This window comes from Streptomyces bicolor, from assembly GCF_000719285.1.
Lineage (GTDB): Bacteria > Actinomycetota > Actinomycetes > Streptomycetales > Streptomycetaceae > Streptomyces > Streptomyces bicolor.
This window is the reverse complement of the sequence record NZ_JOFS01000005.1, coordinates 111,667-227,009: the sequence shown is the minus strand read 5'-3', so window position 1 is coordinate 227,009 and position 115,343 is coordinate 111,667. Positions and strand designations below refer to the sequence as shown.

Here is a 115,343-nt window from a genome sequence, read left to right as displayed (position 1 = left end):
GTATTCGAAGGCCGGGATCGGGCCACGGGCGAGGTCAAGTGGACCGCCACCGCGGTCGACCTCATCTTCGGCTCGCACTCCCAGCTCCGAGCCGTCTCGGAGGTCTACGCGTCCCAGGACGCGGGAGACAAGTTCGTGCGTGACTTCGTGGCCGCGTGGGACAAGGTGATGAACCTCGATCGGTTCGACCTCTCCTGAACCCGATGTCCCGGTCGGGATGGTGACGCGGATCGCTCAGAGTCCGCGACGCCAGGTCGAACGCGGCGCCGCCGGTTGTCGCGCGGGCACCACCCCTTGCCACGACGCGGCCCGGCGGTGCCGCTGCGCACGCGCTGGCGGCACCGCCGGGCCCGGTGTCCTGGGTGGATCTACTCGGTCACCTTCAGCAGTTTGTTGGGCGTTCCGCTGCTCGGGTTGGTGATCTTGTCGCCGGTTGCCGCGCCGGTGAGCGCGGTGGCGACCTCATCGGGAGTGGCGTCCGGGTGACCGGCCAGGTAGACGGCGGCGGCTCCAGTGACGTGGGGGGCGGCCATGGAGGTGCCGGAGATCGTCTTGGTTCCCTGGTCGCTGTCGTTCCAGTCGGAGGTGATGTCCGAGCCCGGCGCGTACACGTCCACGATCGAGCCGAAGTTGGAGAAGTCCGACTGGGCGTCGTCCTTGGTGCTGGACGCGACCGTGATGGCCTCGGGGACCCGGGCCGGTGAACTCTGCCCCGCGTCCGCCGACTCGTTGCCGGCGGCGACCGCGAAGGTGACACCCGAGGCGATGGCCTTCTTGACGGCCTCGTCGAGAGCCGGGTCCGCGCCGCCGCCGAGGCTCATGTTGGCCACCGAGGGGCCCTGGTGGTTCTTGGTCACCCAGTCGATGCCGGCGACGACCTGCTCGGTGGTGCCCGAGCCGTTGTCGTCGAGCACACGGACCGCGACGATCTTGGCCTTCTTGGCCACCCCGTGGGAGGCGCCGGCGATGGTTCCGGCCACGTGGGTGCCGTGGCCGTTGCCGTCGTCGGCCGTGTCGTCGTTGTCGATGGCGTCGAACCCGGAGGTGGCGCGGCCCTCGAAGTCCTTGTGGCTGATGCGTACGCCGGTGTCGATGACGTACGCGGTCACTCCCTCCCCGGCCTTGTCCGGGTAGGCGTACTTGCTGTCGCCGGCCGTGTCCTGCTGGTCTATGCGGTCCAGGCCCCAGGACGGCGGATTGTCCTGCGTGGCATTGATGTGGAACTTCTTGTTCTGGACCACCTTGGACACCGCGGGGTCGGCCGCGAGGCGCTTGGCCTCCGTCTCGGTCAGGCTGCCGGCGGAGAAGCCGTTGACCGCCGAGCCGTAGGTCCGGCTGATCTTGCCACCGTACTCGGCGGCCAGATCCTGCTTCTCGGCCGTGGACGCCTTCTGGTCCAGGAGGACGATGTAGCTGCCGGCCACGGCTCCTTCGGCATTGAGACCGTAGACCGTGCCCTGCGCGGGCTGTCCCGCCTGAGCAAGGGGGGACAGGTAAAGGCCGGTGCCGACGACGGTTGCGACGGCCGCGATCGCGGTGACGATCTTGGCCTTGCCTGAGCGTTTGTGATGCGCCGTCAAGAGGGGTCTCCTCGTGAAGTGGGGGGATTTGCGTTCGAACGCAGCGCTGCGCGTGCTCAGGAGAGTGCCGACTTGTCGCGAGCAGATCAATCTCTTGATGTGTCCCCGACATCCGACGGATGGTCGACCTCCACGGGATTCACGCACATTCGAAGCAACCCGAGCGCAAATGTGCAGCACTGGACGCTGGTTGAATCACCAAGGAACGGTCCAGGATTATCTGTGCCGATTTTTTCACCGTCTCATCACATGCGGTGGGGTTGAGCGTCATGTGGGTCACGGCCAAGGCGTAGCTGACGCCGTCCTCTTCCGGTGCCACAGCGTGTCGGCCTCCACGGCTCTACAGCTGCGGGAGCACCTCACCGGCGATGAGTTCCAGGTGGTCGAGGTCATCGAAGTCGGTCAGTCGCAGATGGATCCGGCTTGCGCCGATCGTCGAGAACTCGCCGAGCCGCTCCACGAGCTGGGCCGGGGATCCGACCACCGGATCCTCCGGCGGCAGCGCACTCTTGACGTGCAGCGGGGCGGCCCGCCGTTGCGCCTCCGCGTCGGTACGGCCGATGGCGACCACGACCCCGGCCGAGAGCACCAGCGGTGGCTGACCGGCGTCGGCCCGTCCGGTCCGGTCGCACGCCTCGGCAACCCGCTGGAATGCCCGGGCAGTCTCCGCCACCGACTTGAAGGGCATGTTGAATTCGTCGGCATACCGAGCGGCCAGCTCCGGGGTGCGCTTGAGGCCGCGGCCCCCCACGATGATCGGCGGCGCCGGCACCTGCACGGGCTTCGGCAGGGCAGGCGCGTCGAGCAGCTGGTAGTGCTCGCCGCGATAGCTGAAGCTCTCGTCGACCGGTGTCCGCCACAGGCCGGTGATCACCGCCAGCTGTTCCTCGAGCCGGTCGAAGCGCTCCGGGGCGGGTGGGAACGGGATGCCGTACGAGGTGTGTTCCCGTTCGTACCATCCTGCGCCGAGGCCCAGCTCGACCCGGCCCCCGCTCATCCGGTCGACCTGCGCCACCATCACGGCAAGCGGGCCCGGCAGCCTGAAGGTGGCCGAGGTGACCAGGGTGCCCAGCCGGATCCGGGAGGTCTCCCGGGCGAGCGCGCCCAGTGTGAGCCACGCGTCGGTAGGGCCTGGCAGCCCGGGATCGGCGCCCATCGCCTGGAAGTGATCGGCTCGGAAGAAGCCGTCGAAACCGCAGGCTTCGACGAGTCGGGCGAAGCGCAGCTGATCCTCGTAGTCGGCGCCGCGGTGCGGCTCGGTGAAGACGCAGATCCGCAGGTTCATCGCCCCTCCGTTTCGGCCGACGGGGATATGTCCCGTTCCATCAGCAGCTCGTGCAGATCGGCGCTGCACCGGGCCACTTCGGCCAGGTGCGCGGTTCGGCCCAGCGTCCTCGGCCGGGGAATGGCGACGTCGACGATCTTGCGGATCCGGCCCGGCCGCGGGCTGAGCACCACCACCCGGTCGGCGAGCAGCACGGCCTCGTCTATCGAGTGGGTGACGAAGACGACTGTGGACGAGCTTTCGATGTGGATGCGCTGCAGCTCCACCGCGAGGTCCGCGCGGGTCAGCGCGTCGAGTGCGGAGAACGGTTCGTCCATGAGCAGCACCCGGGGCTCCCCCATCAGCGACCGGCACAGTGCGACGCGTTGCTGCATACCGCCGGAGAGCTCGTGCGGCCGATGCTTCTCGAAGCCGCTCAGTCCGGCCGTCTCCAGCAACCGCTTCGCCCGGTCGCGGTACCCGGACTTGTTCCAGCCGAAGATCTCCACGGGCAGCAGGACATTGTCGAGGACGGACCGCCAGGGCAGCAGTGCCGGCCGCTGGAACAGCATGGCGACATCCCGCCGGGCTCCGGTGACTCGCTCGCCGCCGACGGTGATCTCGCCCTCGGTGACCGGCAGGAGCCCGGCGATCAGCCGGAGCAGTGTGGACTTGCCGCACCCGGACCGGCCCACCACCGCCACGAACTCACCCTCGGCGATGTGAAGGCCGATGTCCTGGAGCGCCATCGTCGAACCGGACCGGCTGGTGAAGCTCCGGGACACACCGGTGAGTCTGATCATCCGGCGGTCTCCCCATCCACTGGCGATCGCCATGCCGGCCGGTTCGCAACGCCCGGTCAGGCTACCCGGGACAGGCCGCTCGGCGGTACCTGTCGTTCTGCCGCTGAATGGCGCAGGCCTGGTTCCACAACTCCCAGGCTCTCGTACGCTGTTGCCCGCACGAAGTGTCATGCCCTCCGGCGGTCGGAAAGGACCTCACTGTGCGCATGAACAGCTTCGCCCGTACGACCGCTGCGTTGGCCCTGGCCACGGTGCTGGCACTGGTGTCGGGGTGCGGCGGGTCGGACTCCGACGACGGTGACGACGCGGACGCCAAGGCACCTCAGAAGGTCACCTACCTGACCTCGTTCGGCAACTTCGGCCGCGACGCGTACGCCTGGGTCGCGAAGGACAAGGGCTTCTTCGAAGAGGCCGGCTTCGACGTGGAGATCAAGCCGGGCCAGGGCACCGGCGGCGTGATTCCGGCCGTCGTGAGTGGCCAGGCGCAGTTCGGCCCGATCGACCTGACGGGAGGTCTGCTGCATATGGGCAGCGGTCAGGCGAAGGACTTCGTCGCGGTGGCCGCCATCCAGCAGCGCACCATGGCCGCGATCGCCACCACCGAGGGCAACGGCATCGCCACTCCGAAGGACCTCGAGGGCAAACGGCTCGCCGACACGCCAGGCTCTGTCGTACGCAACCTCTTCCCGACGTACGCCCGACTGGCCGGCGTGGACGCCGACAAGGTGACCTGGGTCAACGGCGAGGCACAGACCCTGATGGGCACGCTCGCCGGCGGCTCGGTGGACGGCATCGGCCAGTTCGTGGTGGGTAAGCCGACCATCGAGGCGGTGACGAAGAAGAAGGCCGTCCTGCTGCCGTACAGCGACGTGATCAACGACCTCTACGGAAACGTGCTGATCACGTCCAAGAAGATCGCCGAGCAGGATCCGGAGATGGTGAAACGGTTCACCAATGCGCTGCTCAAGGGCTTGGAGTACAGCCTCGCCAACAGGAAGGAGGCCGCCGAGATCCTCGAGCGGAACGTGGACGCCACGAACCCGACCGCTGCGGCCGCCGAGTTGGAGTTGATGGCCGAGTACGTCACGCCGGGCGGTTCCGGCACGGCACTCGGGACGCTGGACGCCGCGCGTGTCGCGAGGAGCATCGCGATCCTGGAGCGAGCGGGCGCGCTGCGGCAGGGAATGACCCCTGAGCAGATCATCGACTTCGACCTGGTGCCGAAAGCCTGATTGCGCCGCGCTGGAGAAGGGCCTCGCTGGGAGAAGGATGGGATGACCGAATCCTCGAAGCCGCAGCAGGCCTCGGCAGCGGGCCCGGAGCCGGTTCCGGTTCCTGTCCCGCGAGTCGGTACACGGCGCGGGACAGGCCTCGGCGTCGTACTGCTGCCCTTGGCCGGGCTGCTGGTCGCGCTCGGCGTGTGGTGGCTCCTCACCTCGGTGCTGGGGGTGATCCACCCGGCTGTGCTGCCTCCGCCAGGTGCCGTGCTCTCGGCGTTCGCCGCAGCCCCGGTCCGGTTCCTGGAACACACCGGCGACACCACGGTGGAGACGGTTGTCGGGTTCGTTCTCTCCAGCGCCTGCGGTGTTCTGATCGGACTGTCACTGGCGGGCTCGCGGGTACTGGAGCGCATGTTCACGCCGCTGCTGGTCGCCGTCAACGCGGTTCCGAAGATCGCGCTCGGGCCGCTGTTGGTGGGGGCGCTCGGCTGGGGCCAGAAGCCGGTCCTGACCATGGTCTTCCTGCTCTGCTTCTTCCCGATCGTGCTGTCCACCGCGGCCGGCCTCACGTCGACGCCGGCAGACCTGGCCGAGTTGGCGCGCTCGCTGGACGCCTCGCGCTGGCAGGCGTTCCGGAAGGTACGGTTGCCCGCCGCGCTGCCGCAGATCTTCGTCGGGCTGAAGGTGGCCATGCCGCTCGCCGCGATCGGCGCGGTCATCGGGGAGTTCCAGGCCGGTGAGACCGGGCTGGGCTATCTGATCGTGCAGGCGGGTGGGGTCGGCGACACCGCCACCGCCTGGGCCGCGATCATCCTGATCGGACTGATGAGCATCCTGCTCTACTTCGCTCTGGTGTTGTTGGAACGGTTGGCGCTGCCCTGGGTCAGGGACACCACCTCGCGCGGCTGAACCGGCTGGGCTCGTAGCTGACCGGATCACCGTGGAGCGGGTCCGGCGAGCGGATCGCTCGGCTGACGCAGCAGATCGCCCCGCAAGTCATGCCCCGTGTGAACCGACCCCCGGCTTTGGCGCCGCCCCGTGCCGCCGGTGACCGCACGGGGCGAACCTCTGTTCATTGATTTCAGAGCATGATGAGCAGACGTGTATTCGGCTTGAGCTTCCTGTTCACCGATCGACTCTGTACGTATACCTCCAGCTTGGGGTTGTTCCCCGCTTTCACGGAGACGGTCCCTTGGACGTCCGTACCGAAAAGAAGGCTGCGTGCCGCGTCGCCCGTATAGGCTCGGTCGGTGTCCTTTTCGACCACGATAACTTCCTTGTTCTGCTGAACCTGAGCCCGGGCGCCCAGTTGGTAGTAGCACGAACCACGTTCGTACGTCACGCCTGGATGCGAGTTGACGAAGGGGCGTATCTCGACCTCCTTGTCGACTTTCAGGAGCCGGTACTTGTCGGCCGGAATCGGTTCGAGGTTCGCCCGCACCTCGTCAACCGATATGTCCTGGCCGACGGCGAACAGGTTCTTCGTCCCGCGCACCCCCTGCTCGCGCCCGCGCAGGAAGCTGGTGGCGGCAGCGCGCACGGTGCCGATCGCCTCCTCGACGCCCTTCTGGGAATCCGCATCCCAGATGGCGATGTTCCCGGCCGGGAAACCGTAGTTCTGGGCGGTCCGCTTGGCCAGGGAGTTCGGAACGAGGATCGCGGAGGTCCAATGGCCCGGAAGCCCGCCCATCTTCGCCGTGATCCTGTCGAGCCAGGGGCCAAGGATGGCCATGTCGCCGTCGTGCCGCCGGTCGCCGCCGGAGGCGTTCTCCTCGCCGTCCGTCACAACGATCTGGAGGAAGCTGTGCTCGCCGTATTCCTCCCAGATATGGCCCAGGTCGTCCAGGGACTTCAGAGAAGCCTCAATGAGGGCCGTAGCGCCATTGTTGACCTGGTACAGCCCGCGCATGGACGGCAGATGCTTCACGTCCATGTCCCAGACGAGATTCTCCACCCTGTGGTCAAAGGAATAGAGGCTGATCCGGGTCTCGTGGCCGAGGCTGTCCGACTCGGCCTTCAGCCCTGCCACGAACTCGTCCACGACTCGAATGAGTTGACTCTGGTGCGGACGCATTGAACCCGAACAGTCCACCACCAGCGCGACGTGATTCACCTTGTGCTGGATCTTGTTTGCGGGCATGTTTGTGCTCCCCCTTCGAGGCTCCCCGAGTGATGTCCTCACTCTATGGGGAGCCACTGACAACGGCCTTTGACGCTCAATCACCTGCCTGCATCCGGCGCTGTTCCCGGCACCCGGGAGAGGCCCGGCGATCGCTCATGGCAGCGCCGAGGGGACGAGTAGCCGGCCGGAGGGGAGCTCCTGGAACATCTCGACGATCCGGTCGAGTCGCTGATCGTCGTCGCGCGGGGCGGGCAGCGGCCGCCGCGCCGGATGTTCTGCTCCTGGTCCGAGAGCGGCGTGCCCACACGGGCCCAGTGGCCGTTCAGTTGCTCGGAGTCTCGCTCCCTCGGACGTGCTGATGGGCGCACACCGCATGGCCCGCCCGAGCTCCACCGGCACACCACGTGACGACTTCCTGCGTCGGCCCGTGGACTACAGCGCCCGCACCCGACTGGTGATCGCCAAGCAGCCGAACTCCGGCGACAGAGACGCCGTTCCCGACCCGGACACCGTCCTCCTGGGCCAAGATCTGGCTCTTCATCTCCTTGCCGGTTGGAAGATTCTGGGCGAGACGGTACGCAACCACATCGCCCACGCGGCACTGACCACCGGCTCGTTGCCCCTCAAGCCAGACGACGGCTTGCTCCTGTGCGACCCACCTGGCTCGCCGAGCGGACTGGCGACCACCGGCTGGATGAGCCACGGCGAAGGTGACACCACCGAACCTCCGGGCATTGCTGTTTGAAGAACTCGTAAGCCACGCTTCGCAGCAGTCGGGCCCGCGCAGCCTCACATCAGGGATCTCAGCACGTCGACCTCACAGCCCGGCTCGAAGGGGTCGAAGCCCTGCTTGATCAGCGAGCGAACTGCCAGCAGGCTTCGCAACGACCACCACGCGTGGATCACGTCGAGGTCGATGTCGGTGCCATAGCCGGCGATGACGTCGTCGAGGTGCTCCTCGTGTCCGAGCGTGAAGGTGGCGAGGTCGTACAGGGCATCACCCTGGCCCGCCTCGGACCAGTCGATGATGCCCGTGACCTCGTCGCCGTCGACGAAGACGTGCGCGATCTGCAGGTCGCCGTGCGTGAACGCCGGAGTCCACGGCCGGAGCGCGGCCTCGGCGACCTGACGGTTGCGGGTGACCAGGTCGGCGGGCAGCACGCCGTTCGTCACGAGCGACTCGCACTCGTCGTCGAGTTCCGCCGCCAGCGCGACGATGCTCCGGCCTGCCCGGCCGGGCCGGGGTGGCAGCGGCGCGTCGTGCAGCTTCCGGATGGCGGCGCCCGCCGCGGCCCACGCCTCCGGCGACCCGGTCGACGGCCCGCCGAGGCGCCCGAGCGTCGTCCCCGGGAGTGCGGCGGTCGCGAGCACGGGCGGCTTGTGCCACAGGACCTCCGGGGTCGGGACCGGTGCGAGGGACATCGCCTCGACCTCGACGTCGATGCGCGCCTGATCGGCGTCCACCTTCAGGAACACGTCGCCGACGCGCAGAGTCGCGCGCTCGGAATGGGCGACGACGACTTTGACCTCATCCATGGGTGACCAGTATCCCGGGGGTGATCGCCGACGTCGCCGGGTTTATCGCGTGCGATTACGCGGCTGACCGCGTCCCGCCAGGTGCGTGCAGCGTTGCTGAAGGCGCGAGCACACCCGTGCCGAGCCCGGAGTTCTGGAGCCTGACCACCGTACGGCCCGACAGCGGTGGAGCGTCGCTGCTGGCCGATGTCGTCCAGATCGCACCGGACCGGCGCGTCCTGGCGCGCTGTTCGGGCATACGGCTGCGGCGCCTCGCGGGGTCGGCAGGTACGGGCACGCCGTCGGCGTCGATACCCGCGCTCGTGTCGGCGCTCACCGATGCGTGCGCGGCGCCGCTCACCAGCGTCCTGAGGAAGGTCGTCGAGCCGCTCGGGGCCGGCCTTCTCCCCACCCTGCTGCGTCCTGCCCTGCCGCCTGCCGCAGACCGGGAACCCGCATCGGCGCCGGCACGAACCGCCTGCCACGAGACACCCCCGGCGCACTCATGGCATCGACATCGCAGCCGGGCGGCTGCTGGGCTCGGAGAGCCTGGCCGCACAAGCACCGGTCAAACTTGCACTGTGGTATAAAAAAATCGGGTGGCCGGACCGACAGTGCCACAGGCATACACGAGCTCTACTCCCCGGCAAGACCGACCCTGCTCGGGCACCCCCAGGCGTCGGATCGCCCCCTTCGCGCTGGACGAGCCCAGCACAAACAGCAGGAGGGACGGAATGGACTCGCGCGCAACGAGGCCGCCGGTCGGCCGCCGGGAACGCAACAAGCAGCGGGTCAGGGAACGCCTCTACACCGCGGCAGTTGAGCTCTTCGTGGAGAAGGGATACGACCACACCTCCATCGACGAGATCGCGGAGCGGGCGGACGTGGCACGCGGAACCTTCTTCAACTACTTCCAGCGCAAGGAAGACATCATCAGCGCGTGGGGAGAAAGGAGGCGCGCATCGCTCGTGACGGGTCTCAACGCATCCGACGCGCTCACCGCCAGTTCGGTCGCACAACTGCAGCAGTGCATGGCGATCCTCGTCCGCATCAACCAGGAGGAACCGCAGCTCACCGCCGCAATGCTCACCGCCTGGGTGAAGGCGGGCCGACCGATACTGGAGGAACCGTACGTCGCCGAAGTGTTCGCCAAGATCGTCGACGGTGGGGTCCACCAGGGAGAGCTGCGCCCGGAGATGTCGCCGATCGGCGTCGGCAACGTTCTGCGGGACGTCTACCTCGGGGCCCTCTACCGCTGGGCCAACCAGCCATCCGACGCGAACCGGCCGTCACTGGCCGAGGAACTCCAGCAAATCCTGCGGCTGCTTCTCGAGGGCATGACTCCCACAGCAACTTCTTAGACAGCGGCACTGCGACGCCCACGGCGCCTCGGGCGCGAGCGCCGGTGCGGCAATATTCGAACATCCTGGTGAAGCCCGCTTGGGGGCACGGCCTTGCAGCTGGCTGAGCGAGAGCCGTCTCCCCCTGCCTGGGCGGCATCGGGAGACAACCCCTCTACTGTGTCCGCAGCGAGCAACGCCCGGTCACAAGGAACGCCATGCCCGACAGCCCCGCCCCGGCGAAGCCGCCGGGAACCAGCCGCAGTACTTCGGCGACCATCCCACCGAACATCCTGCGCTGTCTCACCCCGGTCACCGACGGGTACGGAATCGACCTCCGGCCCGAGCTGAGCCGGGTCGGGCTGGACGAGGCGATGATGTGCTCGGCGGCGCTGCGGGTCTCCTACCGCCAGGGCAGTGCCGTCATCCGGCGTGCGCTGGAGCTCACCGGCGACGCCCACCTGGGCCTGCAGGTGGGTGCCGCGCAGCACCTGACCTCCTGGGGTCTCCTGGGGTTCGCCCAGATGGCCGCCGAGACGCTGCGGGAGGCCATCGAGACGGGCGTGCGCTTCCAGAACCTGTCCGGGGCGATGGTGGTCTGGTCGGCGGGGCAGGAGGAAGCCGGCTACGTGCTGCGGGCCGAACTGCCCGATCCCGCCCTCGATCCGGCGGTCGCGGTCTTCCTGGCCGAGGAGGCGTTCGCCAGCGTCATCACGCTCACGCGGCTGAGTTCCGGCGAGGAATTCGCCCCGCAGAGCGTCGAGTTCGCCTTCCCCGCCCCACGCGACATCGGGCCGTTCACCGAGCTGTTCCGCTGCCCGGTACGGTTCGACGCCGTGGGGAACCGCTTGGTGTTCCCCACGGCGTGGGCCGGGCGGCCGATGCCGGGCCGCGACCGGGTCACCTACGCCGCCGTCGTGGAACTCCTGGAGGAGCAGGCGACGTCGAGGCGCGATCAGCAGGACCTGCTGGAGGTCCTGGAGATCTCGATCGCGCAGAGCCTGCCCGACGTGCCGTCCTTCGTCGAGCAGGCCCGACGGCACGCTTCCAGCGAGCGCACACTGCGCCGCCGGCTGGCTGAGTGCGGCACGACGTACGAGGCGGTCGTCGACGGGGTGCGCCGCGAGCGGGCCGAGCAGCTGCTGCGCCGACCCGAGCTGACTCTGCGGGACATCGCCAGGCAGGCGGGTTTCTCCGACGTGCGAGCACTGCGGCGGGCGGTGCACCGCTGGCACGGGGTGACCCCGGCCCGGCTGCGTGGGGAGTCCGCGGAACAGTAAGGGAATCCCCACGCGCCACCCGGCGACCCGGTCAACGCGTGCGGATCCAGACGGTCTTCTCCCTGGTCCACTGCGCGAAGGCATCGGTGGACTTCTCCGCGCCACCGAACCCCGACTGTTTCCACCCGCCGAAGGGGGTGGTGATGTCGCCCTCGCTGTACGCGTTGACGGAGACCACCCCGGCTTCGATGCCCCGCGCTAGCCGGAGCGCGGCGTCGAGGTCGCGGGTCCACACCGAGGCGGCGAGCCCGTATTCGGTGGCGTTTGCCAACCGCACCGCCTCGTCCTCCGTGGTGAAGGTCTGGACGGTGACGACAGGGCCGAACAGTTCCTTGGTGAGCACGTCGCTGCCCGCCGGGGCCCGGCTGATCACGGTGGGCGGGTAGTAGGCACCGCGGGCCGGCAGACCGTGCGGCAGCCCACCGGTGTGGATGTGCGCTCCGGCGGAGCGGGCCGCGTCCACCGCCGCCGCGACCCGGTCGAAGGCGGCACGGCTGATGAGCGGCCCCACCTGGGTGCGTGCGTCGGCGGGATCGCCGATGGTGAGGCCCTTCGCCCCGGCGGTGAACCGGTCCAGCACCTCTTCGGCGATGCTGTGGTGGACCAGGACACGGGAGCCGGCGGTGCAGTTCTGCCCCATGGTCAGGAACGCAGCCTCGATCATGTTGTCGATGAGTTCGTCGCCGTATGCGAGCGCGTCCGCCATCAGTACCTGGGGGTTCTTGCCGCCCATCTCCAAGGAGACCCGCTTGAAGTTGGTCTCCGCCGCGTCGGCCAGGATGCGGCGTCCGGTGGCGGTGGATCCGGTGAACGACAGTGCGCGCACAAGCGGGTTGCGGGCGAGCGCCCTGCCGGTGACGGTGCCGTGGCCGGGCAGCACGGTGAGCACGCCGTCCGGCAGGCCCGCCTCGGCCGCCAGTGCGGCCAGGTGCAGGGTGGAGCGCGGGGTGGCCTCGGCGGGCTTGAGCAGCAGGGAGTTGCCCGCGGCGAGCGCGGGGCCGACCTTCCATGCGGCCATGGCCAGCGGGTAGTTCCAGGGCAGGATCGCGGCGGCCACCCCGACCGGTTCCCGGCTCACCAGGCCCAGGCTCTCGTGACCGGTGGGGGCGATTCGGCCGAATATCTTGTCGGCCGCCTCCGCGAACCACCGGATCGACTCGATCGCCCCGGGCACGTCGCCCGTGCGGCACTCCGTGATCGGCTTGCCCGCGTCCTCGCAGTCCAGCCGGGCCAGGAATCCGGCATGGCTCTCCATGAGGTCGGCCAGGCGCAGCAGGACAGCGGACCGCTCCCGCGGGGACCGGCCTGCCCAGATACCGCTCTCGAAGACCCTGTGCGCCCGCTCGGCGGCCACCGCGACGTCCTGCTCGCTCGCCGCCGGTACGGTCGTGATCAGCTCACCTGTCGCGGGATTGACGACGTCGAGCGTCTCCCCGACATCCGTGACGTCCGTCCCGCTCACGCTTCCTCCACCAGTTCCCACCGGCCGCCGACCTGACGGGCCAGACCCCTGCGGCGCAGGTCCTCCAGATAGCGGGCCATGCCCCGCTCACCCCGCTTGCGGAACAGTGGGAAGAGCTTGGGCAGCAGGTTCGGGGCCAGCATCGCGAACCGCACCAGCCGGGACTCGCCGGGCCGGACGTAGGCCTCCAGTCGGGGCTTGTCCAGCAGGCTGACGACCGCTCTGACGACATCGGACGGCTGCTGCGGCGCGTCCTGGAACTGCATGGAGTTCCCGCCCTCTACGGCCTCCTGGCGGAGCATCCGCGTGTCGGTCGCCGACGGCAGCACCGAACCGGCCTGGATGCCCTTGCCCCGCAGGTCCAGGCCGATGGCGAGCATCGCGCCACGCAGCCCGAACTTGGCGGCGGTGTAGATGGGGGTCTCGCCCAGCGGGAAGATCCCGCCGAGGGACACGGTCGTGATCACCCGGGGGTCGCCGGAGGCCCGCAGCAGCGGGATGGCGATCCGGGTGGTGACCAGCGGGGCGAGCAGGTTGACGTCGATCTCCCGCTGGATGCTCTCGACGCTGCGCACGTCGAAGCGCTCCGCGCTGGTCATGCCCACGTTGTTCACCAGGACGTCGATACGGCCGTGGGTGGCCGCGACGCCGTCGAGCATCCGCTCCACCGCGGCGTGGTCCAGCAGATCGCAGCCCAGCCCCGCATGCCCGCTCCCCGGCAGATCGGCAGCGGTCCGCTTGGCCCGCACCTCGTCGATGTCGACCACGACGAGGCGGGCACCGCCTGCGGCGAAGCGGTGGCACAGGGCGCTGCCGATGCCTCCGGCGCCGCCGGTCACCAGGATGACCTTGTCACGGAAGTCGTACGTCATGACGCCACCGCCTCCTGTCGCACGGACGTCGCCCGAGGCGGCAGACCCGCGGTACGCCAGCCCATCCCTTCGGCGACCTTGCCGAGGTACTTCACGATGGCTTCGCTGTGGACGTAGCCGGTGTGGCGTGGCGAGTCGACGAACTTCAGTCCGCCGGACAGGTCGGGCCGGTCGCTGCGGATCATGCGGGCGAACCGCTCGGCGGCGGGCAGCCCGGCCGTCGCGTCCCGGATGAAGGACGCGATCAACTGGGCCTGGCTGTCGAAGAGTTGGTAGGCGCCGGAGTTGGTCTCGACGAAGCCGACGCCGAACAGGCCGTCGTGCTCGCGGGAGAAGGAGGACAGGTAGAGGTCGGGGTGCTGCTCGTCGCCGAAGTACTTCTGCGCGACGGGGACTTTGTGGACGTATCCCGTGGCCAGCAGGATCAGGTCGAAGTCGTCGCTGGTGCCGTCGGTGAAGTGCACGGTCCGGCCCTCGGTGCGCGCGATGCCGGGCCTGGCCGTGATGTCTCCGTGCTGGAGGTGGTGGATCAGCAGCGAGTTGATGGCCGGGTGGGTCTCGAACAGCTTGTGGTCGGGCTTTTGCAGACCGAGCCTGCGCGGGTCGCCGTTGAGCAGTCGCAGCAGGCCACCGAACAGCTTCTGCTGCAGCCACATCGGCAGGTGGGGTCCGCCCGCGGCGATGGTGTCCACCGGCCGGCCGAACAGGTGCTTGGGTATGAACCAGTAACCACGTCGCATACTGATCGCCGCATGGTCGGCGGACCGTGCCGCGTCGCAGGCGATGTCCAGCCCGGAGTTCCCCGCACCCACCACCAGCACCCGCTTGCCCCGCAGTTCGGCGCTGCTGCGGTAGGTGACCGTGTGGCGGACCTCGCCGGTGAAGTCGCCGGGCAGAACGGGGAGGTTGGGGTGCCACTGCGCCCCCGTGCACACGACGACCTGCCGGTGCGTACTGGCCCGCCCATCGGCCCGAGTGACGGTCCAGGTGCCGTCCGGGTTCTTCTCCACGCTGCGGACCTCGGTGCCGAACTCGATCCGGTCCCTGAGTCCGTATGCCTCGGCGAACGACGTCAGGTACGACAGGATCTGCCGGTGCGGCGGGTAGTCGGCGAAGTGGTCCGGCATCGGATAGCCGCCGAAGCCGGAGAGGGTCCTGCTGGAGATGAAGTGGGCCGACTCGTACATCGGGCTGCCCGGGTTGTCGATGTCCCACAGCCCGCCCGGTCCCGTGTGGCGCTCGATGTGCGTGTACGGCAGGTCCCGCTCGGCCAGCGCCCTCGCGACCGCCAGCCCTGCGGGGCCCGCACCGATCACACAGGTGTCGTAATGGTTCTCACTCACCAGTCCGTCTCCTTTCTCAGATGTCTCAGGTGTTGCGGGGAACGTATGCACCGCGCGGCCGGCGGGAACTGACCTCTGCGGCCACAGAGGGGACCGCAGCGGCCAGAGACAGGCCGCTGCTGCCGGCCACGCCCTCGGGGACGTCACCGAACAGACGCTCGACGCCGTCGGACAATTCGACTGAAGTGCTCACCCGGTCTCGGCGGCGGAGGAGGGCCTGAGCCCGCGCTCGGCCGCTGCCTTCGTGCCGGTCACCGTCATCCGGAGCAGGGGCAGTGAGGCGAGGAAGGTGCCGAGTGCCAGGACGATGCCGAGCACGTCGGCCCCGGCAGCGTCGAGGACGGCTCCCACGGCCAAGGGTCCGATGCCGGTGCCCAGGGCGCCCGCGCCGCTGAGGGAGGCGACGAGGCGTCCGGTCGGGTCGATGAGCGCCGCGGCGGCGAGCATCTGCACCAGGACGGCCAGTTGGCAGGTCTGCCAGAGGACGGCCGCGACGGTGAAGAGCACGGGGTCGTGGGTGAGGACGAGGACCGCCATCGCGAGGGCCTGGGCCGTGACGAAGACGGCCATCGACCGCATGCGTCCGAAGTGCCGCGCCGCCACCGGACCCACCACCGCGCCGACGAGCGCCACGACGCTGGAGATCGCGAGGACGGCCGACACGGCTGAGTGGGACATCCCGGTGTGCTGACGGCCGAGGACCGAGGCGTACGACCACGCGCCCTGGGTGACGGTCCACAGGAGCGCGGTCCCGAGGAGCAGAACCACCGACGGCTTGGCGGCGGTTGTCTCTCCCGTTCCGGCGGAGGCGGCGCCCGGTGTCGCGGGACCGGCGGGGCCTTCCGGGAGCCGGCGTATCAGTGGCCACGCGGCGAGACAGCACAGCGCCATGAGCAGGAACCCGGTGCCCTCCCCCAGGTCGTGGTTGGCCGCGGGGACGCCCATGATCAGCAGGGCCGTCAGCCCGACAACACCGCAGATGGTGACCGCGGACGCCTTGTCGGCGTCGTCGGTGGCGGCGAGCGCCGCAGTGGCCGCCGCGTAGACCGCGCCGAGCCCCGCACCGAGGACCAGGTTGGCCAGCACCAGGGTCACCGGGTCGGTGGCCGCCGCCGCTCCCAGGAAGCCGGCTCCCGAGACGACCAGACCGAGACGCGTCATCCGCACCCGCCCCGGCCGCGCGGCCCGTGTAGCCAGCAGCAGCGTCACCACCGCCGTCGCCATCAGCTGGGAAGCGGCCACGAGACCGGCGCCGGAGTCCGACAGTCCGAAACGTGACGCGAAGTCGTCGACGAACACGGGCATCACGTTCGCCCCGCCGTTGCCGAGGGTGACTCCGGCGATGAGTGCCACCGCCACACCGAAGGTCAGGGCGGAGCCGCGCCGGGCGTTCACCGGCCGCTCCTCTGCGAGGAGTTGGGGACTACCACCGTTCCTCGGCGGAGCGCCGAGTGTGCAACAAGCATGAGAGCCTCACGAGTCAGGGGGCACGAGCCGCGTTTCGAACGAAGGTGAGAGTGGAGGAAGGCGGTCAGCCGGCCCAGACGTCTTCCACGTAGTGGCCGGACTCGGTCAGGGCGGCCAGCCAGGCGGTGGCCTCGTCGTCGCCCGCGCCCGTGCGGTCGCGGTAGATCGCCATGAACGCCTCCCGCACCGCCGGGGCCATGCGGCGGCCGTCTCCGCAGATGTAGACGCGTCCGCCGGCCTCCAGAACCGCCCAGACCTCGTCGCTCTCCTTCGCGATGCGGTCCTGGACGAAACGGGCGCCGTCCTCGGGGGCGCAGGAGAAGGTGGGCCGCATGCTGACGGCTCCGGCTGCCTCGGCCGCCTCGAACTCCGCGCGGTGGAGGTAGTCGACGTCGGGGTGGTCGCAGCCGAAGTAGCACAGCAGCGTTCCGGTCGACCGGTTGTGGTGGCGGTCGAGGACCGCGCCGCGGAAGGGCGCCAGACCGGTGCCCGCGCTGACCAGGATCACCGGCACCGACTCGTCCTGCGGCAGGCGGAAGGCCTCACTGCAGGGCAGCACCCTGGCCTGGACGGTGTCGCCGGCGCTCACGGTCTGGAGGTAGTGCGAGGCGATGCCGTGGAAGGTGCCCTCGCCGGAGCGGTGGGGCGCGGCGAGCAGCGACACCATCAGGTCCACCTCGCCGGGTGCCGCATCGGCGGACGAGGAGATCGAGTAGTGGCGCGGGCGCAGAACGGGCAGCAGTTCCAGGAAGCGTTCGAAGGGCAGCTCGCAGGCGCGGTAGCGCTCCAGCAGGTCCAGGACGCCGAGTCCGGCGGTGGTCACCTGCTCGCGGAAAGCCTCCGGGTCCGCCGCGGCGAGTTCGGCCAGGGGCCGCTTCTCGGGCGGGCAGGCGGTGTGCTCGGCGAGCACGACGACCTGCTCCTGGGTGGCGGCATCCTGCAGTTCCACGAAGTCGGTCAGCAGGCGGCGCACGGTGAGCGGCCGGTCGACGGGCAGGGTGTTACGGCTGCGGCGACGGGCGCGCAGTCGCACGGTGCGGTCCAGATCCAGGCCGAAGCGGTCGGCCACCCGCCGTACGAGAGCGTCCGGGTTGCTCGGCAGGACGGCCAGGTGGTCGCCGGTGCGATAGGTGACGCCCTCGGGCAGCCTCAGCCTCAGGAATCGCTTGGAGCGGCCCAACCCATGCTCCATGTCGACCAGTTCGTACGCGTCGAGCACCTCCATCGGCTGTACGCCGTGCCGTGCCGCGAGGCCGCCGATGACCGAGTCGGTCGCGTCCTGAAGCTCGTACAGTCCCGTCTCCTGGTCGGCGGCCGGCTCGGCCTCCTGCGCTTCTGCGGCTGCTCCGTACCGCTCCAGCAGGGCGGTCCACAGCTCGCCGGTGAACCGGTCCACCGTGCCGGCGAAGTCTCCGGCGGCGTCCGCGGCGCCGCGCTCCAGCAGTGAGGTGGCGCCCGCGGCGGTGAGCCGCTCGTCGATGAGGGTGGGGATGCGCTGGTAGGTGGCGGCCCAGTTGCGGTCGCCGACGCCGAGTACGGCGTACTGGAGGCCGTCGAGCGAGCCGGGCTCGAGTTCCTCCAGCCATGCGACGAAATCCGTGGCGTCGTCGGTGGGCCTGCCGTTGTAGGAGGCGGCCACGATCACCACCGGTCCGTCGCTCGCGGAGAGTTTGCCCACGGCGTCGTTGAGGGGAGCGACGGACGGGGCGAAGCCGCGCTCCTCGCCGTCCGCCGCCAGGTCGCGGGCGATGCCCGCGCAGGTGCCCAGGTTGGAGCCATGCAGGAGGGTCAGCGCGGTTCCGGTGGCGCGCCGGACGGCGGGCCGGTCCCGGTCGGCGGAAACGTCGCTCGCGGTGACGGCCGCAGCGATGGGCAGGCGGCGCTCCGCGCTGATGCGCCGGGCCAGGTTCAGCGTGAACTCGTCGGGCTTGAGGGTGAGGGACTGCTTGATCTTCAGCTGGTAGTTGGTGTGGTCGATCAGGCGGTAGCGGTGGATCACCAGCGCGAGGACCAGCGTCGCCTCGTGCAGTGCGAACTGGCGGCCGATGCAGGCGCGTTCGCCGCTGCCGAACGGCTTGAACAGGTGGACCGGCCGCTCCTCCTCCCGCTCCGGCAGGAACCGGTCCGGGTCGAACAGCTCGACGTTCTCACCCCAGGCGGGGTCCCGATGCAGCTGCGGGATGAGCACCTGGATCGACTCGCCCTTGCGCACCGCGTACTTGCCGCCGATGACGGTGTCCTCCAGCGGCTCCACGGCGTACGCGGGGGCCGTCGGCCACAGCCGCAGGCCTTCGTTGAGCACCTGGCGGACGTACGTCAGCTTGCCGACGTCCCCGTAGTCCGGCTCGGGGGCGTCGGAGTCGCCCCACAGCGCGTCGACCTCGGCCTGGGCGCGGGCGAGGACCTCCGGGTGCTTGGTCAGGTAGTAGAGGGCGAAGGACAGGGCCCCGCTGGTGGTCTCGTGCCCGGCGATGAGGAACGTGATCGCCTGGTAGCGGATGTTGATGTCGTCCAGGGGCTCGCCCGTCACCGCGTCGCGGGTGTGCAGCATGCGCCCGAGCAGGTCGTCGGTGCTCGGGTCTCCGGACGCCCGGCGCTCTCGGATCACGTCATCGACCAGGTCCTTCATCAGGGTCACGTCGGCGCGGAACTGCTCGGCCTGCTTCCACTTGAACAGCTCCGCGCCCGGGATGGACTCCCCCTTCTCCTGGGCGAAGCCGAGCGCGCGCGACAGGGCGGTGACGAAGGGGTGCGGCTCCTCGCGGCTGAAGGACTCGAAGTCGTAGCCGAAGCCGCACAGCCCGATCGTGTCGAAGGTCAGCCGCGTCATGTCGCCGGCCACGTCCACGGGCTCCGCACCGGCCGCCCGGTCCCACTTCCCGATCAGCTCTCGGGCCACCTTGAGCATCGTCGAGTGGTAGCCGCGCATCGCGCCGAGCGAGAAAGCCGGCATCAGGACGTCGTGCGCCTTGCGCCAGTTGGGCTCGTCGTTGAACGCGGTGAAGAGCCCGTCGCCACCGATCTCCCGGAGGATCACGAGGTCGGGGTGCACGTTCTTGCGGAACCGGCTCTCGTCCGCCAGCTCGGTGACCAGGTCGAGACCCGAGGCGAAGTTGATCTCGTTGCCGAAGACGCGGAGCTTGAACAGCGGCCCCAGTTCCTTGGCCTCCTTCATCACGTAGAGCAGACCGTCGGCGCCGCTGGGGATGTCGAACGCGTGGCCGACCAGGGGCAGGGCCGGACGCTGAGGGATCGGCTCGGTTCCGCGCAGGGTCTCGTGGGTCATGAGCTTGCCTTTCGTTCGGCACAGGCTGTCGCTGGCCAGAACCATACAAGCGACTTGGTCACTCGACAATGTCGATCGATCGTGTTGGATGACACAGTCGATCGACGGAACCCTCGGAGACCGTCAAACGTCCGGTCGAGCCGGGGCCGGGACGCATCTTGTCGAGCGACCTGTTCAAGGGACTGAGTCGCATAAGATGCCGTCATGGCTCATGTATCCGCGGCGGAGCGCCGCCCCCAACTGATCAAGGCGGCCATCGAGCTGATGGCCAGGGAGGGCGTCGCCGCCGGCAGCACCCGCGCCATCGCCGCGGAGCTCGGTGTGGCCCAGGCGACCGTGCACTACACCTTCGGCACGAAGGAAGAGCTGTACCGGGCCGTCATGGAGCAGCTCACCCAGGACCTGGTCGCCCAGGTGGAGCAGGCCGCGCCCACGGACGCGAGCTTCGAGGACACGATCGCCACTCTCGCCGAGGCTCTGTGGCGCACCGTGCTCGAACAGCCCGCGTCCTATCAGCTCCTCACGGAGCTGTCCATGTTCGCCCTGCGCACGCCCCATCTCCAGGAGGCTCTGCACGGCCACCACCACGACATCTCGGCCGTGACGACGAAGCTGATCAGTGAGGCCGCCGAACGCACCGGCCACCAGCTCGCCCAGCCCGCCGAGATGATCGCGAGGTTCTTCCTCGCGGGCTTCGACGGACTGACGATGCAGCACCTCTCCCTGCCGGACGAGGAGGCCGAACGGGCCTGCCTGCGGGCCCTGATCTCCGCCGCCCTGGCCATGGCCTGAGGGCACCCCCGATCGGAGGGAAACGCGCCGCCCTCCGTTGCCGGCCGGGCCGGGACACACCGCCTCAACAGCACGTCACCCCGCCGTGCGAGTTGCCCGGCGGGGTGCGCGGATGGACGACGTTCAGGTGGCCGGCAGGCTGGCCGACCTGACCGCCACCATCAGCACCAGCCAGGCACAGGTCTCCGTCTTCCGGGCTCAGGCACCCTATGTGGCGCCAACCAGCAGTGGATGCTGCTGCCCAACACCGACGGCTCCTACCGGCTGTCCAACGTCCGCAGTGGCAGGGCCTTCAGAGCCCGGGCGGCTCCGCCCAGGGCGACGGACTGGGCCAGTGGACCGACGACGGCGGCGACAACCAGTCATGGAAGCCGGTGCCCTCCCGGACCAGCGGCTGTCACCAGCTCGTCAACGTCCGCAACGGCTGGTACGCCCACGTCCAGCACGCCTCCACTGCGGACGGCGCCAGGGTGATGCAGCGGCCCTCCACCGGCAGCGTACCGAGCGATGGCGGCCCGCCCGGTCGCCGGGTGAGGAGTGATCGGATGCCGGATGTCTTCGACGGCACCCTTGTAGCGCCCCGCAGGACCCTCGAGATGGCCGGTGCCCGTACAGCCGCACGGGCTGCGATCGGCCGATCCCCGGTGCGCGAGCACAGATCGGTCCGCGACCGCGCCGGGGGAACCGGCCTACACAGGCGTCGACGCCGACGGCACGAACGGTGCCCCGTGTCCCGGCACGATCAGCGCCGGGCCGAGGGCCAGGACCTTCTCCCGGGCCGCCCGAAGCTGCTCACGGTCGGGCGCGAAGGGATCGTCGGCCGGGCCCTCGGCGGTCCACCACAGATGGGTCAGGACCACCAGGCCCTCGTCGGCCGTGACGAGGGTGCTGACGTCCTCCGCGGTGTGGCCGGGGGTCGTCATGAGCGTGATCGACGGCGACAACTGGTACCCGTCGGCATCGCGGTCCTCCCAGACGTCGTCCTGGTAGATGGCCATGTGGTCGTGGAAGCGGGCTTCGGGGAACAGGGCCGCGTTCAGCGTGTGGTCCGGGTGGTGGTGGCTGAAGATCACGTCGGTGACGTCTTCGGGATTCAGTCCCTGGTGCGCGAGCGGGTTCAGGATCAGTCGTCGGTCCGCGACCATGCCGGGGTCGACGATCGCGACGGTCTCGCCGTCGACGAGCAGGGTGACGGTGCCGGCCACTCGTGCGTCGGCGTAGCCGGTGGTCAGGACGTGGAAGGCGGCGGTCATGAGGGGCTCCCCGGGGGATGGGTGAGGTGTGGGGCGATGCGGGCCGGTCACCGAGGAAGGAGCGCCCGGGGTCACGTCGGAGACCGTCACCGGCGGCGCGACGAGGTCGAGGGCCAAGCCGAGGACGAAACTCTCCAAGGCGTTGATAAGGGGCATGACTTGCTTGGGTAACCTCGCACGATTCGGGGGTGCTTCAAGCAGGGGAAGCGCGTCCGACACCGTGCGAGGTGCCTTTTCAGGTGTCCGCCGAGGAAGGCGGCACCTGTCCACGAGGTCCCGGCCCGGGGTAGATCGTCTACCAGCGGGCCGGGAGTCGGTGGTCGGCCCCGTCGAACGGGCGTTGCTCCGACCGGTCGCCCGGGGCGCTGCCCGGCGTGAAGGCTCCGGAACCCTGTCGGCGTCGGGTCAGTTCGTCACCCGGAAGGTGGCGTCGCTGCGTGCCGTCGCGGTGGTGATCGGGTCGAGGCGGAGTTGGTAGGCGTAGTGGCGGATGTAGCGATCGGGGTGGTTGTACGACTGGAAGGACGACCAAGTGGAGTCGGCGAGGCCGGCGACCTGGCGGAACGTGGCGTCCGCGGCGAACTGGGCGGTGCCGTCGTTGCGGACCAGTTGGAAGTCGTTGTCGGCGTGCCGCAGGAAGTAGCCGCGGTAGTTCACCGACTCGAAGGAGACGGTTCCGGTGCCCGCAAGACCGGGCCGCAGCCGGAACTGGGCGTCGGGGCCGGTGATGTTCTGGTCGATGCGCACATCGAACCCGGCGTGCCGCACGTACCGGTCCTGGAAGTTGAACGACTGGAGCCGCTTGGCCGGGATATCGGTCCAGCGGGCGAGCACACGGGACTCCTCGGCGGCCGTGAGGGGCAGGATCGAGCCGTGACGCTTCTTGGTGACGCCCATGTTGTAGCTTCCCGACGCCGGCATCCGGTAGGTGCCAGAAGCGGAGGGGTTGGTCGTCGTGACCGGCATGTAACCGCGTCCGGAGGAGTACTGGTCGAGGTAGAGCGCCCACTCGTTGCGGTCGCGGAACTTCATCCACATCGGGCCCTCGACCTGGGCGCCGGTCAGGCCGATGCCGGAGAGGTTGCCGAGGTTCGTCCACGTCCCGAGGATCGAGTTGCTGCCTTCGAGGGTGATCTGGCCGTCACCTGAGGCGCGTACATAGCGGTAGTTGCCGACGCCGGCCGGCATCTCGACGATCTGGGTGTCGATGATTTCCTGGGTGCCGGGGCGCTCGATGTAGCTCTGCGGGGTGGTGATGGTGCGGAAGTCGCTGGTGTGGGCGTAGTAGATGCGGTGCTTCTTCACGCCGTTGACTGGCTTGTTCGTCGCCCAGTACAGGACGTAGTCGTTGGTCTCGGGGTTCCAGACCGCCTCCGGCGCCCATGCGTTGCGGCCGTCGGGGATCGCGCCGGCGACGTTGAGGAGCCACGGCTCCGACCAGTTGATCAGGTCCGTCGACTCCCACACCACGAGGTTGCGGCTGCCGTTGTTGATGGAAGATTCCCAGTTCTGCCCGCAGCTGATGCACAGGTCGGTGGCGATGATCCAGTACTTGTCACCACCCGGGGATCTCACCAGTGCGGGGTCGCGTACCCCCTTCGTACCGACCGTGGAGCGAAGGGCTACTCCGCCGCCGTTGAGCTCGGTCCAGTTCAGGCCGTCCGTGCTGTACGAGAAGTAGATCTGCTGGTTGTTCGAGCCTTCCCCGATGAAGTGCGTCATCAGGTAGCCCGGGTCAGCAGCGGCCGCCCGGTCCGGTGTGGTCAGGGCCTGGCCCGTGAAGAGGAGGCACGCGGCGAGCAGTATCGCCGACAGCCGGGCGCGAAGCGCGGACATGTACATCTCCTGTCGTTCTGTTAAGCCCACCACCGGGCGGAGAGGTGACATCAAGGTGACGGGGGAAGCTCGGTCTTGGTGCCGGCAGCACAGGACTGGCTGCGGGCACGACGCGGAAGGGGCCTGCTGGGTCCGGGTGTCGGTATGTCTTCCGTGTGCGGTGTGTTTCGCCGTGGTGGCGGCGGGACTGGGCACACGATTGCCGATCCGTGTGCCTCCTGTTTCTCTCTCGTCCGGGACCGGCAGCCTTCGGAGTACAGCGATATCAGCGGCGGTCGAGCCAACTCGCTGGCCACTCAACCGAGCTGTACGGTATATCGAACGCTGTTCGTAAGATCGAGCAGACACTAAGAGGGGAGACAGGGGGCGTCAATACATCCGACACCCCCAATCCCTCGAACCTGAAAAGACTGAGCGTGGCGGCGAACGCCCAAGTGACGAGGCCGGGCGATCAGGACCTCCGCCTTCCTTTTGTGACGGAAGTGTTGACCGGGACAGGTGCAGAACCTATCTTCTGGCCGAGTTTACGAACGGAGTTCGAAATATCGAACTGCTGTGACAGACGGTATCTCCGCACCACCAGCACCAGAGGGAGTACTCCGTGAGACCTGCGCTCACCCGTCGAACGGTCCTCGGCATGATCGCCGGCTCGGCCGCCGCCACCGTCACCGGCGTCTCGGCCGGTACCGCCCACGCCGCCGTGCCCGCGTCACCCGGTGTCACATACACGAACACCATCGCCGAGCAGCGGGCCGACCCGCACATCTACAAACACACGGACGGCTTCTACTACTTCACCGCCACGGTTCCGGCATACGACCGCATCGTGCTGCGCCGCGCCACCACGATCCAAGGGCTCACGTCGGCCCCCGAGACGACCATCTGGACCAAGCACGCCACCGGTGAGATGGGCGCCCACATCTGGGCCCCGGAGATCCACTTCATCGACGGCAAGTGGTACATCTACTTCGCCGCCGGCGCCGCGAACGACATCTGGAGGATCCGGCCCTACGTCCTGGAGTGCACCGCCGCGAACCCGATCACGGGCACCTGGACGGAGAAGGGCCGTATCGCGCTGCCGCTGGACACCTTCTCCCTGGACGCGACGACCTTCGCCGTCAACGGCACCCGCTACCTCTCCTGGGCGCAGCACGACCCGGCCGTCGGCCGCGGCACCAACATCTACCTGGCGCGGATGTCCGGCCCGTGGACCATCACCGGCACACCGGTCATGGTCAGCCGGCCGACCGCCTCGTGGGAGACCGCCGGAGGCGAGACGGTCAACGAGGGCCCGGCCGTGATCCAGCGGGGCGGCAAGGTCTTCATGACCTTCTCGGCCAGCGCCACCGACGCCAACTACTGCATGGGCCTGCTGACCGCGTCCGCCTCGGCCGACCTGCTCAGCGCGTCGTCGTGGGCCAAGAGCTCCGGCCCGGTCTTCGCCAGCAACGCCGCCACCAGCCAGTACGGCCCCGGGCACAACCAGTTCACGGTCTCCGAGGACGGCAAGTCGGACATCCTCGTTTACCACGACCGCAGCTACAGGGACATCAGCGGTGCCCCGCTCAACGACCCCAACCGCCGCACCCGCGTCCAGAAGATCTACTGGAAGGCCGACGGCACACCCGACTTCGGCATCCCGGTCGCCGACGGCCTCACCCCGATCCGGCTCTCCTCGTACAACTTCCCCGACCGGTTCATCCGGCACTGGGAGTACCGCGCCAGGATCGAGCCCAACGTCTCCCCGCTGGCCGACTCGCAGTTCCGTGTGGTCACCGGTCTCGCCGGCAGCGGCACCGTCTCCCTGGAGTCGGCCAACTTCCCCGGCTACTTCCTGCGCCACAAGAACTACGAGGTGTGGGTGCAGAAGAACGACGGGACGTCGCTGTTCGCCGGTGACGCCTCCTTCACCGCCCGGGCCGGCCTCGCGGACTCCGCCGGCGTCTCGTACGAGTCGTACAACCTCCCGGGCCGCTACGTCCGCCACTACGACTACCTGCTGAGAGTCCAGGCTCTCAGCACGGCGACCGACCGGGCCGACGCCACCTTCTACACCCAGTGAGCCACAACCGCGGCCTGCTACCCCTCGGGCCGCTTCGACGGACTCTCTCGTCACGAAAGGGTGCAAGATGTCTTCCTCCGTCAGCAGACGGCGCCTCCTGCAAGTAGCCGGGGCCACCGCCGCCGCGTCTGCCACCGGATCCTTCATCGGCAGTTCTCCCGCCCACGCGGCGGCCGTTCCTCCCGCGAGGGCCGACAGCGGGGTCTTGGCGCACCCCTTCGAACTCGGCCAGGTCCGGCTCACCGCGAGCCGGTGGCTGGACAACCAGGACCGTACGCGCAACTACCTGCGGTTCGTCGATGTCGACCGGCTGCTGTACAACTTCCGCGCCAACCACAAGCTGTCCACCAACGGCGCGGCCGCCACCGGCGGCTGGGACGCACCGGACTTCCCCTTCCGTACCCATGTCCAAGGGCACTTCCTCACGGCATGGGCGCAGCTGTACGCCGTGACCGGGGACACCACCTGCCGGGACAAGGCCACCTACATGGTGGCGGAGTTGGCCAAGTGCCAGGCCAACAACAGCGCCGCCGGTTTCAACGCCGGGTACCTCTCCGGCTACCCCGAGTCCGACTTCACCGCTCTCGAGCAGCGGACCCTGAGCAACGGCAATGTGCCGTACTACACCATCCACAAGACCCTCGTCGGCCTGCTGGACGTGTGGCGCCACATCGGCAGCACCCAAGCCCGCGATGTGCTGCTCGCCCTGGCGGGATGGGTCGACTGGCGCACCGGCCGGCTGACCGCCCAGCAGATGCAGGCCATGCTGCAGACCGAGTTCGGCGGCATGAACACCGTGCTGACCGATCTCTACCAGCAGACAGGCGACGCGCGCTGGCTCACCGCCGCCCGGCGGTTCGACCACGCCGCGGTGTTCGACCCGCTGGCGTCCAACCAGGACCAGCTCAACGGACTGCACGCCAACACCCAGGTGCCCAAGTGGATCGGGGCCGCCCGGGAGTACAAGGCCACCGGCACCACCCGCTACCGGGACATAGCCACCAACGCCTGGAACATCACCGTCAATTCGCACACCTACGCCATCGGCGGCAACAGCCAGGCGGAGCATTTCCGCGCCCCGAACGCCATCGCCGGCTTCCTGAACAAGGACACGTGCGAAAGCTGCAACACCTTCAACATGCTCTCCCTCACCCGGGAGTTGTTCGCGCTGGAGCCGAACCGGGTCGAGCTGTTCGACTACTACGAGCGGGCGTGGCTGAACCAGATGATCGGCCAGCAGAACCCGGCCGACGACCACGGCCACGTCACCTACTTCACCCCGCTCAACCCGGGAGGCCGACGCGGTGTGGGCCCGGCGTGGGGCGGTGGCACCTGGAGCACCGACTACGGCACCTTCTGGTGCTGCCAGGGCACGGGCCTGGAGATGCACACCAGGCTGATGGACTCCATCTACTTCCGCAGTGACAACACGCTGATCGTGAACCTGTTCGTCCCCTCGGTGCTCAACTGGTCAGAGCGCGGAATCACGGTCACCCAGACCACGTCGTACCCGAACAGCGACACCACGACCCTGCAGGTCACCGGGAACGTAAGCGGAACCTGGGCGATGCGCATCCGCATCCCGAGCTGGACCACCGGGGCCACCATCACCGTCAACGGTGCGGCGCAGAACATCACCACCACCCCCGGCAGCTACGCCACCCTGAACCGCTCCTGGGCCTCCGGCGACACGGTCACCGTCCGCCTGCCCATGCGGGTCATCATGCGAGCGGCCAACGACAATCCGCACGTCACCGCGATCACCTACGGCCCGGTGGTCCTGTCCGGCAACTACGGCGACTCCGCGCTCAACTCCCTCCCGACGCTGACCACGTCCTCGATCAGACGGACCAGTAGCAGTTCGCTCGCCTTCACCGCCACGGCCAACGGCTCCACCGTCAACCTGGGCCCGTTCCACGACGCGCACGGCCACAACTACACCGTCTACTGGAACACCAGCGGCACGGTCCGTCTCGCCAACGTGGCCAGCGGTCTTGTGCTCGGCATACAGGACATGTCCACGGCCGACGGTGGCCGCGCTCTGCAGTGGCACGACTCGGGCACCGCCGACCACGACTGGCAAATGATCACCGACGGAAACGCGGTCCGCTTCCGCAACGCCCACAGCGGCAAGGTGCTCGGCGTCTTGGGCATGTCCACGGCAGACGGCGCGACCGTCCTGCAGTGGTCGGACAACGGCACCGCCGACCACAAGTGGACGCTGCTCGAGCAGGGAGACGGGACCTACAAGATCCGCAACGTGAACAGCGGCAAGTTGCTCGCCATCGCGAACAACTCCAGAGCTGTCGGCGCGTTCGCAGTCCAGGACTCGGACGACGGCACCGCCGACAACCGGTGGCGCATCTTGAGGGACTAGGCCCTGTCGTGCCGAAGGGGAGGGCATCGAAGATCGCCTCGTGCTCGGCGAGGGGTCGCCATTCAGTGGCCCGCCGCGCGCCGTGGGCGGGCCAGCAGATCCCGACCGAGCGAATCCGTGCCCAACGGGTGTGCGGCCGAGGGCGAGAGCAGCCAGGCCGCGGTGTCCACGTGGAGTGGATCGCACCCCTTGAACTGGGGTGTTGCAACGACCACTAGAACTCAAGCCCGCCTGGGGGCCTGATCGTCCTCGTCGGCAGCTATGCCACCGGCTCCCTGCTCGACCTGGGGCTCCCGGCCGCCGTGCCCTGGCTGGTCCTCGCCGCGATACCGGCCCTGGCGGTGGGTCTGCTGCCGCGCCGCCCGGAGCGTACGGGCGGCGCGGAAGCGGACCACTGACGGTTTTAGCCCTGCTTCGCGATGAGGGTGGGGGAATCGTCGTCCCCAGCCCTCCACCTTCGGCTGGAACGATCCGGTCCCACCGGGCCTGGGGTGGGCGAATCGTCATCGCCACCGTGCAGATCGGCATGCCGGGTGGTCGTTGCGGCATGGAGCAGGTGACAGGCAGGGAAGCGAGGCTCTGAGCAGCCGCACCGTGAAGGCGGCGGACTGTGAAGGAGCGATCTCATGGGCCGATACGATCTCGCCCTCATCGGATTCGGCGGCGTCAACCGCGCGCTCGCCGAGCTCATATCCCAGAGCGGGGACCGCCTGGCCAAGGAGCTGGGCTTCGCCCTGCGGGTGGTGGCGATCACCGACCTGCGGGCCGGTTCCCTGGTGGACACCGACGGCATTGATCTGGCGCCGCTGCTGGCCGCCGAGTCCGGGGAGCTGAGCTTCGCGGGCCTTGCCGGCGGCAGCGCGGATCCGCGCAACGAGTGGGTGATCCGCGAGGTGCCGGCCGACATCGTCGTGGAGGCGACGTTCACCAACCCCACCGACGGCGAGCCCGCCCTCTCCCATGTGCGCTGGGCCCTGGAATCGGGCAAGCACGTGTGCACCACCAACAAGGGACCGGTCGCCCTCGCCGGCCGCGCGCTGAAGCGGCTGGCCGCCGAGCGTGGCGTCAGCTTCGAGTTCGAGGGCGCGGTCCTCAGCGGCACCCCCATCCTGCGCACCGCCGAGCGCATGTTCGGCGGCCTGGAGATCACCGGCGTCCAAGGCATCATGAACGGCACCTCGAACTACATCCTCGGCCGCCTCGAAGAGGGCGTCGAGCTGTCGGCGGCCATCGCCGAAGCCCAGGAACTCGGTTACGCCGAAGCCGATCCCACCGCGGACATCGAGGGCCACGACGTCCAGCTCAAGGTCATGATCCTGGCCAACGAGGTCCTCGGCGCCGACCTGCGCCGCGAGGACGTCTTCCGCGAGGGCATCCAGGCGATCACCCCCCACGAGGTGCGGGACGCCGCCTCGAAGGGGCTGCGCTGGAAGCTGGTCGGCTCCGCCACCCGCCACGAGGACGGCAGCGTCGATGCCCGCGTCGCGCCGGTCGCCCTGCCCGCCGATCACCCGCTCGCGGGAATCTCCGGTCCGGTCAACGCGGTCGCCTTCCACACCGACCTCCTCGGCACCGTCACTGTCTGCGGGCCGGGCGCCGGCCGCGTCGAGACCGCCTACGCCCTGCTGACGGACCTCATCGCCATCCACCAGCGCCACGCGGACGACGACACCGCCCCCACACGCCCCGTTCTCCAGGAGACTCACAGTGTCTGACACCGCCGTGCCCCCCGGCATTGAACTGGGCACCGACACCACGCCCGTGCACAACCCCTACACCGGCGAGGTCATCGCCTCGGTGCCCACCGTCGACGCGGGCGCCATCGGCAGCATCCTGCAGCAGGCCAGGTGCGGGCGCCGCACCGCGGCCGCGCTGTCCCGCGCCTCCCGGGCCGCGGTCCTGCAACGCGCCTCCCGTCTGGTCGAGCGGCGCGCCGAGTCCTTCGCCCAGCTGATCGTCAGCGAGGCCGGCAAGACCATCACCCAGGCCCGCAAGGAAGTCGCCCGCGCGGTCAACACCCTGTCCCTCTCCGGAGCCGAGGCACGCCGCAGCGCCGGCGAGGTCATCCCCTTCGACTCGTATGAGGGCTCGGAGAAGCGGCAGGGCTGGTTCACCCGCGAGCCGCTGGGCGTCATCGCGGCCATCACTCCGTTCAACGACCCCCTCAACCTGGTCGCCCACAAGCTCGGCCCGGCCATCGCCGGCGGAAACGCGGTCATCCTCAAACCGTCCGCGCTGACGCCGCTGTCCGCGCTGCGCCTGGTCGACACCCTCATCGAGGCCGGCCTGCCCGAGGAGATCGTCACCGTCGTCAACGGCGACGCCGGCATCGCCGCCGCGATCGTGGCTGCCCCAGACGTGCGCCTGGTGTCCTTCACCGGCGGATTCGCCACCGGCGAGGCCATCTCCCGCACGGCCGGCCTGAAGAAGCTCGCCATGGACCTGGGCGGCAACGCCCCGGTCATCGTCATGGACGACGCCGACTTCGACGAGGCCGTGGCCTCGTGTGTCTCCGGCGCGTTCTGGGCCGCGGGCCAGAACTGCATCGGCACCCAGCGGATCCTGATCGCGGCCGAGGTCTACGACCACTTCCGCGACGCCTTCGTCGCCCGCACCAAACTCTTGCGCGTCGGCGACCCCCTCGACGAGCGCACCGACATCGGCCCCATGATCACCCAGCAGGCCGCGGCCGCCACCCGGGCCAAGGTCGACACGGCGGTGGCCGAAGGCGCGGTACTGCTCTGCGGCAACCACGCCACCGGCGCCCTGTACACGCCGACCGTCCTGGAAGACGTCCCGGCGACCTGCTCGCTCTGGCAGGAGGAGGTGTTCGCCCCGGTCGTCGTGCTGCAGCCGTTCACCTCCTTCGAGGACGCCATCGAGCAGGCCAACGCCATCGACTACAGCCTCCACGCCGGCATCTTCACCTCCCGCCTGGACCGCGCCCTGACCGCGGCCCGGCAGCTGGAAGCAGGCGGCGTCATGATCAACGACTCCTCCGACTACCGCCTCGACGCCATGCCGTTCGGCGGATTCAAATACGGCAGCATGGGCCGCGAAGGCGTGCGCTTCGCCTTCGAGGACATGACCCAGCCCAAGGTCGTCTGCATCAACCACATCACCGACGGGGTCCAGTGACTGCCTCCGCACCGAGCGCGAACCCCCTGGCACTGAACGGTAACCGGCAAGGACCTGCCGACGCGCTGCTCACCCCGGTGCCGTTGAACTCCGTCCTCCTCGCCGACGGTTGACGACGCTGGACAGGGTGAGCGCGGTGACTGTGTCCCGTACACCGGGCATCTGGGCGATGTCCTCCCAGATGCTCCGCACGCGTTCCAGTGACGCCGCTTCCAGACGCACCATGATGTCGAAGTCACCGCTGAGAATCTCGCAGATGACGACCTCCGGGATGCGCTTGAGTGCCGCCAGGACATCGCCGCCTCGCATACGGTCCTGGCGGTAGACGAGTACGAGCGCGGAGACCACATCACCGGCGTCGCCGCCTGCGCGGACGATGGTGTAGCCGGCGATGTGGCCCTGACGCTCCAGCCGTTCGATGCGCTGGCGCACCGCATTGCGGGACAGCAGCACCTTGCCGGCCAGCTCGGAGTGCGAGACGCGGGCGTTACGGGTCAGCTCCGCGATGATCTTCTCGTCCATGGCGTCCACAGCGGACCTCCTCCTTCGCGAATCGTCCCTCGGCATCCCGGCTTACTCGGCGAGCTCACCCGAGACACGGGCGGGCTCGTCGGCGTGTTTCTCCAGCGGCCGGGCAGGACAGGGACCGGCGATCTCCATGGACGTCTCGTCGACGGCGACGACATCGCCGTAGGTCTCGCGCAAGGCCACAACGGACAGCGAGCCGGCTCAGTGAGATGGGCGGTTCCGCGTTCGGGCATGAGGCCCGTCAGTCGTGGGGGGCGGCGATGGCGGCGAGGTGCGTGCCGGGGCGCACGGTCAGCCCGTTCATGTTGTAGATGATCGTTCCGGTGGAGACGGCGGAGACCTTGTGTTCGGCGCCGTCGGCCGGGTCGATGATGCGGCCGATGGTCTGCCCCTCGGTCACCTCGTCGCCTGTCACCGCGTCGGGGTACCAGAGGCCGGCGGCCGGAGATTCGACCTCGCCCGTCCAGATCCAGTCGCGCGGCTGCACGGTCACCGGTGCGAGGCGCTGCGGCGACTCGATGACGCCGAGGTGGTGCAGGAGCCGGTACAGGCCGTCGAGGAGCCTGCGTACGGCGGCCGGGTCCCGGTCGCCGAGTTGGCCGGTCTCGACGAGGATCGCGGGGATCCCCCGCCGGTTCGCGGCGCCATGGCTGTTGCCGCCGGCCGGGCTGGTGCCGAAGATGACCCGCTCGTATCCGACCGCGTGGGCCATTCCCTTTATCTTCGCGCCCAGTTCGCCGTCGGAGGTCAGTCGGTATCCGACGAGAGATGTTGAGCCTGCCGCCGTAGACGGCCGGCGGATTGGCCACCGGGCAGATCACCACCTGGCCGGCCACCTCTTCCGGTTCCAGCAGCCCGGCCAGGCGGGTGGCGGCGTCGACGCCGATGAACTCACCACCGTGGACACCACCGGTGATCACGACCCTGGGGCCGGGACGGGAGCCGTTGACGAGGATCAGAGGCACCTCCACTGTCGTGGTGCCGAGGTCGGCGGGCAGGTTCCCGCGGGTCTTCCGGCCGGGATCGGCCCGCAGCGCGCCGACGGTCAGGGTCATGGCTTTCCTCGTTCGTGCTCAGGCCTCGGTGCGGCCGTTTGTGGTGATGAAGTCGATCGGCTGAGGGGTGCGGCCCTCCAGGGCGAGGTCCGCGGCGATGTCGCCCATGGCGGGCGAGATCTTGAAGCCCTGGCCGGAGAAGCCGGCCAGCAGGACGATGTTCTCGGCGTCGGGCACGGGGCCGACCAGCGGGCGGGTGCTGTCGGTGTAGCCCTCCATGAAGACGGACAGGCGCACCGGGTCGGGGTTCAGGCCGGGCAGGTGGCGTCGCACCGCTGTGGTGAAGGTCTCCAGTTCTTCCGGTGCGACGGTCCGGTTCAGGCGGTTGGGGTCGTCCACGGGCTTGTGGTGCGGCTGGGGCAGGCCCAGCTTGACGGTCAGGCCGTCCGAGGACGGGATGCCGTAGAAGGGGAGGTCGCCGCAGCGGATGAAGGCGGGACGCTCGGCGTCTGCCGGGTGGTCCCCGTGGGGCAAAAACCAGGCGCTGATCGCGCGGTAGACGCTCACTTCCCACGGCAGGTCGGGCAAGAGGTCGCCCACCCAGGGGCCCGGCGTGACGACCGCGGCGTCGAAGCGCTCGGTGTCGGTGTCGGTCCGGATCTCCACGCCTCCCCCGGCGATGGGAATGACTTCCCGCACCGGCGTGTAGCGGCGGATCCGGGCCCCCAACTCCTCGGCACGCCGGGCCGCGGTCTGGACCGTCAGCTCGGGGCGGACGAACCCCGCGTGGGAGTCGAGGACCACCAAGTCGCCGTCGTCGACGCGGAACTGCGGGAAACGCTTGGCCATCGCCTCGGTGCCGATCACCTCGTGGTCGAGGCCGTGCTCGGCGATGCCGTCCATGACGGTTCGTATCTCGGGGTCGTCGGCCGGCCCCATGACCAGGGCTCCGGTCAGGCGGCGCAGTTCCCGCCCGGTCTCCGACTGCAACTGCTTCCAGAGGGCGTCGGCGTGCCGGACGAGCGGCACATAGCGGCCGTCGTGGGTCTGCACACTGCGGAAGACCCGGGTCTCGCCGCCTGCGGCGCTGCGGTCGTGGCCGGGCGCGAACCGGTCGTATCCAACGACCTCGGCGCCCCGGGCCGCCAGCCGCCAAGCGGCCTGGCTGCCCATCGTTCCGACGCCGACCACCGCGACGCGCTTCCTGGCAGCTGACACAGGACTTTCCTTTCGTATCGCCGGGCCGCAAGCTGGGCCCCGAGCGTGAGGATGCTGGGTGGCGACTTGGAAGGGGCGCACCCTTGGGGCCCCAACGCTCGCATTCGTCCCGGGGTCGGGGATCCACCCGGACCTTCAGACAGCTCCCTCGTGCCGCATTGTGGTATGCCATGCTGGTATTTGGCACAGAGAATGGCAGCGGCTTCGGAGGGAGTCAATAGGTCAGAAGCGGTGACCGCTCCCGCACGCACGGCGCGCTCCGCGCCGCCTTCCTTCTGGGTTTCCGGGGGCGGTTCTCGCTACAGACTCATCTCGGGGGCCAGTTGGGACCGGAGGGCGCCGGCGTGGGGCCGCGGGGAGCCGTCTAAAGCGGCGGATCCGATGGTGAAGGCGTCGGCTCCGGCTGATGCGAGCGCCTGTACCTGGTCGGTGCTGGTGATGGAGCCGGCGAGGCGGGTGGGGTGCCCCAGGGGTTCTCCGGCGAAGGGCAGGTAGCCGATGGATGTGCCGTGCAGGAGGTTGAGGGTCTCCTCGATCCAGGTGCCGCCCATCAGCCAGTCGACGCCGAGTTCCGTGGCCGCCCGTACTGAGGCAAGGGCCTGGTCCCGGTGGGTGCTGACGACTTCGAGGTAGGTGGTGGCGCCCATGTCCGTCGCCGCATAGTGCGGCCGATCGGCAGGTGCGGCATGAACACGGAGGCTCCGTCACGCGCAGCTCTCGTACCGTCAGCCCAGAACCTGACACGCGGTCACGTGCACGCCCGTCACCCGTGTGTCCGGCTTGCTCAGGTGTGAAAGCCGGGCATGGACAGGTACTTGAGCTGCTGGTACTCGTGGAGGCCCTCCGGCCCGCCTTCGCGGCCCAGACCGGACTGCTTGACTCCACCGAAGGGCGCCGCGACCTCGGAGACCATGCCGCGGTTGATGCCGACCATGCCGGCCTGGAGACGGGCGGCGACCCGGCGGGCGCGGTCGATGTGCGACGTCATCACGTACGACGCGAGGCCGTGCTCGGTGTTGTTGGCCACCGCCATGGCCTCGGCCTCAGTGGAGAACCGGTGGATGGCGGCGACAGGTCCGAAGACCTCCTCGCGCATGATCGCGGCGTCGGCGGGAACATGGTCCAGCACGGTGGGGGCGGCGTAGTGGCCCGGCCCGTCAGGGATGTCCGCCTTGCCGATGAGGACGGCACCACGGGCCACGGCCTCCTCGACGAGGTGGCGGACCTTGTCCACCGCCCGGTGGTCGGCCAGCGGACCGAGCTCGGTGTCCTCCCGGTCCGGGGGGCCAACCCGAATCGCCGCCATGCGTTCGGCCAGGGCAACGGCGAACGCGTCGGCGATTCCCTCCTGGACCAGGAAGCGGTTGGCGCCCACGCAGGACTGGCCGCCCAGCCGCATCTTCGCGATCATCGCTTCGCGGACAGCGAGGTCGAGGTCGGCGTCGTCGAAGACCAGGAACGGCGCGTTGCCGCCCAGCTCCATAGAGGTGCGCAGCACCCGTGCACCGGCTTGCTGAAGCAGCAGCCTGCCGACCGGGGTGGACCCGGTGAAGGACAGCTTGCGCAGCCGGGGGTCGGCCAGCAGCGCCGTACTGACTGCTGCCGCATCACTGCTGGTGATCACGGTCAGGACACCCGCGGGCGCGCCGGCCTCACGGGCCAGCTCTCCGAGAACCAGGGAGGACAGCGGGGTGAGCGCGGCAGGCTTGAGCAGGGCGGTGCAGCCTGCGGCCAGGGCGGCGGCGACCTTGCGTGCGGCCATGGCCAGCGGCACGTTCCACGGTGTGATCAGCAGGCAGGGCCCGACCGGTTCGGCGACGGTGACGATGTGACTCTGGCCGTCCGGGGAGGGAGTGCTGCGCGCGTGCGGGCGGACGGCCTCCTCGGCGTACCAGCGGAAATATGCTGCGGCGTAGTCGACCTCGCCCCGGGCTTCGGTGATCGTCTTGCCGATCTCCAGGGTGATGATCCGGGCCAGACGCTCACGATGTTCGGTCAGGGCGTCGGTGAGCCGGTGCAGGACTCTCGCGCGGTCCCGGGGGCTGGTGAGAGCCCACTGGTCGGCGGCCGCGGCCGCCGCGTCCAGTGCGCTCAACGCGTCCTGTGGGCCGCAGTCGGCCACGGTGATGATGACTTCTTCGGTCGAGGGGTTGCGCACCTCGAAGGTGCGCCCGCCGGTGGCGGGTTGCCAGTCGTGGGCCAGGAAGCCACGGGGGACGGATTCGAGTACTGCCGACTGCCATGAGGGAGCGGTGAGCGTGTCAGTCATGCGCGTGGCTCTTTCGCTGATCGCAGGATGGTGTGGTGAGGGAGCACGATCGGTGGCGGCGGCGGTGGTCATACGGCTTCGCCTCCGGGGTTGGCGACGCCGACCGTGTTCTCGACGGAGAGCAGGGATTCCTGGCGTCCGGAGCCGAGCCAGCGCACCAGGGCGACCAGTCCCAGGGCGAGGATCGCGAAGGCGATGAGGATCGCGCTGACCGCGGTCACGCTGGGGTCGATCTCGAAGGTGAGCGAGTTGTAGACCTGCACCGGGAGGGTGACGGTGTCGACGGAGGAGAGGAACTGGGAGATGTAGAACTCGTCGAAGCTGGTGATGAAGGAGAAGATCGCCGCCGCGATCATGCCCGGCGCGGCCAGAGGGAAGGTGATCTTCCTGGCGATCGTCAGGCGGCCGGCGCCCATGCTGGCGGCGGCGTCCTCGAGGCGTTCGTCGATGCCACGCAGGGTCGCGATCAGGATCAGCACCGCGATCGGTGAGGCCAGCACGGTGTGGCCGAGCGCGATGGCGATGGGGCTGCCGAGCATCGCGGCGGGTTCGAAGAGGAGGAACAGGCCGAGTGCGGTGACGATCTGCGGGATGACCAGCGGTCCGAGGACCAGGGCGAAGACCGCCGAGCGCAGCGGGAGCTCGCTGCGGACCAGGGCGGTTGCCGCGGTGACGCCGATGATGAGGGAGAAGACGGTGCTCATGGCGGCGACCAGGGCGCTCAGGGAGAGCGCGGCGGGCCATTTGCTGCCGTCGGCGAACAGGGCCTTGTACCAGTTCAGCGTCCACGCCTCGGGCGGGAAGGCGGCGAAGGCGTTGTTGCTGAAGGAGGTGACGAGGATGACGACGATCGGCAGCGCCAGGAACAGCAGGATCACGGTGGCGATGGCCGTCAGGGCGATCCGCCCGGCGAGGGACTTGCGCAGCTCCATCATGACGCGCTCCTCTTCTTACGGCTGGCGCCCAGGGAGCTGACAAGCTTGACCAGCAGCAGTCCGGCGAGGGTGAGCAGCAGCAGGATGACTCCTTGCGCGGCCGCCCCGTTCCACTGGTTCTCCTTGGTCACCTGCTGGTTGATCAGAGTGGCGATCATCGTCTGCTTGGGTCCGCCCATCAGGGCCGGGGTGATGTAGTAGCCCAGCGACAGAATGAAGCTGAGCAGTCCGGCACTGGCCAGGCCGGGGCCGACCAGTGGCAGGTAGATGCGGCAGAAGATGGTCACGCGACCCGCGCCCATGCTGGCCGCGGCCGCGAGCAGGCGGCGGTCCACGCCGCGCATCACCCCGTACAGCAGCAGCACCGTGTAGGGCAGCATCATCGAGGTGGTGCCGATGACCACACCCAACTCGTTGTAGAGCAGCTGGAACGGTGCGCCGGGGACCGACATGGCGGTCAGGGTCTCGTTCACCAGGCCCTTGTCGCCGAGCATGATGATCCAACCGTAGGTGCGTACCAGGGCGCTGACGAAGTGCGGGACGACCACGACCAGCATCGCCAGGCCCGCCCACACCGGCCTGAGCCGGGTGATGGCCTGGGCCAGGACGAACCCGAAGACCAGGCTCAGCACGGCGGTCTCGGCGGAGATCCTGAGCGTGGTGATCAGCACCGACAGGTTCACGCCGGTGAGGGCATCGGCGTACCAGTGCAGGGTGAACGAGCCGTCGGCGTCCTTCAGGCTGAGGAGCAGGGTGCTGAAGATCGGGTAGACGAACAGCACCAGCAGATACACGACGACCGGCAGCGCGTACACGATCCCCACCCGCGTCCGGCGTGAAGCCAGGAGCTTGCGCGGACGGGCGGGAGCGTTGGCGGTGAGGGTGGCAGCCATGGCTCACCCTGCCTGTTCGTCGGCGAAGAGGTTGACGTCCTCGGGGTCAGCGGTGATCCCGACCCGCTCGCCGGCCACGGGGCCCCGGCCGGCCGGGACTTCCAGGCGCACCAGCGGCCCGTCACCACCGTCGATCCGCACCCCGGCGCGGACCAGCGTGCCCACATAGGTGGCGGTCTCCACCGTGCCGGTACAGAACCCGTCGTCGGCGGCGCAGGCCCGCAGCCGTCCCGGCTGCACAGCCACCTTGACCGGGGTGTTGGCGGCCAGCTGGTGGCGGCGCGCTGTGATCAGGCCGCCGGAGTTGTCCAGGCGGACCAGGGTGTGCTCGCCGTCGTGCTGCTCGATGCGGCCGGGCAGGAAGTTGGCCGCGCCGAGGAAGTCCGCCACGAACGGGGTCCTCGGCCGCTCGAACAGCTCCCGGGGGCTGTCGAACTGCTCGATCAGCCCATTGCGCATGACCGCGATGCGGTCCGACATGACCAGCGCTTCTTCCTGATCGTGCGTCACATAGATGACGGTCAGGCCGAGTTCCTGCTGGATGGTCTTGATCTCGACCTGGAGCTGGTCACGCAGCTTCTTGTCCAGGGCGCCCAGCGGCTCGTCCATGAGGATGACCGGCGGGCGGTAGACCAGCGCCCGGCACAGGGCGACCCGCTGCTGCTGACCACCGGACAGCTCGCGCGGCTTACGGCCGCCGAACCCGGACAGGCCCGCGATCTCCAGCGTCTCCCCCACCCGACGGCGAATCTCGTTCTTCGCCACTCCGCGCAGGATGAGCGGGAAGGCGACGTTCTCACTGACCGTCATGTGCGGGAAGAGCAGGTACTGCTGGAAGACGAAACCGAGACCCCGCTTCTGCGGCGCCAGCCGCGTCACGTCGCGGTCCCCGACGGTGATCGTGCCGGAGTCGGGTTCGCAGAACCCGGCGATCATCATCAACGTCGTGGTCTTGCCCGACCCCGAAGAGCCCAGGAAAGTGACGAACTCCCCCGCCTCAATCTCCATCGACGCCTCGTCGACAGCGACGACACCGCCGTAAGTCTTGCGCAGGGCCACCACCGACAGCGACTTGCCGGTCGCCGTGGCCGACTTACCGTCGGCCACCTTGACGGACGGTGCGGCGATACCGAAATCAGCCACGAGCCCACTCCAACCAGCGCTTGGTGACGGCCGATTCGTTCTTCAGCCACCAATCGACGTCCGCGTCGAAACCCTTGTCGTAGTACTGCGGCGCACCCGCGGACGCGTTGCGCTCGTCCTCGGTGAGCTTGGCGTAAGCCACCGGAGAGGACGGGTTCGACGGGAAGAACTTGACCAGGTTGGCCTGGCTCTCCGCCCGCAGCGAGAAGTCCATCAGCTGGTACGCGGCGTCCGCGTTGGCCGCGCCCTTGGCGATGGCATAACCCGAGAACTGGCGGCGCATACCGTTCAGCTGCCGCTCCACCGGAACGCCCTGCTTCTGCAGATCAGCCAGCCGGCCGTCCCACACGGTGGACATCGTCACTTCCTGGCGGCTCAGCAGCACACCGGGCAGCGGGCCGCTGTCCCAGAACTTCTTGATGTCACCCCGCAGCCGGGTCAGCACCTTGAAGGCGCGCTCCACGTCCAGCGGGTACAGCTTGTCCATCGGCACGCCGTCGGCCAGCAGCGCGAACTCCAACTCCGGCAGATCACCGTCCGGATGGACCATGGCACGGGAGCCCTGGAACGCCTTGGTGTCCCAGAAATCCGCCCACGACTCCGGCTTCTTACCCCCGAAAGCATCGGTCCGGTACCCGATGCACTGGCCGTAGAAGGCGTGGCCGACGGCGTGGTCGGTGATCTGGGCCTCGGGGATCTTCGCGCTCTTCACGCTCTTGATCCGGTCGAGGTCCAGCTTCTCCAGCGCGTCCTGCTTGACGTACTTGGTGTGGGACATCATCGAGTTGTTGATCAGGTCGCACTGCGGCCGGCCCTGCTGGATCTGCGCCAGCAGCGGAGCGTCGTCCAGGTTCAACACCTGCACCTGGATGCCGGTCTCCTGCGTGAACGGCGTGTAGATCGCCTTCTGAAGGGCCGCACCATAGGAACCGCCACTGTCACGGACGACCACCGTCTTGCCGCCCTTACCGCCGCCGGCCGAGGCGCGGCTGGTGCCGGTACCACAGGCGGAGAGGGAGGGAAGAGCGGCGAGGGCGGCAAGGCCGCCTGCTCCACGCAGGAGCGCTCTACGGCCGATCTGGGGATTACTCATGGCAATACTCCTCGTACAGGACGCATGGGACCAGCTGTGCGGGGGCTTTACCTCGCAGGTGCGGGGGATGGTGCGGGGCGACCAACGCGGACGGAAGCATTGCCCGCTTGCGATGCCGGTCGCCGCTTTGGGCGCGTGTTCGCCGCGGATCGAAATTCCCGACGACCTTGTGTCGGGGGCGGCGCCGACCGGAAGACCGGGTGAGTGGCGGTGGGGGAAGCCGGAGCCGTCGCAGGCGTGACCGGCAGGGTGGTGGCGGTTGGGCTTGAGAAGTTGGTAGCCGCGGCCACGGTCGATGAGCCGTTTGCCTAGCGGCGTGTGGCACGTACTCGTGGGCGTGGCCCGTTCCCGGTGTGCGGAGACTGGCGACGCGTCACGGCTGGAGCCGAGGTGGCCCGGGTGGCTCGGATGCGGTCGTCGGCACTGGCCGCTGTGGAGGCGCAGTTCGAGTGCGGCGTATCGGGGCATCCGCTCGACTCGTGCTCGATCGGTCATGCGGTCAGCGGTCGCCCGAGGCAGAAGGCGAGACGGAGAACAGGTCGTTCAGCCCATTGCTGGTGGTGATGCCCGGCAGGGGTGTTCAGAAAGCGGTGTATCCGCCGTCGACGGTCAGAACCGATCCGGTCACGTACGACGACTCCGACGACGCGAAGAAGAGCACCGCGTCAGCGACCTCTTCAGGGGTGGCGAGGCGTTGGAGCGGGATCGTGCTCTCGCGCTCGCGGCGGTAGCCCTCGGGATCGGGCCTGCGCTGGAACGCCGCTGCGATGACCGGGGTGGCGGTCAGTCCCGGAGCGACGACGTTGACACGGATGTTGCGGGGGGCCCATTCGATCGCCGCGCCCTTGGCGAGCATGATGAGGCCGCCCTTGGCGGCGGAGTACAGGACCTGCCCGGACATGCCGACCATGCCCAGCCGTGAACTGACGCAGACGATCGATCCCCCTGCCTCGGGCATCAGCGGCGCGAAATGCTTCATCACCAGGAATGCGCTGAGCAGGTTGCTCTCAAGGACGTTCTTCGCGTCGTCGTAGGCCATCTCGGTGAGCGGACTGGTCGCCTGCAGGCCGTGGTTGAGGACGACGACGTCGACGGTGCCGAAGGACTCGGCGGCCTGCTTGGCCAGGTGCTCGACGAACGCCTCGTCATTGAGGTCTCCGGGAACATACAGGTCGTCGGGCTCAGCGCTGTCGAGCCACTCCCTGCGGCCGGTGAGCAGCAGCCGCGCGCCCTCGCGCCGGAAGTGGGAACTCACCGCCTCCCCGATGCCACTGCTGGCGCCGGTCACCAGGGCCGCGACGTTGTTGAGTCTCATGTAAGGCATTCCTTTACGGTGGAGGTAGGTCGGGTCGCGGGCTCGGCCACGTAAATCTCGTCCGGTGGCGCTCAGTTGAGGAATCCGCGGGCGTCGACCGGCCAGCGCTGCAGCGACGTGCCCGTGCTGTCGGTGACGATCAGTTCCTCGAAACCGAGGACGACCGGGCACACATGGTTCGGCACGACCGGTACGACGCTGCCGACGCTGGGGCGGAACTCGCCGTCTGGCAGCGGGAGGAACCCGTGGTACTCGTTGACCTTGGACAGGACCGCCTTCGTGCCGGCGATGCCGCCGTAGCCGATCTCGGGGCTTCCTTCTTTGCTGAGGGCCTTGTTGCCCACATCGACGATGACCTGGCCGGGGACCCGGTCGCTGACCACGGTGCCGGCGACGAACAGCGCGATCTGGTCCTCCGTGCAGGAGCCCAGCCGGACGTTGTTCAGATCGCCGAAGACGTACTCGCCGGGACGGATCTCGGTGATCACGCCGCTGGTGGCGAACTCGAGGGTGGGAGTGGAGCCGGCGCTGACCACCTCCGCAGTGACCCCGACACCTTCGAGGCTGCGTACCGCGATGGTGAGCGCGGCCTCCTGGTCCTGCGCGGCGCGCCGGCGAGCGTCCCGACCCGCGCCGCCGTGACCGGGATAGGTGAAGACTCCCACCGGCACCAGACCGCGCTTGCGGGCGGCGAGCGCGAGATCGCCCGCGGCCTCGGGCGGCGCCCCGGAACGACGGGCGCCACAGTCGACCTCGATCACGACCTGCAGCCGGTCCGGTTCCTCTCCCATCGCGTCGGCGAGAGCCTCGATCGCCGGCACGTTGTCGACGCCGACCCGCAGCCGGGCCGACTCGGCGAGCCGGCGGATCCGGGGCCCCTTCGTTCCTGCGGCCCAGATCGGGTAGGCCAGGAAGATGTCGTCGAACCCGGCCGCGGCGAAGACCTCGGCCTCACCGACATTGCCCGCGGTGATCCCGACCGCGCCGGCCTCGATCTGGCGTCGCCCGATCTCCACACACTTGTGCGTCTTGACGTGCGGCCTGACCTTGAGGTTGCGCTGGTCGGCAAAGCCCTGAACGCGGTCGATGTTGCCCTGCATGACGTCGACCAGCACGATCGGCGCCGGGGTGTCGATCCGCTCGACCAGAGCGTCGAGTGCTCGTTGCAGCCGGTTCACGCTGCCCTCCTTGTGGTTCTGCCTGGAATGATCGAGGGGCACGGGTGCTGCCCCCTGGATGCCGAACGGGCGCGGCCCGCGATATCGCGCACTTGCGGTACACCGACGTCGGGCCGGCCTAAACAGCGGTGCAGACCATCTGGATCTCGACCGGACTGTTGCACAGCGGCAGCGAGGCAGTTGAGCGCGGCATGGCGCGCGAGCTCCCGCGCCGTCTCCAGCTCCACGTCCCGGCCGACGACTCCCCGACCCAGCAGCCAACCGTCCTTGAAAGGCAGTTGGCCCGAGATGTAGATGCTGGAGCCCACGGTCCGGTGGTGCACGTAGTACGGGTTGTCACGGAGCTCGGGAAGGGCCAGATCCAAGGCCTGGAGCCGATCGGAAGCCGAGCCGGTGTTCGCTGCCGAAGTCACGGACTGGCTCATCGAGCCACCTCCGCGGCCGGAACACGGCACACACCCACGCGGTCGGCCACGAGAACCCGCTTCACTTGAATCTTGATCATCTGCACTCGGTTCCTCTCGAGTAACAGCGGCGACAAATCGCCGTATGGTGGCTTAAAACCGCCAGCCTATTGTCGTTTGTCGACCATATGGCTGTCCGTCGAGCACTGTCAATACGAACTTCAACCCCGAACGTGGCCTCGGAACAGGACGTGCGGCTGGACCCGCCGCTGCCCGAAGCGACCGGTCGACGCCGCGACCTGGCCCACCGGCCCCATCGGGTTCGGCGTGGACGAGGATGTGCAGCACACCTGTCCGCATGGCCAACGCAGACGGCGGCGGGATTATCAAGCAGTTGACACGGATGGTCGAGCCGATCCGGCAGGAAGAAGACCGCGACGGAGCAACTCACCGACGAACAGCGGAAGTTGACCGCGCCGTTCTGGTCGGCCCTTGAGGAAGCTGCCGCCGAGCAGGAGCAGGCCCGCCAAGAAGGGGTGCCGAGGCGGCATACAGGAACAGGCCTCTGCGTGCCGAACATCGACGCGTCCGCCACAGGCCCGCTGATGGCCCTGCCTGTCAAGATCCCGCGGCGGACTGATCACGACAGCTCAGGCGCCCACATTCGGCTGCCCGAGTCGCACCATGCGGCGGCTCGGACTGCCCGGCGGTCAGTGGGTGCCCGCCCTGCAGTCCGGGCACAGATCCCACCGGGTGTCGCGGCCTCGTCGATCGCGCGCCCCTGGGAGTCCCCCGGGTTCAAGCAGCGCGCCCCGTCCACGCTGCGGTTGATGTGCTGGACACCCGGCGGCTCATCCGCCCTCACCCTGCTCCTACGACATTTTGTCGTCCGCGGTCACGCTTCAGCATGGCGCACCGACCGTCGCCACGACTGAGGCCCAGACGCCGCACCAGTGATCCGGGGCGGCGTCCGGGCAGGCCAAGAAGAGTTGCTCGGACGGGCATCGCTCGTTCGGCGATCGATAACGCGGTGCGATAAGCGCACCATCCGGGTCAGTGCGCCGTCTCGGCCATGTCGCAGGTGTGGCATACCACCCTGCGTGCCGGGATACGGCCGTACGCAGCGCCCATGCCGACCTGGCGGGTGACCTGTACCTGACGTACACGGGCGTGGTTCTCGCAGGCGGCCAAGCCGCAGCGTGAGCACACACCGATGCCGGTGGCTTCGCTGCGCGCCTCCTGAAGGCAGTCGTAGCACCTCATGTCCAACTCCGATTTCAGCAGGGGCCAGGTGTGGCAGCCAACCAGCATGAACAAAACCCACCCAGGCCGCGCACACCTACTCAAGGAGCTTGAAAAGTAGGCGCCAGTTTAGACTTTGTCAAGACTGAGACTCGATCGCGATCGTATGGCCAGGGTGCGATGCGGTGCAGTAGCTTGACCTGACTATCGATCAGCTTTCGCTGTTCAGAGGTACGGCGGCGCGGTTCGCGTCCCCGCGCCGCGCGACCCGCGCTCCAGGGAGAATCTCCCGTTGAACGCTGGCACGGTGCGGACGGCGCCGCCGGGGGGGGCAGCCCGTGAGGACCGACGAGTCGCCGGCCGATCCCCGAGTCCAGGCGCCTCAGCGAGCCCCTGAAGCAATGAGGCGTTCCTGGCCTACCGCGAGACCGGCCGCGTCGGCATCAAAGCCGCCGCTGTGCCTCCGAGTTCGGGCCGGCCATGCGACGGCGCGGCGCTGCCGCAGCTCGTGGGGGGGCTGCCGCCACCACATACCGGCGCTTCGCCCGCGGGCCGAGCCAAGGGGCCGGGGCAGGCCACACCGGGGCATTCTCGACGAACTCGGTGGCACGGGCGCATTGGCCTGGTCGCGGTGCGCGATCGAGTCCATGCTACCTTCGGCGCGTTCGTCAGCGAGCAGACTCGCCAGCCGTCCGCAGGTGGCCGGCCACGGGCATGCTGCTGGCGGACCGAAGCTTTTCCGGATTTATACCGTGACTCGCAGCCGCGGCGAAACGGGCGCCGACCGGCTGTGGCATGTCAAGATCACCGTGGTGCTGCCGGTGCGCTCGATCCTGGAAGACGCCCCTACCTCACCTGGCCAGGGCCGCGGCATGTTCCGCCGGTGATCCACGCCTGCCGACGACACCCAGCTGCCGAGGGTTCTCCAGGGGAAGGCCACGGCCGAGCGCGACGTCGAACCCCGGCGTGCCCTTCACTCGACGTCCTGCCCGTGGTCGCACACATCGATCATCGAGCGCACCGGAATCGACGCCACCTGCACCGCGGGAGAAACGGCGCGTATGACACAAGGCCGCCGCGACCCGCCGACTCTGGGAAGAGCGGAGCCCGCGCAGCTACCCGCACAGCCGTAAACGCCCCGTCGCCCGCCTGCCTGTCCCACCGCGCCGACCGACAACCGGCACCCCTCACTCAAGATCCACTACAAGATCGCGTTGCCGGTGAGAGCTTGATCCTTTGACGTTTCGGCATGGGTCTACAACGTCACGGTGGCGAGCAGGCCTGGACCCTTCACGCAGGCGGCATGGCCTCAGACTTGCCGGGGCGTGCGCTCCCCCGGGTCTCCCGTCTGGACTCCCAGCCCCATGGGGAAGTGGGCAGCCAGTTCCTGACGGAACGCTTCGGTGTCACCTTCCAGGGCAACCGCGGCCAACCGCTCGTGCTCGACGACCAGTTGCTGCGGGTCGTCGCTGTAAGTGCGGTGATCGACGCTGAGGTGGAGGCGCAGCTTGGTCTCCCAGCCGTTCCAGAGACTCTGCAGGACGCCGTGCCCCGAGAGATCGTAGAAGAGCCTGTGGAAGCGAAGGTGCGCGTCGATGCTGGCCGGGATGTCGTCCTTCTCCATGGCCCGCCGGAGATCCTCGACGGTCTGCAGCAACTGAGGCCGCTCAGGACCGCGCAGTGCTTCGGCCGAGAGCTCGGCGGCGTACGGCTCGACACGTAGCCGGACCGAGTCGATCTCGGCGACCTCACGAGCGCTCACCTCTACGACGAACGCCCCACGGTAGGGGATCTTGACGACGAGCCCTTCCTCCTCCAGTTTGGTCAGCGCCTCGCGCAGCGGGGACCGGCTGATCCCGAGATCCGCGGCGATGTGCGCCTCGCGCAGCTGGCCACCAGGAGGTACGGTCCCGTCGAGGATGGCGGCACGCAGTGTGCGGTAGACGCCGTCCGGCGTCGTCATCCGCTGCTCCTGCCACTCGAACTTGTGGTCCACCCCGTCGCCTTCCCTCAGTACCTGTCGACCATTTGGTCGTTTGTCGACTATACCTCTGCTGATTGAAGCCGCACCTCAAGTTGGTTGTCCGGCAGGGGGTCCGGCTCACGGGTCGCGGCGACAGGCCAGTGTCCCATGGGGTGCTGTTTGACTGTCAGGCCGATGCCTGTCCGGCGATAGCCGAGCACCCGACAGACCGGTGACGTTGCCGAGGCTCGCGGCCTGCTCGATGAGCCAGGGGAATCTCCTCGTACACCGCCGGACCGTCGCGTTACGGGTACGCCACGCCGAGCCGCGCGCGATCCGTTCCAGAGACTTGGCCACGACCTGGTCCGCATGCACAGAAGTGGATCAACGCCGGTCTGCCCTGGCACTCCTCTGGCACTGTTGACAGGCGCGACACATTTGGTCGACAATCGACTAACCAAATGGTCGACAATCGACCAGAGCGTCAGGCTGCTCCACGGAACACCAGGAGGACCGAGTGGGATTCGACGTCAAGCCCAAGTTCGCGACGTTCGACATGAACGGAACGCTGATCAAGTTCAGCATCAACGACACGATGCGTGAGGTCCTGGGCGACCTGCTGCCGGCCGAGGTCGCCGATGAATACCTGCGGATCTGCAAGGCGTACCGGATCGACGAGTGCACGGGCGCGTACCAGCCGTTCCACCAGGTCGTCGCGCGTTCCATGGAACGCGCCTCGCGCAAGGTCGGTCTCGAGTACCGCGAGGACGATGCGCGCGCGGTGTACGAGCGCATCCCCACCTGGGGCCCGTGGCCCGGTGTCACCGAGGCGCTGAACCGCCTGGCCGAGGCGGTCCCGCTGGTCATCATCACGAACAGCGACACCGCGCACGCCGTGCGCCTCGCGGAGAACCTCAAGGCCCCGTTCGAGGTCGTCATCAGCGCCGAGGAGATGGGCGTCTACAAGCCGCGACTCCGCGCGTTCGAGTACATGTTTGACAGGCTCGGCGTGACACCGGACGAGCTCGTGCACGTCTCCGCGAGCCCGATGTACGACCTGCGCTCCGCGGCCATCATGGGCATCGAAAACAAGGTGTACGTCGACCGCGGCTGGGAGCACGACGAGCACTGGCTCGGCTACGAGCGGATCACCGACATCGCCGACCTCCCGGTCCTCTTCGGCCTGCCGCGCCCGTGACACCCGAGCGGAGAAGCGAGAAATGACCGCAGCAAGGCGGTGGCGGCGTGAGTCGGCCCCTGCCTCAAACCGTCAAGGGTGACTCGGCGGCAGAAAGGCTCCGAGCGCTGGGACTGAAGCTGCCCGTCCTCGCCGACAGTGCGTACCTCGTGCCCCACCGGGCGGTGGGTTCCGCCATCCACCTCTCGGCACGCCGGACTTCGGTGAGCAGTCGCAGGTCGCCAACGCGGCCAGTGAACTGCTCATCGAGGTGCTGGGCGAGAACGGACGGCACGCCCGCACCGCGATCGGTGTCGCCGGGCTGCCCCTCAACACCCCTGTCGAGATCCAGGTGATCTGCACTGCGGTGTAGCGGCGAGCCCATCATGAGCTGTGCGGCTGTGCCCCGGCGTCAACAGGCACTCGACGCCCTCGCTCCAGCGCAGGTCCGCCCCGGAGGCCACACACCGCGAGCGTGAGGGGCAGATCCCGCTCAGGCGCCTCGCCCCTCCTCCAGTACCGGCCCCCGCGGTTCCCCGAGACAGAAGAAGGACACACCATGAACGCCCCTGCGGCACCACCCCGAAACGGAGAGCTCGGCTTCTGGGTGGCCCAACTGGCCGACAAGAGGCCCTCGTTCCCCCGTTTCACCGGCCAGGAATCCGTCGACATCGCCATTGTCGGCGGCGGCTACACCGGCCTGTGGGCGGCGTACTTCGCCAAGAAGCTCGAACCGTCGCTCTCGGTCGCCGTCTTCGAGGCCGAGCAGGTGGGTTACGGCGCATCGGGGCGTAACGGCGGCTGGCTCTCGGCGATGCCGCCGGGAAACCGTGCCACCTTCGCCCGCGCCGGGGGTGGGCTGCAGGCGAGCCGAGCGCTGCAGCAGGAGTTCGTCGCCGGCGTCGACGCGGTCCTGGACATCCTCCAGGCCGAGGGCATCGATGCCGGTCAGCACAAGGGTGGTGCGCTCGTAGCCGCCCACACGGAGGCGGGGCTGGGCCGACTGGTGGCCAGGCGTGATGCCGATCTGAAGTACGGGCTGACCGACGACGAAGTCCACATGCTCGGCCGGGACGAGTTCCGGAGCCGGATCAACATCTCCACCGTCCACGGCGGGCTCTTCTACAAGCACTGCGCGCGGATCCACCCCGCGAAACTCGTCTACGGTCTCGCCGACACCCTGACCTCAATGGGCGTGAGGATCTTCGAGGGCAGCCGGGTGGACAGTGTCGCGGGCAAGACCCTCACCTTGACCAACGGACGCGTCACCGCGGCCAAGACGTTCATCTGCACCGAAGGTTATTCGGGACCGCTGCTCGGCAGCCGGACCCTGATCCCTGTCAACTCCTCGATGATCGTGACCAAGCCCCTGCCGCAGGAGGCATGGCAGGAGATCGGCTGGGACGGACTCCAGTGCCTCAACGACTCCGCGCACACGTTCATCTACGCCCAGCGGACGTCGGACGGCCGTATCGCCATGGGGGGCCGCGGTGTCCCCTACCGCTTCGGGTCCGGCACCGGGGGAGCCGGTGCGACCGCCCAGTCCACCATCGACCTGATCTCGCACAAGCTCAGCACCTTCTTCCCGGGCATCCCCTTCGAGGTGGACCACGCCTGGTCGGGAGTCCTGGGCGTCACGCGCGACTGGAACGGCGGCGTCCACTGGGACCCGGCATCCGGGGTCGGATCGTCCACCGGCTACGCGGGACACGGCGTCACGTCGGCCTACGTCGGCGGCAGGACTCTCGTGGAGCTCGCCTTGGAGAAGGAAACCGAGCGGACCACTCTTCCCTGGGTCGGCTACCGGGCCCGGAAGTGGGAACCGGAACCCGTCCGCTGGCTGGGCGTTCACGCCATGTACCGGCTCTTCGGCATTGCCGACCGGTGGGAAGAGCGCAGGAACTCCGGCAAGACCTCACTCCTGGCCAGATTCGGCAGCAGACTCGCCGGACTTCACGAGTAAACGACAAAGGAAACCGCTCTCATGGACGCACAACTCGCCGTCATCGGCCTGGGCAGCATTGGAAGCATGGCCCTGTGGCAGGCCTCCCGGCTGACCGACTCGGTCGTGGGCTTCGAGGCCGCCACCCCCGCCCACGGCCGCAGTGCCGTGGGCGGGGACACCCGCCTGTTCCGCATGATCTACTTCGGGAAGCCCGACTACTACCCCATCATCGAACGCTCTCGGGGCCTGTGGGTCGAGCTCGAAACGGAAACCGGGCAGGACATCCTCACCACTACCGGGGGCCTGTCCATCGGGACGGCGAACGGCAGCTTCATCAACAGCCTTCTCGAGACAACGCGCATCAACGGAGCCGAGCACTGCGTCCTGAGCCGGGAGGAGTTGGCGGAACGCTACCCCCAGCACAACCTCCGCCCCGACGACTGCGCCATCTACGACCCCCGCGCCGGCGTTCTGCGCACCGACCGCGCCGTCAGCGCCGCCATCTCGGCGGCCCAGGCCAACGGCGCCACCGTACTTCAGAACACACCCGTGCACAGCATCACCGAAACCGACCATGGCGTGGTCGTCACGTCGGGCGACAGAACCTGGACGTTCGAGAAGGTCATCGTCGCCTCGGGCGGCTGGTCCCGCAGGCTCATGCCCGACCACCTCAAGGCCGTCACGGAAACCCATCGGATCGTCCTGACCTGGTTCATCGCCGAAGACGGCACACAGTTCTCGCCGGAGAACTTCCCCGTCTTCAGTCGGCTCTACGGCGATCGCTCGCTGTACGGCGCGCCCGCCGTCGACGGCGTGACGGTCAAGGCATCGGTGGACGGACCGCTGGACGGACGCGGAAGGGAAACTCCCGACCCGGACTCCGTGCCCAGGGAACTCACCCGGGAAGAAATCGAAAAGGTCACCGAGATCGTCACCGACTTCTTCCCCGGCCTGATCCCCACCATCGCGCGCTCCGACGCCTTCCCCGACCTTTTCACCGAGGACAGGCATCCCCTCCTCGGCTGGCTGGACGAGAACAGCAGGGTCTACTGTGCCACCGGGTTCTCCGGAAAAGGCTTCAAGATGGCCACCGGCTATGGCCACATCGCCGCACACGAGGCGCTCGGCAAACAGCCCGTCGAAGGCCTGGACTTCGTACGTCCGGACCGGTTCAAGACCAGGTAGCCCACCCACTTCCACGCCTCGGTGCAGCACCCTTGTTCTGGCTCACAGTCCAGATCAGAACGCCGGCGCAGCCTGTTCCTTCTTCGGACCCTGGGCGCGTGCCTTCAGCAGCGCGTCCTGCAGGCGGTTGTGGGTCATGGCCAGGCAGGCGTGCACCGCGCCGCATGCTACCGAGAGTCCCAGAACCTGGGAGACGGTCGTGATCCGGGGCACGGCCGGCAAGCTGTGTTCGAGTCGCTTGCGCACTTCGGGGAGCACCTCGTCCACCAAGGGCCGCAACCGGCCGACGAAGTAGACGTATTCGGGGTCGAGTGTCACGGCGACGATGCTCACGGCGGTCGTGACCGCCGTCGTGAATGCGTTGAGTATCTCCGCACGGGCTCGATGGTCCTGAGACGTGAGCCACAGGTCCTCGACGCGCTCGGTGTCCAGTCCGTGTTCACGAGCGAGCTGCGCAAGCCCTGCGGTGCTCAGCAGCCCGTTGAGGGTGCGGTCGTCGATGCCCGAGGAGAGGGAACCGATGTCGCCGAACGCAGGAGTACGTCCCCGAGCCAGCTCCCGGTCCCTGCACGTGGCGAAGTTCAGGATGCTGCTGACGCTGAACAGGGCAGCGTTATGGATGCTCAGGTCGTCCGTGAGCACCTGGAGCAGGGATGCGTTCGCGTCACTGTCGAAGGTCACCGGAGCGTCGAGGAGCTCTTCAACGATTCGGTGGAGACCTCTGCCGGAGAAGATTTTCATCGGATCGGCAGGCCGAAAGACTTCGGCGCCGTCGCGGACATGGGCGGGCAGTGCCACGACGATCTGGCGCCGGGGCCCTCGTGCCGAGGCGCTGGTCTGCGCGATCAGGTCGGCAAGCCACCGGCCGCCGGCGGGGACGTCGTGGTGCTCGACCGTCGGGACGACCACGTGTCCGATCTCACGGCCGCGCAGGTCGGTCACCAGCACCCCAGTGGTCACGGCGCCGAAGCCGACCCCCACGACGTGTCCGGCCGTCTCGGGCACATCGAGGTACGTCGACGGACGGCCACGCCCGACGACGGCGTCGACTCCCCCGTCCACGACGAACCCATCAGAGCGCAGGTCTTCGACGGCCCGCGACACCGTCGCCTTGCTCAACCCCGTGAACTCGATGAGCTTGTTCCGGGTCAACGGCGCATGGGAGAGAACCACGTCAAGGACACGTGCCTTGTTGTAGTCGCGTGGTGTGGGGTTGATGCTGCTCACCTCATGACCTTAGCGAGACCGTACCCAGCCCGAACCAGTGGTCTCGGTCGCCGGGGCGATCTCGGCGAGTGCGGCCGGGTCGGCCGTGTCGAAAGCCGACGAGTGTCGCCTCAGGGCGCCGCTCGAGGCGTGTCATGGCGGGTGCTCAGCAAGCGGTCCACGACCTCCTGCATGGCGACGGCCATGGCCCGCTCCACGTTGACCCAGTCGTCTCTGGCGTGCTCGAGCAGATATTCGCGACGGTCCGGCACCCGTTCCGCGCGCCAATGGGTGACCAGCGCACGGAGTGTCAGGCGGGCCAGCGCGGCCACAGGCAGGAGCGGGAGTTCGGAGTCCTTGATCGGCCGGGCCCGCTCGTATCCCGCGACGAAGGTGCATGCCTCACGCCAGGGATCCCGCGGTGTCCGGCCGAGAAGGTTCGCGAGAGACACCGCGGGATCAAAGATCAAAGCACTGCGCATGCTGTCACCGAAGTCGATCACTCCGGTGACGAAGCTGTCTGTCCGCGGATCCACCAGGACGTTGTAGGGGCTGTAGTCACCATGGATCACTTGGGTCTCGAGATCACCCAGCCTCGGAACGATGGCCTCGTGGAAAAGGCGGAACACTTCTTGAGCCAGCCGACGGTGCGCGGCGCCGGGCGCGTACTCGATGAGCTCCCGCAACTGGTCGAAGTGCCGAAGGTCCCACACGAGGCGCCGCTCGTCCGCTGGATGTCTGAATGACCGCAGAGCCATATCCACTCGCCCGAGCATCTGCCCGGCCTTGGCAAGCTGACAGGGATCGGGGTTCGTCCGCGCCAGGACGGCACCTTCGACGAAGTCGAAGACGCGCAGGACTCGCACCCCGCCGTCTTTCGTCTCGATCGGTACGTTGTCGCCGCCGTCGGTGGTCTCCTTGACCCGCTGGACGGGGAGATGAGGAGCTTCGGTTTCGAGGTGGCGCATCACAGCCGTCTGCAGAGCTACGACAGCTACCGCCTCGTCGGGCGGGGAAACCTTGACGAGATGGTCGTCCGTGCCGGTCCGCAGCCGGAACGTGTCGTCCTTCTCCGTTGCCAGCCGCTCGAGATGTCCGCTCAGCCGGTAGTGCCGGGCGAGGAGGGCGTCCACCACGTTCGTCTCGATGGGCTCGTGGGACGATGCCAGGCCGCTCTCCTCGAACAACTGCTGGGCGATACGTGCGGGGGGCGAGGTGTTCACCGTTCGGTCCCTTCGGCTTTCAGCCTGCTAGAGGCGAGTCTCGGCGATCTCCGCGAAGGTTTCGAGGAATCGCGTCACGTCAGCCGAGTCGAAGGCCAACGGCGGTCGGATCTTGAGCACATTGACTGCTTCGCCGGTGCCGCTGATGAGGACGCGACGCTCGCGCATGTCGTTGATGACGTCGTCGGCGCGAACACGATCGGGCTCCAGCGACTCCCGGTCCTTCACGATTTCGACGCCCACGTACAGACCGCTGCCGCGAACCTCCGCGACGTGGGCAGACTCACGAGTGATCTCCTCGAGGCCGGCTCGAAGCGCCCTGCCGTTGTCGAGAACTCGCTGCTGCACGTTCTCCGCTTCGAAGACGTCCAGAACCGCGGCACCGGCGGCCACCGCGATCGAACTGCCCGCGAAGGTGTTGAAGTAACGGACGTACCGCCCGAACTCGTCGCATACCTCGGGCCTGAACACCACGCCGGAGATCGGCATGCCGTTGCCCATGGGCTTGCCCATCGTGACGATGTCCGGGAGCACCCCATGGCGACTGAACCCCCACATCGACTCTCCGAGCCGGGCGAATCCCGACTGGACCTCGTCGGCGATGTACACGCCGCCCGCAGCGTGCACCTCCTCGACCATGTCACGCAGGTAACCGACGGGGTCGGTGAAGAGGCCGTCGCTGGAGTGCGCGCAGTCGGTGATCAGCGCCGCAAGCCTGTAACCGTGGCGCTCGAGGTCGTTGATCGCGCCGCGCACCTGGCTTCGCATGTGATCGGGAAGCGATGAACCCGGCGGGACGAGGCGCGGGTCAGGAGCATCGATGACCCGCACATTCGGCCCGAGCGGTGACCCCGCTCCGAGCGTCGGCGAGAAGCTCGCAACCTCGCGAGTCAGACCGTGGTAAGCCCAGCGAGTCACTACGATTCCCTCGCCACCCGTGTGGAAGCGAGCCACGCGCATGGCCAGGTCGTTCGCCTCCGACCCGCTGCACGCGAAGCTGACCCTCGAGAGCGCCTCGGGCATGGTCGCGAGAAGGCGCTCGGCGTAGTCGACGAGTGACTCCTGCACATACCGCGTGTTGGTGTTGACTGCCGCCATCTGGCGGGACACGGCCTCGACGACGTGCGGGTGTGCGTGACCGACGCACGGCACGTTGTTGTAGGCGTCGAGGTAGTCGTTGCCCTCCGGGTCGAACAGGTGAGCGCCTCGGCCGGAGACGAACTCGACCGGCTCCCGATAGTTCAGCGCGTAACCCGGGCCCAGCACGCTGTTTCGCCGCTTGACGGTGGACTGCAATCGCTCAGGCAGGCCACCGAGCGCTGCGGGGTCGAACCTATTGGGGTAGTTGGCCAGCGCTCGGCTCAGCGTGGAAGTCATCAGCAGATCCCCTCCTTCGTGGCTCGCATCTCATCGCGGCCGCTTCAGCCGCAGATCCTGATTGTTTCAGTTCCAGCCTGAAACTTATACCTCCCGTGCAGGCGCGGCAACCCTTGTGACGGCGAAGAGTGCCCGATGCGGTGGCCAGGGGCGATCAGTCACCGCAACCTGGTCGCCCGCCTGTAGGAGGGACCTGAGGGACCTGGCCTTCGCCGAGGAGCTGGCCGCCCGTGCCGCGGTGGCCATCGACAACGCCCGCCGCAACACCCGCGAGCACGCCCTCGCCGTGACCCTGCAGCGCAGTCTGCTGCCACGCTCCGTGCCCGACCAGTCCGCCGTCGAGGTCGCCCACCGCTATCTGCCCGCGCGGGCCGGCGTGGGCGGCGACTGGTTCGACGTCATTCCGCTGCCCGGGGCCAGGGTCGCGCTGGTGGTGGGTGACGTCGTCGGAAACGGCCTGCACGCCGCCGCCACCATGGGCCGGCTCCGCACGGCGGTGCGCAGCTTCTCGTCCCTCGATCTGTCCCCGGACGAGTTGATCAGGCATCTGGACGAGTTGGTCACCCAGGTCGATGACGAGAGGAACGACGGCGGGGGCAACGACAGCGAAGGAATCACGGGAGCGACCTGCCTGTACGTCGTCTACGACCCGGTGGCCGGACTGTGCTCGCTCGCCAGGTCCGGGCACCCGGAACCGGCCCTGGTACACCCGGACGGCACGGTCGAGCACATACTGGTGCCCGTCTCCCCGCCGCTGGGGCTGGGCGGCGGCACACCCTTCGAGAGCGCCGAATTCGCCCTGCCCGAGGGCTCCCAGCTGGTCCTGTGCACCGACGGTCTCGTCGAGGACCGCAACCGGGACATCGGCACCGGAATCGACATGCTGCGCGACGCCCTGGCAGGCTCCGGCCGGACCGCGGACGAAACATGTCAGGCGGTCCTCGACGCCCTGTTGCCGACCAGTCCGAGCGACGACATCGCCCTGGTCGTCGCCCGGACCCGCCTGCTTGCCCCCTCCCTGGTCGCCGACTGGGAGATGCCCGAGGATCCCGCCGCCGTCGCCGGGATCCGAGCCGATGTCGCCCGCCGCCTGGCGGAGTTGGGACTGGAGGAGCTCGCCTTCGCAACCGAACTCGTGATCAGCGGACTGGGTACCAACGCCATCCGCTACGGCTCCGAACCGAGACGGCTGCGGGTGCTCAGGGACGGCACCAGCTTGATCTGTGCGGTCGCCGACGGCAGCAGCACCTCACCGCACCTGCGCCGGGCGGCCGACACCGACGAGGGCGGGCGGGGCCTGTTCCTCGTAGCCCAGTTCACGCAGCGCTGGGGCACCCGCTACCTGCCCCGCGGCAAGGTGATCTGGACCAAGCAGTCACTCCTCAGCATGTCCACCGAGCCCGACGCGGACATGGCCGAAGCGCTGCTGGACCAATGGAGCGACGCTGATTGGTGATCGCCGTGACACTGGTGATCGGGCCGTGACACGGATGATCGCCGTGACTCGCGTCAGGGCCGGGTCTGACCAGCGTCCTCGCCGTGGGCTCAGAGCGCCGTGTAGCCGCCGTCCACGGGCAGTACAGCACCGGTGACATACGACGACTCCGGGCAGGCGAGGAAGAGAACCGCGTCGGCGACCTTGCTGGGTGTGGCGAGCCTGCGGAGCGGGATGGACTCTTCTCTGACGCGCTGGTAGGCAGCAGGATCGGGGCGTCGCTGGAATGAGGCCTCGATGATCGGCGTCATGGTCAGACCGGGCGCCACCACGTTGACGCGGATGCCACGGGGCGCCCATTCGATGGCGGCGCCGCGGGCGAGCGCGATGAGGCCGCCCTTGGCGGCGGAGTACAAGGTCTGGTTCGGCATGCCGACCATGCCGAGGCGAGAGCTGACGCACACCATCGACGCTCCCGACTCGGGGGCCAGCGGCATCAGGTGCTTCATGGCCAGGAAGGCGCTCAGGAGGTTGCTGTGGAGCAGGTCGCGTGCGTCATCGGCGGTTCGTCTCCGAGAGCGGGCCGGACTTCTGAAGGCCGTGGCAGAGAACGACCACTCCCACGTTTCCGAAGTGATCCCCCGCTCTGGCGGCGAGGTCGGAGACGAAGTTCTCGTCGTTGAGGTCACCCGCGAGGTAGAGATCGTCCGGATGGCTCTCGGGCAGCTCGGGTCGCCGTCCGGTGAGCAACAAGTTGGCGCCCTCTCGGCGGAAGTGGGATGCGACCGCCTGGCCGATGCCGCTGGGTGCTCCGGTGATCACAGCGTTCACGTCCTGCAGTCTCATGTTCGTTCCTCTTCGGTCGCGGACGGGCCTGTACAGGTGTCGGCGGCCGTCAGGGCAGTACCTGGCCGCTGCCGGCCACGACCTCCGGGCGGAGCAGGTCGGCGAGGGTCTCGGCCGGCAACAGTCCCTTCTCCAACACGAGTTCGGCCACACCCCGGCCGCTGACCAGCGCCTCCTTGGCGATGTCGGTCGCCGCCGTGTACCCGATGTGCGGGTTCAGGGCGGTCACCAGACCGATGGAGTTCTCCACACTCCGGCGCAGCGCCTCGATGTTGGCGGTGATCCCGTCCACGCAGCGCTCCGCCAGAGTCAGGCAGGCCGCCCGCAGGTGGGTGACCGACTCCGACAGGGAGTGCAGGATGACCGGCTCGAAGGCGTTGAGCTGGAGCTGTCCGGCCTCGGCCGCCATGGTGATGGCGACGTCGTTGCCGATCACCTCGAACGCGACCTGGTTGACCACCTCCGGGATCACCGGGTTGACCTTGCCCGGCATGATCGACGAACCCGCCTGCACCGGCGGCAGGTTGATCTCCCCCAGCCCCGCACGCGGCCCCGACGACAGCAGCCGCAGGTCGTTGCAGCTCTTGGACAGCTTCACCGCGATCCGCTTGAGCACACCGGACATCTGCACGAACGCCCCGCAGTCCTGCGTCGCCTCCACCAGATTCGCCGCCGTGACCAACTGAAGCCCGGTGATGCCGGCAAGGTGCCGGCGGGCCGACTCGGCGTACCCGGCAGGGGCGTTCAGGCCCGTGCCGATGGCCGTGGCGCCCAGGTTGATCTCATGGATCAACTCCACCGCCTCCGCGAGCCGGCTGCGGTCTTCCTCGATCATCACGGCGTACGCGGAGAACTCCTGCCCGAGCGTCATCGGCACCGCGTCCTGCAACTGCGTGCGGCCCATCTTCAGCACGTCACGGAACTCCACCGCCTTGCGCGCGAAGGAGTCCTGCAGGACGGCCATCGCCCTGAGCAGCCCACGGACCGCGAACACCGTCGCGATCTTCACCGCCGTCGGGTAGACGTCGTTCGTCGACTGCCCGAGGTTCACGTCCTCGTTCGGGTGCAGGTACCGGTACTCGCCTTTCGCGTGGCCCAGCAGCTCCAACGCCCGGTTGGCGACGACCTCGTTGGCGTTCATGTTCGTCGATGTCCCGGCACCGCCCTGGATGACGTCGACGACGAACTGGTCGTGCAGCTCACCGGCCCGGATCTCCCGGCACGCGGCGACGATCGCGGCCGCCTTCACCGGCTCCAGCAGCCCGAGCTCCTCGTTGGCGAGGGCAGCGGCCTCCTTCACGGCCGCGAGGGCGTCGATCAAGTGCGGGTACGCCGAGATCGGCGAACCGGTGATCGCAAAGTTCTCGGTCGCACGCAGGGTGTGGACACCCCAGTACGCCTCGGCGGGGACCTCACGGTCGCCCAGCAGATCGTGTTCGCCACGGGTGACGGCGGTCATGGATGTACGGCCTTCTCTCAGAGGACATCGCGGGGGCCTCCCTACTGCTGTGGGAAAGGCCCCCGGTGTGTCACCGATGTCGGCGCCTGCTCAGAGCAGACGGTCCTTCGCCTTGTAGTAGGCACCGCCGAACGGCAGGAACCAGGGAGTGCCGTTGTAGAAGGGGACGGGCACCTTCGGGAAGCCGAAGCCGCGCATCGGGTTGGCCTCCGGCTTGCCGTCCATCATCTCGGCGACCGCGCGGCCCATGTACGTGGCCATCTGCACGCCGTGACCGCAGTAACCCATGGAGTAGTACAGGCCGTTGACCTCGCCCGCGTGCGGAATGCGGTCCCAGGAGAAGCCGACCATGCCACCCCACACGTAGTCGATGCGCACCCCCGCCAGCTGCGGGAAGATCTCCGTCATCTCCCGCTTGAGGATGTCACCGCTCTTGACGTCGGACGCCGGATTGGACGGGGCGAAGCGGGCCCGGCCGCCGAAGGCGAGGCGGTTGTCCGGCGTGAGACGGATGTAGTTGCCGACATTCTTATGGGCGACCAGCAGACGGCCGTTGGGAATGAGCTCCTTGGCGCGCGCCTCCCCCAGCGGCTCGGTGACGATGATGAAGCTGCCGACGTTGATCAGCCGCTTGCGGAACCACGGCATCGACTGGTCGGTGTAGGCATCCGTCGCCGCCATGACCTGCTTGGCACGGATGGTGCCGCGCATGGTCTCCACCACGAAGCCGCCGCCAGGGAGGCGGGTGAGGCCGGTGGCGGCGTTGCGCTCGTGGATCTCGGCACCGGCACGCTCGGCGGCGTCTGCCAGGCCGACGACGAACTTGCCCACGTGCAGGGCTGCGCCGAGCGGGTCGAGCAGGGCGCCGTGGTAGTAGTCCGAGCCCAGCTCGGCGCGCAGCTCACTCTTGCTCAGGACGACCGTCTCGTGGCCGAAGTTCTCGGCCAGGTCGCGCTGCTTGGCGTGCATGCCCTCGAGGTGCTTGGGCTTGCAGACCAAGCCGAGGCGCCCGGCACGGTGGAAGTCGCAGTCGATCTTCTCCTTGACCGCGATCTCCTCGACGAGGTCCACTGCGACGCGGAACGCGTCGTAGAGCTCGCGAGCACGTTCCTGCCCGTAGCGCTGGCGGGCCTGGGCCGGGCTGATGGTGATGCCGGGGTTGCAGTGGCTGCCGTTGCGCCCGGAGGCGCCCGAACCGACCTGGTCCTTCTCGACCAGGACGACCCGGGCACCCTTGCGGGCGGCGTGGTAGGCGGTGGACAGGCCGGTGAGGCCGCCGCCGATCACCACCACATCCGCCTCGTCGGGCAGGTCCTTCCCGGAACGGTCGAGCAGGGCGGGGGCTGTGTCCATCCAGTAGGGGATCTGCTTCATGGCGTGCGTCCTCTGTTTTCTCTGTCTGTTTCGCCGGTGCGCTGTCGGTCAGCAGCCGAGCAGCTTCGGCAGGCCCGACAGGTCGGGCAGCTCGTCGTACGGCTGGTAGTCGGCGCTGCCCTTGCGGCCGTAGCGGTTGATCCACACCCGGCGCTTCAGGCCGAGGTCGCGGGTCGGGATGTGGTCGTACTCCCAGCCCTGGGCGACGTGGATGACCTGCGACGACTCGACACCCATGGTCCGGAAGGCGTGCTTGAAGGTCTGGCGGTCCGGCTTGTAGGCGCCGGCCTGCTGGGCGGTGATGACGTAGTCGAACTCGACGCCGATGTTCTCGACGTTCCGCGCGATCAGGTTGTCGTCGGAGTTGGAGATGATGGCGATCTCGTACTTGGTCTTCAGCTTCCGCAGGGCCTCCGGGACCTCCGGCCAGGGACCGAAGGTGGGGACGGCGTCCACGAGGGCCTCGCCGTCGGTCTCCCGGTACTCCAGGCCGTGCAGGCGCATGGCGTTGCGCAGACTGGAGTGCAGGACCTCGTGGTAGGGGCGGTAGGCCTCCAAGACGGCCTGGAAGCGCATGACGCGGAAGTCGTCGAGGAACTCGTCGACATCCAGGTTGTCCAGGTCGAGCCGGTCCTCCAGGACCTTCAGGGTCGTGGGACCGAGCTCGAAGTTGATCAGGGTGGCGTAGGCGTCGAAGGTGACGATCTCTCGCATGGTGTCCAGCCTTGCTCTCTCGGGGTGTTCAGGGGGGTGGGGGCTTCAGACGACGCGTTCGCCGGGGGCGACGATTGCGTCGAGTACGGCCAGGTCGGCCGGGCTCGGTATCCAGTCGGCCGCCGCCGCGTTGGCGGTGACCTGTTGAGGTGTCATGGCTCCGCAGATGACGGAACCGACGGCGGGGAAGGCCGCCAGTGCGCCGACCGCGACCTGGAGGAGGGTCAGTCCGCGGTCGGCGCCGTATGTGGTGAGCGCCTCGGCCCTGTCGAGGGCCGCGTCGGTGAGCCAGCCCTGGCGCCAGGACAGGCGGCTGCCGGGCGGGGGCTCCTCGCCGCGGCGGTACTTGCCGCTGAGCAGGCCGTTGGCCAGCGGGTAGTACGGCAGCAGTCCGACGCCGTGGCGCAGGCAGGCCGGGATCAGGTCCTGCTCCACGCCGCGGTCGAGCAGGTGGTAGCGGGCCTGGGTGGAGACGAAGGCGTCGGTGAGGTGCTCGGCCGGGAGGTTGGAGCAGCCGATGTACCTGATCTTGCCCTCGTCGACCAGCTCCTGGAGCGCGGCCACCGTCTCTTCCAGCGGCGTGATGCCGTCCGGTTCGTGGTACTGGTACAGGTCGATCCGGTCGGTGCCGAGCCGGGTCAGCGATGCCTCGACCGCGTACCGGAGATAGGCGCGGGATCCGCGCGGCCCGTACAGGTCGGCGTCCCGGCCCATCTCCATGCCGAACTTGGTGGCAAGCACCACGTGGTCGCGGCTGCCTTTGAGGGCGGCCCCGAGGAGCCGTTCACCGTCGCCGCGGAGGCCGCCCCGTTTCCCGGACCCGCCGTACATGTCGGCGGTGTCGAACAGGGTGATCCCGGCGTCGAGGGCAGCGTGGACGACTGCCTTCGTGCCGTCCTCGTCGAGGCGGGCGCCGAAGTTGTTGCCGCCTACGCCGACCACCGACACGATCGGGCCGCGCTCTCCGAGCGATCGGTATCTCATGACCGGCTGCCGAACCCGATGCAGACGTTCTTGGTCTGCAGGTAGCTCGCCAAACCTTCGAGACCCTTCTCCCTGCCCCAGCCGCTGTGCTTGTAGCCGCCGAAGGGCAGTTCCACGCCGGTGCCGACGCCGGTGGCGTTGACATAGACCTGGCCGGCCCGGATGCCCTCGGCCAGGCGCATCGCCTTGTCGATGTCGCGGGTCCAGACGTAGGAGGCGAGGCCGTACGGGCTGTCGTTGGCGATCTCCAGGGCCTCGTCCGCGTCGTCGAACTCGATGACCGTGACGACGGGGCCGAAGATCTCCTCGCGGGCGCACCGGGCCTGGTTGTCCAGTCCGGTGAGGACGGTCGGCTGGACGTAGTAGCCGTCGGCCAGTTCGGGGTCGGTGGGGGCGCCTCCGCCGGCCCGTGCCACGGCGCCTTCCTCGCGGGCCAGTTCCAGGTAGCCGAGGACCCGGTCCCGCTGCCGTGCGGCCACGAGGGGGCCGACGTCCGGGTCGCTGAGACCGGGGCCGATGCTGAGCGAGGCGGCGTGCGCGACGAGCTTGTCCAGGAACTCCTCGGCGCCGCGCTGGAGGAGCAGCCGGGTGCCGGCCGAGCAGGTCTGTCCGGCGTTGCCGAACGCGGAGGCGGCGACGGCGCCGAGCGCCGCGTCGAAGTCGGCGTCGGCGAAGACGACGACCGGCGACTTGCCGCCGAGTTCCGTGACCGAGGGGACCACGTTGGCGGCGGCCGCCTGGGCGACCTTGATGCCGGTGGGCACCGAGCCGGTGAAGGTGACCTGGTCGATGTCCGGGTGGCCGGCGAGGGCCGCGCCGGTCTCGCCGTCACCGGGGACGACGTTGAGGACGCCCGGCGGGAGACCGCATTCCAGGGCGATCCTGCCGATCTCCAGCGGGGTGAGCGGTGCCTCCGGGGATGGCTTGAGCACCACCGTGCAGCCCGCGGCCAGCGCGGGGGCGGACCCCCGCGCGGTGTTCTGCAGCGGGTAGTTGAAGGGGATGATGTGGCCGGAGACGCCGATCGGCTCGCGGACGGTGTAGTCGAGCAGGCCGGGTCCGAGCGGGACCGTCGAGCCGCCGAGCTTGTCGGCGACGCCCGCGTAGAACTCGAAGTAGCGGGCGGCCGCCTCGACATCGGCCTTGGCCTGGCGGAGCGGCTTGCCGACGTCCTGGCTCTCCAGGCGGGCCAGCCGTTCGCCCTGGTAGCGGATGGCCTCCGCGATCCGGTACAGGATGCGGCCCCGGTCGGCGGCACGCATCCCGGCCCACTCGGGAGCGGTGAAGGCCGCGCGCGCGGCGGCCACCGCCTGGTCCACGTCCGCCTTGCCGGCCAGCGCCACCTGAGCGATGGCCGTGTCGTTCGACGGGTCGAGGACGGTGAAGGAGCGTCCGTCGGCGGCCGGGACCTGCTTGCCGTCGATCAGCAGCTCGGTCAGTTGCAGTTCGCCGCTCATGGCTGAATCTCTCCCAGCACCTCTCCGAAGATGACGACCTCGTCGCCCGGGCGGACCGTGCGGATCCGGCGGACCCAGAGCACGATGCCGTCCTGCGGCGCGCTGACCTCTTCCAGCTTGTTGCCGTAGTGGTCGGTGATGGTGGCGATCAGATCGCCTTCCTTGCAGGTCTCCCCCGGCTCGGCGCGGGCGACGAAGAAGCCGCCGGAGGCGGAGCGGGCGAACGTGCCGGAGACGGTCGTGTAGGTGTCCCGCAGCTCCGCCTCGCCGTCGATCATGCCGAGGCTGCGCAGGATGTTGCGGATCGAGTTCATGTGGTGCTCGACGTTGGTCTCGCGGTACGTGGCGCCGCCGCACTCGATGGTGATGGCGGGCTTGCCGGCTTCGAGGACGGGGTGGCGGACCGTGCCGCCCCACTTGCCGCCCTTCCAGACCAGCTCGTGCCCGGCGGCGAGCGCCAGGTCCGTCGCCAGGTCCTCGTAGCCGCCCTGGAGGATGACAAGCGGGGCGATCTCGCCGTAGGCGCCACCGGTGTGCAGGTCGACCACGGCGTCGACGGCCGGCACGACCTGCTCGACGAAGGTGGCGGCCAGGCGCTGCGAGTACGAGCCCTCCGCGTCACCCGGGAAAATGCGGTTGAGGTTGAGGTGGTCGATGCCGCTCGCGCGGGCCGCCGCCTCGAAGGCCGGGGTGTTCAGGCAGGGGATGCCGACGACGGTGCCGCGCAGGGTGGCCGGGTCGATCTCGGCGAGCACGCGGCGGATGGCTTCCTGGCCGTCGTACTCGTCGCCGTGCACGCCCGCGTCCACGCACAGGACCGGGCCGTCCTGGGCGCCGTTGACGACGATCAGCGGAATGCCGAGCTCCACGCCGTAGCTGCTGGTGCCGACCGGGATGAGGCCCTGGGCGCGCTCGCCTGGGGCGACGGTCAGCGGACCGATGGAGTACATGTGGATCCTTTCCAAGAGGTGGATCAGATGCGGGCCGATGCCTCGGCGAGGACGCCCGCGATGATCGCGGCGATACGGTCGAGGACGGCGCGGTCGCTGATCAGCGGGGGCGCGATCTGGACCAGCGGCGCGGAGCGGTTGTAGACGCGGGCCAGCAGGCCGGCCTCGCGCAGCCGACGCGGGATCAGGTCGACGATCAGCTCGGTTCGGGCCTTGGCGCTGAAAGCGCCGTCGTCGAGGTCGCCGGTGAGTTCGCAGGAGTAGAAGAACCCGGTGCCGCGGACGTCGCCGACGATCGGCAGGTCCTTGAGCGCCGCCATGCGGTTGGCCAAGTCCCCTTGGAGACCGCGGACGTTGTCCAGGATGCGGTCCCGCTCCATGATCTCCAGGTTGCGCAGGGCGAGGGCCGTGCTCAGCGGGTGTCCAGCGAAGGTGTAGCCGTGGTTGAGAACCTCACCGGGCCGGTTGATGACATCGGTGATCTTGGTGCCGACCAGGGTCGCGCCCAGGGGCGCGTATCCAGCGGTGACGCCCTTGGCGACCGTGACCATGTCCGGGCGGGCGTCGTAGCGGTCGCCGCCGAACCACTCGCCGATCCGGCCGAAGCCGGTGATCACCTCGTCGGCGACGAGCAGGAAGCCGTACCGGTCGGCCAGCGCCCGCAGCCCCTGCCAGTAACCCTGGGGCGGGGTGATGCAGCCGCCCCGGTTCTGCACCGGCTCGGCGATGAGCATCGCGACGGTCTCCGGGCCCTCGGTCAGGATCGCGGCCTCCAACTCCGCGAGCAGCCATGCCGTGTAGACCTCGTCGTCCGCGAACTCCGGTGCCAGGCCGAAGCGGTTGGTGTTCGACACGAACCGGGTGTCGATCGCCGACGGACCGTACGGCTCCGTCAGGCCGGGGTCGTCGTTGAAGGACAGGGTGCCGATGGTCAGGCCGTGGTAGGCGCCGCGCCGGGCGATCGCCTTGGTGCGGCCCGGCTCGCCGCGCAGGGCGTGGTAACGGCGGGCTATCTTCCAGGCGGTCTCGACGGCTTCGGCGCCGCCGCTCGAGAAGAAGGTGTGCTCGATGTCGACGGGGGCGATCCGGGACAGCCGCTCGGCGAGTTCGATGGCCGAGGGGTGCGCGGAGCCGGTCCACAGCGGGCTGTAGCACAGCTCGCGCAGCTGTCGTTCGGCCGCCTCGGCGAACTCGGGGCCGTAGGAGTAGCCGAGCTGGCAGCAGTACAGCCCCGACAGGCCGTCGATGTAGCGCCTGCCGTCCGCGTCGTCGACGTACGGGCCCTCCCCTCGCTGGACGACGAGGAGGTCTTCGCCCTCGTCGCCGAGCGATCCGTTGGCGGTCATGTGCAGCAGCAGGTGCCGCTGAGCGGTGGCCGCGGTCAGTTGAGCGGCGGCGGTCATGGTCATACGGCTTCGCCTCCGGGGTTGGCGACTCCCACCGTGTTCTCGACCGAGAGCAGGGAGTCCTGCCGGCCGGAGCCGATCCAGCGGACCAGGGCCACCAGGCCCAGGGCGAGGATGGCGAAGGCGATGAGGATGGCGCTGACCGCCGTCACGCTGGGGTCGATCTCGAAAGTGAGGGAGTTGTAGACCTGCACCGGCAGGGTGACGGTGTCGACGGAGGACAGGAACTGGGAGATGTAGAACTCGTCGAAGCTGGTGATGAAGGAGAAGATCGCTGCCGCGATCATGCCGGGCGCGGCGAGCGGGAAGGTGATCTTCCGGGCGATCGTCAGGCGGCCGGCGCCCATGCTGGCGGCGGCGTCCTCCAGCCGTTCGTCGATCCCGCGCAGGGTCGCGATCAGGATCAGCACCGCGATCGGCGAGGCCAGCACCGTGTGACCGAGCGCGATCGCGATCGGGCTGCCCAGCATCGCGGCCGGCTCGAACAGCAGGAACAGCCCGAGCGCGGTGACGATCTGAGGGATGACCAGCGGTCCGAGGACCAGGGCGAAGACCGCCGAGCGCAGCGGGAGTTCGCTGCGGACCAGCGCGGTCGCCGCGGTCACCCCGATGATCAGGGAGAAGACCGTGCTCATGGCTGCGACCAGGGCACTCAACGACAGCGCGGCTGGCCATTTGCTGCCGTCGGCGAACAGGGCCTTGTACCAGTTCAGCGTCCACGCCTCGGGCGGGAAGGAGGCGAAGGCGTTGTTACTGAAGGAGGTGACCAGGATGACGACGATCGGCAGAGCCAAGAACAGCAGGATCACAGTGGCCACGGCCGTGAGGGCGATGCGTCCGGCGAGGGACTTGCGCAGCTCCATCATGTGGCGCTCCTCTTCTTCCGGCTGGCGCCCAGGGAGCTGACGGCCTTGACCAGCAGCAGTCCGGCCAGGGTGAGGACCAGCAGGATGACGCCCTGGGCAGCGGCGCCGTTCCACTGGTTTTCCTTGGTGACCTGCTGGTTGATGAGGGTGGCGATCATCGTCTGGTTGGGGCCGCCCATCAGAGCGGGGGTGATGTAGTAGCCCAGCGACAGGATGAAGCTGAGCAGTCCGGCACTGGCCAGCCCGGGAGCGACCAGCGGCAGGTAGATCCGGCGGAAGATGGTCACCTTGCCCGCGCCCATGCTGGACGCGGCCGCCAGCAGCCGCCGGTCCACCCCGCGCATCACCCCGTACAGCAGCAGCACCGTGTACGGCAGCATCATCGACGTCGTACCGATGACCACACCCAGCTCGTTGTAGAGCAGCTGGAACGGCGCGCCCGGGACCGACATGGCGGTCAGAGACTCGTTCACCAGGCCCTTGTCGCCGAGCATGATGATCCAGCCGTAGGTGCGTACCAGGGCGGAGACGAAGTGCGGGACGACCACGACCAGCATGGCCAGGCCGGCCAGGATGGGCCTGAGCCGCGTGATCGCCTGGGCCAGGACGAACCCGAACACCAGGCTCAGCACGGCTGTTTCGGCGGAGATCCGCAGCGTGGTGAACAGCACCGACAGGTTCACGCCGGTCAGCGCGTCGGCGTACCAGTGCAGGGTGAACGAGCCGTCAGCGTCCTTCAGGCTCAGCAGCAGCGTGCTGAAGATCGGGTAGACGAACAGCAACAGCAGGTAGACGACGACCGGCAGCGCGTACAGGATCCCGACCCGGGTCCGGCGTGATGCGAGGAGTTTGCGCGGACGGGCGGGGGCCCCTGCGGTGAGGGTGGCGGCCATGGCTCACCCCGCCTTTTCGTCGGTGGGGAAGAGGTTGACGTCGTCCGCGTCGGCGGTGATCCCGACCCGCTCCCCGGCGACCGGGCCCCGGCCGGCGGGGACCTCCAGGCGCACCAGAGGCCCGTCACCACCGTCGATGCGTACGCCCGCACGGACCAGCGTGCCCACGTACGTGGCCATCTCGACCGTGCCGGTACAGAAGCCGTCGTCGGTGGCGCAGGCCCGGAGCCGGCCCGGCTGCACAGCGACCTTCACCTCGGTGCCGGAGGGCAGGTCGTGGCGGCGCGCCTTCAGCAGAGTGCCGGACTGGGTAAGGCGGACCAGGGTGTGCTCGCCGTCATGCTTGTCGATGCGGCCGGGCAGGAAGTTGGCCGCGCCGAGGAAGTCCGCCACGAACGGGGTCTTGGGCCGCTCGAACAGCTCCCTCGGTGTGTCGAACTGCTCGATCAGCCCGTTGCGCATCACCGCGATGCGGTCGGACATGACCAGCGCCTCTTCCTGATCGTGCGTCACATAGATGACGGTCAGGCCGAGTTCCTGCTGAATGGTCTTGATCTCGACCTGGAGCTGGTCACGCAGCTTCTTGTCCAGCGCACCCAGCGGCTCGTCCATGAGGATGACCGGCGGGCGGTAGACCAGCGCCCGGCACAGGGCAACCCGCTGCTGCTGACCACCGGACAGCTCACGCGGCTTACGGCCGCCGAACCCGGACAGGCCAGCGATCTCCAGCGTCTCCCCCACCCGCCGGCGGATCTCATCCTTCGGCACTCCGCGCAGCGTGAGCGGGAAGGCGACGTTCTCCTGCACGGTCATGTGCGGGAAGAGCAGGTACTGCTGGAAGACGAAGCCGAGGTTCCGCTTCTGCGGGGCGAGCCGGGTGACGTCGCGGCCGCCGACGGTGATGGTGCCGGAGTCGGGTTCGCAGAACCCGGCGATCATCATCAGCGTCGTGGTCTTGCCCGACCCGGAGGAGCCGAGGAAGGTCACGAACTCCCCGGCCGCGATCTCCATCGACGCCTCGTCGACGGCGACCACGTCCCCGTAGGTCTTACGCAATGCCACTACCGACAGCGCCTTGCCGGTCGCCGTGGCCGGCTTGTTGCCGGCCACCTTGACGGACGGTGCGGCGATACCGAATTCAGCCACGAGCCCACTCCAACCAGCGCTTGGTGACGGCCGATTCGTTCTTCAGCCACCAGTCGATGTCCGTGTCGAAGCCCTTGTCGTAGTACTTGGGCGCACCCGCGAGCGCGTTGCGCTCGTCCTCGGTGAGCTTTTCGTAGGCCAGCGGGGACGACGGGTTCGACGGGAACGCCTTGGCCAGGGCGGCCTGGCTCTCGGCACGCAGCGAGAAGTCCATCAGCTGGTACGCGGCGTCCGCGTTGGCCGCGCCCTTGGCGATGGCATAGCCCTGGAACTGCCGGCGCATACCGTTGAGCTGCCGCTCCACCGGGACGCCCTGCTTCTGCAGGTCGGCGAGTCGGCCGTCCCAGACGGTGGACATCGTCACTTCCTGGCGGCTGAGCAGCACACCGGGCAGCGGGCCGCTGTCCCAGAACTTCTTGATGTCGCCCCGCAGCCGGGTCAGCACCTTGAAGGCGCGCTCCACGTCCAGCGGGTACAGCTTGTCCATCGGGACGCCGTCGGCCAGCAGCGCGAACTCCAGCTCGGGCAGGTCGCCGTCCGGGTTGCACATCGAACGGCCGCCCTGGAACGCCCGGATGTCCCAGAAGTCCGCCCACGACTCGGGCTTCTTACCCCCGAAGGCGTCCGTGCGGTACGCCATACACGCGCCGTAGAAGCTGCTGCCGATGGCATGGTCGGTGATCTGGTTCTCGGGGATCTTCGCGCTCTTCACGCTCTTGACCCGGTCGAGGTCCAGCGCCTCCAGCGCGTCCTGCTTGACGTACTTCGTGTGGGACATCATCGAGTTGTTGATGAGGTCGCACTGCGGCCGGCCCTGCTGGATCTGCGCCAGCAGCGGAGCGTCGTCCAGGTTCAGCACCTTGACGGCGATGCCGGTCTCCTGGGTGAACGGCGTGTAGATCGCCTTCTGAAGGGCCGCACCATAGGAACCGCCGCTGTCACGGACGACCACCGTCTTGCCGCCCTTACCGCCGCCGGCCGAGGCGCGGCTGGTGCCGGTACCGCAGGCGCTGAGGGTGGTCGCGGCGGCGACACCCGCAGTGACCCCACCTATTCCTCGCAGGAACAGTCTGCGGTCTATTCGGGCATCTTTCATCGTGTGCCTCCTGGGTGGTGCTGGCCGTGAGAAGGGGAGCGGCTGGGGACATGGGAAGGGGGGCGGCTGGAATGGGGGTCTAGGGGCGGGGATCCGCCTCGTCGGACCCGGCACCCAAACCGGGGGCCCGGAGGGTGTCGGCTCGCGCGGCCGTGTCGGGGTCCCACGGAACGGCGAGGGCAGCGAGTTCGGCACCGGTGGCGACGGTGAGGCCGTGCATGCCGTAGAAGATCCGGCCGTCGGCCGGGGCGTGGACGGTGTGCTCGCGGCCGTCGGTCGGGTCGACGATGCGGCCGAGGAGGTCGCCCTCGGCGACTTCGCCGATGACGTCGGCGTCGAAGGAGAATTCCGGGTACCACAGGCCGGTGGCCTCGGCGGTGACGCCGGCGGACCAGACCCACTCGCGGATCGGTGCCGGGGCGGAACCGTCCTGGTCGAGGACGCCCAGATGGCGAAGTGCCTTCAGCAGACCGTCGACACGGCGGAGGGCAGTGGCCTCGTCCCGCTGGCCGAGCTGGCCCACCTCGACGAGGACCGCCGAGATACCCCGGCGGGCGGCGGCCGCGTGGCTGTTGCCGCCCTCGGGCGTCAGCCCAAGGATGACGTCCTCGATGCCGAAGGCGCCTGCCAGTTCGGCCGTCGACTTGTCCAGATCCGGGTCACCGGTGAGGCGGTAGCCGACGAAGTCCCGCAGGACCTGGTCGATGCCGCCGCAGTGCAGGTCGATGTAGACGTCGGCGCCGTCGACCAGGTTCGCGAAGAGCCAGGCGGCCAGGCGCTCGGTGGGGCCGCCGGCCGGGTCGCCGGGGAAGACGCGGTTGAGGTTCACGCCGTCGACCGGGGAGATGTTGAGCCGACCCCGGTACACGGCGGGAGGGTTGGCGACCGGACAGATGATCACCTGTCCGTGCACCTGGGCGGGTTCCAGGACGTCCGCCAGTCGCACGACGGCGTCGATGGGCGGGAACTCGCCGCCGTGCACACCCGCGGTGATGACGACCCGGGGGCCGGGTCGGGTCCCGTTGACGAGGATCAGCGGGATGTCCGCGGTGAGGGTGCCGAGGTCGGCCGGGACGGTGCCGCGGGCCTTGGTGCCCGGCTCGGCGACCACGGTGCCGACGGAGAGCGTGGTGTCGTTCATGGTCATGCCTCCGTACGGCCGACGGTGGAGAGGAAGTCGATGGGCTGCGGCGAGGTGCCGTCCAGCGCGAGGTCGGCGGCGATGTCGCCGAAGGCGGGCGAGAGCTTGAAGCCGTGGCCGGAGAAGCCGGCGAGCAGGATGACGTTCTCGGCGCCGGGCAGCGGGCCGACCAGGGGGCGGCTGCTCTCGGTGTAGCCCTCCATGTAGACGGAGAGGCGCGTCGGGTCCGGGTGCAGGTCGGGCAGGTAACGCCCGATCAGCTCGGAGAAGATCTCCAGCTCATCCGGCCGCACGGTGCGGTCCAGCTGGTTGGGGTCGTCGGCGAGCCGGTGCAGCGCGCGGGACAGTCCGAGCTTGACCGAGATGCCGTCCGGAGAGGGCAGGCCGTAGCAGTGGGTGGGGGCCGTTCGGATGAACGCCGGGCGCTCCTCGCCGAACCAGGCGTCGGGGGCGGTGGGCACGTACCAGGCGCTGACGATTCGGCGGACTTCCACCTCCCACGGCAGGTCGGGCAGCAGGTCGTTGACCCAGGGGCCGGGCGTGACGACGGCGGTGTCGAAGCGCTCGCTGCCGGAGTCGGTGCGGATCTCCACGCCGCCCGCGACGGGGACGATCTCGCGGACCGTGCTGTAGCGGTGGATCACCGCGCCCAGCTGCTCGGCGTGGCGGGCGGCGGTCTGGATCGTCAGCTCCGGGCGGATGAACCCGGCGCGGCGGTCGAGCACGGCCGCGTCGCCGTCCTCGATGCGGTACTGCGGGAACCGCTTGGCGAGCGCCTCGGCGTCCAGCACCTCGTGGTCGAGGTCGTGCTCGGCGATGGACTGGAGGACGGTGGCCATCTGCTGGTGGTCGGTCGGCCCCATGAGCAGGCATCCGGTCAGTCGGCGCAGCTCGCGGCCGGTCTCCAGCTGGAGCTGCTCCCAGAGGGCGTCTGCGTGCTTGAGGAGCGGAACGTACCGGGAGTCCTCGAAGTGCGCGCTGCGGAAGATCCGGGACTCGCCGCCTGCGGCGCTGCGGTCGTGGCCGGGTGCGTAGCGGTCGTAGCCGACGACTTCGGCGCCGCGGGCCGCCAGCCGCCAGGCGGCCTGGCTGCCCATCGTTCCGACGCCGACCACCGCGACGCGCTTCCTGGCAGCTGACACAGGACTTTCCTTTCGTATCGCCGAGGCGCATGCTGAGCCATCGACGTGAGGCTGTTCGATTCGAGATGGTTTGAGCGGGAGCCAGGCCCTCCTTGTGGACCTGCGGCTCGCAACCGCCGCGTCTCGCAGTCCGGCTCACTGCGGGGGGATCCCTCCGAGGGCCGTGCCACTATGTGGAATGCTGTGCTAGAATCTGGCACAGAGAATGACAGTGGCTTCAGAGGGGAGTCAAGAGGGTGTCCGGCAGAAATTTGAAGGATTAACAGGGGGAAACCGGATGGAAATGAAGAGCGTCACCAGGTCGCTGCGGATCCTGGAGGCGGTCGCCCAGCATCAGCCCGTGACCGTAGGGGAGTTGACGAAGCTCTTCGGACTGCCGAAGTCCACCGTGCAGCGCACCCTGGTCACGCTGGCGGAGGCCGGCTGGCTGCGCGCCAACCGCAAGGACACCACCCGCTGGGAGATCGGCGCCCGCGTCCTGGCCGTGCGCCCCGCCGCCCTGCAGGGCTCCAGCCTGTTCGCCGCCGCCCGTGAACCCATGGTTCGCCTTCGGGACGCGGTGAACGAGACCATCCACCTGTCGGTGCCGGATGCCCTGCAAGGCATGGTCGTCGTCGACCGCGTCGACTGCGACCACGCGGTACGCACCTTCCACACGATCGGCGACACCTCACCCCTGCACGCCACCGCCGTCGGACGCGCCATCCTCGCCCACCTTCCGAAGCGGGACGTCGAAGAACTCATCGCGGCAGGGCTGGAGCGGTTCAGCGACACGACCCCCGTCGAGCCCGACGAGTTGCGCGCCGAGCTGGACCGGATCCGCACCGACGGCTACGCGGTCAACCGCAACCAGTACCGGCCGGGCGTCTGCGCCGTCGCCGCCGCCGTGCTCGACGAGGACGGCACCCCGCTGGCCGCCGTGGCCGTCTCCATGCCCGAGGCACGGTACGACCACGAACGTGCACCCAAGTGGGGCAGCATCGTCGCCGACACAGCCGCGGAGATCTCACAGCGCCGCCTGGGCGCCTGAACGGCAGACAACACCCGCAGGCCGTCGGTCGGGGCCGGCTCGCACGCGTCAGCGTGCAAGCCGGCCCTCAGCCTTGTGTCACGGCAGCCACCGCCCTGCGCCCGGCCGGGGGAAGGCTGCACACAGGGCGGCCGCACCACGCGGCACGGCAGGGCCGAATCCAGTAGCATGCCGCATTGTGGAACGCTATGCTAGAATCCGGCACGGGCTCATGACCGTCACTCCGTGCTGGAGTCGAGAAGTGAGGAACCCGGAACCCACGGGTCTGAGGGGGCATCGAATGGAAATGAAGAGCGTCACCAGGTCGCTGCGGGTTCTGGAGGCCGTCGCCCGGCATCAACCCGTGACTGTCGGGGAGTTGACGAGGATTTTCGGGCTGCCGAAGTCCACCGTGCAGCGCACCCTGGTCACCCTCAACGAGGCAGGCTGGCTGCGGGCGAACCGCAAGGACACCACCCGCTGGGAGATCGGCGCCCGCGTCCTGGCCGTACGACCCGCCGCCCTGCAGGGCTCCAGCCTGTTCGCCGCCGCGCGTGAACCCATGATCCGGCTCCGCGACGCGCTGAACGAGACCATCCACCTGTCGGTACCGGACGCCCTGCAAGGCATGGTCGTCGTCGACCGCGTCGACTGCGACCACGCCGTACGCACCTACCACGCCATCGGCGACACCTCACCCCTGCACGCCACCGCCGCCGGGAACGCCGTCCTGGCCCATCTGGGGAAGTCCGAGATAGACGAGGTCACCGCGGGGACGCTGGAGGGTTACGGCGAGGAGACCATCACCGACCCGGGGCAACTGCGCGCGGAACTCTGCCGCGTGAGAGAGCGTGGCTACGCCGTCAACCACAACCAGTACCTGCAGGGTGTCTGCGCCATCGCGGCACCCGTGCTCGACGGTGAGGGCACGCCGCTGGCCGCTGTGGCCGCATCCCTGCCCGACTCCCGCTTCGAGCCCGTCCGGCTGCCCGAGCTGGGTCGGCTGGTCGCCGAGACGGCGGCCGAGATCACCGCCCGGCACCTGGCCTGACGACGGTCCCGACATCACTTCACGATCACGTAGATCTTGCGCACGGTTTCGATGGTCTTCCAGACACCGACGAAGCCCGGCTTCATGACAAAGCTGTCGCCTGCCTTGTAGACCACCGGCTCGCCCCCTTCCGGCGTGAGTTCGACGACGCCGGCAAGGATGTGGCAGAACTCGAAAGTCTCGCCCTTGATCGAGCGTGTCTCGCCGGGCGTCGCTTCCCAGACTCCCGTATGGATCATCTCCCCGCGAGCGACGTCCTGCGGCCAGGTCATGAACGCGGGGTCGCCGGATACCAGACGTTCCGGGAGCGGGCCGGACTTGTGCGGCGCGACGGAGGGATTGGTGTCGATGGTCTTCAGGAACGACATGTTCTTCCTTTCCTGAACTCGAAATTTGGTAGCCGCGGCCCCGGTCGATCCATGGGCCTGGGCAGGAGAGGCTGCTGAGGTCGCTGGTTGCCGAAGCTGTCGCTGAGAGGTCACGGGCCCTCCCCCGTGCCCGGCGGCGTGGAAACCGGGCACGGGTGAGGCCCGTCACGGTGCGTGCTGCGGCGCGGTCAGGGCATGACCGCCGTCAGCTCACGGGCACCGCGAGGTACTGGTACTCCAGGAACTCGTCGATCCCCACCCGGCCGCCCTCACGGCCCAGCCCCGACTGCTTGACGCCGCCGAAGGGTGCGGCGGGGTTGGACACGAGACCCGTGTTCAGGCCAACCATGCCCACCTCCAGCCGTTCGCTCACCCGCAGGGCACGGTCGAGGCCCTCGGTGAAGACATAGCCGACCAGGCCCCAGGGGGTGTCGTTGGCACGGCGGATCACCTCGTCCTCGTCGTCGAAGGTGAGGATCGCGGCGACCGGGCCGAATATCTCCGTGTCCATCAGGCGGCTGCCGGGATCGACGTCGGCCAGCACGGTCGGCGGGTAGAAGCTGCCGGGGCCTTCGGGTGTACGGCCTCCGACGAGCACCTGCGCCCCGCGCTCCACCGCGTCGGCGACCAGCTCCTCCACCTTGGCGCGCCCCCTCCTGTCGATCAGCGGGCCGACGTCGACCCCGTCCCGGGTGCCCGGACCGACGACCAGTGCACCCATCCGCTCGGCCAGCCGCCGCCCGAACTCCTCCGCCACCGAGCGGTGCACGAAGAAGCGATTGGCGGCCGTGCACGCCTCGCCCATGTTGCGCATCTTGGCGACCATCGCCCCGTTCACCGCCTTGTCCAGGTCGGCGTCCTCGAAGACGACGAACGGCGCGTTCCCGCCCAGCTCCATCGACGTTCGTACGACCGCCTCCGCGCTCTGGGCGAGCAGCAGCTGCCCGACGGCCGTGGAGCCGGTGAAGGAGAGCTTGCGAATCCGCCCGCCGCGCAGGAGCGGTTCGCACACCTCCCCCGCACGGGAGGTGGTGACGACGTTCAGCACGCCGTCCGGCAGCCCGGCCTCCTTGAGGATCGCGGCGAGAGCAAGGCTGGACAGAGGGGTCTGCGGGGCGGGCTTGAGCACCATCGTGCAGCCGGCCGCGACCGCCGGGCCAATCTTGCGGGTGCCCATGGCCAGCGGGAAGTTCCACGGGGTGATCAGCAGACAGGGGCCGACCGGGCGCCGGGACAGCAGCATGCGGTTGCGGCCGTCCGGCAAGGTGGCGAGGCCGCCGTCGATACGGACGGCCTCCTCGGAGAACCAGCGGAAGAACTCGGCCGCGTACGCCACCTCTCCCCTGGCCTCGGCGAGCGGCTTGCCCATCTCGGACGTCATCAGGTGGGCGAGCTCGTCGGTGCGCTCGATGATGATCTCGTAGGCGCGGCGCAGGATCTCGCTGCGCACCCGGGGCGCCGTACGGGCCCACTCCTCCTGCGCCTGCACGGCCGCATCCTCGGCGAGCTTCGCGTCCTTGGGACCGGCGTCGGCGACGTGGCAGAGGATCTCGCCGGTGGCGGGGTCGTCGACGGGCATGGTGGCGCCGTCCGCGGCGTCCACCCAGGCACCGCCGATGAACAACTGCGTGGGTGTGTCGGTCATGAGTTCTCTCCTGGTTGTCCGGGTCGGTCGGCGGCGGGGTCGAGCAGTTCCGCGAGGTGCAGGGCGCGGATGCCCCGGTCCCCGGCGAGGTGGTCGATCTGGGTGGCGCAGCTGAAGCCGTCGGCCACGACGACGGCCGGTGTCCGCGGGTCGATGTCGTCGAGGCGTGGCTTAAGGGCGAAGTCGGCGACGGCCATCGAGGTGTCGTAGTGCTGCACCTCGAAGCCGAAGTTCCCGGCGAGTCCGCAGCAGCCCTCGGCCTCGTCGACCTTCCGTACGCCGAGGCGGCCGAGCAGGTCGCGGGGGTGGCAGCCCTTGAAGGTGGCGTACTCGTGGCAGTGGGTCTGCAGCACAACCTGGTCCGGCAGCTCCGGCGGGGTCCAGTCCGGCGCGGCCAGGTCGGTCAGGGCACCGGTGAGGGTGTGGACGCGGGCCGCGACGCGACGAGCAGCGGGGGTGCCGAGGAGTTCGGGCACGTCACGCTTGAGGGCGGCGGCGCAGCTGGGTTCGGCCACGATGATGGGCCGGTCGTCGCCGTTGTCCAGGTGGGCGACCGTACGGGCCATGATGCGGCGGGCGGTGGACAGCTGCCCGGTGCTGACCCAGGTCAGGCCGCAGCACAGGCCGTCCTCCGCCGTGCAGGGGATGCCGGCGTCGGCGAGCACGCGGCTCGCGGCGCCCGCCACCTCGGGGCGGAAGGCGCGGGTGAAGCTGTCCACGAACAGCAGTGCCTTCGCCGGTTCGCCGGTCCTCGCCGGGCGCAGGGCCCGGCGCAGCGCGCGCCGGGAGGCGAAGGCGGGGATCCGGCGCTTCGTGGTCACGCCGCCGAGCCGGGCGAGCAGCTTGCCGACCGGTCCGCGCAGCAGCGCGTTGATCGGGCGGGCGGCGAATCCGGCGAGGGCCGAGGTCAGCGGCAGCCAGCCCAGCGAGTAGTGGGAGCGGGGCCGGATCCTGCCCTTGTAGTGCTGGTGCAGGAACTCCGCCTTGTACGTGGCCATGTCGACGCCGACCGGACAGTCGCTGGAGCAGGCCTTGCAGGAAAGGCACAGGTCGAGGGCGTCACGCACCTCCGTGGAGCGCCAGCCGTCCTGGACGGTTCCGCCCCGCACCATCTCCTGGAGCAGACGGGCCCGGCCTCGGGTCGAGTCGTTCTCCTCCCCCGTGGCCCGGTAGCTGGGACACATCACGCCGCCGGCGTCGCTGCGGCAGCGGCCGACACCGACGCAGCGGCGTACCGCTCCCGCGAAGCCGTCCTCGTCGTGGGGAAAGGTGAACGTCGAGTCCACCAGCGGGAGTTCACGGAGGGCGAGGTCGGCGTCGAGCGGCGCCGGGTCGACGATCACGCCCGGGTTGAGCAGCCCCTCGGGGTCGAAGATCTCCTTGAAGGCGGCGAACGCCCGGATCAGCCGGTGGCTGTACATGACCTCCAGCAGTTCGCCGCGCGCTCGCCCGTCGCCGTGCTCGCCCGACAGGCTTCCGCCGTGCTCGACGACCAGGGCGGCGGCCTCCGTCAGGAACCGGCGGGTGGCGGCCCGCCCGGTGTCCGTGGCGAGGTCGAAGTCGATGCGCACGTGGACGCAGCCCGCGCCGAAGTGGCCGTACAGCACGCCGGTCAGGCCGTGCGCGGCCAGCAGCTTGCGGAAGTCGCGCAGGTAGGCGGCCAGGTCCTCGGGCGCGACGGCCGCGTCCTCCCAGCCGGGCCAGGACTCCGAGCCGTCGACGAGCCGGGCGGCGAGCCCTGCCCCGTCCTCGCGGACCCGCCACAGCGAGCGCCGTTCGGCCGGGCTGCTGACGACCCGCCCGCCGGTCATCCGGCCCTGTGCCCTGAGCACGTCCAGCAGTTCGGCGGCGCGGGCGTCGACGGCCGCCTGGCCGTCGCCGTCGAGCTCGACGTACAGCCAGGCACGCCCCTCGGGGAGGCCGGTGACGGAGTCCGGACCGCGCCGGGCGCGCATGGTGGCGACGATCGCCTCGTCCATGCCCTCCACGGCGGTGGGGTTCCATCGCAGGATCTCGGGGACGTCCTCGGCGGCGTCGACGACGTCGTCGTACCCGAGGGTGAGCAGGGCGGAAGCCTGTGCGGCCGCCACCAGGCGGACCGTCGCTGCGGTGACGACCGCACAGGAGCCCTCGGTGCCCACCAGCGCGCGGGCCATGTCGAAGCCGTGCTCGGGCAGCAGGTGGTGGAGCTGGTAGCCGGAGACCTGGCGCGGTACCCGGCCCAGCTCGGTACGGATCGACGCCAGGTTGCCGTCGATCAGGCGGCGCACGTCCGCTTCCAGACCGGCGATCCGCTGGACGGCATCCGTGTCGTCCGGGTCGGCGGCCCGCAGTCCGGTGCGGTCGGCGACGGCCCGCACGCCGTCGGCCGTCACGATCTCCAGGGCTTCGATGTGCCCGCTGGTGCGCCCGTGCCGCACCGACCGGTTGCCGCACGCGTCGTTGCCGATCATGCCGCCGAGCGTGCAGCGGCTGTGCGAGGACGGGTCGGGGCCGAAGGTCAGCCCGTGCAGGGCCGCCGCGGACCGCAGCGAGTCCAGGATCACGCCAGCCTCGACGCGCGCGGTACGGGCCACCGGATCGATGCCCAGGATCCGGTTCAGGTACCGGGAGAAGTCCAGCACGACGCCGGGCCCGACGGCGTTGCCCGCCATGCTGGTGCCGCCGCCGCGTGCGGTGACCGGGATGCCGGTCTCGCGGCAGGCCCGCAGCACCGCGACGACGTCGTCGGCGCTGCGGGGAAAGACCACGGCCCGCGGCGGGACCCGGTAGTTGGAGGCGTCGTAGGCGTAGAGACCGGTGGAGCCGGGGCCGGTCTCCACCCGCAGGCCGGGAGCGGTCTCGGCGAGCCGCGCGACCAGCGGCTCCAGGGCCGTGGTGGTGTCCGTCATCGCCGTGCCGCACCCGATGTGCCGACCTCGACCGCGGTCGCCCACGCCTGCAGTCCCTCGTCCACCGCCGTCTCGTCGATGACGAGCGCCGGGATCATGCGGACGACCTGGTTCCAGGCGCCGCACAGCAGCAGGAGCAGGCCCTCGTCGACGGAGGCGCGCTGGACGCGAGCGGCGGTCTCGGGGTCGGGGCCGCCGTCCTCGGTGACGAACTCGGTGGCCAGCATCAGCCCGAGGCCACGCACGTCGCCGATGCCCGGCGTCCGGTCGGCGACCGCCTCCAGGCCCTGGCGCAGCCGCTTGCCCATCGCCTCGGCGTTCTCGACCAGCTTCTCGTCGCGTACGACGTCGAGAGTGGCGCAGGCCGCGGCGCAGGCGACGGCGTTGGCGCCGTACGTACCGCCCTGCGAGCCGGGCCACGCCTTGGCCATCAGCTCCTCGGAGGCGGCGATGCCGGACAGCGGGAACCCGCTGGCCAGACCCTTGGCGGTGACGAGGATGTCGGGCGTGACGCCGAAGTGGTCGTGACCCCAGAAGCGGCCGGTGCGGCCGACGCCCGTCTGCACCTCGTCGAGGATCAGCAGGAAGCCGTGCCGGTCCGCCCGCTCCCGCAGCCCTTCCATGAACGCGCGGTTGGCGGGCACGTACCCGCCCTCGCCGAGGACGGGCTCGACGATGATCGCGGCCGTGTCGGCGGGCGACGAGATCGTCTGGAGCGTGTAGTCCAGCTCCTTCAGGGCGAAGCGGGTCGCGGTCTCCTCGTCCCAGCCGTAGCGGTAGGCCGACGGGAAGGGGGTGACGACGACACCGCTCATCAGCGGCGAGAAGCCGGAGCGGAAGCGGGTGCCGGAAGTCGTCATGGAGGCGGCGGCGACCGTACGGCCGTGGAAGCCGCCGTGGCAGACGATGACGTTGGGCCGGCCGGTGGCCTGGCGGGCCAGCCGCAGCGCGGCCTCCACCGCCTCGCTGCCCGAGTTGGTGAAGAACAGGCTGTCCAGGCCGGCCGGCAGCACCTCGCCGAGCTTGTCGACGAGGCGGCGCAGCGGCTGGTGCATGACCGTCGTGTACTGACCGTGGATCAGCGAGCCCACCTGCTCCTGCGCCGCCGCCACGACCTTGGGATGACAGTGGCCGGTGCTGGTGACGCCGATGCCGGCGGTGAAGTCGAGGTAGCGGCGGCCGTCCTGGTCGTAGAGGTGGACGCCCTCGCCCCGGGCCGCCACCACGGGCGTGGCCTGGCGAAGGTGCGGCGACAGTGCGGTCATGTTCGTCTCCCGGCCTCGGTGTTCGGTCTGCGGTCTGCGGTCTGCGGTCTGCGGTCTGCGGTCTCCCGAGCATCTCCGCGGGCGGAGGGTGCGCCAACGCGCGATCTGTCCGGCCGGGACGCGATATCCGGACGTTGTGTCAGCCTCATCGGGGGCATGCCGGGTGCCGATCCCTCACGAACCGCTCTTGCGCAGGTCAGAGACGCTTGTCACAGTGGCCGGGCACTCCCCGAGCTCCGGGCCGAGTTCGGGCAGGGACCCGTGGAGAGAACGTGAACGACCATCACCCGGCCGGCCAGGGGCCCACCCGTGCGCTCACCGTGGCCGATGTCCTCGCACTTCCCGTCCTGGCCGCCGGACGGCCCCAGGTCGTCACCGGCGTGCCGCACCTGGACCGACCGGTCCGGTGGGTCCACATCACCGAGCTGACCGACCCCGCGTCGTTCCTCAAGGGCGGCGAACTCGTCCTGACCACCGGAATGCCCCTGCCGCAGGACGCGGTCGGCGTGCGCCGGTATGTCGACGAACTCGCCGATATCGGGGCCGCGGCCCTGGTCATCGAACTCGTACGCCGCTACCACCGAGCGCCGGACACGCTCGTCGACGCCTGCCGCCGCCGCGGCTTGCCCCTCGTCACCCTGGCCAAGGACGTCAACTTCCTGGAGGTCACGCAGGTCGTCCACGCGCTCCTGCTCGGCAACCAGGCGGAGGCGATGCGCCGCACGCAGCGCATCCATGAGGCGTTCACCACCCTGACCTTGCGCGGTGCCGGGCCGGAGGACGTGGTGCGAGCGGCGGCGGAGATGAGCGGCCGCACGGTCGTCCTGGAGAACCTGGTGCACCAGGCCCTGATCTGCGAACCGTCCGGACTCACCGTCGAGGAGGCACTCGCCGACTGGGAACAGCGCTCCAGGGCGACCGGGCCCGGCGACAACACAGCGATACGCGGCCCGGAGGGCTGGCTCACCGCCCCCGTCGAGTACCAGGGCGAGCGCTGGGGTCGTGTGGCCGTGCTCCCGGCGCGCACCGACGGACCGGCGTTCGGGCCGGAGGACGTCACCCTGTTGGAGAGGGCCGCGATGGCACTGACCGTCGCGCGCCTCATCCACCCCACCCCGTGGGAACGCACCGCACACCGGAACGCCCTGCTCGACCTCGTGGAACAGCGCCACCGCTCCGCGGAGGACGCCCGCGCCCGCTGCTCCGCCCTGGGCCTGCCGACCGATCGAAGCCACTTCGTCGCCGCCCTGGTGGACCTGCGCGCAGGGAAGGGAGGAACCGAGGCCGAGTCCCGTCTGTCGGAAGAGCTGAGAACGGCAGGCGTGCCGGCCCTCGTCGGCGAACTGACCCCCGACCGCCTCGGGATCCTGCTGGCTCTGCGCACCTCCCAGCCCTGGCGTCCCGTCGTCGAGCGCCTGTCCGGCACGGTACTGGCCCTGGCCCCGGGAGCAGTCGTGAGTGTCGGCTCCGAGGTCACGGACCTCACCGACACCGCCCGCTCCTTCCGCGAGGCGGCCCGCGTCGCCGAGGCCACCCCGCCCGGCCAGCCCCTCCCCCAGGACCGCTCCTTCCACGAGCTGTCCGACGTCGGTCTGCGCCGCCTGCTGTACGCCCTCCGTGAGGACGCCCGGATCCAGGAGTACACCGAACGGCAGCTCCGGCGTCTCATCGACCACGACACCCAGCACGGCACCGACCTGCTGACGACCCTGCGCCACTACCTGGACGCGGCCGGCAACAAGACCACCGCCGCACGCCGGGGCGGCCTCTCCCGCGAAACCATGTACCAACGCCTGCGCACCATCGAGCGTCTCCTCGGCCGTGACCTCGAATCGGGTGACCAGCGCACCGAGCTCCACGTGGCTCTCACGGCACTCGATGTGTTGCGAGCCGACTGACGCCCGATCCCGGTGCAGCTGTGGGAATGCGCTCACCGAAGGCGGTGTGAGCCGTTCCAGCAGGTCTTCGACGCGCTTGATTGTCGAAGCGCATCGACGTGGTCATTTCCGCTAACAAACTGTCAATGGACCAGGAGGGAGGAGCTTTCCTCGTCCTCTGCCTCTTGTTTCCCACGAAAGGTGACCGATAACTTCCCCTCGAAGTGAAGCGCTTCGACACTCCGCGGGAAGGGCGACCACGATGACACACGGGTTGAACCGCCAGAGCCTCGGAGGCGCAGCAGCGCAGAAGGACATCGGCGCGCCCCCATGGTGACCACGCCGACCCGGCGAGACGCGCCGGTATCTCGCCCAGCACGGTCGGCCACGTTCTCGACAACATGCGTTCCGCGACGCAACTCGGCAACCACACCACGGACACCGTGGCCCCTGCCGGAGCCGGCCCACGAACTGCCGCCCGGCGGCTGCGCGGTCCTGCGCGCCCACTGACCTGGAAAAGGACACCATGGAAAACGAACAGCGGAGCTTGCGCTGGGGTCACGGGGCCCTGCAACTCGACTTCGTCCTCGGCGGGGACGGCAGCGCCCGCCTGACGCATCTGGGACTGCCCGGCGAAGCGGGCAGCGACCCCGGTGCGTCCCTGCCTCTGGTGGAGGTGACGGCCGCGGGTCACGGCCGCGGCTGGTCGGGCAGCCGCCTGACCGGGACCGCTCTCGGCGGGCGGCTGCGCCACCGGAGCCACCGCGCGGCCCGCGACGGCGACTGGCACACCCTGACCGTCCAACTCCACGACCCGGACACCGGTCTGGTCGCGGAGGTGACCTACCGGTCGCCGGACGGCATCCCCGTACTCCGCAGCGAAGTGACCCTGCGCAACGAAGGGCCAACCACGCTGCACCTGGAGTCGGTCAGCTCGCTCGCGGTGGGCTGCCTCACCCCGCCGGACCCGGCCGCCCTCGACGCCGCCGACCTGCTGTGGGCGGACAACGACTGGCTCTCCGAATGCCGCTGGCGGCGACAGCCGATGCGCCAAACCACACCCGACCCGAGCGGACGCGTGAAGTACGGGCACGGCAAGGCCGGCTTCGCCCTGAACGGACAGGGCACCTGGTCCAGTTGCGGACATCTGCCCATGGGCGGCCTGACGGACCGGCACACCGGCCGCACCTGGATGTGGCAGATCGAGCACAACGGCGGCGGCTGGCGCTGGGAGTGCCAAGAGCACGACAACGCTGCCTACGCGGCACTGTTCGGGCCCACCGACACCCACCACGGCTGGCGGCACCCCCTGGAACCCGGCGCCGCCTTCCGCACCGTACCGGCCGCGCTGGCCTGCAGCGCCGACGGCGGCCCCGACGCCGCCTTCGCCGCGCTGACCCGCTACCGCCGCGCCCAGCGCCGCCCGCATCCCGACCACCGGGGTCTGCCGGTCATCTTCAACGACTACATGAACTGCCTGATGGGAGACCCCACCACCGACAAGCTCCTGCCGCTCATCGACGCGGCCGCCGAGGCCGGCGCCGAATACTTCGTCATCGACGCCGGCTGGTACGACGACGGTGACGGCTGGTGGACCAGCGTCGGCGCCTGGGAACCATCCGCCTCACGTTTCCCCGGCGAGAAGGGGATCCATGAGGTGCTGGACCGCATCCGCGAACGCGGCATGGTGCCGGGCCTGTGGCTGGAGCCGGAAGTCATCGGCGTCCACAGCCCCATGGCCAAGTCCCTGCCGGACGAAGCGTTCTTCCGCCGCGACGGCATGCGCGTCACGGAGACCGGCCGGCACCACCTGGACCTGCGCCAGCCGGCCGCCCGCGCCCACCTGGACCAGGTCGTGGACCGCCTGGTCGGCGAGTGGGGCGTCGGCTACCTCAAGCTCGACCACAACATCGACGCCGGGTCCGGAACCAGCGCCAACCCCGGCGAGACACCGGGCGCCGGCCTGCTCGGCCACAACCGCGCCCACCTGGACTGGCTCGACGGCATCCTGGACCGCTACCCGCACCTGGTGGTGGAGAACTGCGCCTCCGGCGGCATGCGCTGGGACCACGCCCTGCTGTCCCGGCTGCAACTGCAGTCCACCAGCGACCAGCAGAACCTCCACCTCTACGCCCCCATCGCGGCCTCCGCACCCACCGCCGTCACCCCCGAACAGGGCGCCGTCTGGGCCTACCCGCAGCCGGAGGACTCCCTCGACGAGGTCGCCTTCACCATGGCGAGCGGCCTCCTCGGCCGCATCCACCTCTCCGGCCGCCTCCCGGAGCTGGGGCTCGAGGCCCGCGCCCTGGTCCACGAGGCGGTCGCCGTGTACAAGGCCATCCGCGCCGACCTGCCGCAGGCCGTGCCGTCCTGGCCACTCGGGCTGCCCGGCTGGGACGACCCCTGGATCGCTCTCGCCCTGCACACCCCCGCCACCGCCTACCTCACCGTGTGGCGCCGTCCGGGCGGTGCGGCCACCACCACCCTCCGGCTGCCTGAACGGGCGGACGGCGGCGGCGCCCGTGTCGAGGTGCTGTACCCCGCCGCATGCCAGGCCGTCGCCGTCTGGAACCCGGACACGGCCGAGCTCACCGTGACCCTGCCCACCGCGCCCTCCGCGGCGCTGCTCCGCATCACCCGCACGGAACCGGACGCTCCCTGAGCGACGTACCTGCCGCCCATCCGACGAAAGGACGACCAGGGTGCCCACCCAGAACCAGCCCGCCCGCGCCGCCAACCCCGTGCTCCCCGGGTTCCATCCCGACCCGAGCATCTGCCGGGTAGGCGACGACTACTACCTCGCCTGCTCCAGCTTCGAGTACTTCCCCGGCGTACCCCTCTTCCACAGCCGTGACCTGGTGCACTGGCGGCAGATCGGCAACGTACTGGACCGGCCGGAGCAGTTGCGCCTGCCGGCCGACATGCCGTCCTCGGGCGGCATCTACGCCCCCACCCTGCGCCATCACGACGGCCGCTTCTGGCTGATCGTCACCAACTGCAGCGAGGGCGGCGGCAACCTGATCGTCACGGCCACCGACCCGGCCGGACCGTGGTCGGATCCCATCTGGGCACCGGGCGTGCCCGGCATCGATCCTGATCTGGCCTGGGACGAGGACGGCACCTGCTGGTGCACGGTCGCCGGGGTGTCGCAGGTCCGCCTCGACGCGTCCAACGGACAGACGTACGGCACACCGCACAGGCTCTGGTCCGGCGGCCCCGGCGCGAAGGCCCCGGAGGCGCCGCACCTGTACCGGATCGGCGACTACTGGTACCTGCTCATCGCCGAGGGCGGCACCGAACGCGGCCACGGCGTGTCGATCGCCCGCGGCCGCACGCCCAATGGCCCGTTCGAGCCCTGCCCGGCCAACCCGATCCTCACCCACCGCGGCACCGACCACCCCGTGCAGAACACCGGGCACGCGGACCTGGTCCAGGCGCCCGACGGCTCCTGGTGGATGGTCTTCCTCGGCGTGCGGCCGCGCGGCGGCACGCCCGGCTGGCATGCGCTCGGCCGGGAGACCTTCCTGGCTCCCGTGGCCTGGGAGGACGGCTGGCCGGTCGTCGGCGAGGTCACCCTGGACCTGTCCACACTCCCCTGGCCCCTCTCCCCCACAACCGCCCCCGGCGAGGAACGACGCGACGACTTCGAACTCAGCGACCTCGGGCCGACCTGGATCTCCGTGCGGGACCGCCCCGCCGAGCTCTGCACCACCAAGGAGCGCCCCGGCTGGCTCACGCTCCGTGCGCGGGGCGGCTCCCTGGACGAGCCCGACGTGGTGTTCACCGGCCGCCGCCAGCAGCACCTCACCTGCCGGGCACGCACCCTGGTCGACCCGGGGCAGGGGCGCGGCGGCCTCGCCGTCCGGCTGGACGAGCGGCACCACTACGCGATCGAGGCGTCCGGGACGAACGTACGGGTGATCGCGCGCGTCGGCTCCCTGCGCACGGTCGTGGCCGAACGCTCCGTACCCGCCGGGCCACTGATCCTCACCGTCACCATCACGGACCCACCGCCTCCGCATGGACCGTGCACCGGACCCGACATCGTCTCCCTCGGCATCGAACAACCCGACGGCACGATCACCGAGCTCGCGGCCCTCGACGGCCGCTATCTGTCGACCGAGGTCGCCGGCGGCTTCACCGGCCGCGTCATCGGCATGTACGCGGCTGAGGGCACCGTCCACTTCGACTGGTTCGACTACGAGCCCCTCGAAGGCTGAACCTGCCGAAGGGCACGACCGACTGCAGTACAAGGGTGACGTGCCGGCCACCATGGAGGCCAGGTACGGCGACGGCAGCAACGCCGGCCGGACCTACTGGACTCCGTACCAGGCCACTCGCCCTGGTTGCCTTTCCCCGGCAACCAGGGCACGCGTTTCGGAAACTCTCCGACTCAACCAGTCTTGTCAGGGACATGCAGGCGCCCTACAGTCCGCCACAGCAGCAATATGGGAGCGCTCCCATCGTCCCATTGAGGGGAAGACGGGAGCGCCCCCGCCCCCTCCGGCCGTACCTCCGAAAAGAGGCCCCGCATGCGACCGTTACCGCACCTTCCCCGCACCGTGCGCGGCACGTTGGGCGCGCTCGTCACGGCGCTCGCCACCGTCGCGGCACTCTTCGCAGCCACGCCCCCGGCCCAGGCCGACACCACGGTCTGCGAACAGTTCGGCTCGACCGTCATCCAGGGGCGATACGTCGTCCAGAACAACCGCTGGGGCACCACCGAGCCCCAGTGCGTCACCGCCACCGGCACCGGCTTCCGGCTCACCCGGGCCGACGGTTCCGTGCCCACGAACGGCGCGCCGAAGTCGTACCCGTCCCTCTTCAACGGCTGCCACTACACCAACTGCTCGCCGGGGACCAACCTCCCCGCGCAGCTCGCCCGCATCTCCAGCGCGCCGAGCAGCATCTCGTACGGCTACGTCGGCGACGCCGTGTACAACGCCTCGTACGACATCTGGCTGGACCCGACGCCCCGCACCGACGGCGTGAACCGGACCGAGATCATGATCTGGTTCAACAAGGTGGGCCCGATCCAGCCCATCGGCTCCCAGGTCGGCACGGCCACCGTCGGCGGACGCACCTGGCAGGTGTGGCAGGGCAGCAACGGCTCCAACGACGTGCTGTCCTTCGTCGCCCCGTCGGCGATCGGCAGCTGGAGCTTCGACGTGATGGACTTCGTCCGGCAGGCCGTAGCCCGCGGACTGGCACAGAGCAGCTGGTACCTGACCAGCGTTCAGGCCGGCTTCGAACCCTGGCAGAACGGCACGGGGCTGACCGTGAACTCGTTCTCGTCGACCGTCAACACCGGTGGTGGACCGGGCGGCCCGGGCGGCGCCACGACCTGCGAGGTGTCGTACACCACGAATGTGTGGCAGGGAGGCTTCACCGCGAACGTCACCGTCGCCAACACCGGTTCGGCACCCGTCGACGGCTGGCGCCTCGCCTTCACCCTGCCTCCCGGCCAGCACATGACCAGCGCCTGGAACGCCTCAGTCTCCCCGTCCTCCGGATCCGTCACCGCGAGCGGCCTGACACACAACGCGAGCATCGCCCCCGGCGGCAGCCAGACCTTCGGGTTCCAGGGCACCTACAACGGCACCTTCGCCGCGCCGGGCGGGTTCAGCCTGAACGGGACCACCTGCAACGCCGACTGAGGTGAAACGTGCCCGCGGCCCGGCAGGGAACTGGCCGCGCACCAGCGTGTGACGCTCGCGCCCGGCGAGATCTCGGGGATCGGCTCGCGGGTGCCGATGCCGGCCTTCGCGTTCTGGGACGTGCGCAGGACGTCAGCGGGTGGCACCGGGCCTCTACGAGATCCTCGTCGGAGCGGCCGGCGACGGCTTGCAGCCCCGTCCTGGTCCACACGAATCTCCCCGGGCGGATGCAGGACGGCGGCGGTCTCACCCCCTGGCTGCGACCCCGCCGTCGAGGCGGGGACGGTTCCTGTTGCCCTGGATGGGCGACGGCGCCCCGCGCGGCCGCCGCCCTGGGAGCCGCTGGGCGGGCTGTGCCTCGTCGAGCGGCGCGCCACCCCGCTCGCGGACGAGCCGGGCCCACTTCGGCAGGCGCGCCGCGGCTGCTGGCGAGCGGGACGCGAAGGCCCCAGCCGCAGGCGCTCCGGCACCTGGCACCCCGAACGCACCGGCCGGAGGGCCGTGGAGCAGGGGCCGATCTAGTCTGGAAGCAGCCGCTGGAAACCAGCCCTGACGGGCACGGCTGTCCGGACGGAGGCGTGGCGCGTGGAGATGGCCGACAAGCAGGACGCGCCCACTGCCGTTGCCGTGGTGGACCCCTACGGCGTGGTGAGCGGCTGGAGCGATGGGGGCCGGCTGCTGCTGGGCTGGACGGCGGAGGACATCGTCGGCCGCGCCGTCACCGAGCTGCTGGTCGATCCCCCGCCATCCGGCTTCCCCAAGGGGTATGGCGCCGGTCCCGACCCCACAGGGTTCATCCCCATGCGCCACCGGGACGGTTCCACGGTGGACGCCGTGGTGACGGCTCAACCGCTGCTCGGCCCCGACGGGCGGGCGCTGGGTCACGTGGTGACCGTCCAGCGCTGGGGACGCCGCCCGGTGATCGCCGACCGGGCCTTCGAGCAGTCTCCCTTCGCGCTGGGCGTCTACGACCCTGAGCTGCGGTTCCTGTGGATCAACGCCTCCTCGGGCCGGGTGATCGCGCACTCGGAGGAGCAAGTGCTCGGTAAGAAGTACCGCGATCTGTTTCCCGAGTTCGACCGCGAGCTGTTTCCCGAAAGGGACGACAAGCCCTACACCGACGCGCTCGCCCAAGTGGCGAGGACGGGCGAGCCCACGCGTCTCATCACCGTCTTCCGCCCGCTCGGCAGCAACTACGCCAACGCCTGGGCCACCAGCATCTGGCCCGTCCGGGATGCAGAGGGCAGGGTCCGCGCGGTCGCCAACTGGGGATTCGACATGAGCGCCGAGTACTGGGCTCGGCAACGCCTGCTCATCCTCAACAAGGCCAGCGGCGGCATCGGCCGGACACTCGACGTGATCGGCACCGCCCAGGAACTGGCCGGCACCCCGGTGCCGGGATTCGCCGACCTCGTCACCGTGGATCTCTTCGACGAGGTGCTGCGCGGAGAGGAACCGCCCTCCGCGCCCGCGTTCACCCCCGGCGAGACGGTCGTGCTCAGCCGTGCCGCCCAGCACAGCGCGAGGGACGACTCCGACCGGGCTCCCGGGCCCACGACGCCGGTCAGCCACGCTCCCGGTTCCGTCGCCGCCCGCTGCATGGCCACCGGCAGGTCCACGGTCGAACTCGCCGCTGAGCCCGGCCAGGGCGGCGAATGGGCCTTCGGGCCCGGGCTCGCCGCCGACCCGGCCCACTGGCCGCCGGACAACCCGGTGATCGACGAGTCCCTTGCCACGGACGGGCTGACCGGCCGGATCACCGTGCCGCTCAGGGCCCGCGGCGCGCTGCTCGGCGTCGTCGCCTTCTCCCGTCTCGACCGCCCCGAGGCCTTCACCGCCGACGACCTGATCCTCGCCGAAGAGCTGACCGCCAAGGCAGCCGTCGCCATCGACAACGCCCGCCGGTACTCGCGCGAGCGCACGACCGCACTGACCCTGCAACGCAGCTTGCTGCCGCAGGGGCTGCCCACGCAGGAGGCGGTCGACGTGGCATCGCGCTATCTGCCCGGCGGGACCGGCGCGGAAGTGGGCGGTGACTGGTTCGACGTCATTCCGCTGTCCGGAGCCCGGGTCGCCCTGGTCGTCGGCGATGTCGTCGGTCACGGCCTGCACGCCTCGGCCAGCATGGGCCGGCTGCGCACGGCGGTCCGCACCCTCGCCGACGTGGACCTGCCACCGGACGAGCTGCTGACCCACCTGGACGACCTGGTCCTCCACCTCGCCAGCGACCTCCAGCCCACCGGCCACTTCCAGCCGACCGGCGAGACCGGGGCCACCTGCCTGTACACCGTCTACGACCCCGTCTCCAGGCGCTTCACGCTGGCGAGCGCCGGCCACCCCCTGCCGCTGATCATCTCCCCGGACGGCACCAGGACACCGGTACCCGCACAGCCGGGACCACCGCTCGGCATCGGTGGGCTGCCTTTCGAGGCCACCGAGCTCGAGCTGCCCGAGGGCAGCCTGCTCGCCCTCTACACCGACGGACTGGTGGAAAGCCGCGAGCGCGACGTCGACCAGCGGATCGCCGAACTGCAGCGAGCGCTGAACCACTCGGCCACCTCACTGGAGGCCCTGTGCGACACGGTGATGGACGCCATGCTCCCCGAACACCGCACCGATGACGCCGCCCTGCTGCTGGCTCGCACTCACGCGCTGGATCCCCATCACGTCGCCGACTGGGACATCGAGTCCGACCCCGCGCAGGTGCCGCGCGCCAGGAAGTTCGCCGTCGACCAGGTGGACGCCTGGGGCCTGGAGGAGGCGGCGTTCGTCACCGAGCTGGTCGTCAGCGAGCTGGTCACCAACGCCATCCGATACGGCGAACCGCCGATCAGGCTGCGGCTGATTCGCGACACCTCCCTGATCTGCGAGGTCTCCGACGCCAGCAACACCGCCCCACATCTGCGCCGGGCCCGCGCCTTCGACGAGGGCGGCCGAGGTCTGTTGCTCGTCGCCCAGCTCACCCAGGGGTGGGGCACCCGGCACACCACCAACGGCAAGACGATCTGGTGCGCGCAGACCCTCCCCGAGCCCGGGCCACGGTGAGATCCGAGCCCGCGGACCGTCGTCTGCCCGGCGGCCGGGCACGGCAGCGGCACTGCATGTCGGTGCGGGAGCCCGCCTCGCGCAGGCCGGCGCCACATCCGGCCGACGAAGCCTGGTCGCTGCGTGGGTACGACGCCAGTCGACGGGTGGGTGGGCCGTGCAGCCGTTCACCGTCGTAGGCCTGGCCCGAGGCCGCGTGCGGGAACCTCAGCCGGCCGTCCGCCGCGCCTCGACGGCGAGGCGGCCGTTGACCAGGGGCGGCCCCGTCGTCCGCTACGGACAGTTCGGCGTGCGGGGAGGGCGAGGGGCTCCCAAGCGCGCCGGGGGCGGCGGGATCGATGGCCCCGGCGTTGTCCGGACGCGGACGCCGGGGAGTCCCCAGTGCTCGATGCGGAGGATCTCTGCGGCGGTGTGCCGTGCCAGACCGCCCGCGCGGACGCTGTAGGACAAGGCGGGTTCCTCTGTTCGACTCGTGGGCCCGGGCAGATGGCCCGGGCAGGCGCAGGAAGTTGTCGGTATCTGTGCGGTTACCTGGAGCAGAGCAGGCGGGGCGGGACCCCCTCAACACCTCGATGATCGAACTTTATCCCGCACTCGCATTCCTCACACTCCTTCTCGAACATCCAATGTCCAGCTCGGCCGCCAGGGCGCCGATCGGACGCCCATCCGGAAGTAGGCAAGGAATGTCTGTCGCAAGGCTAGACAGAAGCAACACACGTACCTGCTAATCCATCCCATGTATCAGTGGAGAGGACCGAATGGGTCCGAGACCTCCCGTGGACCCCGGCCTCCCCGCCGAGCCGCGCTGCCGCCTTGCCCGCCGTCACCGACCCGGGGCGGAGTTCCGACGATCGAACAGGACGCACCACAGTCCGGACCAGTCGAACGCGGATCGAGCAGCCGGGGCCCCTGCCGCCGACCACCTGCGGTTCATCGATGTCGACCGGCTGCTGTACAGCTTCCGCGCCAACCACCGGCTGTCCACCAATGGCGCGGCTGCCACCGGCGGCTGGGACGCGCCGACGGCGGCCGCGCTCTGCAGTGGTCGGACAACGGCACCCCCGACAACCGGTGGCGCATCTTGAGGAACTGAGAACTGGTCGCTCTCCGCCCTTCAGTTTGCTCGACTCTTCGACCATCGTTCGAGATACCGAACGCTGCGCCAGGTCGCAGCGCATCGGTCCGGACAGGCTCCGACGGGGCCGCCCGGAACCGCTCACCCAAGGAATGAGGTCCCCATGCTCAGACGTACTTTCAGCCGCAGGCATCTGCCTGTGGTGCTCGCCGCTCTGGTCGCCTCGGCGGCAACGCTCGTCGCCAACCCGGCTCAGGCGGCCACCAGCGGCGCCTTGCGCGGCACTGGTTCCGGCCGGTGCCTCGATGTGCCGGGCGCCAGCCAGGCCGACGGCACGAACCTGCAGATCTGGGACTGCCACGGCGGGACCAACCAGCAGTGGACACTGACGGACAACAACCAGCTGACCGTGTACGGCAGCAACAAGTGCCTCGATGTTCCGGGCCACGCCAACACGGCCGGGACCCGGCCGGTGATCTGGTCCTGCAACGGCGGTACCAACCAGCAGTGGCGGGTCAACTCCGACGGCACGATCGTCGCCGTGGAGTCCGGGCTGTGCCTGGATGTCAGCGGCGGCGCCACGGCCAACGGCACGGCGGTGCAGCTCTGGAACTGCACCGGCGGCAGCAACCAGAAGTGGACCGGCCTGTCCACGCCGCCGGGCGGCACGTGTGCTCTTCCGTCGACGTACCGGTGGAGCTCGACCGGCGCGCTGGCGCAGCCGGCGAACGGGTGGGCCGCGCTGAAGGACTTCACCACCGTGACGTACAACGGCAAGCACCTCGTCTACGCGACCGCCTCTGACGGATCGAATTGGAAATCGATGGCGTTCAGTCCCTTCACGAACTGGTCGGACATGGCGTCGGCCGGCCAGACCCAGATGAACCAGGGCGCGGTGGCTCCCAAACTGTTCTACTTCGCGCCCAAGAACATCTGGGTGCTGACCTCGAACGGGTGGGGTACCCAATGGCCCTTCGTCTATCGCACCTCCAGCGACCCCACCAACCCCAACGGCTGGTCCGCGGCGCAGCCGCTGTTCACCGGCAGCCTCCCCGACGGCAGCGCGATCGACCCGACCATGATCGCCGACGGCCAGAGCATGCACATGTTCTTCGCCGGTGACAACGGCAAGATCTACCAGTCGACCATGCCGCTCGGGAACTTCCCGGCCAGCTTCGGCTCGTCCTACACGACGATCATGAGCGACACGGTGAAGAACCTGTTCGAGGCGCCGGAGGTCTACACACCGAGTCCAACCCCTTCGCCGGCAAGGCCAACAGCGGCGCCACCTGGACCAACGACATCAGCCACGGCGACCTGGTCCGCACCAACCCCGACCAGACCATGACCATCGACCCCTGCAACCTGCAGTTCCTCTACCAGGGCCTGACCCCCAACGTCCCGCCCGGCACCGACTACATAGACCTGCCGTACCGGCCGGGCCTGCTCACCCTGCAGCGCTGACCCGCGGGCACACGACCAGCAGTTTGTGACCGTGCCTGTCAGGCACGGTCACAAACTGCTTCCGCCTTGTCCCCCAGGAAGGAACCCCCCATGGTCCCCATACACAGACGACTGCTGCGTCTCCTGGCGGCCACCGCGCTGACGCTCAGCGCCTCCGTCACCGCCTCCGCCGGCACGACCGCCGCGGCCGCGCCGGGCAGCCCCGCGCTCACCCCGCCGCTCGGCTGGAACAGCTGGAACAGCTTCGGATGCGGGATCACCGAGGCCCAGGTCCGCCAGGCCGCCGACGCGATGGTGTCCTCGGGCATGCGCGACGCCGGCTACCAGTACGTCGTCGTCGACGACTGCTGGTTCGACCCGCAGCGGGACAGCGCGGGCAACCTGCGGGCCAACCCGACCAAGTTCCCCAGCGGCATGAAGGCGCTCGGGGACTACATCCACAGCAAGGGCCTGAAGTTCGGCATCTACCAGGCGCCCAACGAGAAAACGTGCGCCCAGGGCGTGGGCACCTACCCCGGCTCCACCGGCAGCAAGGGCCACGAGGCCCAGGACGCCAACACGTTCGCCTCATGGGGCGTGGACTACCTCAAGTACGACTGGTGCTCCGGTAACGGCACCCTCACCGAGCAGATCGCACAGTTCACCATCATGCGCGACGCCCTGCGCGCCACCGGCCGGCCGATCGTCTACAGCATCAACCCCAACAGCTTCCACGCCCCCACCGGCGACAAGTACAACTGGGGTGAGGTCGCCGACCTGTGGCGGACGACCGAGGACCTGCTCGACATCTGGCAGAACGGCAACACCAACAGCTACCCGATGGGCGTCGGCAACGTCCTGGACATCACCGCGCCGCTGGCCGCTCAGTCGGGCCCGGGACACTGGAACGACCCCGACATGCTGGTCGTCGGCCGTCCCGGTCTGTCACTGACCGAGTCCCGCTCCCACTTCGCCCTGTGGGCGCTGCTCTCGGCCCCCCTCATGGCCGGCAACGACATCCGCACCATGTCCGCCGACGTGAGCGCGATCCTGCGCAACCCGCGTCTGCTGGCGGTGAACCAGGACTCGCTGGGGGCGGGCGGACGCAGGGTGCGCGACGACGGCAGCACCGAGGTGTTCGCCAAGCCCCTGTCCGACGGATCGGTCGCCGTGGGCCTGTTCAACCGGGGAGACAGCACTGCGACCATCAGCGCCACGGCCGCTCAAGTCGGCCTGTCCGGCGGTCCGTTCACCCTCACCGACCTGTGGACCGGCGGCACGTCGAGCACCTCCGGGCAGATCTCCGCGAGCGTCCCCGCGCACGGTGTCGCCGTGTTCAAGATGACCGGCGGCAGCCCCCTGGCCGCCACCACCGCACGCCTGCGCGGTACCGGGTCCGGCCGCTGCCTGGACGTTGACCGCGCCGCCACCGCGGCCGGGACGACGACGCTGATCTGGGACTGCCACACCGCCGCCAACCAGCTCTGGACCACCTGGGCCGGAGGCGAGATCCGCGTCTACGGCGACAAGTGCCTGGACGCTTCCAACCGGGGCACCACCAACGGCACGCCGGTCATCATCTGGCCCTGCAACGGCCAGGACAACCAGAAGTGGACCAGGCAAGCCGACGGGTCGATCCGCAACGTCCACGCCGGACTGTGCCTCGACGCCAACGAGGCCGGCACCACCAACGGAACCCCGGTCATCCTGTGGACCTGCAACGGCCAGAACAACCAGAAGTGGACCACGCTCCCCTGACTGCCTGATAGGGGTGTCATCCTCCGCGAGGTTCCTCAGCCGTGGCGGGGCCGCGGGCCGTTGTGCCTGCGGCCCCGCTCGGGCGTCGGAGTCAGGACGGGTCGCCGTACTGCAGGCCTCGTCCGTTGGTGCCGACATAGACGCGGCCGTAGGTGTCGGGGTCGCCGGTGATGACGCCGACCCCACCGATGGCGCCCCACTGGTGGGCGTCGTCGTTGACGCGAAGCCAGGTGGCGCCCTTGTCGGTGGAGCGGAACACTCCGGTGACGTCCTTGACGGTGCCGATCAGGTACAGCGCCTGGTAGTTGGTGCCCGGCTTGGCCTTGCCGAAGCCGAGGGCGGAAGCGGACTGCACCGTCTTGAGCGTGGTGAAGGTGCGGCCGCCGTCGGTGGAGTGCAGCAGCCCCTTGCCGTAGCCGGAGATCCACAGGTCCCCGGCGATGCCCGGGACGGCCGTGAGCTTGCCGGAGGGCAAGTTGGTGGCGCGGGCGGTGAAGGTCGCGCCGCCGTCGGTGCTGGCGTAGAGGGTGCCGCCGGACAGTGAGTAGAAGGTCCTGGCCGAGGAACGGTCGGCGACGACCACGGCGTCGTTGCCCAGGCCGCTGACCCTCGACCAGCTCGCCCCCTTGTCGGTCGAGCGGTACGGGGCCTGGCCGGCCTCGGTCCAGACGATGGAGGAGCCGTCCGCCGCGAGCGCGACCTGGCCGTCCCGGGCGTCGGCCACCGGCTCCGCCTTGAAGCCGTTCCAGGTGCGGCCGCCGTCGGTGGAGTAGGCGCCGTCCTGATCGCCGCCGCGGCCGACCCGGACCATCATCGAGGGCTTGGACTGGGCGAAGTCGATGTCGGTGCTGTTGGTCATCATCGGGTTCTTCAGCCGCCCGGAGGGCACCTTGGTCAGGTCGTCGTGCCGGAAGCCGCCCTGGTCGCCCATGGAGGTGATGACGGTGGCGCCGCCGGGCGGGGCGATCGCGTCCAGCAGCGCGGTCTCCTCCAGCCCTCGGGCGCCCATGCTCCAGTGGCTGGTGCCGCCGCTGTCGGAGGCGTTGGCGTCCTTGCTGCGCAGGATGCCGTTGCCGGTGCCGTACAGCACGTGCCCGGAGTTGAAGGGATCGATGGCCAGGGCGGTCATCCAGTGCCCGGTGTGGGTGCCGACGTAAGGAGCGGCGGAGGCGCTGCGCACCGACTTGTCGGCCAGGGCCTTCCAGGTCGTGCCGCCGTCGGTGCTGCGGTAGATCTCGTCCTCCGGCCACCAGCGGCCGAGGGTGGTGACCATCACCGTGGAGGGCTTGCGCGGGTCGACGGCCAGACCGGAGAACCCGTAGTTGCCCTGGGACGGGGAGACGTCCTTCCACGCCCCGCTGGACGGCGTGTACTTCCACACCGAGCCCCCCGTCACGCCGTTGGGTCCGAGGGCGTTGGTGTACGTCAGGTACAGCGAGCCGTCACCGGAGAGCACGCCGTGCTGCGGCATCTGGCCGGTGGGCTGCCCGGAGACGGCCTGCCAGGTGCTGCCGCCGTCGGTGGAGCGGTACAGGGAGGTGGACTTGTCGCCGACACCGACGTAGATCGTCTTGCTGCCGGCCGGGCCGTACGTCACGAAGGAGATGCCCGCGCCGCTGCCCGCCCCGTCCTTGACCGGGAACGAGGAGACCTGACGCCATGTCACGCCGTAGTCGGTGCTGCGCCACAGGCCGTTCTTGCGGCTGCCCAGCAGCAGGTTGCGATTGTCCGCGGGGTCGATCACGAGGCGTTCGCCCGCGCCGCGGCCGTCCTCGTTGCCGCCCACCTTGAACGGCAGATCGGTGCGCTTGAAGGTGCGGCCCCGGTCGGTGGAGCGCAGGATGGCGCCGTTGCCCGCCCAGTCGTTGGTGTACGTGCCCGCCATGAGGTAGAGCCGCTTGGGGTCGACGGGGTCGGTGGCCACCGAATCGATGCCCAGCAGGTTCCAGTCCTTCTCGCCGACCCAGTCGGTCAGCGGGATCCACTGCTCGGCCGCGGTGTCCCAGCGGTAGGCGCCGCCCATGTCGGTGCGCGCGTACAGCAGGCCCTTCTCGCGCGGGTTGAACACCAGCCCGGTGACGTAACCGCCGCCCACCACCTGGGCGTTCTTCCACCTGTACGGTCCAGCCGCGGCCGTGGTCTGCGCCGTGCCCGCCCCGGCCGCCCGGGCGTCGGCCGTCTTCACCAGCTTCCACTGCTGGTTGGTGCTGCCCTTGCCGGGATACTGGACGACTGCCGCGCCCTGGGCCGTGGAACCTCCCAGGACATCGAGGACCTGGCCGCTCTTGCGGGAGGTGAGGGTGACGGCGTCGGAGCCGCTCACCTCATCGATCCGCCACTCCTGGGAAGTGGAGGAGCTGTCGGTCTGCTGCTCGGCGGCAGCACCCTGGGCGGTCGAATTGCCCGCTATGCCCAGCACTTTGCCGCTGTTGCGGTTCACCAGCTCGTAGTAGCCGTCCCCGGCGGGCTTCAGCCTCCACTGCTGGTTGGCGGTGTTCTGGTCGGTCCACTGCTGGATACGGGTGCCGTCGGCGGTGGAGAAGCCGTTGACGTCCAGCGCCTTTCCGCTGCGCACGGAAACCAGCCGGTAGTAGGCATCGCCGTCGATCGTCGCGGCCTGCGAGTCCTCCTGTGCGAACAGGAGATAGGGCACGACGGCGGCGGGTACGCCGAGCAGCACAGCGGTGGCGGTCCAGCGACGGCGGTGACGCCCGCGGCGCCCGCCGTTCGTGGGGTGGTTCATGGGGAGGCGTTCTCCTTGCATGCTGTTCAACAGTGGAACGGATCCCGACCACCGGAACTGGCCGGATCCACTTCCTTGTCGTCACAGACCACGCACAGGTTGCCGCGAGCCGGGAACTTTTTTCAGGTCACCTCGTGGACCTCTTCCGCAGCGAGGGGTGGTTCGGATCGTGTTTGCCGGAGCCGCCGTGCGTGGTGGCGCAACGCAAACTCTGGTTGGCCGTCGGCCGCTGCATGGGCGCTGAGCTGATGGACAGCGACAATTCCGGCTCAAGGCAATCCTTGTCGGCCGGTTCGGAGGACGCCGAGTTGCCGTGATCAGGCGTGGCCGAGGCACGGAGGTGTCGAGGCGCAGCCCCGCTGGTCGACTCCGTGGCCGAGCCGAGCAGGCCGCCCGCGACACCACGAGCGGCCTGCGACTCAAGTTCGCTTCACTGACTACCCGTCAGCTCTCCTCGCCCGTACGGCGTCTGCGCGCGAAGTAGATCGCGGCGGTGCCGGCAGCCACGACGGCGAGACCGGCCCCCGCGAGGACGGGAGTGCTGCTCGACGCGCCGGTCTCGGCGAGATCTCCGTTCGTGGCCGGGTCGTTCGGCCCCGTGCCCGTGCCGGGCGCCGATGTGGCCGACCCGCTTGGGGCCGGGGACTCCCCCGCTTCGGGCGTGGCCGACTCGCTGGGTGCCGGGGGCTCGCCGTCACCGGGCGCGGCACTGTCGGCGAGCACCGCCGCGAAGGCGCCTGCGATCACCTTGTGGCCGTCGACGTTGGGGTGCGGGTCCTTCTTCGTGCACGCCCAGGTCAGCTGGCAGATCTTGGCCACGTTCGCCGGCACCTCGCCCGCGCCGGGCACGTTCACCTGGGTGGTGAAGTCGTCCGAGGAGAAGGCAGCGGCCACGTCCGCCACCTTGAAGCCGGTGGATTTGTACACCTGGGTGATCCCCGTGTTGGTGGCCTTGACCAGGGGCGCCGACTCCTTGGCGGCCTGCTGCCCCGCGGCGCCCTGCAACCAGGCCCCCAGGAACGGGTTGTAGTACGTCGAGCCCACGAACTGAGTGCCCTTCGCGCCCGCCTTGCGGAGCGCGCCCGCGATCTGGGCGAGGTTCTTCGCCATGGTCTGGCTCCGGCCGTTCAGGCATGCCCCATCGAGGGTGCCGGCCGGGCTGACGCAATTCAGGAGGATGTCGTTCGCGCCCACACTGAGGGTCACGTAGGCGACCTTGCCCTGGTGCTGGGCCATGGCCTTCAGGGCGGCGTCCAGCTGGGACTTGGCGTTCGGGTAGTCGCACTTGCCGCCGTTGATCAGAGAGTCGGTGGTCTCAGCGGTGCAGCCGAGGCGTATGTGCTCCAGCCCGGGGGTGCGCTGCTTGAGCTGTGCGTAGAGCTGGTCGGTGTAGGCGACGTCGGTGTCCTTGTCGACGTCCGGCTGGTAGCCGGTGGTCAGGGAGTCGCCGAGCGAGATGTAGTACGTGGCGTCCTTGCCGCCGGCAGCCTCGTCGGCGGTGGCCAGTCCGGGCGTGCTCAGCACGATCGTCATGGCGGAGACGGCCAGCCGGGGGCCGAAACGCTGAAGGGATCTCATCACTTACGTGCGCTTTCTGATGTGTTGGGGGGCGGTGCCGAAAGGCGTGGCTGGCAGCAGCAAGACTCAGCCGTTACGGTTTTCGGGCATCCAAGGAAAGCCTTGGTGAAGGCTTGGGGGGATTCCGCCTCTGTGAAACCGCGAGACTTACCTGACTTTGTCTCGGAGGCGAGAACCTCAACCTAGCAAGGGTGACATCGGCTTGGAACGGGAAGCCGGATAAAGGAACGATCACAAAGGCACGTGCATTCGTCAGAAAGGCTCGGTCGGCCGGGAGTTGGTTACCGGACTCGTTCGTAGCCATTCGCTGAGTGATCCACTGAGTTGGTGAATTCCCCGCGCGGCAGCCCGCCCACCTGTTGAGCCTAGTAGTTGGCCTGGTGTTCGACCGGCCGAATGGCGCCGGTCGCAGAATGCAGACGCTGGAAGTTCAACCGGGCAACCTACTCCTGGGAGTTGGACGGCACACGGCAGACCTGCTCGACCCCGAACACCTAATTGAACTCGTCGATGAACGCTGCGAGCGCTTTAACAGCCGGGCGGACCCACGCGGTGGCAGATCGTGAACTGTCCAGGGGGCCTCCTCGGTTCGGGGCAGGCACGGAAGGCGGGCAGGCGGCTTCCGGGGTGGCTGCCCCGACTGCGCCGCCTGGCCAAACCCGTCATCGCCGTGGGCACCATGTCCCTGACCGCCTACGTCGGCCACTTCGTCGCACAGTCCGTGCTGTCCACGCCCGCCGGGACCGTCACCCAGCAGTCATGGGTACCGCTGCCGCGATGAATCGAGCCGTGGGTAGCGCAACGGCGGACACGGGGCGCCGGCAGGGTGGCGGCGGCCGCCCGGCCGGTGGCCATGCGGGAGAGCGTCGGTGCCGGCGCGGCGAGTGCCGTGGCATGAAGTTCCTCGTCTCCGGGGCCGCCGGACGCAGCCGTGGCAGCCCGTCAGGGCGAGAGAAGGCCGCGCCGTCGTGGATGGGCTCCGCGACGGCACGGCCGGGGGGGTCGGACAGGTCAGGTCCAGGGGCTGACCAAGGTGAAGGAGCTGTCGGCTCGGAAGGTGTCGGTGTTCTGGTAGAGGTCCACGCGCAGCGCGTAGTTGTAGTGGCGCAGGTAGCGGCCGGGGTAGTTGTACGACTCCAGGCGGACGGAACCGGAGGCGGTGCCCGGGCGGGCGCAGTAGGTGGCGTCCTTCTTGAAGGTGTCGGTGCCGTTGCTGCTGTCGAAGCGGACCCGGAAGTCCCAGTGGCGCAGGTAGCGGCCCGAGGAGTCGCGGAAGGAGTAGCAGTTGGCGTCGGCGAGGCCGGGCATGACGGTGAAGGTGGCGCTCTGCTTGACGGCGGTGCTGCTGGAGGCGCTCACCGGGTCGAGGTAGCCGAGGCTGTCGGAGCGCACCACGGCATACCGGCCCGGGAAGTTGACCGACTGCAGCGACCTGGTGGTGTTGGTGGACAGGGTGACGCCGCCGGAGACCGTCTCCTTCAGCACGGTGGCGTGGCGTATGAAACCGGTCAGCCCGGGCACCTCGGTGGGGGTGGACCAGGTGGCGAAGTTGTCGTAGCTGTCGCTGTACCAGTACTTCCCGGCGCGGTAGCCGTCGTAGTAGATGCGCCAGCCGCCGTTGTCGAGCTGGACCAGCGCCGGGCCCTCGACCCAGTCGCCGAATCCGGCCCAGTCGCCCGTCTTCCGCATGGTGTAGGGGCCGGTGAGGCTGGAGGCGGTGGCGTACTCGATGTACTTCGTCGTCTCGTTCTTGGTGAACGCGTGATAGGTGGAGCCGATCTTGACGAGGAAGGTGTCGATGTAGTTCGGGCCGATGCCGGACAGCTGGATGGGGGTGGACCAGGTGGTCAGCGCGGAGTTGGTCGCCGTGATCTTGTAGGCGGTGAAGTGGGTGGCGGTGCTCGCCGCCGTCAGGGACACGATGATGTTGACGCTGCCGTCGGTGTCGATGAACCACTCGGGCGCCCAGGTGCGGGTCAGCCCGCTGATCGGGATCGTGTAGTTGTACAGGAACGTCCAGTTCACCCGGTCGGTGCTCCGGGCGAAACCGATCGTGTTCCCGGTCCAGTTGGTGGTGTAAGTGAGGTAGTAGAAGCCGTCGGTGTGCTTGAAGATGCTGGGGTCCCGGATCAGACCGGACGGCGGGGTGTAGGCGGGGCCCTTCCGCAGGGTGAATCCGGTGGCGTCCGGCGAGTCGTACACATACATGTTCGACTCACTGCTGTTGGTGAACGCGGTCATCGTGTACCGCGTGGCCTGCCCGGTCGGCGGGGCGGCGGCGGCCGCGGTGCCCTGAAGGGCGGGGACACCCAGCAGGACCAGCAGCAGCGGGCCCAGCAGGGCGAGCAGCGTTCTTGCGGTTCTGTTCAACTCTTCCTCCGGGCCGGGCATCACGAGACGGTGAACAGCTGATGGTCGGCGCCGTCGAACGGGCGTTGCTCCAACTGGTCGCCCTGGGCGCTGCCCGCGGTGAGGTACAGACCGCTGTGGCGGTTGAGGAGCCGGATACGGCCGTTGCCCGCGTCCTCCGCCAGCCATTCGTCGTTGGTGTTCGCGTTGGCTTCGTACGAGTACTGAACGGCCTTCGCGCCCGCGTCGCGGGAGGCCCACCGGATGACGACGTCCTTGCCGCTCTCCTGGTTGACGATCCGCGTGTATCCGTCGCCGAGGGGCACGAACGCGAAGCGCTGGTTGGTGCCGCCGGTGCTGGGCCAGCGGATGATCGCGGCGTCGTTCGCGAGGCTTCTGCTCTTCACGTCGAGTGCGTGGCTGCTGCCGGCGATGGTCACCGTGCGGTTCCCGGTCGGGATGACCGGGACCTTGGTCAGCCTGACCACATGGCCGCCGCCCGCGACCGCCGGGACGCTCAGTGTGTCACCGGCCCGGATGACCTTGCTGGTGCGGGTCAGGCCGTTGGACCCGTCGGTGGTGATCTCCGCGTGCCAGGTTCCGGAGCCGAGGAACGTGGTCGGGTAGCTGATGGTGGTCGCGCCGCCGCGCCTGAAGGCCCCGACGAACCACCGGTCGCCGTCGCGGCGAGCGATGACCCCTCCGGTGAGCGGGTCGCCCGAGACGTACTTCGTCTCGTCCCACGCGGTCGGCAGCATGCGCATCCACCGCTGCGCCTCGGGCCGGGCCTCGTAGTCCTCGATGCGGCTGCCGGGCAGCATGATCCCGCTGTCCAGGAGTACGCCGAGGGCGAGTTCGGCGGCATCGCTGTTCGGGTTGCGCTGCTGGAAGCTCATCGGCGAGTAGTCGGCCGGGCCCAGCAGGCCGCGAGTGAACGGGAGCGCGGCCACGTGCCCGATGTCCCGGCCGCCGGGGTATTCCTCGCCCCGGACGGCCTCGTTGGTCAGCACGTGCGGCCAGGTGCGGTGGACACCGACGGACAGACGCGAGCCGTGCAGGTCGACCATCAGCTTGTGCCGGGCGGTGTCGGCCAGGGCCGCGTCGTACCACTGCTGACGGGCCTGGGTCTCGGAACCCATGAAGTCCATCTTGACGCCGACGACACCCCACCCGGTGATCTTGGTGAACTGGGCTTCCCGCTCGGCGGCGGTGTCCAGGTCCTGCCAGTGGTACCAGAGCATGATCCGCACGCCGCGCTCCCGAGCGTAGGTCACGAGCTCGGGAATGATCGCCTCGTTGGCCTTCCACCCGTCGTCCACCAGGAGATAGGGCCAGCCCTGGGAGGAGGCGTAGTCGGCCCACTTCTTGAGCTTGGTCAGGTCGCGCTGGGTGTCCCACATACCGTCCAGCCACGGCCATGCGGCGACGCCCGGCTTGATCCACGAGGTGTCGGAGATCTTCGACGCGGGCGCGACGTCGTCGACCAGCGTGGACTCCACGACCGTCGCCGTGCTGCCGATGGCGGCGGTGCGCCACGCTGTGGTGAACGCGCCGGATCGCACGATCTGCGCGTCGGCCAGCGCGACGGCGAACCGGCCGGTGCCCTGGGTGTGGGTGAACCGGCCACCCGAATAGCCACCGTCCACACCGGACTCGGCGAGCAGCACCCGCGCACCGTTGGTCTGCTGGGCCAACATGCCCATGTCGTAGGAGCCCGTCGGGGCGTCGGCGACCGTAGAGGTCACATATCCCTTCTCGTGGTCGGGAGTGAACTCCTGCCGGGACAGCTGGGCGTCGGCCGGCAGCTCGAAAGAGGTCGCCTCGCGCAGCACCGTCGCACCCGACGGCAGCTCGTAGCGCAGCGCCATACCATCCGCGGACGTGCGGACGTGCACGGTCATCTGCGCGGAGCCCTTCGCGAACACCAGCCTCGTCTCGGTCGCAGTCCGCGTGCGGACGCGGGACTTCCCCGCTTTGACCTCGTACTTGTACGAGATGGGCGTATCCGTGCGACTGACGAAGTCCAGTCCGGTGGTGAAGTCGGCCTGGCTGGTCACCAGGCCGATCGGAGCGGGTATCAGGGCTTGGCGGCAGTTCCAGGTCGCGCCGAGCGAGAGGGCGCCGTTCGCGTTCAGCGCCACGGTGGCGCGCACGCCGTCACAGCCGGTCTGTGCGACACCGGGCTGGACCGAGGTCCAGCTCCCCGGCGTGGCGGCGGATGCGGGCACCGCGGTGACCGAGCCTGTGACCGCGAGGACGGCGGTGGCTGTACCGGCGACTCGAATCCCGCTTCGTTGGAGGAGCCTCATGTGGCCTTCCGGGTGGTTGGGGGTGTCTGCCTTCGACTGGATGTAGTGGCGAGCGAGGGAATCGATCAGGCCCAGGGGCTCACCGCAGTGAAGGAACTGTCGGCGCGGAAGGTGGCGTTGTCCTGGTAGCGGTCGATGCGCAGCTCGTAGAAGGAGTGGCGCAGGTAGTGGTTCGGGTAGTTGTACGACTCCAGGCTGACCGAGCCGGTGGTGGGGCCCGGACGCGCGCAGTACGTGGCGTCCTTGTTGAAGAGCGTCGTGCCGTTGCTCGCGTCGGCGCGGATCCGGAGGTCCTTGTGGCGCAGGTAGCGGCCGGACGCGTCACGGAACGAGTAGCACTTGGAGTCGGCCAGGCCCGGGACGATGGTGAAGGTGGCGCTCTGCTTGACCGCCGTTGTGCTGGAGGACGTCACCGGGTCGAGGTAGCCGCGGCCGTCCGAGCGCACGACGGCGTAGCGGCCGGGGAAGTTGACCGATCGGAGCGAGCGGGTGGTGTCGGTCGGCAGGGCGGTGCCGGCGGTGATCGGGTCGATGCTGCTCAGGGTGGGGACGACCTTCTTGATCAGGCCGTCCGAGGTGAACTCCAGGTGGTCGATGGTGGTTTCGCGGTGGGTGCCGTCACCGTCGGGGATGGCGAAGCGGTGGTAGGCGATGTACCAGTCGTCGGTGTTCGGGATCTGGACGACGGAGTGGTGGCCGGTGCCCTTGATGCCGAGTGAGAGGTCCTTCTCCAGGATCACGCCCCGCTTGGTCCAGGGGCCGGTGGGCGAGGGGCCGGTGGCGTAGGCGACGCGGTAGTTCTCGTCGCGGGTGTCGTTCTCCGACCACATGAAGTAGTAAGTGCCCTTGCGCTTGATGACGAAGGTGCCCTCGTTGTAGCCGACGGGGGTGATGTCGCGGACCTTCGAGGCGTCGAAGGAGATCATGTCGTCGTTCAGCGGCACCACGCGGGCGCGGCCTTGGCCCCAGTAGAGGTAGGACTGGCCGTCGTCGTCCGTGAAGACCGCCGGGTCGATCATCTGGCCCGTGTACGCGCCGCGGGCGATCAGCGGCTTGCCCAGGGGGTCCTTGAAGGGGCCGGTGGGCGAGTCGGAGACCGCGACTCCGATGTTCGTGTCGGCGGAGTAGTAGAAGTAGTACTTGCCGTTCTTCGCCTCGATCGCCGGGGCCCATGCCCTGATGTCGGCCCAGCTGACGTCGGGCCCCAGGTCGAGGATGACGCCGTGGTCCTTCCAGTTGACCAGGTCCTTGGAGGAGTACGCCTTGAACTGCGTGCCGCTCCAGCCCGGGAAGCCGTCGGTCGTCGGGTACATGTAGTAGGTGTCGCCGAAGCGGATGATGTTCGGGTCGGCGGTGAGCCCTGGCAGGACCGGGCTCTGAGCAGCCTGGGCGGGTACGGCAGGGCCGGCAAGGCCCAACAGGAGCGAGGCGGCGGCCGCGGCGGCCAGAGCGCCCGGCCGGAATCGGCGGCGGCCGGGAGGTCTCACGCTGTGCATGGATTCACATCCCTGAAGAAGACATGGCTGTGGCAGGGCGCGCGACGTGGAGGGGAAGCCGACGCCTGCTCCGCTGGTCGGGCGGTTGGCGGGTGAGGGGTCGCCCTGCGGGCGCCGGCATCCCTGTCGATGTCGGGTCAGTTCGTCACGCGGAAGGTGGCGTCGCTACGTCCTGTCGCGGTGCTGATCGGGTCGAGGCGGAGTTGGTACCCGAAGTGCCGGATATAGCGGTCCGGGTGGTTGTACGACTGGAACGACGACCAACTGGAATCGGCGAGCCCGGCGAGCTGCCGGAACGTGGCATCCGCGGCGAACTGGGCGGTGCCGTCGTTGTGGACCAGCTGGAAGTCGTAGTTGGAGTGCCGCAGGAAGTACCCGGGGTGGTTCACCGACTCGAAGGAGACGGTGCCGGAGCCCGCCAGGCCAGGCCTGAGCCGGAACTTGGCGTCCTCACTGGTGATGTTCTGGTCGATGCGCACGTCGAAGTCGGCGTGCCGCACGTACCGGTCCTGGAAGTTGAACGACTGGAGCCGCTTGGCCGGGGTGTTGGGCCAGCGGTCGAGGACGCGGGCCTCCTCGGCGGCCGTCAGGGGCAGGATCGAACCGTGGCGCTTCTTGGTGCCGCCCATGTTGTAGCTTCCCGACGCCGGGAGCTTGTAGCTGCCGGGGTTTGACGGGTTGGTCGTGGTGACCGGCATGTACCCGCCGCGGGAGGCGTACTGGTCGAGGTACAGGGTCCACTCGTTGCGGTCCCGGAACTTCATCCACATCGGGCCCTCGACCATGGCACCGGTCAGACCGATGCCGGAGAGGTTGCCGAGGTTGGTCCACGTCCCCAGGATCGAGTTGCTGCCTTCGAGGGTGATCTGGCCGTCACCGGAGGCCCGCACATAGCGGTAGTTACCTACTCCGGAGGGCACCTCGACGATCTGGGTGTCGATGAGTTCCTGGGTGCCGGGGCGGTCGATGTAGATCTGCGGGGTGGTTATGGTGCGGAAGTCGCTGGTGCGGGCGTAGAAGATGCGGTGCTTCGTCTTGCCGTCGAGGGGCACGTTCGTCGCCCAGTACAGGACGTAGTCGTTGGTCTCGGGGTTCCAGATCGCCTCCGGCGCCCAGACATTGCGCCCGTCGGGGATCTTGCCGGCGACGTTGAGCAGCCACGGCTTCGACCAGGTGACCAGGTCCGTCGACTCCCACACCACGATGCTGCGGCTGCCGTTGTTGATGGAGCCGTCCACGGTCGACCCGCAGCCCCAGCACAGGTCGGTCGCGATGATCCAGTACTTGCTGCCGTCGGGGGATCTCACCAGTGCGGGGTCGCGCACCCCCTTCGTGCCGACCGTGGAACGCAGGACCATGCCGCCGCCGTTGAGGTCGTTCCAGTGCAGGCCGTCCGCGCTGTGCGCGAGGTACATCTGCTGGTTGGTCGCCCCCTCCCCGGTGAAGTGCACCATCAGGTAGCCCGGGCCGGCAGCGGCCGCCCGGTCCGGTGTGATCAAGGCTTGGGATGTGAGGAGCAGGCATACGGCGAGCAATATCGCCGACAGCCGGGCGCGAAGCGCGGACATCCACGTCTCCTGTCGTTCTGCGAAGGCCGTCACTGGGCGAAAAGTGCCCAAGTCGGGGTGGCCCGGGGGGAGTTCGGTCTCGGTGTTGGCGGGACAGGACCGGCTCGGAAGAGGGCCGACGGGATCCGGCGAGCGGTGTGTCTCCCGTGTGCGGCGCACTTCGCCGTGGTGAGCGCGCGAGGGCGCGGTGCGGCGAGACGTCTGTGCCTCTTTCGGCTCCTGCGAGGCGGCTCCTCGCCGGAGCCGCTGCGGCGTCCTGTTCTCGTACGGCTCCTGTTTCTGTCTTGTCCAAGCCCAACGCCCTTCGGCGTACGGCGAAGTCAGCGGCTGTCGACCCGGTCTCCGCCTCCAGGTCCTGACCGCTGCTGCGCCGTGCGGTGTGCCTCCCAGTGCTCGATGGAAGGAAGCCCCCGTAGCCGACTCCTGGTCCACCGAAGTGAGTTGTTCGATAAATCGAACGACGTTCGTACGGTCGGGCAGACGTTAAGCGCGGGAACCGGAATGCGTCAACACCTCCGGCAGCAGTAGCCCGTGGGACCCGCAAGGGCGCACTAGACATGCCATGTCTAGTGCCGGGCGAATCGCAATATCGCTGCCGATAACCGGCAAAACGACTTCCAGTGGATGGCAGTTCATCCCTGCACAGCCGTTGACATGGACGGGTTACAGGGCCGAACTTCATGCGTAACACCCGGTACCCGACACCCAGGAGTACCGGCCCCACTCGTGTGTTCTCTCCGCCAAGGGGACGCCCTCGTGCCCGAATCGTCGGGACGTACGGCCTCCCTCCCGCGAACGGACGGGCGGTTTCCCGTAGATGAATACGCCGAATCCCCCTGGACGTAGGAGCAAGCCCCATGTCGTCAGGAAGACTGTCCCGACGCACGCTGCTGGGTGCCGCGGGCGCCGCTGTGGCCGCGACCGCGCTGCCCGTGACCCCCGCGTTGTCGCGCCTGCTGGCGGAGGCGGCCGCCGCGGACCCCCAGACCAACCTGGAAAAGCTGGTGAACATGCGGTTCGGCATGTTCAACCACTTCAGCCTGGGCACGTTCACCAACGAGGAGTGGGCGGCCCCGAACCAGGACCCCGCCAAGTTCGCCCCTCCGACCGTGGACTGTGCCCAGTGGGCGGCCGCCGCCGCGGCGGCGAAGATGAGTTACGGCCTCCTGACGACCAAGCACCATGACGGCTTCGCCCTGTGGCCGAGCGCCTATGGAACCCAGAACGTCGCGAACAGCTCCTACAAGCAGGACGTGGTGAAGGCGTACTGCGACGCCTTCCGGGCGAAGGGGCTGAGGGTCGGTTTCTACTACTCGATATGGGACCGCACCTTCGGCGTCGAGGCGTGGGAGACCCGGCACACGGTGTCCGGTCTCGACATCACCGATGCCATCCAGCCCAGCGACATGACCTTCATCCTCGGTCAGATCACCGAGCTGCTCACCAACTACGGCACCATCGACATGTTCGTCACCGACGGTTACGCGTGGCAGATGGGCCAGCAGGCCGTCTCGTACCAGCGGATCCGCGAGCACGTGAAGTCGCTCCAGCCGGACATCGTCATGATCGACCACGGTGCGCTGTCGGTGCCGTTCATCGGCGACGCGATCTACTTCGAGGAGCCGATGGGCATCACCGCGCCGGCCGGAAACACCTACGCAGCCACGCAGGGACAGACGATCAGCAGGGGCTGGTTCTGGCATCCGCACACGGCGACCGAGGATCCGATGAGCAAGGACGCGATCCTGTCCCACCTGGCGGACCTGGAACCGAAGTACACCTCGTTCATCCTCAACTGCCCGCCCAACCGCAACGGCAGACTGGACACCAACATCGTCAACCGACTCGCCGAAGTGGGGGCGGCCTGGAGCCCGAACACCTCCCGCCCGCGACTGCCCGCCCAGATGCCCCGAGCCGAACACCCCGTGACCCCCGTCAGCGCCTACGCCACCGGATTCCGCACCGGCGAGGGACCGCTCAACGCCATCGACGGACTCAGCGACAGGGGCTACGAGACCTGCTGGTCGACGTGGGGGCTGTCCCCGGCCCTGCCTCACTCGATCACGATCGATCTCGGCGGGGTGTGGAGCAACGTCTCCACCCTGGAGTACCTGCCCAAACAGTGGAACCGCACCAACTCCACCGACGGCGACATCACCTCGTACACCATCTCCACCAGCACCGACGGAACGAACTTCACCCAGGTCGCCACCGGCACCTGGGCCGGCGACCGCGCCACCAAGGTGGCCGAATGGCCCGCCCGGAACGTGGGCTTCGTACGGATCCAGGCCAACGCGGCCACCGGCGGCTACGCCAACATGGGCGGCGTCAGGATCGGCGGCCGGACGGCCAAGCCGGCACTGGTGTCGAAGGTCCTGCCGGGCGACGGCACTGTCTACCGCATCGTCAACCGCAAGAGCGGCAAAGTCGTCGACGTGTACAACTTCGGCACCGCCAACGGCACCAACATCCAGCAGTGGCCGTGGCTGAACAACACCGCCCAGAAGTGGACCTTCGCCTCCACCGGAGACGGCTACTACGAGATCAAGAACGTGAACAGCGGCAAGCTGATGGAGGTGGCCGGACTCTCGCGGGCGGAGGGCGGGAACGTCGCCATCTACCAGGACGACAACGTTCCCCAGCAGCACTGGGCGGTCACGCCGACCGGCGACGGTTACTACTACTTCACCAACCGGTTCAGCGGACTGTCGCTCACCGTCGACGGAGGCTCGACCGGCGATGGGGCCAACATCAACCAGTCCACGTACAACCGCGCGCCTGAGGAGCAGTGGCAGATCATCGCCCTCTGACGGTCCCGACGACGGGCGGCGCCTTCGCCGACGCCCGTCGTCGGTCGGCTTTCACATCGTCCTCGATGCAGCCGTAGAGGCGCTCGTAGCGCAGGTCGACCTCGGGGGCGAGGGCCACGAGCAGGACGTTCAGCAGCCTGCCGGGCGTCGGCAGGCCTTCACCAGGTGTCGACGCAGCGGCGTGAGCCGCGCCGCCCGGGCTCGGGGTCATGCAGCAGCGTGCTGATCCAGCGTCGGGACTCGGCCGGGTCGATGACGTCGTCGATCTCGAAGACCGATGCGACGTTGAGGGCCTTGCCGTGCTCGTAGGCGGCCGCGACCCTGCGGGCGAACTCCCGCTCGCGCTCGTCCGCGTCCTCAATGGCTGCCAACTCCCGGCGGTAGCCCAGCCGCACCGCGCCCTCGATGCCCATCGGCCCGAACTCGCCCGTGGGCCAGGCAACCGTGAACCGGGGGATGCGGAAGCCGCCACCGGCCATGGCCTGGGCGCCCAGCCCGTAGCCCTTGCGCAGCACGATCACTCCGAAGGGCACCGTGAGCGCCGAGGCGTGGACGAACATGCGGCTGACATGCCGGACGGTCGCGGTCTTCTCCGCATCGGGGCCGACCATGAACCCGGGTGTGTCGCACAGGGAGACCACCGGCAGCCCGAACGCGTCGCACAGCTGCAGGAAGCGGCTCGCCTTGTCGGCCGCGTCGGAGTCGATGGCGCCGCCCAGATGCCGCGGGTCGTTGGCGAGGATGCCGCACGGACGCCCCTCCACCCGGGCCAGAGCGGTGATGACGCCGCGTCCGAAGTGCCGTCGCAGCTCCAGGACGGAGTCCGCGTCGGCGAGGGTGGCGATGACCGCACGCACGTCGTACGCCCGCCGCCGGTTCTCGGGAACGAGCTGGCGCAGTCGGCGCTGGTCGGGGCACTCCCATTCCGTCACCGGCCCCTGGAAGTACGACAGATACGTGCGCGCCAGCCGGACGGCATCCGCGTCGTCCTCGGCCTGGAGGTCGATGACGCCGTTCGCCCGCTGGACCTCGACCGGCCCGATGTCCTCCGGCGCGTAGCTGCCCAGTCCCCCGCCCTCGATCATCGCCGGGCCGCCCATGCCGATGGTGGCCTCGGGCGTGGCGATGATGACGTCGCAGCAGCCGAGCAGCGCGGCGTTGCCGGCGAAGCAGCGCCCCGAGCCGATGCCGACCAGCGGCACCTTCCCGCTCAGGGACGCGAACAGCGCGAAGGCCATGCAGTCCAGGCCGGAGACCACCGTGCCGTCCACATCGCCCGGCCGGCCGCCGCCCCCTTCGGCGAACAGGACGACGGGCAAGTGTGCCTGTTCGGCCACCGCGAAGAGCCGGTCCTTCTTGCGGTGGCCCATGATGCCCTGGGTGCCGGCCATCACGCTGTAGTCGTACGACATCGCCACCACGCGGGCGGACCGGGGTCCGAACCGGTCGGCGCCCACCGTGCCCACGCCGCCGACCAGGCCGTCGGCGGGGGTGCGGCGGATGAGTTCGTCCAGGGACCGGCGGCTGCGCTGGGCGGCGATGGCCAGGCCGCCGTACTCGACGAAACTGCCCGGATCACACAGGTCGGCGATGTTCTCGCGGGCGGTGCGCCGCCCCTCGGCGTGCCGCCGGGCGACCATCTCGGGGCGGTCGCCGTCGTCGCCGAACCGCTTGCGCGCCCGCACCTCCTCCAGATCGGCTCGTGGGGCGTCCGGGTCCGGCCGCTCCTCGGGGTGCGGCTCACCGTCCGCCGCGCCGGTGGCCTCCATCACCACCAGCGGCTGACCGTGCTCGGCCAGATCACCCAGCTCTGCCCGTACGGCGACGACCACGCCGTCGCCCGGCGCCTGGAGCAGGTGCTCCATCTTCATGGATTCCAGGACCACCAGTGTGCTTCCGGCCCGTACGCGCTCGCCTTCGGCGACGGTGACGTCGACGATGGTGGCCGTCATGGGCGCGGTGACGGTGAGCGTGCCCTGCGGCTCGAACGCGTCGGGGACCTCCGCGTCCTTCCCCCGGTCTGTCTCCTGTTCTCTCTCCTGCGGGACCAGTGCGGGCAGGAGTTCGTCGAACAGCGCCGTGTGCAGCCGCCCGGCGACGACCTCGGGTGCCTCCAACAGTCGCCGCAGCACCTCGGCGTTGGTGGCGACTCCCTCGACCCTCAGCTCCGCCAGGGCGCGGCGGGCGCGGGCGAGCGTTTCGGGCAGGCTGCCGGAACCGTCGTGGGCGACGAGCTTGGCCAGCAGCGAATCGAAGCGCGGGCTGACCCGACCGCCGGGGAACGCGGCGGTGTCGACGCGCACACCCGGCCCGGCCGGCGGCCAGAAGACGTCCAGGGTGCCGGCGGCGGGCAGCACCGTGCCGTTGGGGCGAATCGTCTCGGCGTTGACCCGCACCTGCACCGCGCAGCCGCGGGGAACGGGAGCCTGCCCCGCCCCGATCCGGTCGAGGCTCTCGCCGGAGGCCACCCGCAGCTGGGCCTTGACCAGGTCGATGCCGGTGACCTCCTCGGTGACGGTGTGTTCGACCTGGATGCGCGGGTTGGCCTCGAGGAAGTAGAAGCCCGGGGAGCCGTCGCCGGTGTCCACGAGGAACTCGAACGTGCCGAGACCGGCGTAGGCGACCTCCTGGGCCATGCGCAGCGCCGCATCGTGCAGCCCGGCCCGCACCGCCTTGTCGAGGCCGGGCGCCGGCGCGATCTCCACGATCTTCTGCCGGTGCCGCTGCAGGCTGCAGTCGCGGTCGCCGTAGCCGACGACGGCGCCCGTGCCGTCGCCGAGCACCTGCACCTCGACATGGCGGGCACGCCGCAGCAACTGCTCGACGTAGACCGCGCCGTCGCCGAAGGCGTGCGAGGCCTCGGAACGGCAGCGCCGGAGGGCCTCCTCCAACTGCCCTGCCTCGTACACGGCCCGCATGCCGCGCCCGCCGCCGCCGGCGACCGCCTTGACCATCACCGCGGCACCCTCGCCGAGGCCGGCCATGAACGCACGCGCCTCCTCGATGCCGGTGTCGCCGTACGTCGCCGGCAGCACCGGCACGCCGAGGCGCGCGGCGAGTTCACGGGCCGCGGTCTTGTCGCCGAGCGTCCGCAGCACCTCGGGGCGTGGCCCGACCCAGGTGAGTCCGGCGTCGGTGCACCGCTGCGCGAAGTCGGCGTTCTCGGCCAGCAGTCCGTAGCCGGGGTGGACCGCGTCGCAGCCCGTGCGCACCGCCGCGCCGACCAGGGCCGCGGCGTCCAGGAAGGCCTCCGGCCCCTCGCCGTCGAGCACCACGATCTCGTCCGCCATGCTGGTGTGCAGCGCGTCCGCCTCGTCGCGGGAACGCAGCGCCACCGTCAGCAGGTCCAGCTCACGGGCGGCGCGGATCACCCGTACCGCGATCTCGCCGCGGTTGGCGACCAGCAGCTTGGCCAGCCCCATCGTCACCGGTCCTTTCCATAGGCATCGGCAGCGGCCGGGGACGCCGAAGACACGGCGAGGCGCGCGGCCTGCTCCAGCAGCTCGCCCTTCTTCACCTTGCCGGTGGTGGTCATGGGCATGGCGTCGACGCACCTCACCACGGGCACCTTGTACGGCGCCATGTTCGCCCGCGCCCACGCGCGCACGCCCTCGGCGTCAAGCGCGGCGCCGGGGCGGGGCTGGACGAACGCCAGCGGCACCTGGCCCCGTTGGGGATCGTCCATTGGTACCACCGCCGCGGTCAACACATCCGGGTGCCGGGCCAACAGCGCTTCCAGCTCGGACGGGAAGACGCTCATACCCGAGACCTTGATCATCTCCTTGTTGCGGCCGAGGTAGTGCAGGCACCCGTCCTCGTCGATCATTCCGATGTCGCCGGTGTGCAGCCAGCCGTCGCGCAGAACCCGGGCGGTGGCCTCCGGCTGCCGCCAGTATCCGGTGAGCAGGGAGGGGGATCGTACGAGGATCTCGCCGCGCTCGCCCAGCGGCAGCGGCTCGGCGCTCTCGTGGTCGACAACCATGAACTCGGTTCCCGGCACGGGCAGTCCGCAGAAGACCGGCTCGGTCAGCAGGTCGTGGTCCCCGTCCTGGAACCCGGTGGTGAAGGAGTCCGCGGTGTGCGTCTCGGTCATGCCGTACGCCGCCTCCTGCAGCACGCTGTGCTCGCCGACCAGGGAGCTCCACCGGGCGCGGATCGCCGGCGTCAGCTTGCGCACGAACGACATGGCCCGCGGCTGCGCCAGGCTGGACAGGTCGGTGCCGGGCAGGCCGGGGTGCTCCATCAGCTCGACGTAGTTGTCGACCGTGCCCAGCATCAGCGTCACGCGGTACCGCTCGATCGCCTGCAGCACGGCCTCGGGGTCCCACCGGGTGAGCAGCACGATGCCGCTGCCGGTGAGCAGCGGCAGCAGGATGCCGAAGTCCTCGCCGGCAATCCAGAAGACCGGCACGTAGATCAGCAGCACGTCGGGGTTGTCGCCGGAGAGGTCCATCCCGGCGGCGGCCGCCGCCGTCGCCGCGGTGTAGAGCATGTGCCGCTGGGTGTGTTCGCAGCCCTTGGGCAGGCCGGTGGTCCCTCCGGTGTAGTTCAGGGCGGCGAGTGCGTCCAGGTCGGCCGGCTGGTCCTGGCCGCGGGCGCCGCCGACGGCCTGCCCCCACCCGCTGCCGGCCAGGCCGACACCCGCCAGGCCGGACGGCACCGGCAGCACCGGATCGGACGGGAGCATGTCGGCGAGGCTGGTGACGAGCACGCTCCGTACGGCGGTGTCGGGCCGCACCGCCTCGACCAGCGGTCGCAGGGTGTCAAGAGTGATCAGGACCTCCACCCCGGCGTCGGCCAGTTCGTGCCGCAGCTCGTACTCCCGGAACATCGGGTTCACCGGGACATGCACGGCACCGGCGCGCAGGATGCCGAGCATGGCGACGACGAACTGCGGGCAGTTGGGCAGGAACACCCCGACGCGGTCACCGGGGCCTACGCCGCTGCGCTGCAGCCAGCCGCACAGCCGCGCCGTCAGGTCCTCCAGCGCCGCGTACGTGATCTGCTCGCCGTAGAAGGTGATCGCGAGGCGGTCGGGATGACGCCGGGCCCAGTGCCGCAGGTGGTCGGTGAGCGGCCGCTGCCCGAGCGGGTACACCACCTCCCTCGGCATCGCGGCCGGCCATACGCGCTGCTGACGGGCCCGTACATCGGCCAAGTACTCCTCCACGCGCGCGTTGTCCGCCACGACGGCCTCCACCCTGCCCCTGGGATACCAACCGGTCGGCATGTGCCGCCTCACCGTAAAGGAGCCCGCGGGCCGGAACAAGGGTCCGGACGCCAGGTGTGGTGCGGCCGGATCGGAGGAGTCGTGGGCAGCTCCACGAGTCGGTCGAACCGAGAGTCCGACGCAACTGGGACACGCCGACAGCATTACCCAGCGACTAATTGAATGTAGTAAGGGTGAATCGTGAATTGACACAGCCGGGGGCTGATGCAAAATCCAGCGCGCAGGTGATCTCCATTCCGTGTATTCGGCAATGGCGCTAATTCGGCTTCAGCACGGCTTCGCATCCCGGCATGCTCTGGGTGCCCGGGCGCCAGGACCGAGCCGTCAGTACCTGTCTCAGCCGGTTGATCCGGTGATCGACGCAAAAAGACGCGAACCTTGGCCGAACACCGGCCGTCACGGCCGGGAAGCAATGCGCACGGCTGAGAGATCGAATTTCAGCGCTCTATTGTCAGGAGCAGGTCATGAAGAGAACGTGTCATGGCACCGTGGCACTTCTGGCCACGGTGTGCGGTTTCACTCTGTGCCTCACGGGCGCGGCCGGCGCGGCCGACGCACCGACGCCACAGATTCTCGCCACGACGCTGGTGAACAAGACCGGCACCACCATCACGGTCACCGCCGGAGTCGGACGGGGCAACACGATCAGTGTCTGGCAGTCAGGCGGCAGCATCAGGATCAGAGATACCGGAGACACGGTCGCACCGTCCGGCGACTGCTACGCCATCAGCACGACCGAAGTCGCCTGCAGGGCTGCCGACACCACCGAACTCGTGGTCAACGCCGGCGACCAGGACGACAACGTCACTTCCTCACTGGCGGCCCTCGGCGTCACCCTCATCGGCGGTGCCGGAAACGACAGCCTCTACGGCGGATCCGCCAACGACACCCTCGAAGGCGACGAGGGATCCGACTTCCTCTCCGGCGGCGCCGGAAACGACACGCTGACCGGGGGAGCCGAGGCGG

86 protein-coding genes and 7 pseudogenes (2 of these 93 only partly in view) are annotated in these 115,343 nt (G+C 69.3%); 32 read left to right on the top strand and 61 right to left on the bottom strand.

Going from position 1 to position 115,343, the window contains the following annotated elements:
• A protein-coding gene (gene katG / locus IF78_RS0107185) for a catalase/peroxidase HPI (protein ID WP_031479732.1) crosses the window boundary here: on the top strand, positions 1-198 show its 3' end. Its footprint begins 1,992 nt before the window's first position; the window shows 198 of its 2,190 coding nt (coding positions 1,993-2,190); its start codon lies beyond the left edge, outside the window; the stop codon is at positions 196-198.
• Positions 199-368: 170 nt separating this feature from the next.
• Here katG and IF78_RS0107180 read toward each other — a convergent pair whose 3' ends face one another.
• The 3 genes from IF78_RS0107180 to IF78_RS0107170 all read right to left on the bottom strand — a co-directional run bounded on the left by IF78_RS0107180 (position 369) and on the right by IF78_RS0107170 (position 3,647).
• On the bottom strand, positions 369-1,580 hold the full coding sequence (locus IF78_RS0107180) for a S8 family peptidase (RefSeq protein ID WP_031479730.1): 1,212 nt from the start codon (positions 1,578-1,580) through the stop codon (positions 369-371).
• Between the two features lie 340 nt (positions 1,581-1,920).
• On the bottom strand, positions 1,921-2,865 hold the full coding sequence (locus tag IF78_RS0107175) for an LLM class F420-dependent oxidoreductase (RefSeq protein ID WP_199921382.1): 945 nt from the start codon (positions 2,863-2,865) through the stop codon (positions 1,921-1,923).
• Positions 2,862-3,647, bottom strand: a complete 786-nt coding sequence (locus IF78_RS0107170) for an ABC transporter ATP-binding protein (RefSeq protein WP_031479726.1) — start codon at positions 3,645-3,647, stop codon at positions 2,862-2,864. Before IF78_RS0107170 ends, IF78_RS0107175 begins: the two co-directional genes overlap by 4 nt.
• Before the next feature lie 206 nt (positions 3,648-3,853).
• Between IF78_RS0107170 and IF78_RS0107165 the strand changes: the two genes are divergently transcribed.
• Together IF78_RS0107165 and IF78_RS0107160 are read left to right on the top strand one after the other, a co-directional pair.
• Positions 3,854-4,879 (top strand): ABC transporter substrate-binding protein, encoded by a 1,026-nt coding sequence (locus IF78_RS0107165; RefSeq protein ID WP_031479724.1) that lies wholly within the window; start codon positions 3,854-3,856, stop codon positions 4,877-4,879.
• A 42-nt stretch (positions 4,880-4,921) separates the two neighbouring features.
• The gene (locus tag IF78_RS0107160) at positions 4,922-5,776 is read left to right on the top strand and encodes an ABC transporter permease (protein WP_031479722.1); all 855 of its coding nucleotides are present in this window, start codon (positions 4,922-4,924) and stop codon (positions 5,774-5,776) included.
• Positions 5,777-5,948: 172 nt separating this feature from the next.
• On the opposite strand, the gene IF78_RS0107155 is transcribed toward IF78_RS0107160, so the two are convergent.
• Positions 5,949-7,007, bottom strand: coding sequence for a vWA domain-containing protein (locus IF78_RS0107155; RefSeq protein WP_031479720.1), 1,059 nt, complete (start codon positions 7,005-7,007; stop codon positions 5,949-5,951).
• A gap of 409 nt (positions 7,008-7,416) precedes the next feature.
• Here IF78_RS0107155 and IF78_RS0107150 point away from each other — a divergent pair, with 409 nt between their 5' ends.
• Positions 7,417-7,734, top strand: a complete 318-nt coding sequence (locus tag IF78_RS0107150; RefSeq protein ID WP_158751288.1) for a hypothetical protein — start codon at positions 7,417-7,419, stop codon at positions 7,732-7,734.
• A 44-nt stretch (positions 7,735-7,778) separates the two neighbouring features.
• Here the strand turns inward: IF78_RS0107150 and IF78_RS0107145 are convergent, their stop codons facing one another.
• Both IF78_RS0107145 and IF78_RS48280 read right to left on the bottom strand, forming a co-directional pair.
• Positions 7,779-8,525, bottom strand: coding sequence for a phosphotransferase family protein (locus tag IF78_RS0107145; RefSeq protein ID WP_031479716.1), 747 nt, complete (start codon positions 8,523-8,525; stop codon positions 7,779-7,781).
• A 55-nt stretch (positions 8,526-8,580) separates the two neighbouring features.
• Positions 8,581-8,916: a hypothetical protein gene (locus IF78_RS48280; protein WP_158751286.1), complete on the bottom strand. Its 336-nt coding sequence runs from the start codon at positions 8,914-8,916 to the stop codon at positions 8,581-8,583.
• A gap of 322 nt (positions 8,917-9,238) precedes the next feature.
• Between IF78_RS48280 and IF78_RS0107140 the strand changes: the two genes are divergently transcribed.
• Both IF78_RS0107140 and IF78_RS0107135 read left to right on the top strand, forming a co-directional pair.
• Positions 9,239-9,865: a TetR/AcrR family transcriptional regulator gene (locus IF78_RS0107140; RefSeq protein ID WP_031479714.1), complete on the top strand. Its 627-nt coding sequence runs from the start codon at positions 9,239-9,241 to the stop codon at positions 9,863-9,865.
• Between the two features lie 197 nt (positions 9,866-10,062).
• Positions 10,063-11,124 carry an AraC family transcriptional regulator gene (locus IF78_RS0107135; protein WP_031479712.1) on the top strand — a complete coding sequence of 354 codons (1,062 nt, stop codon included), beginning with the start codon at positions 10,063-10,065 and terminating at the stop codon, positions 11,122-11,124.
• Between the two features lie 31 nt (positions 11,125-11,155).
• On the opposite strand, the gene IF78_RS0107130 is transcribed toward IF78_RS0107135, so the two are convergent.
• The 5 genes from IF78_RS0107130 to IF78_RS0107110 all read right to left on the bottom strand — a co-directional run bounded on the left by IF78_RS0107130 (position 11,156) and on the right by IF78_RS0107110 (position 19,554).
• Positions 11,156-12,586, bottom strand: a complete 1,431-nt coding sequence (locus IF78_RS0107130) for an aldehyde dehydrogenase family protein (RefSeq protein ID WP_051827542.1) — start codon at positions 12,584-12,586, stop codon at positions 11,156-11,158.
• Positions 12,583-13,458 (bottom strand): SDR family NAD(P)-dependent oxidoreductase, encoded by an 876-nt coding sequence (locus IF78_RS0107125; RefSeq protein ID WP_031479708.1) that lies wholly within the window; start codon positions 13,456-13,458, stop codon positions 12,583-12,585. Before IF78_RS0107125 ends, IF78_RS0107130 begins: the two co-directional genes overlap by 4 nt.
• A complete protein-coding gene (locus tag IF78_RS0107120) occupies positions 13,455-14,801 on the bottom strand; it encodes a flavin-containing monooxygenase (protein WP_199921381.1) in 1,347 nt (448 codons plus the stop codon). Before IF78_RS0107120 ends, IF78_RS0107125 begins: the two co-directional genes overlap by 4 nt.
• A 189-nt stretch (positions 14,802-14,990) precedes the next feature.
• Positions 14,991-16,196 (bottom strand): MFS transporter, encoded by a 1,206-nt coding sequence (locus IF78_RS0107115; RefSeq protein WP_031479704.1) that lies wholly within the window; start codon positions 16,194-16,196, stop codon positions 14,991-14,993.
• Positions 16,197-16,332: 136 nt separating this feature from the next.
• Positions 16,333-19,554 (bottom strand): bifunctional cytochrome P450/NADPH--P450 reductase, encoded by a 3,222-nt coding sequence (locus IF78_RS0107110; RefSeq protein WP_031479702.1) that lies wholly within the window; start codon positions 19,552-19,554, stop codon positions 16,333-16,335.
• A gap of 204 nt (positions 19,555-19,758) precedes the next feature.
• Here IF78_RS0107110 and IF78_RS0107105 point away from each other — a divergent pair, with 204 nt between their 5' ends.
• Both IF78_RS0107105 and IF78_RS45770 read left to right on the top strand, forming a co-directional pair.
• A complete protein-coding gene (locus IF78_RS0107105) occupies positions 19,759-20,346 on the top strand; it encodes a TetR/AcrR family transcriptional regulator (protein ID WP_031479700.1) in 588 nt (195 codons plus the stop codon).
• 209 nt (positions 20,347-20,555) lie between these two features.
• A pseudogene (locus IF78_RS45770) lies at positions 20,556-20,765 on the top strand (hypothetical protein); the annotation flags it as partial.
• 270 nt (positions 20,766-21,035) lie between these two features.
• On the opposite strand, the gene IF78_RS0107100 reads toward IF78_RS45770, so the two are convergent.
• Positions 21,036-21,599, bottom strand: a complete 564-nt coding sequence (locus IF78_RS0107100; protein WP_031479698.1) for an MBL fold metallo-hydrolase — start codon at positions 21,597-21,599, stop codon at positions 21,036-21,038.
• Positions 21,600-22,004: 405 nt separating this feature from the next.
• Positions 22,005-23,435 (bottom strand): glycoside hydrolase family 43 protein, encoded by a 1,431-nt coding sequence (locus IF78_RS0107095; protein ID WP_031479695.1) that lies wholly within the window; start codon positions 23,433-23,435, stop codon positions 22,005-22,007.
• Between the two features lie 637 nt (positions 23,436-24,072).
• Here IF78_RS0107095 and IF78_RS0107090 point away from each other — a divergent pair.
• The 4 genes from IF78_RS0107090 (at position 24,073) to IF78_RS0107070 (ending at position 31,012) form a co-directional block, all read left to right on the top strand.
• On the top strand, positions 24,073-25,497 hold the full coding sequence (locus IF78_RS0107090) for a family 43 glycosylhydrolase (protein ID WP_031479693.1): 1,425 nt from the start codon (positions 24,073-24,075) through the stop codon (positions 25,495-25,497).
• A gap of 67 nt (positions 25,498-25,564) precedes the next feature.
• Entirely contained in the window at positions 25,565-27,874 is a 2,310-nt protein-coding gene (locus tag IF78_RS0107085; protein WP_031479690.1) for a beta-L-arabinofuranosidase domain-containing protein, read from the top strand.
• A gap of 626 nt (positions 27,875-28,500) precedes the next feature.
• Positions 28,501-29,589, top strand: a complete 1,089-nt coding sequence (locus tag IF78_RS0107075) for a homoserine dehydrogenase (protein ID WP_031479688.1) — start codon at positions 28,501-28,503, stop codon at positions 29,587-29,589.
• Positions 29,582-31,012 carry an aldehyde dehydrogenase family protein gene (locus IF78_RS0107070; RefSeq protein WP_078662337.1) on the top strand — a complete coding sequence of 477 codons (1,431 nt, stop codon included), beginning with the start codon at positions 29,582-29,584 and terminating at the stop codon, positions 31,010-31,012. Before IF78_RS0107075 ends, IF78_RS0107070 begins: the two co-directional genes overlap by 8 nt.
• A 69-nt stretch (positions 31,013-31,081) precedes the next feature.
• Here the strand turns inward: IF78_RS0107070 and IF78_RS0107065 are convergent, their stop codons facing one another.
• The 14 genes and pseudogenes from IF78_RS0107065 to IF78_RS49470 form a co-directional block, all read right to left on the bottom strand.
• Positions 31,082-31,534, bottom strand: coding sequence for an Lrp/AsnC family transcriptional regulator (locus IF78_RS0107065; RefSeq protein WP_031479684.1), 453 nt, complete (start codon positions 31,532-31,534; stop codon positions 31,082-31,084).
• Between the two features lie 51 nt (positions 31,535-31,585).
• Entirely contained in the window at positions 31,586-31,717 is a 132-nt protein-coding gene (locus IF78_RS50390; protein ID WP_267882947.1) for a hypothetical protein, read from the bottom strand.
• Positions 31,718-31,781: 64 nt separating this feature from the next.
• Positions 31,782-32,252 (bottom strand): succinylglutamate desuccinylase/aspartoacylase family protein, encoded by a 471-nt coding sequence (locus tag IF78_RS49480; protein ID WP_051827541.1) that lies wholly within the window; start codon positions 32,250-32,252, stop codon positions 31,782-31,784.
• A gap of 49 nt (positions 32,253-32,301) precedes the next feature.
• A pseudogene (locus tag IF78_RS49475) lies at positions 32,302-32,595 on the bottom strand (ethanolamine utilization protein EutE); the annotation flags it as partial.
• Positions 32,596-32,613: 18 nt separating this feature from the next.
• Complete coding sequence (gene solA / locus IF78_RS0107050; RefSeq protein WP_031479682.1) at positions 32,614-33,753, bottom strand: N-methyl-L-tryptophan oxidase; 1,140 nt, start codon at positions 33,751-33,753, stop codon at positions 32,614-32,616.
• Positions 33,754-34,052: 299 nt separating this feature from the next.
• On the bottom strand, positions 34,053-34,400 hold the full coding sequence (locus IF78_RS0107045; protein ID WP_051827538.1) for a hypothetical protein: 348 nt from the start codon (positions 34,398-34,400) through the stop codon (positions 34,053-34,055).
• A 137-nt stretch (positions 34,401-34,537) separates the two neighbouring features.
• Complete coding sequence (locus tag IF78_RS0107040) at positions 34,538-36,022, bottom strand: NAD-dependent succinate-semialdehyde dehydrogenase (RefSeq protein WP_031479678.1); 1,485 nt, start codon at positions 36,020-36,022, stop codon at positions 34,538-34,540.
• 68 nt (positions 36,023-36,090) lie between these two features.
• Positions 36,091-36,957 (bottom strand): ABC transporter permease, encoded by an 867-nt coding sequence (locus tag IF78_RS0107035; RefSeq protein ID WP_031479676.1) that lies wholly within the window; start codon positions 36,955-36,957, stop codon positions 36,091-36,093.
• Complete coding sequence (locus IF78_RS0107030) at positions 36,954-37,850, bottom strand: ABC transporter permease (protein ID WP_031479674.1); 897 nt, start codon at positions 37,848-37,850, stop codon at positions 36,954-36,956. Before IF78_RS0107030 ends, IF78_RS0107035 begins: the two co-directional genes overlap by 4 nt.
• Positions 37,851-37,853: 3 nt before the next feature.
• Positions 37,854-38,993: an ABC transporter ATP-binding protein gene (locus IF78_RS0107025; protein ID WP_031479672.1), complete on the bottom strand. Its 1,140-nt coding sequence runs from the start codon at positions 38,991-38,993 to the stop codon at positions 37,854-37,856.
• Positions 38,986-40,086, bottom strand: coding sequence for an extracellular solute-binding protein (locus IF78_RS0107020; protein WP_031479670.1), 1,101 nt, complete (start codon positions 40,084-40,086; stop codon positions 38,986-38,988). The genes IF78_RS0107025 and IF78_RS0107020 overlap by 8 nt, the downstream gene beginning before the upstream one ends.
• Before the next feature lie 580 nt (positions 40,087-40,666).
• Positions 40,667-41,401: an SDR family NAD(P)-dependent oxidoreductase gene (locus IF78_RS0107015; protein ID WP_031479668.1), complete on the bottom strand. Its 735-nt coding sequence runs from the start codon at positions 41,399-41,401 to the stop codon at positions 40,667-40,669.
• 71 nt (positions 41,402-41,472) lie between these two features.
• Entirely contained in the window at positions 41,473-42,579 is a 1,107-nt protein-coding gene (locus IF78_RS0107010) for an alanine racemase (protein ID WP_031479666.1), read from the bottom strand.
• Positions 42,576-43,004, bottom strand: a complete 429-nt coding sequence (locus IF78_RS49470) for a RidA family protein (RefSeq protein ID WP_244889793.1) — start codon at positions 43,002-43,004, stop codon at positions 42,576-42,578. Before IF78_RS49470 ends, IF78_RS0107010 begins: the two co-directional genes overlap by 4 nt.
• 337 nt (positions 43,005-43,341) lie before the next feature.
• Between IF78_RS49470 and IF78_RS48270 the strand changes: the two genes are divergently transcribed.
• Complete coding sequence (locus tag IF78_RS48270; protein ID WP_158751282.1) at positions 43,342-43,479, top strand: hypothetical protein; 138 nt, start codon at positions 43,342-43,344, stop codon at positions 43,477-43,479.
• 557 nt (positions 43,480-44,036) lie between these two features.
• Here IF78_RS48270 and IF78_RS43385 read toward each other — a convergent pair.
• Positions 44,037-44,246, bottom strand: coding sequence for a DUF2180 family protein (locus IF78_RS43385; RefSeq protein ID WP_063762257.1), 210 nt, complete (start codon positions 44,244-44,246; stop codon positions 44,037-44,039).
• Positions 44,247-44,977: 731 nt separating this feature from the next.
• Between IF78_RS43385 and IF78_RS50385 the strand changes: the two genes are divergently transcribed.
• The gene (locus IF78_RS50385; protein WP_267883003.1) at positions 44,978-45,112 is read left to right on the top strand and encodes a hypothetical protein; all 135 of its coding nucleotides are present in this window, start codon (positions 44,978-44,980) and stop codon (positions 45,110-45,112) included.
• Between the two features lie 422 nt (positions 45,113-45,534).
• On the opposite strand, the gene IF78_RS0106995 is transcribed toward IF78_RS50385, so the two are convergent.
• Entirely contained in the window at positions 45,535-46,221 is a 687-nt protein-coding gene (locus IF78_RS0106995; RefSeq protein WP_031488113.1) for a GntR family transcriptional regulator, read from the bottom strand.
• A gap of 484 nt (positions 46,222-46,705) precedes the next feature.
• On the opposite strand from IF78_RS0106995, the gene IF78_RS0106990 reads away from it, so the two are divergent.
• The 3 genes from IF78_RS0106990 to solA (IF78_RS0106975) all read left to right on the top strand — a co-directional run bounded on the left by IF78_RS0106990 (position 46,706) and on the right by solA (IF78_RS0106975) (position 50,495).
• Positions 46,706-47,386, top strand: coding sequence for a haloacid dehalogenase type II (locus IF78_RS0106990; RefSeq protein ID WP_031488112.1), 681 nt, complete (start codon positions 46,706-46,708; stop codon positions 47,384-47,386).
• Positions 47,387-47,924: 538 nt separating this feature from the next.
• Positions 47,925-49,328: an NAD(P)/FAD-dependent oxidoreductase gene (locus IF78_RS0106980; protein ID WP_031484200.1), complete on the top strand. Its 1,404-nt coding sequence runs from the start codon at positions 47,925-47,927 to the stop codon at positions 49,326-49,328.
• 21 nt (positions 49,329-49,349) lie between these two features.
• On the top strand, positions 49,350-50,495 hold the full coding sequence (gene solA / locus IF78_RS0106975; RefSeq protein WP_031484198.1) for an N-methyl-L-tryptophan oxidase: 1,146 nt from the start codon (positions 49,350-49,352) through the stop codon (positions 50,493-50,495).
• A gap of 54 nt (positions 50,496-50,549) precedes the next feature.
• Here solA (IF78_RS0106975) and IF78_RS0106970 read toward each other — a convergent pair whose 3' ends face one another.
• The 3 genes from IF78_RS0106970 to IF78_RS0106960 all read right to left on the bottom strand — a co-directional run bounded on the left by IF78_RS0106970 (position 50,550) and on the right by IF78_RS0106960 (position 54,301).
• On the bottom strand, positions 50,550-51,722 hold the full coding sequence (locus IF78_RS0106970; RefSeq protein WP_031484196.1) for an ROK family transcriptional regulator: 1,173 nt from the start codon (positions 51,720-51,722) through the stop codon (positions 50,550-50,552).
• Positions 51,723-51,832: 110 nt separating this feature from the next.
• The gene (locus IF78_RS0106965) at positions 51,833-52,888 is read right to left on the bottom strand and encodes a phosphotransferase (protein ID WP_234439867.1); all 1,056 of its coding nucleotides are present in this window, start codon (positions 52,886-52,888) and stop codon (positions 51,833-51,835) included.
• A gap of 63 nt (positions 52,889-52,951) precedes the next feature.
• Positions 52,952-54,301 (bottom strand): aspartate aminotransferase family protein, encoded by a 1,350-nt coding sequence (locus IF78_RS0106960; RefSeq protein WP_031484192.1) that lies wholly within the window; start codon positions 54,299-54,301, stop codon positions 52,952-52,954.
• A gap of 199 nt (positions 54,302-54,500) precedes the next feature.
• On the opposite strand from IF78_RS0106960, the pseudogene IF78_RS0106955 reads away from it, so the two are divergent.
• Positions 54,501-55,757 (top strand): annotated as a pseudogene (locus IF78_RS0106955) (ATP-binding SpoIIE family protein phosphatase); the annotation flags it as partial.
• Between the two features lie 89 nt (positions 55,758-55,846).
• On the opposite strand, the gene IF78_RS50380 reads toward IF78_RS0106955, so the two are convergent.
• The 15 genes from IF78_RS50380 to solA (IF78_RS0106885) all read right to left on the bottom strand — a co-directional run bounded on the left by IF78_RS50380 (position 55,847) and on the right by solA (IF78_RS0106885) (position 71,210).
• Positions 55,847-56,263, bottom strand: a complete 417-nt coding sequence (locus IF78_RS50380) for an SDR family NAD(P)-dependent oxidoreductase (RefSeq protein WP_425314602.1) — start codon at positions 56,261-56,263, stop codon at positions 55,847-55,849.
• Between the two features lie 28 nt (positions 56,264-56,291).
• Positions 56,292-56,582: an SDR family NAD(P)-dependent oxidoreductase gene (locus IF78_RS50375; RefSeq protein WP_267882964.1), complete on the bottom strand. Its 291-nt coding sequence runs from the start codon at positions 56,580-56,582 to the stop codon at positions 56,292-56,294.
• Positions 56,583-56,631: 49 nt separating this feature from the next.
• A complete protein-coding gene (gene aspA, locus IF78_RS0106945; protein WP_031484187.1) occupies positions 56,632-58,041 on the bottom strand; it encodes an aspartate ammonia-lyase in 1,410 nt (469 codons plus the stop codon).
• Positions 58,042-58,131: 90 nt separating this feature from the next.
• On the bottom strand, positions 58,132-59,415 hold the full coding sequence (locus tag IF78_RS0106940; protein ID WP_031484185.1) for an NAD(P)/FAD-dependent oxidoreductase: 1,284 nt from the start codon (positions 59,413-59,415) through the stop codon (positions 58,132-58,134).
• Positions 59,416-59,463: 48 nt separating this feature from the next.
• Complete coding sequence (locus tag IF78_RS0106935) at positions 59,464-60,129, bottom strand: haloacid dehalogenase type II (RefSeq protein ID WP_031484183.1); 666 nt, start codon at positions 60,127-60,129, stop codon at positions 59,464-59,466.
• Positions 60,130-60,174: 45 nt separating this feature from the next.
• Complete coding sequence (locus IF78_RS0106930) at positions 60,175-61,113, bottom strand: aldo/keto reductase (RefSeq protein WP_031484181.1); 939 nt, start codon at positions 61,111-61,113, stop codon at positions 60,175-60,177.
• Positions 61,110-62,570 (bottom strand): aldehyde dehydrogenase family protein, encoded by a 1,461-nt coding sequence (locus IF78_RS0106925; RefSeq protein ID WP_031484180.1) that lies wholly within the window; start codon positions 62,568-62,570, stop codon positions 61,110-61,112. The genes IF78_RS0106930 and IF78_RS0106925 overlap by 4 nt, the downstream gene beginning before the upstream one ends.
• The gene (locus IF78_RS0106920) at positions 62,567-63,520 is read right to left on the bottom strand and encodes a succinylglutamate desuccinylase/aspartoacylase family protein (RefSeq protein ID WP_031484178.1); all 954 of its coding nucleotides are present in this window, start codon (positions 63,518-63,520) and stop codon (positions 62,567-62,569) included. Before IF78_RS0106920 ends, IF78_RS0106925 begins: the two co-directional genes overlap by 4 nt.
• A gap of 23 nt (positions 63,521-63,543) precedes the next feature.
• The gene (locus tag IF78_RS0106915; protein WP_031484177.1) at positions 63,544-64,929 is read right to left on the bottom strand and encodes an aminotransferase class III-fold pyridoxal phosphate-dependent enzyme; all 1,386 of its coding nucleotides are present in this window, start codon (positions 64,927-64,929) and stop codon (positions 63,544-63,546) included.
• Positions 64,926-65,792 (bottom strand): ABC transporter permease, encoded by an 867-nt coding sequence (locus IF78_RS0106910; RefSeq protein WP_031484175.1) that lies wholly within the window; start codon positions 65,790-65,792, stop codon positions 64,926-64,928. Before IF78_RS0106910 ends, IF78_RS0106915 begins: the two co-directional genes overlap by 4 nt.
• On the bottom strand, positions 65,789-66,685 hold the full coding sequence (locus tag IF78_RS0106905; protein ID WP_031484173.1) for an ABC transporter permease: 897 nt from the start codon (positions 66,683-66,685) through the stop codon (positions 65,789-65,791). The genes IF78_RS0106910 and IF78_RS0106905 overlap by 4 nt, the downstream gene beginning before the upstream one ends.
• 3 nt (positions 66,686-66,688) lie before the next feature.
• Positions 66,689-67,831 (bottom strand): ABC transporter ATP-binding protein, encoded by a 1,143-nt coding sequence (locus tag IF78_RS0106900; RefSeq protein ID WP_031484171.1) that lies wholly within the window; start codon positions 67,829-67,831, stop codon positions 66,689-66,691.
• Positions 67,824-68,927, bottom strand: coding sequence for an extracellular solute-binding protein (locus IF78_RS0106895; protein WP_031484169.1), 1,104 nt, complete (start codon positions 68,925-68,927; stop codon positions 67,824-67,826). Before IF78_RS0106895 ends, IF78_RS0106900 begins: the two co-directional genes overlap by 8 nt.
• 79 nt (positions 68,928-69,006) lie before the next feature.
• A complete protein-coding gene (locus IF78_RS0106890; RefSeq protein WP_234439866.1) occupies positions 69,007-70,068 on the bottom strand; it encodes a succinylglutamate desuccinylase/aspartoacylase family protein in 1,062 nt (353 codons plus the stop codon).
• A 2-nt stretch (positions 70,069-70,070) separates the two neighbouring features.
• Positions 70,071-71,210 (bottom strand): N-methyl-L-tryptophan oxidase, encoded by a 1,140-nt coding sequence (gene solA, locus IF78_RS0106885; RefSeq protein ID WP_031484164.1) that lies wholly within the window; start codon positions 71,208-71,210, stop codon positions 70,071-70,073.
• 283 nt (positions 71,211-71,493) lie between these two features.
• On the opposite strand from solA (IF78_RS0106885), the gene IF78_RS0106880 reads away from it, so the two are divergent.
• Together IF78_RS0106880 and IF78_RS0106875 are read left to right on the top strand one after the other, a co-directional pair.
• Positions 71,494-72,240 (top strand): IclR family transcriptional regulator, encoded by a 747-nt coding sequence (locus tag IF78_RS0106880; RefSeq protein WP_031484162.1) that lies wholly within the window; start codon positions 71,494-71,496, stop codon positions 72,238-72,240.
• A 286-nt stretch (positions 72,241-72,526) separates the two neighbouring features.
• Positions 72,527-73,270 (top strand): IclR family transcriptional regulator, encoded by a 744-nt coding sequence (locus IF78_RS0106875; protein WP_031484160.1) that lies wholly within the window; start codon positions 72,527-72,529, stop codon positions 73,268-73,270.
• 14 nt (positions 73,271-73,284) lie between these two features.
• Here IF78_RS0106875 and IF78_RS0106870 read toward each other — a convergent pair whose 3' ends face one another.
• From IF78_RS0106870 to IF78_RS0106855, 4 genes are all read right to left on the bottom strand, one after another.
• Positions 73,285-73,638, bottom strand: coding sequence for a cupin domain-containing protein (locus tag IF78_RS0106870; RefSeq protein WP_031484158.1), 354 nt, complete (start codon positions 73,636-73,638; stop codon positions 73,285-73,287).
• A 205-nt stretch (positions 73,639-73,843) separates the two neighbouring features.
• A complete protein-coding gene (locus IF78_RS0106865; protein ID WP_031484156.1) occupies positions 73,844-75,283 on the bottom strand; it encodes an NAD-dependent succinate-semialdehyde dehydrogenase in 1,440 nt (479 codons plus the stop codon).
• Positions 75,280-78,174, bottom strand: coding sequence for an FAD-binding and (Fe-S)-binding domain-containing protein (locus IF78_RS0106860; RefSeq protein ID WP_031484154.1), 2,895 nt, complete (start codon positions 78,172-78,174; stop codon positions 75,280-75,282). The genes IF78_RS0106865 and IF78_RS0106860 overlap by 4 nt, the downstream gene beginning before the upstream one ends.
• A complete protein-coding gene (locus IF78_RS0106855; protein ID WP_031484152.1) occupies positions 78,171-79,439 on the bottom strand; it encodes an aspartate aminotransferase family protein in 1,269 nt (422 codons plus the stop codon). Before IF78_RS0106855 ends, IF78_RS0106860 begins: the two co-directional genes overlap by 4 nt.
• Positions 79,440-79,711: 272 nt before the next feature.
• Between IF78_RS0106855 and IF78_RS0106850 the strand changes: the two genes are divergently transcribed.
• From IF78_RS0106850 to IF78_RS0106820, 8 genes and pseudogenes are all read left to right on the top strand, one after another.
• Complete coding sequence (locus IF78_RS0106850; protein ID WP_031484149.1) at positions 79,712-81,337, top strand: PucR family transcriptional regulator; 1,626 nt, start codon at positions 79,712-79,714, stop codon at positions 81,335-81,337.
• Positions 81,338-81,842: 505 nt separating this feature from the next.
• Positions 81,843-83,978, top strand: coding sequence for an alpha-galactosidase (locus IF78_RS0106845; RefSeq protein ID WP_031484147.1), 2,136 nt, complete (start codon positions 81,843-81,845; stop codon positions 83,976-83,978).
• Positions 83,979-84,018: 40 nt separating this feature from the next.
• A complete protein-coding gene (locus IF78_RS0106840; protein ID WP_031484145.1) occupies positions 84,019-85,536 on the top strand; it encodes a glycoside hydrolase family 43 protein in 1,518 nt (505 codons plus the stop codon).
• Positions 85,484-85,639, top strand: a pseudogene (locus IF78_RS50795) (hypothetical protein); the annotation flags it as partial. The gene IF78_RS0106840 and the pseudogene IF78_RS50795, both read left to right, overlap by 53 nt.
• A 209-nt stretch (positions 85,640-85,848) precedes the next feature.
• A complete protein-coding gene (locus IF78_RS0106835; RefSeq protein WP_031484143.1) occupies positions 85,849-86,973 on the top strand; it encodes a glycoside hydrolase family 12 protein in 1,125 nt (374 codons plus the stop codon).
• A gap of 591 nt (positions 86,974-87,564) precedes the next feature.
• Entirely contained in the window at positions 87,565-90,018 is a 2,454-nt protein-coding gene (locus IF78_RS0106830) for a SpoIIE family protein phosphatase (protein ID WP_037639934.1), read from the top strand.
• A 1,238-nt stretch (positions 90,019-91,256) separates the two neighbouring features.
• A pseudogene (locus IF78_RS43370) lies at positions 91,257-92,557 on the top strand (non-reducing end alpha-L-arabinofuranosidase family hydrolase).
• A gap of 90 nt (positions 92,558-92,647) precedes the next feature.
• Positions 92,648-94,294 carry a glycoside hydrolase family 27 protein gene (locus IF78_RS0106820; protein ID WP_031484139.1) on the top strand — a complete coding sequence of 549 codons (1,647 nt, stop codon included), beginning with the start codon at positions 92,648-92,650 and terminating at the stop codon, positions 94,292-94,294.
• Positions 94,295-94,385: 91 nt separating this feature from the next.
• On the opposite strand, the gene IF78_RS0106815 is transcribed toward IF78_RS0106820, so the two are convergent.
• Positions 94,386-97,037 (bottom strand): RICIN domain-containing protein, encoded by a 2,652-nt coding sequence (locus tag IF78_RS0106815; RefSeq protein WP_031484136.1) that lies wholly within the window; start codon positions 97,035-97,037, stop codon positions 94,386-94,388.
• Positions 97,038-97,069: 32 nt separating this feature from the next.
• Between IF78_RS0106815 and IF78_RS0106810 the strand changes: the two genes are divergently transcribed.
• On the top strand, positions 97,070-97,354 hold the full coding sequence (locus tag IF78_RS0106810) for a hypothetical protein (RefSeq protein WP_031484134.1): 285 nt from the start codon (positions 97,070-97,072) through the stop codon (positions 97,352-97,354).
• A 127-nt stretch (positions 97,355-97,481) separates the two neighbouring features.
• Here the strand turns inward: IF78_RS0106810 and IF78_RS0106805 are convergent, their stop codons facing one another.
• Positions 97,482-98,570, bottom strand: coding sequence for an SGNH/GDSL hydrolase family protein (locus tag IF78_RS0106805; protein WP_031484133.1), 1,089 nt, complete (start codon positions 98,568-98,570; stop codon positions 97,482-97,484).
• 676 nt (positions 98,571-99,246) lie between these two features.
• Between IF78_RS0106805 and IF78_RS50790 the strand changes: the two are divergent.
• Positions 99,247-99,387: pseudogene (locus IF78_RS50790) on the top strand (DUF418 domain-containing protein); the annotation flags it as partial.
• 239 nt (positions 99,388-99,626) lie between these two features.
• On the opposite strand, the gene IF78_RS0106795 reads toward IF78_RS50790, so the two are convergent.
• The 5 genes and pseudogenes from IF78_RS0106795 to IF78_RS0106780 all read right to left on the bottom strand — a co-directional run bounded on the left by IF78_RS0106795 (position 99,627) and on the right by IF78_RS0106780 (position 106,337).
• The gene (locus IF78_RS0106795) at positions 99,627-101,006 is read right to left on the bottom strand and encodes a glycoside hydrolase family 43 protein (protein ID WP_234439865.1); all 1,380 of its coding nucleotides are present in this window, start codon (positions 101,004-101,006) and stop codon (positions 99,627-99,629) included.
• Entirely contained in the window at positions 101,006-103,192 is a 2,187-nt protein-coding gene (locus IF78_RS0106790; protein WP_244889791.1) for a glycoside hydrolase family 97 protein, read from the bottom strand. The genes IF78_RS0106795 and IF78_RS0106790 overlap by 1 nt, the downstream gene beginning before the upstream one ends.
• Positions 103,193-103,338: 146 nt before the next feature.
• The gene (locus IF78_RS49460; protein WP_234439868.1) at positions 103,339-103,719 is read right to left on the bottom strand and encodes an AbfB domain-containing protein; all 381 of its coding nucleotides are present in this window, start codon (positions 103,717-103,719) and stop codon (positions 103,339-103,341) included.
• 69 nt (positions 103,720-103,788) lie between these two features.
• Positions 103,789-104,655: pseudogene (locus IF78_RS49455) on the bottom strand (family 43 glycosylhydrolase); the annotation flags it as partial.
• A 251-nt stretch (positions 104,656-104,906) separates the two neighbouring features.
• Positions 104,907-106,337, bottom strand: coding sequence for a glycoside hydrolase family 43 protein (locus tag IF78_RS0106780; RefSeq protein WP_031484122.1), 1,431 nt, complete (start codon positions 106,335-106,337; stop codon positions 104,907-104,909).
• Positions 106,338-107,194: 857 nt separating this feature from the next.
• Here IF78_RS0106780 and IF78_RS0106775 point away from each other — a divergent pair.
• Entirely contained in the window at positions 107,195-109,147 is a 1,953-nt protein-coding gene (locus IF78_RS0106775) for an RICIN domain-containing protein (RefSeq protein WP_031484120.1), read from the top strand.
• Here IF78_RS0106775 and IF78_RS50370 read toward each other — a convergent pair.
• Genes IF78_RS50370 through IF78_RS0106760 form a run of 3 tightly spaced genes read right to left on the bottom strand, consistent with a single transcriptional unit; the run spans position 109,134 to position 114,335 of the window.
• A complete protein-coding gene (locus tag IF78_RS50370) occupies positions 109,134-109,265 on the bottom strand; it encodes a hypothetical protein (protein ID WP_267882963.1) in 132 nt (43 codons plus the stop codon). The genes IF78_RS0106775 and IF78_RS50370 overlap by 14 nt on opposite strands.
• A 40-nt stretch (positions 109,266-109,305) precedes the next feature.
• Positions 109,306-112,569, bottom strand: a complete 3,264-nt coding sequence (locus IF78_RS0106765) for a carboxyl transferase domain-containing protein (protein ID WP_037639841.1) — start codon at positions 112,567-112,569, stop codon at positions 109,306-109,308.
• A gap of 2 nt (positions 112,570-112,571) precedes the next feature.
• Positions 112,572-114,335 carry an AMP-binding protein gene (locus tag IF78_RS0106760; protein ID WP_037639929.1) on the bottom strand — a complete coding sequence of 588 codons (1,764 nt, stop codon included), beginning with the start codon at positions 114,333-114,335 and terminating at the stop codon, positions 112,572-112,574.
• A 506-nt stretch (positions 114,336-114,841) separates the two neighbouring features.
• Here IF78_RS0106760 and IF78_RS44885 point away from each other — a divergent pair.
• Positions 114,842-115,343: the 5' portion of a calcium-binding protein gene (locus IF78_RS44885; RefSeq protein ID WP_078662335.1), read on the top strand. Its footprint extends 272 nt past the window's final position; 502 of the gene's 774 nt are visible here — the first part of the coding sequence; it begins with the start codon at positions 114,842-114,844; its stop codon lies beyond the right edge, outside the window.

Excerpts from the sequence above, each read along its gene's own strand:
- IF78_RS0106940 (WP_031484185.1), bottom strand. The coding sequence starts at position 59,415 with ATGAAGCAGATCCCCTACTGGATGGACACAGCCCCCGCCCTGCTCGAC.
- IF78_RS0106875 (WP_031484160.1), top strand. The coding sequence starts at position 72,527 with ATGAAGAGCGTCACCAGGTCGCTGCGGGTTCTGGAGGCCGTCGCCCGG.
- IF78_RS0107155 (WP_031479720.1), bottom strand. The coding sequence starts at position 7,007 with ATGCCCGCAAACAAGATCCAGCACAAGGTGAATCACGTCGCGCTGGTG.
- IF78_RS0106915 (WP_031484177.1), bottom strand. The coding sequence starts at position 64,929 with ATGACCATGACCGCCGCCGCTCAACTGACCGCGGCCACCGCTCAGCGG.
- IF78_RS0106880 (WP_031484162.1), top strand. The coding sequence starts at position 71,494 with ATGAAGAGCGTCACCAGGTCGCTGCGGATCCTGGAGGCGGTCGCCCAG.
- IF78_RS48270 (WP_158751282.1), top strand. The coding sequence starts at position 43,342 with ATGGCCAACGCAGACGGCGGCGGGATTATCAAGCAGTTGACACGGATG.
- aspA (WP_031484187.1), bottom strand. The coding sequence starts at position 58,041 with ATGACCGCCGTCACCCGTGGCGAACACGATCTGCTGGGCGACCGTGAG.
- IF78_RS0107100 (WP_031479698.1), bottom strand. The coding sequence starts at position 21,599 with ATGACCGCCGCCTTCCACGTCCTGACCACCGGCTACGCCGACGCACGA.
- IF78_RS0107040 (WP_031479678.1), bottom strand. The coding sequence starts at position 36,022 with ATGACTGACACGCTCACCGCTCCCTCATGGCAGTCGGCAGTACTCGAA.
- IF78_RS0106980 (WP_031484200.1), top strand. The coding sequence starts at position 47,925 with ATGAACGCCCCTGCGGCACCACCCCGAAACGGAGAGCTCGGCTTCTGG.
- IF78_RS0106765 (WP_037639841.1), bottom strand. The coding sequence starts at position 112,569 with ATGGGGCTGGCCAAGCTGCTGGTCGCCAACCGCGGCGAGATCGCGGTA.
- IF78_RS0106855 (WP_031484152.1), bottom strand. The coding sequence starts at position 79,439 with ATGACCGCACTGTCGCCGCACCTTCGCCAGGCCACGCCCGTGGTGGCG.
- IF78_RS0106815 (WP_031484136.1), bottom strand. The coding sequence starts at position 97,037 with ATGAACCACCCCACGAACGGCGGGCGCCGCGGGCGTCACCGCCGTCGC.
- IF78_RS0106795 (WP_234439865.1), bottom strand. The coding sequence starts at position 101,006 with ATGCCCGGCCCGGAGGAAGAGTTGAACAGAACCGCAAGAACGCTGCTC.
- IF78_RS0106960 (WP_031484192.1), bottom strand. The coding sequence starts at position 54,301 with ATGACTTCCACGCTGAGCCGAGCGCTGGCCAACTACCCCAATAGGTTC.
- IF78_RS0107145 (WP_031479716.1), bottom strand. The coding sequence starts at position 8,525 with ATGGATGAGGTCAAAGTCGTCGTCGCCCATTCCGAGCGCGCGACTCTG.
- IF78_RS0107160 (WP_031479722.1), top strand. The coding sequence starts at position 4,922 with ATGACCGAATCCTCGAAGCCGCAGCAGGCCTCGGCAGCGGGCCCGGAG.
- IF78_RS0106780 (WP_031484122.1), bottom strand. The coding sequence starts at position 106,337 with ATGTCCGCGCTTCGCGCCCGGCTGTCGGCGATATTGCTCGCCGTATGC.
- IF78_RS0107035 (WP_031479676.1), bottom strand. The coding sequence starts at position 36,957 with ATGATGGAGCTGCGCAAGTCCCTCGCCGGGCGGATCGCCCTGACGGCC.
- IF78_RS49480 (WP_051827541.1), bottom strand. The coding sequence starts at position 32,252 with ATGGCCCACGCGGTCGGATACGAGCGGGTCATCTTCGGCACCAGCCCG.
- IF78_RS0107045 (WP_051827538.1), bottom strand. The coding sequence starts at position 34,400 with ATGGGCGCCACCACCTACCTCGAAGTCGTCAGCACCCACCGGGACCAG.
- IF78_RS0106890 (WP_234439866.1), bottom strand. The coding sequence starts at position 70,068 with ATGAACGACACCACGCTCTCCGTCGGCACCGTGGTCGCCGAGCCGGGC.
- IF78_RS0107085 (WP_031479690.1), top strand. The coding sequence starts at position 25,565 with ATGTCTTCCTCCGTCAGCAGACGGCGCCTCCTGCAAGTAGCCGGGGCC.
- IF78_RS0107170 (WP_031479726.1), bottom strand. The coding sequence starts at position 3,647 with ATGATCAGACTCACCGGTGTGTCCCGGAGCTTCACCAGCCGGTCCGGT.
- IF78_RS0106835 (WP_031484143.1), top strand. The coding sequence starts at position 85,849 with ATGCGACCGTTACCGCACCTTCCCCGCACCGTGCGCGGCACGTTGGGC.
- IF78_RS0107110 (WP_031479702.1), bottom strand. The coding sequence starts at position 19,554 with ATGACCCACGAGACCCTGCGCGGAACCGAGCCGATCCCTCAGCGTCCG.
- IF78_RS0107020 (WP_031479670.1), bottom strand. The coding sequence starts at position 40,086 with ATGAGTAATCCCCAGATCGGCCGTAGAGCGCTCCTGCGTGGAGCAGGC.
- IF78_RS0106805 (WP_031484133.1), bottom strand. The coding sequence starts at position 98,570 with ATGACGATCGTGCTGAGCACGCCCGGACTGGCCACCGCCGACGAGGCT.
- IF78_RS49470 (WP_244889793.1), bottom strand. The coding sequence starts at position 43,004 with ATGAGCCAGTCCGTGACTTCGGCAGCGAACACCGGCTCGGCTTCCGAT.
- IF78_RS0106870 (WP_031484158.1), bottom strand. The coding sequence starts at position 73,638 with ATGTCGTTCCTGAAGACCATCGACACCAATCCCTCCGTCGCGCCGCAC.
- IF78_RS50375 (WP_267882964.1), bottom strand. The coding sequence starts at position 56,582 with ATGAGACTGCAGGACGTGAACGCTGTGATCACCGGAGCACCCAGCGGC.
- IF78_RS0106910 (WP_031484175.1), bottom strand. The coding sequence starts at position 65,792 with ATGATGGAGCTGCGCAAGTCCCTCGCCGGACGCATCGCCCTCACGGCC.
- IF78_RS0107135 (WP_031479712.1), top strand. The coding sequence starts at position 10,063 with ATGCCCGACAGCCCCGCCCCGGCGAAGCCGCCGGGAACCAGCCGCAGT.
- IF78_RS0107140 (WP_031479714.1), top strand. The coding sequence starts at position 9,239 with ATGGACTCGCGCGCAACGAGGCCGCCGGTCGGCCGCCGGGAACGCAAC.
- IF78_RS0106820 (WP_031484139.1), top strand. The coding sequence starts at position 92,648 with ATGGTCCCCATACACAGACGACTGCTGCGTCTCCTGGCGGCCACCGCG.
- solA (WP_031484198.1), top strand. The coding sequence starts at position 49,350 with ATGGACGCACAACTCGCCGTCATCGGCCTGGGCAGCATTGGAAGCATG.
- IF78_RS0107030 (WP_031479674.1), bottom strand. The coding sequence starts at position 37,850 with ATGGCTGCCACCCTCACCGCCAACGCTCCCGCCCGTCCGCGCAAGCTC.
- IF78_RS0106920 (WP_031484178.1), bottom strand. The coding sequence starts at position 63,520 with ATGTACTCCATCGGTCCGCTGACCGTCGCCCCAGGCGAGCGCGCCCAG.
- IF78_RS0107065 (WP_031479684.1), bottom strand. The coding sequence starts at position 31,534 with ATGGACGAGAAGATCATCGCGGAGCTGACCCGTAACGCCCGCGTCTCG.
- IF78_RS0107090 (WP_031479693.1), top strand. The coding sequence starts at position 24,073 with ATGATCGCCGGCTCGGCCGCCGCCACCGTCACCGGCGTCTCGGCCGGT.
- IF78_RS0106845 (WP_031484147.1), top strand. The coding sequence starts at position 81,843 with ATGGAAAACGAACAGCGGAGCTTGCGCTGGGGTCACGGGGCCCTGCAA.
- IF78_RS0106865 (WP_031484156.1), bottom strand. The coding sequence starts at position 75,283 with ATGACCGACACACCCACGCAGTTGTTCATCGGCGGTGCCTGGGTGGAC.
- IF78_RS0107175 (WP_199921382.1), bottom strand. The coding sequence starts at position 2,865 with ATGAACCTGCGGATCTGCGTCTTCACCGAGCCGCACCGCGGCGCCGAC.
- IF78_RS0106830 (WP_037639934.1), top strand. The coding sequence starts at position 87,565 with ATGGCCGACAAGCAGGACGCGCCCACTGCCGTTGCCGTGGTGGACCCC.
- IF78_RS0106895 (WP_031484169.1), bottom strand. The coding sequence starts at position 68,927 with ATGAAAGATGCCCGAATAGACCGCAGACTGTTCCTGCGAGGAATAGGT.
- IF78_RS0107105 (WP_031479700.1), top strand. The coding sequence starts at position 19,759 with ATGGCTCATGTATCCGCGGCGGAGCGCCGCCCCCAACTGATCAAGGCG.
- IF78_RS43385 (WP_063762257.1), bottom strand. The coding sequence starts at position 44,246 with ATGAGGTGCTACGACTGCCTTCAGGAGGCGCGCAGCGAAGCCACCGGC.
- IF78_RS0107015 (WP_031479668.1), bottom strand. The coding sequence starts at position 41,401 with ATGAGACTCAACAACGTCGCGGCCCTGGTGACCGGCGCCAGCAGTGGC.
- IF78_RS0107075 (WP_031479688.1), top strand. The coding sequence starts at position 28,501 with ATGGGCCGATACGATCTCGCCCTCATCGGATTCGGCGGCGTCAACCGC.
- IF78_RS0106905 (WP_031484173.1), bottom strand. The coding sequence starts at position 66,685 with ATGGCCGCCACCCTCACCGCAGGGGCCCCCGCCCGTCCGCGCAAACTC.
- IF78_RS0106925 (WP_031484180.1), bottom strand. The coding sequence starts at position 62,570 with ATGAGCGGCGAACTGCAACTGACCGAGCTGCTGATCGACGGCAAGCAG.
- IF78_RS0106775 (WP_031484120.1), top strand. The coding sequence starts at position 107,195 with ATGTCGTCAGGAAGACTGTCCCGACGCACGCTGCTGGGTGCCGCGGGC.
- IF78_RS0106860 (WP_031484154.1), bottom strand. The coding sequence starts at position 78,174 with ATGACGGACACCACCACGGCCCTGGAGCCGCTGGTCGCGCGGCTCGCC.
- IF78_RS0106930 (WP_031484181.1), bottom strand. The coding sequence starts at position 61,113 with ATGAGATACCGATCGCTCGGAGAGCGCGGCCCGATCGTGTCGGTGGTC.
- IF78_RS0107125 (WP_031479708.1), bottom strand. The coding sequence starts at position 13,458 with ATGACGTACGACTTCCGTGACAAGGTCATCCTGGTGACCGGCGGCGCC.
- IF78_RS0107165 (WP_031479724.1), top strand. The coding sequence starts at position 3,854 with ATGAACAGCTTCGCCCGTACGACCGCTGCGTTGGCCCTGGCCACGGTG.
- IF78_RS0107095 (WP_031479695.1), bottom strand. The coding sequence starts at position 23,435 with ATGTCCGCGCTTCGCGCCCGGCTGTCGGCGATACTGCTCGCCGCGTGC.
- IF78_RS0106935 (WP_031484183.1), bottom strand. The coding sequence starts at position 60,129 with ATGCGAGAGATCGTCACCTTCGACGCCTACGCCACCCTGATCAACTTC.